Origin of the sequence: Pantoea sp. AG702, from assembly GCF_003182295.1 — a bacterium.
GTDB classification, from domain to species: domain Bacteria; phylum Pseudomonadota; class Gammaproteobacteria; order Enterobacterales; family Enterobacteriaceae; genus Pantoea; species Pantoea ananatis.
The window spans coordinates 686,845-801,068 of sequence record NZ_QGTU01000001.1 but is presented as its reverse complement, the minus strand read 5'-3'; the positions used below and the strand labels follow the sequence as shown (position 1 = coordinate 801,068).

The 114,224-nt window shown below is 53.8% G+C and carries 112 protein-coding genes, 3 tRNA genes, 1 other RNA gene and 1 other annotated feature (2 of these 117 only partly in view); of the genes, 57 read left to right on the top strand and 59 right to left on the bottom strand.

Annotation, left to right across the window (positions count from 1 at the left end; all coding sequences use genetic code 11):
* The 4 genes in view from rsxD to nth are tightly spaced (at most 3 nt apart) and all read left to right on the top strand, a layout consistent with a single transcriptional unit that may run on beyond the window.
* On the top strand, positions 1–644 hold the 3' portion of the coding sequence (gene rsxD, locus DFO57_RS03885; protein WP_072138019.1) for an electron transport complex subunit RsxD. 415 nt of this gene lie to the left of the window's left edge; only the last 644 of its 1,059 coding nucleotides appear in the window; its start codon lies beyond the left edge, outside the window; it ends in the stop codon at positions 642–644.
* Between the two features lie 3 nt (positions 645–647).
* Positions 648–1,280: an electron transport complex subunit RsxG gene (rsxG, locus tag DFO57_RS03880; RefSeq protein WP_164886586.1), complete on the top strand. Its 633-nt coding sequence runs from the start codon at positions 648–650 to the stop codon at positions 1,278–1,280.
* Positions 1,273–1,977 (top strand): electron transport complex subunit E, encoded by a 705-nt coding sequence (locus DFO57_RS03875; protein ID WP_014605923.1) that lies wholly within the window; start codon positions 1,273–1,275, stop codon positions 1,975–1,977. Before rsxG ends, DFO57_RS03875 begins: the two co-directional genes overlap by 8 nt.
* Positions 1,974–2,606: an endonuclease III gene (nth, locus tag DFO57_RS03870; RefSeq protein ID WP_015700384.1), complete on the top strand. Its 633-nt coding sequence runs from the start codon at positions 1,974–1,976 to the stop codon at positions 2,604–2,606. Before DFO57_RS03875 ends, nth begins: the two co-directional genes overlap by 4 nt.
* Before the next feature lie 55 nt (positions 2,607–2,661).
* On the opposite strand, the gene DFO57_RS03865 is transcribed toward nth, so the two are convergent.
* Positions 2,662–3,360 (bottom strand): CTP synthase, encoded by a 699-nt coding sequence (locus DFO57_RS03865; RefSeq protein WP_013025656.1) that lies wholly within the window; start codon positions 3,358–3,360, stop codon positions 2,662–2,664.
* A 599-nt stretch (positions 3,361–3,959) separates the two neighbouring features.
* Between DFO57_RS03865 and dtpA the strand changes: the two genes are divergently transcribed.
* Complete coding sequence (dtpA, locus tag DFO57_RS03860; RefSeq protein WP_014605925.1) at positions 3,960–5,444, top strand: dipeptide/tripeptide permease DtpA; 1,485 nt, start codon at positions 3,960–3,962, stop codon at positions 5,442–5,444.
* 152 nt (positions 5,445–5,596) lie between these two features.
* Complete coding sequence (gene gstA, locus DFO57_RS03855; protein ID WP_104933349.1) at positions 5,597–6,202, top strand: glutathione transferase GstA; 606 nt, start codon at positions 5,597–5,599, stop codon at positions 6,200–6,202.
* A 28-nt stretch (positions 6,203–6,230) separates the two neighbouring features.
* On the opposite strand, the gene pdxY is transcribed toward gstA, so the two are convergent.
* The 5 genes from pdxY to uraH form a co-directional block, all read right to left on the bottom strand.
* Positions 6,231–7,091: a pyridoxal kinase PdxY gene (gene pdxY, locus DFO57_RS03850; protein ID WP_013025653.1), complete on the bottom strand. Its 861-nt coding sequence runs from the start codon at positions 7,089–7,091 to the stop codon at positions 6,231–6,233.
* 56 nt (positions 7,092–7,147) lie between these two features.
* Positions 7,148–8,422: a tyrosine--tRNA ligase gene (gene tyrS / locus DFO57_RS03845; RefSeq protein WP_014605927.1), complete on the bottom strand. Its 1,275-nt coding sequence runs from the start codon at positions 8,420–8,422 to the stop codon at positions 7,148–7,150.
* 137 nt (positions 8,423–8,559) lie between these two features.
* On the bottom strand, positions 8,560–9,216 hold the full coding sequence (gene pdxH, locus DFO57_RS03840; protein WP_015700385.1) for a pyridoxamine 5'-phosphate oxidase: 657 nt from the start codon (positions 9,214–9,216) through the stop codon (positions 8,560–8,562).
* A gap of 23 nt (positions 9,217–9,239) precedes the next feature.
* A complete protein-coding gene (locus tag DFO57_RS03835; RefSeq protein ID WP_013025650.1) occupies positions 9,240–9,554 on the bottom strand; it encodes an MliC family protein in 315 nt (104 codons plus the stop codon).
* A 303-nt stretch (positions 9,555–9,857) separates the two neighbouring features.
* Positions 9,858–10,277 carry a hydroxyisourate hydrolase gene (uraH, locus tag DFO57_RS03830; protein ID WP_028715089.1) on the bottom strand — a complete coding sequence of 140 codons (420 nt, stop codon included), beginning with the start codon at positions 10,275–10,277 and terminating at the stop codon, positions 9,858–9,860.
* 230 nt (positions 10,278–10,507) lie between these two features.
* On the opposite strand from uraH, the gene DFO57_RS03825 reads away from it, so the two are divergent.
* The 4 genes from DFO57_RS03825 (at position 10,508) to ycgZ (ending at position 12,314) form a co-directional block, all read left to right on the top strand.
* Complete coding sequence (locus DFO57_RS03825) at positions 10,508–10,741, top strand: YgdI/YgdR family lipoprotein (protein ID WP_014605928.1); 234 nt, start codon at positions 10,508–10,510, stop codon at positions 10,739–10,741.
* 31 nt (positions 10,742–10,772) lie between these two features.
* A complete protein-coding gene (locus tag DFO57_RS03820) occupies positions 10,773–11,000 on the top strand; it encodes a YgdI/YgdR family lipoprotein (protein WP_014605929.1) in 228 nt (75 codons plus the stop codon).
* A 571-nt stretch (positions 11,001–11,571) separates the two neighbouring features.
* Positions 11,572–11,841 carry a hypothetical protein gene (locus DFO57_RS03810; protein WP_014605930.1) on the top strand — a complete coding sequence of 90 codons (270 nt, stop codon included), beginning with the start codon at positions 11,572–11,574 and terminating at the stop codon, positions 11,839–11,841.
* Positions 11,842–12,074: 233 nt separating this feature from the next.
* Positions 12,075–12,314 carry a regulatory protein YcgZ gene (ycgZ, locus tag DFO57_RS03805; protein WP_014605931.1) on the top strand — a complete coding sequence of 80 codons (240 nt, stop codon included), beginning with the start codon at positions 12,075–12,077 and terminating at the stop codon, positions 12,312–12,314.
* 172 nt (positions 12,315–12,486) lie between these two features.
* Here ycgZ and DFO57_RS03800 read toward each other — a convergent pair whose 3' ends face one another.
* The 5 genes from DFO57_RS03800 to umuD form a co-directional block, all read right to left on the bottom strand.
* On the bottom strand, positions 12,487–12,690 hold the full coding sequence (locus tag DFO57_RS03800) for a hypothetical protein (protein WP_013025644.1): 204 nt from the start codon (positions 12,688–12,690) through the stop codon (positions 12,487–12,489).
* Positions 12,691–12,843: 153 nt separating this feature from the next.
* A complete protein-coding gene (locus DFO57_RS03795; RefSeq protein ID WP_014593623.1) occupies positions 12,844–13,485 on the bottom strand; it encodes a TetR/AcrR family transcriptional regulator in 642 nt (213 codons plus the stop codon).
* Positions 13,486–13,625: 140 nt separating this feature from the next.
* The gene (gene hchA, locus DFO57_RS03790; RefSeq protein WP_110015090.1) at positions 13,626–14,471 is read right to left on the bottom strand and encodes a glyoxalase III HchA; all 846 of its coding nucleotides are present in this window, start codon (positions 14,469–14,471) and stop codon (positions 13,626–13,628) included.
* 148 nt (positions 14,472–14,619) lie between these two features.
* Positions 14,620–15,882: a translesion error-prone DNA polymerase V subunit UmuC gene (gene umuC, locus DFO57_RS03785; RefSeq protein WP_013025641.1), complete on the bottom strand. Its 1,263-nt coding sequence runs from the start codon at positions 15,880–15,882 to the stop codon at positions 14,620–14,622.
* A 2-nt stretch (positions 15,883–15,884) separates the two neighbouring features.
* Positions 15,885–16,304 carry a translesion error-prone DNA polymerase V autoproteolytic subunit gene (gene umuD / locus DFO57_RS03780; RefSeq protein ID WP_014605933.1) on the bottom strand — a complete coding sequence of 140 codons (420 nt, stop codon included), beginning with the start codon at positions 16,302–16,304 and terminating at the stop codon, positions 15,885–15,887.
* Between the two features lie 891 nt (positions 16,305–17,195).
* Between umuD and DFO57_RS03770 the strand changes: the two genes are divergently transcribed.
* Positions 17,196–17,474 (top strand): hypothetical protein, encoded by a 279-nt coding sequence (locus DFO57_RS03770; RefSeq protein ID WP_014605934.1) that lies wholly within the window; start codon positions 17,196–17,198, stop codon positions 17,472–17,474.
* Positions 17,475–17,619: 145 nt separating this feature from the next.
* Here the strand turns inward: DFO57_RS03770 and DFO57_RS03765 are convergent, their stop codons facing one another.
* Entirely contained in the window at positions 17,620–18,507 is an 888-nt protein-coding gene (locus DFO57_RS03765; RefSeq protein WP_196492566.1) for a LysR family transcriptional regulator, read from the bottom strand.
* A gap of 278 nt (positions 18,508–18,785) precedes the next feature.
* Here DFO57_RS03765 and bla point away from each other — a divergent pair, with 278 nt between their 5' ends.
* Together bla and DFO57_RS03755 are read left to right on the top strand one after the other, a co-directional pair.
* Entirely contained in the window at positions 18,786–19,667 is an 882-nt protein-coding gene (gene bla, locus DFO57_RS03760) for a class A beta-lactamase (RefSeq protein ID WP_110015089.1), read from the top strand.
* A 240-nt stretch (positions 19,668–19,907) separates the two neighbouring features.
* On the top strand, positions 19,908–20,699 hold the full coding sequence (locus DFO57_RS03755; protein WP_110015088.1) for a BPL-N domain-containing protein: 792 nt from the start codon (positions 19,908–19,910) through the stop codon (positions 20,697–20,699).
* Between the two features lie 106 nt (positions 20,700–20,805).
* Here DFO57_RS03755 and DFO57_RS03750 read toward each other — a convergent pair whose 3' ends face one another.
* On the bottom strand, positions 20,806–21,030 hold the full coding sequence (locus DFO57_RS03750) for a hypothetical protein (protein WP_014605937.1): 225 nt from the start codon (positions 21,028–21,030) through the stop codon (positions 20,806–20,808).
* Between the two features lie 675 nt (positions 21,031–21,705).
* Here DFO57_RS03750 and DFO57_RS03745 point away from each other — a divergent pair.
* Entirely contained in the window at positions 21,706–21,963 is a 258-nt protein-coding gene (locus tag DFO57_RS03745; protein ID WP_014605938.1) for a biofilm development regulator YmgB/AriR family protein, read from the top strand.
* 363 nt (positions 21,964–22,326) lie between these two features.
* Positions 22,327–22,515 (top strand): hypothetical protein, encoded by a 189-nt coding sequence (locus DFO57_RS03735; protein WP_022622461.1) that lies wholly within the window; start codon positions 22,327–22,329, stop codon positions 22,513–22,515.
* Between the two features lie 47 nt (positions 22,516–22,562).
* On the opposite strand, the gene DFO57_RS03730 is transcribed toward DFO57_RS03735, so the two are convergent.
* The gene (locus tag DFO57_RS03730; protein ID WP_014593620.1) at positions 22,563–23,531 is read right to left on the bottom strand and encodes a UV damage repair endonuclease; all 969 of its coding nucleotides are present in this window, start codon (positions 23,529–23,531) and stop codon (positions 22,563–22,565) included.
* Positions 23,532–23,860: 329 nt separating this feature from the next.
* On the opposite strand from DFO57_RS03730, the gene DFO57_RS03725 reads away from it, so the two are divergent.
* The 6 genes from DFO57_RS03725 (at position 23,861) to DFO57_RS03700 (ending at position 34,644) form a co-directional block, all read left to right on the top strand.
* Positions 23,861–24,037, top strand: coding sequence for a general stress protein (locus DFO57_RS03725; RefSeq protein ID WP_014605940.1), 177 nt, complete (start codon positions 23,861–23,863; stop codon positions 24,035–24,037).
* 520 nt (positions 24,038–24,557) lie between these two features.
* Positions 24,558–26,822, top strand: a complete 2,265-nt coding sequence (gene katE, locus DFO57_RS03720) for a catalase HPII (RefSeq protein WP_013025630.1) — start codon at positions 24,558–24,560, stop codon at positions 26,820–26,822.
* A gap of 473 nt (positions 26,823–27,295) precedes the next feature.
* Positions 27,296–29,083: a malto-oligosyltrehalose trehalohydrolase gene (gene treZ / locus DFO57_RS03715; protein WP_014593619.1), complete on the top strand. Its 1,788-nt coding sequence runs from the start codon at positions 27,296–27,298 to the stop codon at positions 29,081–29,083.
* A complete protein-coding gene (gene treY, locus DFO57_RS03710) occupies positions 29,080–31,611 on the top strand; it encodes a malto-oligosyltrehalose synthase (RefSeq protein WP_110015087.1) in 2,532 nt (843 codons plus the stop codon). Before treZ ends, treY begins: the two co-directional genes overlap by 4 nt.
* Positions 31,612–31,670: 59 nt before the next feature.
* Positions 31,671–33,743 (top strand): glycogen debranching protein GlgX, encoded by a 2,073-nt coding sequence (gene glgX, locus DFO57_RS03705; protein ID WP_013025627.1) that lies wholly within the window; start codon positions 31,671–31,673, stop codon positions 33,741–33,743.
* 136 nt (positions 33,744–33,879) lie between these two features.
* On the top strand, positions 33,880–34,644 hold the full coding sequence (locus DFO57_RS03700; RefSeq protein ID WP_013025626.1) for an SDR family NAD(P)-dependent oxidoreductase: 765 nt from the start codon (positions 33,880–33,882) through the stop codon (positions 34,642–34,644).
* 221 nt (positions 34,645–34,865) lie between these two features.
* Here the strand turns inward: DFO57_RS03700 and DFO57_RS03695 are convergent, their stop codons facing one another.
* The gene (locus tag DFO57_RS03695) at positions 34,866–35,141 is read right to left on the bottom strand and encodes a hypothetical protein (protein ID WP_014605943.1); all 276 of its coding nucleotides are present in this window, start codon (positions 35,139–35,141) and stop codon (positions 34,866–34,868) included.
* Positions 35,142–35,862: 721 nt separating this feature from the next.
* Between DFO57_RS03695 and DFO57_RS03690 the strand changes: the two genes are divergently transcribed.
* Positions 35,863–37,074, top strand: a complete 1,212-nt coding sequence (locus DFO57_RS03690; protein ID WP_014593617.1) for a diguanylate phosphodiesterase — start codon at positions 35,863–35,865, stop codon at positions 37,072–37,074.
* A 228-nt stretch (positions 37,075–37,302) separates the two neighbouring features.
* The gene (locus DFO57_RS03685) at positions 37,303–37,536 is read left to right on the top strand and encodes a DUF4060 family protein (RefSeq protein ID WP_006119000.1); all 234 of its coding nucleotides are present in this window, start codon (positions 37,303–37,305) and stop codon (positions 37,534–37,536) included.
* A 32-nt stretch (positions 37,537–37,568) separates the two neighbouring features.
* Here the strand turns inward: DFO57_RS03685 and anmK are convergent, their stop codons facing one another.
* Positions 37,569–38,705 (bottom strand): anhydro-N-acetylmuramic acid kinase, encoded by a 1,137-nt coding sequence (anmK, locus tag DFO57_RS03680; protein ID WP_014605944.1) that lies wholly within the window; start codon positions 38,703–38,705, stop codon positions 37,569–37,571.
* A gap of 284 nt (positions 38,706–38,989) precedes the next feature.
* Between anmK and slyB the strand changes: the two genes are divergently transcribed.
* Positions 38,990–39,457: an outer membrane lipoprotein SlyB gene (gene slyB / locus DFO57_RS03675; protein ID WP_013025623.1), complete on the top strand. Its 468-nt coding sequence runs from the start codon at positions 38,990–38,992 to the stop codon at positions 39,455–39,457.
* A gap of 44 nt (positions 39,458–39,501) precedes the next feature.
* Here slyB and slyA read toward each other — a convergent pair whose 3' ends face one another.
* The gene (slyA, locus tag DFO57_RS03670) at positions 39,502–39,939 is read right to left on the bottom strand and encodes a transcriptional regulator SlyA (RefSeq protein ID WP_013025622.1); all 438 of its coding nucleotides are present in this window, start codon (positions 39,937–39,939) and stop codon (positions 39,502–39,504) included.
* Between the two features lie 141 nt (positions 39,940–40,080).
* On the opposite strand from slyA, the gene DFO57_RS03665 reads away from it, so the two are divergent.
* Genes DFO57_RS03665 through DFO57_RS03655 form a run of 3 tightly spaced genes read left to right on the top strand, consistent with a single transcriptional unit; the run spans position 40,081 to position 43,183 of the window.
* Positions 40,081–40,323 carry a DUF1656 domain-containing protein gene (locus tag DFO57_RS03665; RefSeq protein WP_013025621.1) on the top strand — a complete coding sequence of 81 codons (243 nt, stop codon included), beginning with the start codon at positions 40,081–40,083 and terminating at the stop codon, positions 40,321–40,323.
* 5 nt (positions 40,324–40,328) lie between these two features.
* Entirely contained in the window at positions 40,329–41,186 is an 858-nt protein-coding gene (locus DFO57_RS03660) for an HlyD family secretion protein (protein ID WP_197665913.1), read from the top strand.
* The gene (locus DFO57_RS03655) at positions 41,183–43,183 is read left to right on the top strand and encodes an FUSC family protein (RefSeq protein WP_110015086.1); all 2,001 of its coding nucleotides are present in this window, start codon (positions 41,183–41,185) and stop codon (positions 43,181–43,183) included. The genes DFO57_RS03660 and DFO57_RS03655 overlap by 4 nt, the downstream gene beginning before the upstream one ends.
* Here DFO57_RS03655 and DFO57_RS03650 read toward each other — a convergent pair whose 3' ends face one another.
* The 4 genes from DFO57_RS03650 to DFO57_RS03635 form a co-directional block, all read right to left on the bottom strand.
* Positions 43,184–43,651: a hypothetical protein gene (locus tag DFO57_RS03650; protein WP_014593614.1), complete on the bottom strand. Its 468-nt coding sequence runs from the start codon at positions 43,649–43,651 to the stop codon at positions 43,184–43,186.
* Positions 43,652–43,787: 136 nt separating this feature from the next.
* Positions 43,788–44,306 carry a superoxide dismutase family protein gene (gene sodC, locus DFO57_RS03645; protein ID WP_014605947.1) on the bottom strand — a complete coding sequence of 173 codons (519 nt, stop codon included), beginning with the start codon at positions 44,304–44,306 and terminating at the stop codon, positions 43,788–43,790.
* A gap of 81 nt (positions 44,307–44,387) precedes the next feature.
* Positions 44,388–45,284 carry an aldo/keto reductase family oxidoreductase gene (locus DFO57_RS03640; RefSeq protein ID WP_105088120.1) on the bottom strand — a complete coding sequence of 299 codons (897 nt, stop codon included), beginning with the start codon at positions 45,282–45,284 and terminating at the stop codon, positions 44,388–44,390.
* 68 nt (positions 45,285–45,352) lie between these two features.
* Positions 45,353–45,592: a DUF1289 domain-containing protein gene (locus tag DFO57_RS03635; protein WP_071785158.1), complete on the bottom strand. Its 240-nt coding sequence runs from the start codon at positions 45,590–45,592 to the stop codon at positions 45,353–45,355.
* Positions 45,593–45,767: 175 nt separating this feature from the next.
* Here DFO57_RS03635 and DFO57_RS03630 point away from each other — a divergent pair, with 175 nt between their 5' ends.
* The 4 genes from DFO57_RS03630 to rnt all read left to right on the top strand — a co-directional run bounded on the left by DFO57_RS03630 (position 45,768) and on the right by rnt (position 48,823).
* Positions 45,768–46,370, top strand: a complete 603-nt coding sequence (locus tag DFO57_RS03630) for a TetR/AcrR family transcriptional regulator (RefSeq protein WP_110015085.1) — start codon at positions 45,768–45,770, stop codon at positions 46,368–46,370.
* Between the two features lie 46 nt (positions 46,371–46,416).
* Positions 46,417–47,514, top strand: coding sequence for an alkene reductase (locus tag DFO57_RS03625; protein ID WP_014605951.1), 1,098 nt, complete (start codon positions 46,417–46,419; stop codon positions 47,512–47,514).
* Positions 47,515–47,624: 110 nt separating this feature from the next.
* Positions 47,625–48,032 (top strand): lactoylglutathione lyase, encoded by a 408-nt coding sequence (gloA, locus tag DFO57_RS03620; RefSeq protein ID WP_013025612.1) that lies wholly within the window; start codon positions 47,625–47,627, stop codon positions 48,030–48,032.
* Between the two features lie 119 nt (positions 48,033–48,151).
* Positions 48,152–48,823, top strand: a complete 672-nt coding sequence (rnt, locus tag DFO57_RS03615) for a ribonuclease T (RefSeq protein WP_089517812.1) — start codon at positions 48,152–48,154, stop codon at positions 48,821–48,823.
* Between the two features lie 45 nt (positions 48,824–48,868).
* Here the strand turns inward: rnt and DFO57_RS03610 are convergent, their stop codons facing one another.
* A complete protein-coding gene (locus DFO57_RS03610; RefSeq protein ID WP_170934913.1) occupies positions 48,869–49,204 on the bottom strand; it encodes a Grx4 family monothiol glutaredoxin in 336 nt (111 codons plus the stop codon).
* A gap of 364 nt (positions 49,205–49,568) precedes the next feature.
* On the opposite strand from DFO57_RS03610, the gene DFO57_RS03605 reads away from it, so the two are divergent.
* Positions 49,569–50,390, top strand: a complete 822-nt coding sequence (locus tag DFO57_RS03605) for a C40 family peptidase (protein ID WP_019105305.1) — start codon at positions 49,569–49,571, stop codon at positions 50,388–50,390.
* A 64-nt stretch (positions 50,391–50,454) separates the two neighbouring features.
* Here DFO57_RS03605 and DFO57_RS03600 read toward each other — a convergent pair whose 3' ends face one another.
* Positions 50,455–50,544, bottom strand: a complete 90-nt coding sequence (locus DFO57_RS03600; RefSeq protein ID WP_019105306.1) for a YnhF family membrane protein — start codon at positions 50,542–50,544, stop codon at positions 50,455–50,457.
* Positions 50,545–50,825: 281 nt separating this feature from the next.
* Here DFO57_RS03600 and purR point away from each other — a divergent pair, with 281 nt between their 5' ends.
* On the top strand, positions 50,826–51,851 hold the full coding sequence (gene purR, locus DFO57_RS03595; protein ID WP_014605954.1) for an HTH-type transcriptional repressor PurR: 1,026 nt from the start codon (positions 50,826–50,828) through the stop codon (positions 51,849–51,851).
* Here the strand turns inward: purR and punR are convergent.
* Entirely contained in the window at positions 51,848–52,753 is a 906-nt protein-coding gene (punR, locus tag DFO57_RS03590) for a DNA-binding transcriptional activator PunR (protein ID WP_013025606.1), read from the bottom strand. The genes purR and punR overlap by 4 nt on opposite strands.
* A 108-nt stretch (positions 52,754–52,861) precedes the next feature.
* Here punR and punC point away from each other — a divergent pair, with 108 nt between their 5' ends.
* Both punC and cfa read left to right on the top strand, forming a co-directional pair.
* On the top strand, positions 52,862–54,064 hold the full coding sequence (gene punC, locus DFO57_RS03585; RefSeq protein WP_110015084.1) for a purine nucleoside transporter PunC: 1,203 nt from the start codon (positions 52,862–52,864) through the stop codon (positions 54,062–54,064).
* A 286-nt stretch (positions 54,065–54,350) separates the two neighbouring features.
* Positions 54,351–55,499 (top strand): cyclopropane fatty acyl phospholipid synthase, encoded by a 1,149-nt coding sequence (gene cfa / locus DFO57_RS03580; RefSeq protein WP_110015083.1) that lies wholly within the window; start codon positions 54,351–54,353, stop codon positions 55,497–55,499.
* Between the two features lie 294 nt (positions 55,500–55,793).
* On the opposite strand, the gene DFO57_RS03575 is transcribed toward cfa, so the two are convergent.
* Complete coding sequence (locus DFO57_RS03575; protein WP_105078593.1) at positions 55,794–56,462, bottom strand: riboflavin synthase subunit alpha; 669 nt, start codon at positions 56,460–56,462, stop codon at positions 55,794–55,796.
* 204 nt (positions 56,463–56,666) lie between these two features.
* Between DFO57_RS03575 and DFO57_RS03570 the strand changes: the two genes are divergently transcribed.
* The 6 genes from DFO57_RS03570 (at position 56,667) to DFO57_RS03545 (ending at position 60,739) form a co-directional block, all read left to right on the top strand.
* Positions 56,667–58,040 carry an MATE family efflux transporter gene (locus DFO57_RS03570; protein WP_014593604.1) on the top strand — a complete coding sequence of 458 codons (1,374 nt, stop codon included), beginning with the start codon at positions 56,667–56,669 and terminating at the stop codon, positions 58,038–58,040.
* Positions 58,041–58,193: 153 nt separating this feature from the next.
* Positions 58,194–58,270: transfer RNA gene (locus DFO57_RS03565), tRNA-Val, on the top strand.
* Positions 58,271–58,273: 3 nt separating this feature from the next.
* Positions 58,274–58,350 (top strand) — tRNA-Val (locus tag DFO57_RS03560).
* Positions 58,351–58,360: 10 nt separating this feature from the next.
* Positions 58,361–58,437, top strand: a tRNA-Val gene (locus tag DFO57_RS03555).
* 346 nt (positions 58,438–58,783) lie between these two features.
* Positions 58,784–60,196 (top strand): pyruvate kinase PykF, encoded by a 1,413-nt coding sequence (gene pykF, locus DFO57_RS03550; RefSeq protein ID WP_013025600.1) that lies wholly within the window; start codon positions 58,784–58,786, stop codon positions 60,194–60,196.
* 306 nt (positions 60,197–60,502) lie between these two features.
* Entirely contained in the window at positions 60,503–60,739 is a 237-nt protein-coding gene (locus tag DFO57_RS03545) for a major outer membrane lipoprotein (RefSeq protein WP_006118977.1), read from the top strand.
* Positions 60,740–60,813: 74 nt separating this feature from the next.
* Here the strand turns inward: DFO57_RS03545 and DFO57_RS03540 are convergent, their stop codons facing one another.
* From DFO57_RS03540 to sufA, 7 genes are read right to left on the bottom strand one after another with little or no spacing between them, the layout of a single operon-like run.
* On the bottom strand, positions 60,814–61,794 hold the full coding sequence (locus DFO57_RS03540) for a L,D-transpeptidase family protein (protein ID WP_013025599.1): 981 nt from the start codon (positions 61,792–61,794) through the stop codon (positions 60,814–60,816).
* Positions 61,795–61,849: 55 nt separating this feature from the next.
* On the bottom strand, positions 61,850–62,266 hold the full coding sequence (gene sufE, locus DFO57_RS03535; RefSeq protein ID WP_014593602.1) for a cysteine desulfuration protein SufE: 417 nt from the start codon (positions 62,264–62,266) through the stop codon (positions 61,850–61,852).
* Between the two features lie 21 nt (positions 62,267–62,287).
* Positions 62,288–63,511, bottom strand: a complete 1,224-nt coding sequence (gene sufS, locus DFO57_RS03530) for a cysteine desulfurase SufS (RefSeq protein WP_029568728.1) — start codon at positions 63,509–63,511, stop codon at positions 62,288–62,290.
* The gene (gene sufD, locus DFO57_RS03525; protein ID WP_110015082.1) at positions 63,511–64,788 is read right to left on the bottom strand and encodes a Fe-S cluster assembly protein SufD; all 1,278 of its coding nucleotides are present in this window, start codon (positions 64,786–64,788) and stop codon (positions 63,511–63,513) included. Before sufD ends, sufS begins: the two co-directional genes overlap by 1 nt.
* Complete coding sequence (gene sufC / locus DFO57_RS03520) at positions 64,763–65,509, bottom strand: Fe-S cluster assembly ATPase SufC (RefSeq protein WP_013025595.1); 747 nt, start codon at positions 65,507–65,509, stop codon at positions 64,763–64,765. Before sufC ends, sufD begins: the two co-directional genes overlap by 26 nt.
* A gap of 46 nt (positions 65,510–65,555) precedes the next feature.
* Positions 65,556–67,049: a Fe-S cluster assembly protein SufB gene (gene sufB, locus DFO57_RS03515; RefSeq protein ID WP_013025594.1), complete on the bottom strand. Its 1,494-nt coding sequence runs from the start codon at positions 67,047–67,049 to the stop codon at positions 65,556–65,558.
* A gap of 7 nt (positions 67,050–67,056) precedes the next feature.
* Positions 67,057–67,431, bottom strand: a complete 375-nt coding sequence (gene sufA / locus DFO57_RS03510; protein ID WP_013025593.1) for a Fe-S cluster assembly scaffold SufA — start codon at positions 67,429–67,431, stop codon at positions 67,057–67,059.
* Between the two features lie 388 nt (positions 67,432–67,819).
* On the opposite strand from sufA, the gene DFO57_RS03505 reads away from it, so the two are divergent.
* A complete protein-coding gene (locus DFO57_RS03505) occupies positions 67,820–68,224 on the top strand; it encodes a hypothetical protein (RefSeq protein ID WP_019105314.1) in 405 nt (134 codons plus the stop codon).
* Between the two features lie 31 nt (positions 68,225–68,255).
* Here DFO57_RS03505 and DFO57_RS03500 read toward each other — a convergent pair whose 3' ends face one another.
* A complete protein-coding gene (locus DFO57_RS03500; protein WP_110015081.1) occupies positions 68,256–71,309 on the bottom strand; it encodes an FAD-binding and (Fe-S)-binding domain-containing protein in 3,054 nt (1,017 codons plus the stop codon).
* A gap of 208 nt (positions 71,310–71,517) precedes the next feature.
* Between DFO57_RS03500 and ydiK the strand changes: the two genes are divergently transcribed.
* Both ydiK and rprA read left to right on the top strand, forming a co-directional pair.
* A complete protein-coding gene (ydiK, locus tag DFO57_RS03495) occupies positions 71,518–72,618 on the top strand; it encodes an AI-2E family transporter YdiK (protein WP_014605961.1) in 1,101 nt (366 codons plus the stop codon).
* Positions 72,619–72,872: 254 nt separating this feature from the next.
* An RNA gene (gene rprA / locus DFO57_RS03490) (antisense sRNA RprA) lies at positions 72,873–72,981 on the top strand.
* Between the two features lie 66 nt (positions 72,982–73,047).
* On the opposite strand, the gene ppsA is transcribed toward rprA, so the two are convergent.
* On the bottom strand, positions 73,048–75,432 hold the full coding sequence (gene ppsA, locus DFO57_RS03485; RefSeq protein ID WP_013025589.1) for a phosphoenolpyruvate synthase: 2,385 nt from the start codon (positions 75,430–75,432) through the stop codon (positions 73,048–73,050).
* Between the two features lie 415 nt (positions 75,433–75,847).
* Between ppsA and DFO57_RS03480 the strand changes: the two genes are divergently transcribed.
* Positions 75,848–76,675, top strand: a complete 828-nt coding sequence (locus DFO57_RS03480) for a pyruvate, water dikinase regulatory protein (RefSeq protein WP_013025588.1) — start codon at positions 75,848–75,850, stop codon at positions 76,673–76,675.
* A gap of 152 nt (positions 76,676–76,827) precedes the next feature.
* Positions 76,828–77,874, top strand: a complete 1,047-nt coding sequence (locus DFO57_RS03475; RefSeq protein ID WP_105080193.1) for a 3-deoxy-7-phosphoheptulonate synthase — start codon at positions 76,828–76,830, stop codon at positions 77,872–77,874.
* A 1-nt stretch (position 77,875) separates the two neighbouring features.
* On the opposite strand, the gene DFO57_RS03470 is transcribed toward DFO57_RS03475, so the two are convergent.
* The 15 genes from DFO57_RS03470 to DFO57_RS03405 form a co-directional block, all read right to left on the bottom strand.
* On the bottom strand, positions 77,876–79,312 hold the full coding sequence (locus DFO57_RS03470; protein ID WP_014593598.1) for a protein adenylyltransferase SelO: 1,437 nt from the start codon (positions 79,310–79,312) through the stop codon (positions 77,876–77,878).
* A 90-nt stretch (positions 79,313–79,402) separates the two neighbouring features.
* Positions 79,403–80,137: an EAL domain-containing protein gene (locus DFO57_RS03465; protein ID WP_105091431.1), complete on the bottom strand. Its 735-nt coding sequence runs from the start codon at positions 80,135–80,137 to the stop codon at positions 79,403–79,405.
* Between the two features lie 291 nt (positions 80,138–80,428).
* Entirely contained in the window at positions 80,429–80,887 is a 459-nt protein-coding gene (locus DFO57_RS03460) for an NlpC/P60 family protein (protein WP_013025584.1), read from the bottom strand.
* Positions 80,888–80,953: 66 nt separating this feature from the next.
* The gene (gene btuD, locus DFO57_RS03455; protein WP_013025583.1) at positions 80,954–81,703 is read right to left on the bottom strand and encodes a vitamin B12 ABC transporter ATP-binding protein BtuD; all 750 of its coding nucleotides are present in this window, start codon (positions 81,701–81,703) and stop codon (positions 80,954–80,956) included.
* Positions 81,704–82,249: a glutathione peroxidase gene (locus DFO57_RS03450; RefSeq protein ID WP_013025582.1), complete on the bottom strand. Its 546-nt coding sequence runs from the start codon at positions 82,247–82,249 to the stop codon at positions 81,704–81,706. It lies immediately after the preceding gene.
* 33 nt (positions 82,250–82,282) lie between these two features.
* Positions 82,283–83,272: a vitamin B12 ABC transporter permease BtuC gene (gene btuC / locus DFO57_RS03445; RefSeq protein ID WP_013025581.1), complete on the bottom strand. Its 990-nt coding sequence runs from the start codon at positions 83,270–83,272 to the stop codon at positions 82,283–82,285.
* Between the two features lie 99 nt (positions 83,273–83,371).
* Positions 83,372–83,674 (bottom strand): integration host factor subunit alpha, encoded by a 303-nt coding sequence (gene ihfA / locus DFO57_RS03440; protein ID WP_006118960.1) that lies wholly within the window; start codon positions 83,672–83,674, stop codon positions 83,372–83,374.
* 4 nt (positions 83,675–83,678) lie between these two features.
* Positions 83,679–86,066, bottom strand: coding sequence for a phenylalanine--tRNA ligase subunit beta (pheT, locus tag DFO57_RS03435; RefSeq protein ID WP_029568723.1), 2,388 nt, complete (start codon positions 86,064–86,066; stop codon positions 83,679–83,681).
* A gap of 14 nt (positions 86,067–86,080) precedes the next feature.
* Positions 86,081–87,064 carry a phenylalanine--tRNA ligase subunit alpha gene (gene pheS / locus DFO57_RS03430; RefSeq protein ID WP_013025578.1) on the bottom strand — a complete coding sequence of 328 codons (984 nt, stop codon included), beginning with the start codon at positions 87,062–87,064 and terminating at the stop codon, positions 86,081–86,083.
* A gap of 72 nt (positions 87,065–87,136) precedes the next feature.
* Positions 87,137–87,262, bottom strand: a sequence feature (Phe leader region).
* Positions 87,213–87,257: a pheST operon leader peptide PheM gene (gene pheM, locus DFO57_RS22650; protein ID WP_106120997.1), complete on the bottom strand. Its 45-nt coding sequence runs from the start codon at positions 87,255–87,257 to the stop codon at positions 87,213–87,215. (Overlaps the previous feature by 45 nt.)
* Before the next feature lie 116 nt (positions 87,263–87,378).
* A complete protein-coding gene (gene rplT / locus DFO57_RS03425; RefSeq protein ID WP_006118956.1) occupies positions 87,379–87,735 on the bottom strand; it encodes a 50S ribosomal protein L20 in 357 nt (118 codons plus the stop codon).
* A 44-nt stretch (positions 87,736–87,779) separates the two neighbouring features.
* Positions 87,780–87,977 carry a 50S ribosomal protein L35 gene (gene rpmI / locus DFO57_RS03420; protein ID WP_004157374.1) on the bottom strand — a complete coding sequence of 66 codons (198 nt, stop codon included), beginning with the start codon at positions 87,975–87,977 and terminating at the stop codon, positions 87,780–87,782.
* 100 nt (positions 87,978–88,077) lie between these two features.
* Positions 88,078–88,629, bottom strand: a complete 552-nt coding sequence (gene infC, locus DFO57_RS03415; RefSeq protein WP_026020952.1) for a translation initiation factor IF-3 — start codon at positions 88,627–88,629, stop codon at positions 88,078–88,080.
* Between the two features lie 3 nt (positions 88,630–88,632).
* The gene (gene thrS, locus DFO57_RS03410) at positions 88,633–90,561 is read right to left on the bottom strand and encodes a threonine--tRNA ligase (RefSeq protein WP_014593593.1); all 1,929 of its coding nucleotides are present in this window, start codon (positions 90,559–90,561) and stop codon (positions 88,633–88,635) included.
* A gap of 246 nt (positions 90,562–90,807) precedes the next feature.
* The gene (locus DFO57_RS03405; RefSeq protein ID WP_014605966.1) at positions 90,808–91,569 is read right to left on the bottom strand and encodes a YdiY family protein; all 762 of its coding nucleotides are present in this window, start codon (positions 91,567–91,569) and stop codon (positions 90,808–90,810) included.
* 351 nt (positions 91,570–91,920) lie between these two features.
* Here DFO57_RS03405 and ghoS point away from each other — a divergent pair, with 351 nt between their 5' ends.
* Together ghoS and DFO57_RS03395 are read left to right on the top strand one after the other, a co-directional pair.
* Complete coding sequence (gene ghoS / locus DFO57_RS03400) at positions 91,921–92,223, top strand: type V toxin-antitoxin system endoribonuclease antitoxin GhoS (protein WP_028715073.1); 303 nt, start codon at positions 91,921–91,923, stop codon at positions 92,221–92,223.
* Between the two features lie 78 nt (positions 92,224–92,301).
* A complete protein-coding gene (locus DFO57_RS03395; RefSeq protein WP_015700426.1) occupies positions 92,302–93,195 on the top strand; it encodes a fructosamine kinase family protein in 894 nt (297 codons plus the stop codon).
* A gap of 4 nt (positions 93,196–93,199) precedes the next feature.
* Here the strand turns inward: DFO57_RS03395 and DFO57_RS03390 are convergent, their stop codons facing one another.
* Complete coding sequence (locus DFO57_RS03390; protein WP_015700427.1) at positions 93,200–93,736, bottom strand: YniB family protein; 537 nt, start codon at positions 93,734–93,736, stop codon at positions 93,200–93,202.
* A gap of 156 nt (positions 93,737–93,892) precedes the next feature.
* Between DFO57_RS03390 and hxpB the strand changes: the two genes are divergently transcribed.
* From hxpB to DFO57_RS03370, 4 genes are all read left to right on the top strand, one after another.
* Positions 93,893–94,561, top strand: a complete 669-nt coding sequence (hxpB, locus tag DFO57_RS03385; protein ID WP_022622480.1) for a hexitol phosphatase HxpB — start codon at positions 93,893–93,895, stop codon at positions 94,559–94,561.
* 129 nt (positions 94,562–94,690) lie between these two features.
* The gene (locus tag DFO57_RS03380) at positions 94,691–95,281 is read left to right on the top strand and encodes a metal-dependent hydrolase (RefSeq protein ID WP_110015188.1); all 591 of its coding nucleotides are present in this window, start codon (positions 94,691–94,693) and stop codon (positions 95,279–95,281) included.
* Between the two features lie 151 nt (positions 95,282–95,432).
* Entirely contained in the window at positions 95,433–96,824 is a 1,392-nt protein-coding gene (locus DFO57_RS03375; RefSeq protein WP_014605969.1) for an L-cystine transporter, read from the top strand.
* Positions 96,825–97,019: 195 nt separating this feature from the next.
* Positions 97,020–97,418 carry a DUF6515 family protein gene (locus tag DFO57_RS03370; protein ID WP_014605970.1) on the top strand — a complete coding sequence of 133 codons (399 nt, stop codon included), beginning with the start codon at positions 97,020–97,022 and terminating at the stop codon, positions 97,416–97,418.
* A 55-nt stretch (positions 97,419–97,473) separates the two neighbouring features.
* Here DFO57_RS03370 and osmE read toward each other — a convergent pair whose 3' ends face one another.
* Positions 97,474–97,809: an osmotically-inducible lipoprotein OsmE gene (osmE, locus tag DFO57_RS03365; RefSeq protein WP_013025567.1), complete on the bottom strand. Its 336-nt coding sequence runs from the start codon at positions 97,807–97,809 to the stop codon at positions 97,474–97,476.
* A gap of 226 nt (positions 97,810–98,035) precedes the next feature.
* Between osmE and DFO57_RS03360 the strand changes: the two genes are divergently transcribed.
* Together DFO57_RS03360 and nadE are read left to right on the top strand one after the other, a co-directional pair.
* Entirely contained in the window at positions 98,036–99,238 is a 1,203-nt protein-coding gene (locus tag DFO57_RS03360; protein WP_110015080.1) for a multidrug effflux MFS transporter, read from the top strand.
* A 117-nt stretch (positions 99,239–99,355) separates the two neighbouring features.
* Positions 99,356–100,180 (top strand): ammonia-dependent NAD(+) synthetase, encoded by an 825-nt coding sequence (nadE, locus tag DFO57_RS03355; protein WP_014605972.1) that lies wholly within the window; start codon positions 99,356–99,358, stop codon positions 100,178–100,180.
* A 76-nt stretch (positions 100,181–100,256) separates the two neighbouring features.
* Here nadE and DFO57_RS03350 read toward each other — a convergent pair whose 3' ends face one another.
* Entirely contained in the window at positions 100,257–101,912 is a 1,656-nt protein-coding gene (locus DFO57_RS03350; RefSeq protein ID WP_110015079.1) for a methyl-accepting chemotaxis protein, read from the bottom strand.
* Between the two features lie 545 nt (positions 101,913–102,457).
* On the opposite strand from DFO57_RS03350, the gene yddG reads away from it, so the two are divergent.
* Positions 102,458–103,348, top strand: a complete 891-nt coding sequence (gene yddG, locus DFO57_RS03345; RefSeq protein WP_110015078.1) for an aromatic amino acid DMT transporter YddG — start codon at positions 102,458–102,460, stop codon at positions 103,346–103,348.
* A gap of 66 nt (positions 103,349–103,414) precedes the next feature.
* On the top strand, positions 103,415–104,278 hold the full coding sequence (gene cho, locus DFO57_RS03340; protein WP_110015077.1) for an excinuclease Cho: 864 nt from the start codon (positions 103,415–103,417) through the stop codon (positions 104,276–104,278).
* Positions 104,279–104,360: 82 nt separating this feature from the next.
* On the opposite strand, the gene spy is transcribed toward cho, so the two are convergent.
* The 6 genes from spy to DFO57_RS03310 all read right to left on the bottom strand — a co-directional run bounded on the left by spy (position 104,361) and on the right by DFO57_RS03310 (position 111,216).
* Entirely contained in the window at positions 104,361–104,852 is a 492-nt protein-coding gene (spy, locus tag DFO57_RS03335; RefSeq protein ID WP_014605976.1) for an ATP-independent periplasmic protein-refolding chaperone Spy, read from the bottom strand.
* Positions 104,853–105,134: 282 nt separating this feature from the next.
* Positions 105,135–106,130 carry a succinylglutamate desuccinylase gene (astE, locus tag DFO57_RS03330; RefSeq protein WP_013025560.1) on the bottom strand — a complete coding sequence of 332 codons (996 nt, stop codon included), beginning with the start codon at positions 106,128–106,130 and terminating at the stop codon, positions 105,135–105,137.
* A 49-nt stretch (positions 106,131–106,179) separates the two neighbouring features.
* Positions 106,180–107,505 (bottom strand): N-succinylarginine dihydrolase, encoded by a 1,326-nt coding sequence (gene astB / locus DFO57_RS03325; protein ID WP_110015076.1) that lies wholly within the window; start codon positions 107,503–107,505, stop codon positions 106,180–106,182.
* Positions 107,505–108,971 (bottom strand): succinylglutamate-semialdehyde dehydrogenase, encoded by a 1,467-nt coding sequence (gene astD, locus DFO57_RS03320; protein ID WP_014605979.1) that lies wholly within the window; start codon positions 108,969–108,971, stop codon positions 107,505–107,507. The genes astB and astD overlap by 1 nt, the downstream gene beginning before the upstream one ends.
* On the bottom strand, positions 108,968–109,999 hold the full coding sequence (gene astA, locus DFO57_RS03315; protein WP_014593580.1) for an arginine N-succinyltransferase: 1,032 nt from the start codon (positions 109,997–109,999) through the stop codon (positions 108,968–108,970). Before astA ends, astD begins: the two co-directional genes overlap by 4 nt.
* The gene (locus DFO57_RS03310; RefSeq protein ID WP_014605980.1) at positions 109,996–111,216 is read right to left on the bottom strand and encodes an aspartate aminotransferase family protein; all 1,221 of its coding nucleotides are present in this window, start codon (positions 111,214–111,216) and stop codon (positions 109,996–109,998) included. The genes astA and DFO57_RS03310 overlap by 4 nt, the downstream gene beginning before the upstream one ends.
* Positions 111,217–112,103: 887 nt before the next feature.
* Here DFO57_RS03310 and DFO57_RS03305 point away from each other — a divergent pair.
* Positions 112,104–113,195 (top strand): porin OmpC, encoded by a 1,092-nt coding sequence (locus DFO57_RS03305; protein ID WP_013025555.1) that lies wholly within the window; start codon positions 112,104–112,106, stop codon positions 113,193–113,195.
* Positions 113,196–113,616: 421 nt separating this feature from the next.
* On the opposite strand, the gene DFO57_RS03300 is transcribed toward DFO57_RS03305, so the two are convergent.
* Positions 113,617–114,224, bottom strand: partial view of a YchO/YchP family invasin gene (locus DFO57_RS03300; RefSeq protein ID WP_110015075.1) — the 3' end only. Its footprint extends 865 nt past the window's final position; the window shows 608 of its 1,473 coding nt (coding positions 866–1,473); its start codon lies off the right edge, out of view — the gene reads right to left on this strand; its stop codon occupies positions 113,617–113,619.

Here is a 114,224-nt window from a genome sequence, read left to right as displayed (position 1 = left end):
TGACCAGTTGGGTGCCGCCGGACGCGTTACAGATGATTAAACCGGGGATGCTCGATTCACTCAGTATGATTTTTACCGGCCATACTCTTGCGGGCGACACGATGCAGCAGCTGCAGCTCGGTGCCGATGGCGTCAGCCAGGCCACGCCGCTCGATACATTCAAAACCGGCCTGCGCGCGGGCCACAGCGCCGCGCAACTTCTGGCACAGCCCATTTACAGTGGTGTGCTCGCGGGTCTCGGCTGGCAGTGGGTTAACCTGGGTTATCTGGTGGGCGGTCTGTTCCTGTTATGGAAAAACGCCATTCGCTGGCATATCCCGGCTGCCATTTTGCTGTCGCTGGCCTTCTGCGCAACGCTGGGCTGGCTGTTCTCGCCCGCTTCGCTCAACAGCCCAGTGATTCATCTGTTCTCAGGTGCCACTATGCTTGGGGCATTTTTTATTGCTACCGATCCGGTCACCGCTTCCACGACCGACCGTGGTCGTTTACTCTACGGTGCGCTGATTGGGCTGCTGATCTGGTTAATTCGCAGCTTCGGCGGATATCCGGACGGCGTTGCTTTCGCTGTATTGCTGGCTAATATATGCGTACCGCTGATTGACTATTACACTCAGCCGCGTGTTTACGGCCATCAAAAGGATTAAATGATGCTGGACACGATACGCAAAAATGGCGTGACACTGGCGCTGTTTGCCGCCATTACGACCGGCGTGACGGCCATAGTGAATACGGTCACTAAGCCAACCGTTGAGCATCAGACGCAACTGCAGCAGAAAAATTTGCTGGACCAGGTGGTGCCGACCGATATGTACGACAACCACATTCAGCAGGAATGTTACGTTGTCACTGATCCGGCGCTGGGTAACACCAATCCTCACCATCTTTATCTGGCACGTAAAGGCAACCAGCCTGTTGCCGCGGCGCTGGAAACGACGGCACCGGACGGCTATTCCGGCGCGATACAGATGCTGGTCGGGGCTGACTTTAACGGTAAGGTGCTGGGCGTCCGCGTGATTGAACATCATGAAACGCCCGGTTTAGGCGATAAAATAGAACTGCGCATTTCTGACTGGATTAACAGCTTTAATGGCAAAGTGGTAACAGGTCCGGATGATAAAGCGTTTGCCGTTAAAAAAGACGGTGGCGAATTCGATCAGTTCACCGGCGCCACGATTACCCCACGAGCCGTCGTGAATGCCACCAAACGTACGGCATTATTAATTGAATCCCTGAAAGGGAAACTCTCTTCGTTACCCGAATGTGGAGACGCAAATGAGTGAAGCTAAAAACCTGCTGGTAGGCGGGCTGTGGAAAAATAACTCGGCGCTGGTGCAGCTGCTGGGCCTGTGTCCGCTGCTGGCGGTGACCGCCACCGCCACCAATGCGTTGGGGCTGGGGCTGGCCACCACGCTGGTGCTGACCCTGACCAACAGCTTTATTTCCGCCTCGCGCCGTTGGGTGCCCTCGGAGATTCGCATCCCCATTTACGTGATGATCATCGCGTCCGTGGTGAGCTGTGTACAGATGCTGATTAATGCTTATGCCTATGGCCTGTATCAGTCGTTGGGCATTTTTATTCCGCTTATCGTGACCAACTGTATCGTGGTAGGCCGTGCCGAGGCCGTCGCATCGAAAAGCAGCATCCCTCTTGCAGCCCTTGATGGTTTTGCCATTGGGATGGGCGCAACCTGCGCAATGGTGGTGTTGGGTTCCCTCCGTGAAATTATTGGCAGCGGGACGCTGTTTAACGGTGCAGACCAGCTGTTAGGCCCGTGGGCAAAAGCATTAAAAATTGAGGTGATTCATCTGGATTCACCGATGCTGCTGGCGATGTTACCACCAGGCGCCTTTATTGGTCTGGGCATGATGCTGGCGGGTAAATACCTGATCGATCAAAAAATGAAGCAGCGTGCTGTGCGCCGTGCTGAAGAGCAGGCGCTGGCTGCACCGCAAGGCAATACCGGAAAAGCCGTGTGAACCAGACAAAGCGTACCGAGATCCTCAGCCGTTTGCAGCAGGCTAATCCTCATCCTACGACCGAGCTGCAGTTTAGCTCGCCGTTTGAATTATTGATTGCGGTTCTGCTCTCTGCCCAGGCCACCGACGTCAGCGTGAATAAAGCCACCGCAAAGCTCTATCCGGTCGCGAATACGCCCGCTGCAATGCTGGCGCTGGGCGTGGACGGTGTGAAGGAATACATTAAAACGATCGGACTGTTCAACAGCAAGGCAGAGAATGTCATCAAAACCTGCCGCATTCTGCTGGAACAGCACGGCGGTGTGGTGCCCGAAGATCGTGTAGCCCTGGAAGCGCTGCCCGGTGTGGGCCGTAAAACGGCAAACGTGGTGCTCAACACCGCCTTTGGCTGGCCCACCATCGCAGTGGATACCCATATTTTTCGCGTCTGCAACCGGACAAATTTCGCCCCCGGCAAGAATGTCGAGCAGGTCGAAGAAAAACTGTTAAAGGTTGTGCCTAAGGCATTCAAAGTGGACTGCCACCACTGGCTGATTCTGCACGGTCGCTATACCTGTGTGGCCCGTAAGCCGCGCTGTGGCGCCTGTCTGATTGAGGACCTGTGCGAATACCCGGATAAAGTGGAATAACGCGAAGGTGTTGTCTGATAAAGCCTGTGAACACACAGGCTTTTTATTTTCTGATCTAACGCTGATCCAGAGCCGCCTGCATCCAGGCAATCACCAGCGGAGAATCCTTATCCTGTAAGGCTGCACGCTCGGACTGGAAGAGCGTGGCGACGTAAAAAGGATGATCGGTCAGTTCTATGCCGCGTACATCGCCATTGAGATCCCAGGCGGTGATACGCAAATTGTTGCCTTCCAGCGCTGCACTGAAGTCCGGGTTAACGCCAAAGTTGCAGTGATAGCCTTCATCGCTGGAGAGGCTGTCGTAGGCGGTGGCAATACGTGAACCGGGTTCAAATGTCACCTCACCGCGCTGCTCCACCAGCGAGCAACTTAACGGCGCAATCACCATCCGCCCTTCATCGCTGGTTTCTGCATGATTCGCATCATGCCAGCCCAGTACGTGACGTGCATAGTCGATAACGGCATACTGAAAACCGCCACAGGAACCCAGAAAAGGTTTTCCCCCTTCCCGTACCCAGCGCAGCATACTGAAGACGCCCTCATCATTTTTATAGGGACTTCCCGGCACCAGCCATACGGCATGGCTTTGCCTGATGGCGGTTAAATCGCCCAGCTCAGGTGTTGGGATCCACTCAGGTTCAATATCGATAGCAAGATGGGCAGCGGCACGGGAAAGCGCCAGGGGAATAGCCTGATGCGCAACGGCTTCCGGACGATAGTCGCCGACTAACGCGAGACGTAAAGGTAACGGCATAGCAAAATTCCTCTTAACGAAATAAGGATGCTACGGCAGGGGGCAACGGATGTCGAGTCCCGAAGTGCGGCTCTGTCGTGTCTCCCACCCGATACAGCGAAGCGCTACGGGCACGCCGTACCCAGATAAGCTTTTTTCTCTGCCTGAATTAACAGGCAAAAATGTGACCTTAATCAATCTTTTTACGCCTTTGGTGGAGATTAACGTCATAATACGCAGACTATTTCATCAAATCGGCGTCAAAACCTGCTTTATAGCCAGATTGTCCTGAGAAAATATCACTTTCCGTTGTAAAGCTCGGCGTAACGCCGTTTTAGTAGTTAATGTCATTATTAACACTCCTGCAACCCTAACGTGACGCCATTACTTCACAGTAACGCTTAAAATCAGAATTAAATTCCAACTAATAATATTTATTTAGGTTTTCACGCCACACGATCGCTTTCCGGCAGAAGGTAGAAAACGCTTGCCCTGTCGCCTTTATTCAGCCAAATTAGTCGCCGTTTTTCCCATCTAATAAAAATCTGGCCCATGGTCTGATCACATGGCGCGGACTTAATTCCTGTCGCGACACAGGATATGAAATAACAGAGGTACAAGTGTCAACTGCAAACAAACACACCGACGAGGCCGTCAGCCTTAACGCGTTCAAACAGCCCAAAGCGTTTTACCTGATCTTTTCTATCGAATTATGGGAACGTTTTGGTTACTACGGCCTGCAGGCCATTATGGCGGTTTACCTGGTGAGACAACTGGGGATGTCGGAGTCCGACTCTATTACCCTGTTCTCCTCATTTAGCGCCCTGGTATATGGCCTTGTCGCCATCGGTGGCTGGCTGGGTGACAAAGTCCTCGGGACCAAACGCGTTATCGTTCTTGGCGTGCTGGTTCTGGCAATAGGTTATGCCCTGGTGGCCTTCTCGGGCCACAACGTCAGTATCGTTTATATTGGTATGGCGACCATTGCCGTGGGAAGTGGCTTGTTTAAAGCTAACCCCTCTTCGCTGCTCTCGACGTGCTATGACAAAGACGATCCCCGTATTGATGGGGCCTTCACCATGTTCTACATGTCCATCAATATCGGTTCGCTGTTTTCAATGATGCTGACTCCGTGGTTAGCGGAGAAGTACGGCTACAACGTGGCGTTTTCGCTCTCGGTTGTCGGCCTGGTCATCACGCTGCTTAACTTCCTGTTCTGCAAACGCCTGGTGAAAGACTTCGGCTCTAAACCGGACTTTGCCCCACTTCAGTTCGGCAAACTGTTGATGACTCTGGTGGGAATTGTCGTCCTGGTCGCCCTGGCAAACTGGATGCTGCACCACCAGTCAATCGCCCGCGTGCTGTTAGGCGTGATAGCGTTCGGTATCTTTGTCATCTTTGCCAAAGAAGCCTTTGCCCTTCACGGCGCAGCCCGTCGTCGTATGATTGTTGCGTTCCTGCTGATGGTGGAAGCCATCGTGTTCTTCGTGCTCTATATGCAGATGCCAACGTCGCTTAACTTCTTTGCGATTCGCAACGTTGAGCACAGCATTTTGGGTATCACCTTTGCCCCTGAGCAATTCCAGGCGCTGAACCCGTTCTGGATCATGCTTGCCAGCCCGATCCTCGCAGCCGTCTACAACAAGCTGGGCGATAAACTGCCCATGCCGCACAAGTTCGCCATCGGTATGGTGCTGTGTTCCGCAGCCTTCCTGGTGTTACCGGTCGGCGCGAAGTTTGCCAGCGATGCGGGGATTGTGTCTGTTAACTGGCTGATTCTCAGCTATGGCCTGCAGAGCATTGGTGAACTGATGATTTCCGGTCTTGGCCTGGCGATGGTGGCGCAGCTGGTTCCGCAGCGTCTTATGGGCTTTATCATGGGTTCATGGTTCCTGACGACGGCGGGCGCTGCGGTCATTGCCGGTAAAGTGGCAAACCTGATGGCCGTTCCTGAAAACGTTACCGATCCGCTGATCTCCCTGGCCACCTACGGCAGAGTTTTCCAGCAGATTGGTATCGCGACGGCGGTCATCGCCGTGCTGATGCTGATTACCGCCCCTCTGCTGAACCGCATGACTCAAGATACGGCAGCAGACAAAGCCTGACTGAGGTCATGACTTTCCACGAAAACCGGGCCTGCCCGGTTTTTTTGTTTTTGTCGCCGATCAATGCCTCGCACATTCCTGCGCCTTATTACTGGCAATTCCGCGCCATGAGATTACTATGCAAACACGATTCGCAACATGGTGGCCTCATTATGAAACTGTTTTGTAAAGCTGGTGCCTGTTCCCTTTCACCGCATATCGTCATGCGTGAATGTGGTCTGGACTTTACGCAGGTTAATGTTGATCTGCAGACTAAGCTCACCGAGCGCGGTGAAGATTTTCGCCAGATCAACCCCAAAGGTCAGGTGCCGGCCCTGCAGCTGAGCGATGGGAATGTATTAACGGAAGGCGCGGCGATTGTGCAGTATCTGGCCGATCTTAAACCCGATCGTCACCTCCTGGCCCCGGTGGGGAGCCTGACGCGTTATCACACCATTGAGTGGCTCGGCTATATCAGCAGCGAGTTACACAAAAGCTTCTCTCCTCTGTTTCGCAACGATGCGCCTGAGGAGTACAAAGCGTTGGTGCGCCGCCAGCTGGAGGCGAAATTTGCCTGGGTAAACGATGAGCTTAAAGACAAACAGTGGCTGATGGGCGTGCACTTCAGCGTCGCGGATGCCTATTTATTTGTGGTTACCCGCTGGGCAAACGCGCTGAACCTGGATTTGGCCGCGCGGGACCACCTGCAACACTGGTTTGAACGCGTTGCAGAGCGGCCGTCGGTTCAGGCCGCGCTCAAAGCGGAAGGACTTAACTGATACGATGAGGGCCGTAACCGGCCCTTTTTTACAGCTTCTCAGCGGGGAAGACGTGCGTCGGTCGGACAATGGCATCCTGAGCGGCAACCAGTTGCAGTTCATACTCGCCCATCTCATGCGTTTTCAGCATCACTTCATAGACCGCAGCAGTGACGTGTTCCAGCGCCGCCTGCAGCGACAGCCCGTGCAGTAGATCGACCAGCAACAAGCCACTGGTCAGATCGCCCACGCCCACCGGTTGACGAACGCCAAAATCCACCAGCGGACGGCTGATGTGCCAGGCTTCACCGGCGGTCACCAGCAGCATCTCAAACCGATCGCTGCGGCGCCCTGCGCGCGCCAGGTGCTTAATCAGCACGACTTTCGGCCCCTGGCTAATCAGCATTCGTGCCGCGTCAACCGCCGTTTCTACGCTGGTTACGCTGCGTTCGCTGAGCATTTCCAGCTCCAGCAGGTTGGGGGCGATGATATCGCTGGCGGGAAGCGCCAGTTTGCAGTGGAACTCCGCCACGCCGGGTGCAACGATGCAGCCCTTTTCCGGGTGCCCCATAACCGGATCGCAGAAATACCAGGCTTCCGGGTTCGCGGCTTTTACCTGGCGCACGATTTCCAGAATGTTTTCGCCCTGCTCGGCCGAGCCCAGATAACCGCTGAGTACCGCATCACAGGTTTTCAGGCGGTCAATATCGGCAATGCCTTTGACGATATCGGTTAAGTGCGTGGCCGGCATCACGGTACCGGTCCAGTGGCCATATTGCGTATGGTTAGAAAACTGCACGGTATTCAGCGGCCAGACGTTCACACCCATACGGCGCATCGGGAACTCTGCCGCCGCGTTGCCCGCGTGACCAAACACCACGTGCGACTGAATTGCTAAAACGTTTTTCACTTTTTTGCCCTGTAGTGCCTTGCCATAAAAAAGGGCCGGAAACCGGCCCTGAAAGGTTACTGCCAGTTAATCAGGCAGTAATGCTTTTTACCGCGACGCAATAGCGTGAAGCGGTTGAACAGCTTATCGCTGTCACTGAAACGGTACTCAGCATCAGACTGCTTTTCACCGTTCAGCGACACGGCATTCGAACCAATCATGGTGCGAGCCTGACCACGTGAAGGCACCAGCTCAGCTTTGACCAGAGCCTGTTGCAGATCGTCTTCGGCACTTAGCGTGATGGTCGGCATACCATCCTGCGCCAGCTGTTCGAAGTCGGCCTCTGTCATATCGCTCAGCGCGCCAGAGAACAGGCTCTCGGTGATTCGTTTCGCGGCAGCCAGCCCCTCTTCGCCGTGCACCAGGCGCGTGACCTGTTCGGCCAGCACGTACTGCGCGCGCGGCGCGGTTCCGCTGTTTTTATCTTCTTCTTCCAGGGCATGAATCTCTTCAATGCTCAGGAAAGTGAAGAATTTCAGGAAGCGGTAAACATCCGCATCTGCGGTGTTGATCCAGAACTGGTAGAACTTATAAGGACTGGTTTTCTTTGCATCCAGCCAGACCGCGCCGCCTTCGGTTTTACCGAACTTGGTGCCGTCCGATTTGGTGATCAGCGGAACGGTCAGACCAAATACCTGGTTCTGGTGCAGACGACGCGTCAGATCGATACCGGAGGTGATGTTACCCCACTGGTCAGATCCGCCAATCTGCAGGGACACGCCGTGCAGCGCATTCAGACAGGCGAAGTCGTAACCCTGCAGCAGGTTATAGGAGAATTCGGTGAACGAGATCCCCTGGTCGTCACGGTTCAGGCGCTGTTTAACGGCTTCCTTGTTGATCATCTGGTTAACAGAGAAGTGTTTACCGATGTCACGCAGGAAAGTCAGCACGTTCATATTGCCAAACCAGTCATAGTTATTGGCCGCAATCGCGCTGTTGGCACCACAGTCAAAGTCCAGGAAGGGTGCGACCTGCGTCCGGATTTTTTCTACCCACTCACCGACGGTTTCGCTGGTGTTGAGTTTACGCTCTGCAGCTTTGAAACTGGGATCGCCAATTAAGCCCGTGGCGCCGCCTACCAGCGCAACCGGCTTGTGCCCGGCATCCTGAAAACGTTTGAGGCAGAGCAGTGGAACCAGATGGCCCAAATGCAAGCTGTCAGCAGTGGGGTCAAAGCCGCAATAGAGCGAAATTGGCCCTTGCGCCAGTTTCTCTACTAACGCGTCTTCATCCGTCACCTGGGCGATCAGGCCCCTCTCTTGCAATTGTTGTATCAGGTTACTGCTGGTCATCACTGACTCCAAATTGATCAGGCTGCACCTATGCTGGTACACAGCTTTCCGCTGAGTTGCGGAAGGAAAAATTAAGGGCTATAGCATAAAGCGCTGACGCCTTCTGTGCCAGCGCTGATGAGGGGGAAAACGCAGTTTTACGGCGCGAGTCGGTCAATTTTCCAGCCGTCGTTATCTCGCTGATAGAGGAAACGATCGTGAAGACGATGTTCGCCCCCCTGCCAGAACTCCATCGTATTAAATTTCACCCGATAACCGCCCCAGAAGCTGGGCAGCGGCACATCACCCTGCTGAAATTTTTGCTTCAGCTCCAGAAACTTGCCTTCCAGAACGCCGCGGGCAGAGATCCGGCTCGACTGTCGGGAAACCCAGGCGCCAATCTGGCTGTCACGGGGACGGCTGCTGAAATATTTCAATACCTCCAGCGGCGACAGCTTCTCGACTTCGCCCAACACCATCACCTGACGCTCTAAAAAGTGCCAGGGAAAATGGAGGGAAATACGCGGGTTGTGACCCAGCTGCTGTGCTTTACGGCTGCCGAGGTTGGTGTAAAACACCATGCCCTGCTCATCGTAGTGCTTGAGCAGCACGATACGTTGATAAGGCTGCCCTTGCTCGTCCACCGTGGCCACCGTCATGGCGGTGGGATCGGGAAGTTGCGCCTCACAGGCCTGCTTTAGCCAGCTTTCGAACAGCGCCAGCGGATTATCGGGTAGATCCTTGCGACGCAGCCCACCTCGCGTATATTCACGGCGCAGATGGGCAATAGTTTGTAGCATGTCACTGTCACTCATGATGCACATTCACTCCGGTAACGTTAACGGGCAGGTTGCAACTCGCAATCGTTTACAACGATCTTATCATTGCGCTCAATAAAGGCGCCGTTTCCTTTGGACCAGAAAACATAGTGACCGTCGCTGTAGCGAGCGCCGGAAGCGGAAACCGTTTGTGTCAGGGTCAGCGGCTTGCCGTCCATGATAAAGCTTACCTGCTGTTTGGCATTATCCAGCGTCACGGTGAGCGGCAATGTGCCACAGCGGTAGTGTAACGTTTCTGGCGCGGGCGACGACTTGTGCATCAGGCTACAGCCCGACAGCACTAACACAGCAGCCACGGTTAATCCTTTTAACATCAGCGATTCTCCTGTACGGAAAGCAGGGCATGGGGCGTTCTGCTTGATTAGGTGTCATTGACCTTCGCCGGAGAGCCACGCGGGCGCACCGACCTGTCAGGGCAATTTAACCGATGATAGCCTGGGCATCAGCAAAAGTGTTTAAATAAGGCAGTGGAATAAAGACGAATACGGCGGGCGCGTTCCGCCACCCTGCAGGAGACGCAGGGCGGCAGGTAGAGGGTCAGCAGCGGCATGCTGCCTACGCGAAGTGCCCCTCACTGGGCCGGCAGTGACGCTGAGCAGTGACGCTGCCGGGTGAGATTAGTTACCGCGATAGGTTGAATAGCCGTAGGGACTCAGCAGTAACGGAATATGGTAATGAGGCTCGCTGCTTTCCATGTGGAATATCACCGGAATTTCCGGGAAAAAGGATTTGTGCTGAACTTTCTGGTAATAATCGCCTGTTTTAAAGACGACTTTGTAATCGCCTGTTTCAACTTTTTTCCCTGCGGGAAACAGCGCACTAATTCTGCCGTTTTTATCGGTAACACCGGAGGAAAGTTTTACCCACTTATCCTGCTCTTTATGTTCAAGGTCAACGGAAATACCCGGCGTTGGCGTGCCCGACTCCAGATTTAATACATGAACGCTCAGGGGATTTTTCATGCTGTCTGATTGTGCTGCATAAGCACTCACTGAACCCATTAATAATGCTGCGACTGCACTCATTTGCCATTTCATTGTCGATTCCTTTATTTAGTTAACCTGTTACCAAGGTTACAGAGCGCCCGATGAAATACCTAACGACAGGCGTTAAATGTGAATTTTCTGAGAGACAGGATGCTTTCCTGCTCTGTTTTAGCTATTCGCGCTATTTTCTTTTCATCATTTATGTCGTTTCGCGCTTTGGCCTGCAAAAATCTCAAAAGCGTCTATGCTGTTTAATTCAAGGTCCACTTCAAGGAGATGAAATGCATACTAAATCCTTCTCAGCCGCCGTTTTACTTGCTCTGTCCCTGGCAACGTTAGTAGGTTGCTCTTCAAACCAATCTATTAAAACATCAGACGGCCGCACGATAGTGACCGACGGTAAGCCTCAAATTGACAGCGATACGGGGCTGGTTTCTTATCGTGATGCACAAACAGGCAAAACCGAACAAATTAATCGCGATCAGATCAGCAACATGAGTGAACTTGATAACTAATTAATTCCATCATGGATATAAGGTGAAGACTATGAAGAAGACGCTGATTTTACCGCTGGCCGTTTTGATCGGCATGGCCGCATTAAGTGGCTGTACTCGTACCAGCTATGCCATTCACACTAACGATGGCCGTACCATTATTAGTGACGGCAAACCTTCTGAATCTGACGCCGGTTTACTGGGCTACACCGATGCAAACGGTGTGAAACAGCAGATTAATAAAACCGACGTTAAAGCCGTTTCAGAAGTTCCAAACTAATAAATGTGCCGCCCCGAACAGGGCGGCTTTTTTTATTGCCCGCAGCCCTGTTCTGTTTCCCCTCGCCTTATCGTCTCCCCTGCTCGTTAATACGCCGCTCACGCTCCGGTTTATTCTGATGTCAGAATCGAATGTAAACAGGGTGACGTCAGACCCGTTCTGTTTTCTGCTATCTGCTTCCAGCTTAAGGTGACTTTTCATCTTGCGTCTGACTTTTCGCCGGTCTGGCGATCTTTTTTTAACGCTTTTAGGGCCTCATAACAGGTTTATTTTACCTGCTACGATCCGAATAGTGCCGCAATTTCGGCCTTTAACTGTCAAGCACCTATCTTAATTTCAGGCCAATGACCGCGTATCTAGTGCTTTAATCACTTCAATTTCTTTCTGGAAAACCTCTCTGATTGCGCTTTTTCCCTGCTTTTTAAGAGCTTAGCGCGCTTATCACAAAGTTCACTTTTTTCACGGCTTTCTTTGATAGGTAATGCCTAATGAAATTAGGCTTTCACTATGCATTTCTTTTACTAGACTAATTATTGGGTCGACGACATTCTCACTCACTCAGGAGGTGCATATGTATTTTCACGATGAAGCTACCGGCCATAAGATTATTGGTGAAGCTGCGGTGAACCTGGCCCTACAGGATGAGGAGATAACTGTGGTTTCGCTGATTCGCCAGCTGAGCGTTATGGCGGACAATGAAATCGACGACGAGCGGGTCATTCAAATCGCGGATGCCCGTAAATGGCTTAAGAGCTTTATTAACGTCGCGACACGGGAGCGGGCAGAGCTCAACTGGATGGCCGTTACTGGCCAGGTGCCTGCCAACCTGACCGAACACTAACCCTCCGGTCAGGGGTTATCCCTCTACGCGGGCGCGCTGTGCGTCCGCGTTACCTTGGTCCGGCCCTGCTCTCTTCTTTGTTTTCCCTTGTCAACGGGCTGTTGCACCCTGCTTTTTCCCTCTCCGCCAGCAACCGTTCATTTTTACATCGAAATAGCTGTACAAGTTTTATTTTATTGTATAACTTTATGCTACTTTCAACTGACGACTTTTGGACCACTGCGAGAGCACCTATGCAACACAATCATCGCCTACCTCAGAGCGCCGACGATATCTCACGTTATTTTTCTGCGGCGAACCTGCCTTCACAGCAAGAGCTGCTGGGACAGATCGTTGTTGATATTTTACGCGCAGGTCAGAACGTAAACCGTAAATCTATCTGTACTAAACTGCTGCGTCGCCTTGAGCTGTCGGCAAGTCAGGAAGAAGAGCGTCTTTGTCGTGAATTGATTGGGTTGCTGTTTGGGCGGTGACACGGCAACTGACTGCCGTTATTCGGGCGGGTCATCTTTGTCAGAGCAGTAGCGGCATAACCGCTGTTACTGCTTCTGGTGCTGTTACTGTTTCTGTTGTTTCTACTACTTTTACTGTTTCTGTTGCTTCCGCTGCTTTGCAGAACCCTGTCCGGCAAATGATCCTCACACGCTAGTGAAGTTTATGCGCCAGGATGCGGATGGCCTGTTCGCAAGTCAGCCTGGTCTTTTCGCACGCCGTCTGAAGACTTTGCTGGTGCAGCGCGCTGATAATGTCCTGTACCGTCACCGCTTCTCCGGGCTGAAGAATACCTGACACAATCCTTCCTAAAAGCGCGTGTATTTCTTCACCGATCTCTGTCCTGTTTTGTTTCACGCATTTTCCTCAAACTTTACTTTTCATTTAATATTCATTCGTTTATCAAAATGGCGCTTTTCCATTCGTCCTGTTAGCGCACCAGATCTCATGCGTTAGCTGTCATCTTCGCGCTATAATTTAGGAAATATTCGCTTCCTAAATAGACAAATGTTAATCCAGTATTTTCAAGGCCAGGGCGATGGTCGCTTGCTCATTGGCAACATCGGCGACCTTGCCCGTGACGCGCATGCCAAATGCGATACGCAAAATCAGGCCTGCGGCCGTTTCAATATCAAGATCGGCGGATATTGAGCCATCGTGCTGCCCTTCTTCCAGTAATGACATCAGAAAGTGCTTATTGCGGTTGATCACCTGGGCAACCAACTGCGACAGCTCTGCGTCGAGCACCTGTAGCTCAATGGCACTGCCGACCACGAGACAGCCGGTGCGCCCTTCACCACCACGAGAGGAGTCCAGATAAAACTGCAACAGCTCGCTTAGCTTCGCGCGGCCGGTGGCGTATTGAGCCAGCCGCTCCCGCAAATCCGCATTGCGAACGGCGATATAGCGCTGAAAGACCAGCAAAAACAATGAACGCTTATCCTGGAAAGCCTTGTAGATGCTGCCGACAGAGAGGTTCATTGCTTCACCGAGATCGGCCAGCGATGCGGCATGATAGCCTTTTTGCCGAAACACAATCATTGCCTTGTCCAGAGCCTGTTCCATATTGAACTCTCTGGGCCGACCGCGTTCTCTGTGTTTACAGGCTGTAGATAGCTGGCTGTTCATGACGACCAATGTGAAAGGCGACATCTTCGGCACTGGCCGAAAACGATATGCACCCGTGATTGTATCTCAGGCGTGGATCACAAGTATACCCCGAATCCCAGCCCTGATGCAGAAGCCTGCACGAAGGCATTGCAGGCGACCGCTCAGGGCGCACGTGCGAGCCTTTAGCGGTTAGCGTTAAGTAATGCTTCTGCAGCCAGTTTACCCAACGCATTGGCGGCAAACGGGCTGTCGCCGGTTAATACCCGACGGTCTTTATGTACGGTGCCTTTGATATCACTGTTGACCAGCGTGAGCCCCATTGCCTGAAGCTTCTCGCCAAAATACCAGGTTAAATGCCCCGGCATATAGCCGATATCGGGCGTTTGCTTATCCGCTGAATCCGGGAATGCGCAGATAGCGTAGCCGTTAAGCGGGTTTTCCCCTTTACCCAGCGCAAGAAACGCTGCCGGGCCATGGCATAGCGATATCAGATGACGATCGTTTGCCAGCGTCCAGCGAATCGCCTCTGCGACCGCCTCACTTTCTGGCAGCCCAATCAACGCACCGTGCCCCCCCGGAATAAACACACCGGCATAGTCTGAATGAGGCGTAAGTGATGCCACCACGTCGCTTAGCGTTAAAGGTGAACGGAACAGCGCCAGGCAATGGTTGTAAAATCCGATCACCACCTCATCCTGTTGGGGCATTGCCCAGTGTTCAAACTTCACCATCTGTCCGGACAGCGTGGCCACGTCAAACTGAAAGCCGGCCTGATACAGGTGGTACAGCGGCAGCAGGGTTTCAATGGGATGATTCCCGGTTGAAAACAGCGTGTCGTTATCCAGCGGCAGATAGCGCTCGTCAGCGCAGATGACCAGAATTTTTTTGTGCCCTGAGTACGGTTGCGCGTATTCAGCATCGCTCAGATCGGATTTAGGGCTGGTGAACTGGTCAAGAGAATAGGCTGACGGGAAAAACGCGTTATGTTCAGCCTGATCGGCCACTGGAGATTTACTGAGTTCTGACATGACAATGCTCTCCTTAAGGGCGAATGAATACCTGTTTCATCCTAGACCAGAAAGCCTGGTTTACGCAGAGCGGCAGCACAAAACGGACCCTTTATGAGAGCATTCCGTCTTATGACCGCGCCTGAAACCGATGTCACGACGGCCGCCGTCACTTCACCACGGGCAAATCGCTGAGGCGGGTGGTGTAAGCCGGCGACAGCATCTCGCGCTTCATGGCCCAGCGTTTTTCCGTCCCCTGCCCAGCAAACCACATCTTTCCTTTGCCCTCTTTGTGAATCAAATCGATCACCTGCATCAGATCGTTACGGCCGGGGTTAACCGATCGTTCGTCGAACAGATCCAGCTGCGTTACGCCATGGTCGAAAAAATCACTCAGGACAATGCCGGCCTTGATATAGCGATGCCCTTCTATCCAGATATAGTCGAGCATCTCGGTCGCCACCCGGATGATGTCGCGCGTATCGTGAGACGGCGTCAGGAGTTGCCCCGTGGCCTGATTACCGTAAAAATTTTCGCCGGGCGCGTGTGGACTGGTGCGCAAAAACACACCGATTTGTCTGCAGTACTGTTTTTCTTTGCGAAGTTTTTCGGCCGCACGTTCGGCGTAGGTGCAGACGGCCTGCCGCACCTGCGCATAGTCTGACAGGCGACTGCTGAAGGAGCGTGAGCACATAATCTGTTGTTTGGTGGGTTCGAGCGCCTCCAGATCCTGACAGGGTTCGCCGCGCAACTCTCTTACGGTGCGCTCCAGCACCACGCTGAAATTTTTACGAATCAGGCTGGTGCTCTGGCAGGCTAAATCATCTGCCGTTTTAATCCCCATTTCCTCAAGTCGCTGGCTGAGCCGTCTGCCAACGCCCCATATATCGGCGACCGGCACAAGTGAAAGCAACTTTTTCTGTCGTTCTCTGTTGGACAAATCCAGAACACCGCCTGTCTTACTCCACTTTTTTGCGGCATGGTTAGCCAGCTTTGCCAGCGTCTTAGTGGGGGCAATGCCGACGCACACATTGAGATGAACTTCTTTTTTTATTCGGGTTTTGATCTCGCGGCCGAAGGTGTCGAGCGACATACAGTGACTGACGCCCGTCAGATCCAGAAAGGCTTCGTCAATGGAATAAATCTCTACCGAGGGCGCCATTTCCTCCAGCAGCGTCATCACTCTGGTACTCATATCCGCATAAAGGGCGTAGTTGGAACTAAAAACCTGCACGTTGTGACGGGCAATAATCTCCCGCATTTTGAAAAAGGGCACGGCCATCGTAATGCCCAGGGCTTTTGCCTCCGCATTGCGTGCAATCACACAGCCATCGTTGTTAGATAACACAATAATGGGCTTTCCTTTGAGATCGGGCCGAAACACCGTTTCACAGGAGGCATAAAAGTTGTTCACGTCCACCAGCGCAAACATGATTAATAAACCGACTTGATCACATAGGTCACCACACCAAACACTTCCAGCGCATCCTCCGTGCTAATCGCAATCGGTTTAAACTGCCGGTTCATCGGCATCAGTTGCAGACAGGGCTGAAGCTGAAGACGCTTAACGGTAAATTCCCCCTCGACAGAGGCGACCACGATATCGCCATGCGAGGCTCTTAGCGCGCTGTCCACCACCAGCATATCGCCGTCATTAATGCCTGCGCCGGTCATCGACTCTCCACTTACCCGTACAAAGTAGGTCGAACTGGGGTGCTGAACGATCAGCTTGTTCAAATCAATACGTTGCTCTACGTAGTCCTGAGCCGGCGATGGAAAACCACATGGCACCCGCTCCATAAACAGCGGCAACGCGAGTAACGCACTGACGTTTGCTGGCCTGATAAGCTCCACATTTACCTCCCCTTCCAAAATAACTGTATATAATTACAGTAATCGCGATCAACGGGTTTGATCAAGTGAAATGGCAAGGGTTTATATGAAGCGGTTGATGTGGATACAGATTTTTTTGCAGCCGCGCCGGGCAGGTTTTACGCAACTGTTCAGCAATCCTGCATTCAGGTCATTCTTTCACCTGCGGCTTTCTCTGCGCCTTAACCTGTTTCGTTCGTGGCGCGCTTTTTGTCTGACGCCGTGGCTGCGTCATGTTCACGACCCTGAAACGGTTACACGCACGGTATTTCAGTGGGCCGTTCACCTGCATGTTTCCCGTTAATTAACGCGCTTTTCTGTTTGGTCCCGATGAACGGCAGCGTAAACATCGACAGCATTTGTATTCTGGCGCTGACTGATTTAATTTTCTGCCAATAATAAACTGCAAATAATGATTGTCGTTATGCCTTATATTCATGCCGACGTATCGCTATTCAGATAGCGATTTGATGAAAGACACAACATGAAAGACACAAGGCGCCGCCTGTTGCGTTAACCTCCGGCCGTTTTTATTATTCTTCCCGGCCTGATGCCAGGACAGGATATTTATCCCCGCACGCACAGCACACCGTTCGATAAAGCGGAATCACAGAAACCTGGCCCGTCAGTGATAAGCCGTTTCAGCTGGCCCCCGGCGGGGCGCGCCCGATATCGCGGTGCGGTAAGAGATGCTTTTCCTGACTGCTTCTGATCATGCCTGCGTAGATCAGATCTGATGAAGACATATAAACACCTGATTTAACTGTTAATATAATTATTAAGATAAGTAAAGAATACGTGAAGTGTTCTCACCGCCGCCCAGCGCTATGATGCGCCCTGACCTGACAGCCTTATAAGGGAAAGGAGCACAGCATGGAATTAAAAAACCGTCACGGACAGAAAGTATCTTTAACAACCGATGAAATTTCATTAACGTGGTTTTTTATGACGGGAATGGAAATGAATAAAATAGCAGACTGGATGGCGCTTCCCGTGCACGCTGCATATTATATTAAGCAACGTGTCATGAAAAAGCTTGGCGTGAAAAATAACAGTGAGTTTATCATCTGGTTTCTTAATTACCGGGAAACCAGCGAAAATGAAAAAGCGGCGCAGAGCATTCCTGAACGCAGAGTGGGCATAATAAAATGAATCCCTGTTTTTTTACGCCTGTGACGAAGGGGCCAGTGAAAAAACCGCTGGCGGCTCACAGGCCGCCTTGCTCTCTTAATCCGGTTAACGCGGGTTACCTCGACCCGAGTAATGTTATTCACAACAGGCTGTCCGGCTTATCCGGCTATTCGCCTTCGCCTGTTGCCCGCCGCCCTATCCATTCACGGAATATTTCCATCGATGGCGTCATCTTCTTTGAACGGAGCCAGGTTAGCCAGTAGCTGCCGACATCAATCTCTAGCGCAAAAGGACGGGCCAGCGTACCGGCATCCAGTTCACGCTGGAACATGCACGCCGGCACCAGCGCAACGCCGCCCGTATGAAACGCGGCCTCAATCATCAGACGTGACGAGTCAAATACCGGGCCGGTGATCCTGGGCGGTGTGATCCCCGCTGCCGTAAACCAGCTGTCCCACTCATCAGCCCGGTAGGAACGTAACAGATTTTCCCGTAACAGGCAGGCGGGTTGTTGCAGGCGGCGGGCAACGTCGGGGCGACAAAGCACCGTAAGCGGAGCCGTAAACAGCCGTTCATTTTGCGTGGCGGGCCAGGCGCCAGAGCCAAACCGAATCGCATAGTCCACGCCCTCGCCCGCCAGGTTGACCACGTTATTGTTGGTGCGTACGTTCAGTTCCAGCGCCGGATGCTGCTGACGGAACGCCTCAAGCCGGGGTAACAGCCAGCCCAATGCAAAAGTCCCCACGCAGGCGACAGTCACTACCTCTCGGTATTCACCCCCTTCGAAACGACGCCAGGCGTTTTCAAGCTGCGTGAAGGCTTCTGACACTTCAGCAAACAGCAGCCTGGACTCATCCGTCATCTCCAGACCGCGCGGCAACCGGCGGAATAAGACGACGCCCAGTCGTTCTTCCAGCAGTCTGACCTGCTGACTGACGGCGGCCTGAGAGACAAACAGCTCCAGGCCCGCGCGGGTAAAATTCAGGTGGCGGGCGGAGGCTTCGAAAGCCCGAAGTGCGTTAAGCGGAACATCATGTTTCACATTTACCCCCAGAAATTCTTTTGGCTCCTCTCAAATTATCTCGCTTGTCGGAATTTTGAAATCCCCTACCATCTCCTCCGCTAACGCTTTTCTTCAGAAAAAACGTGCTATAGCAGGATGCAGGCCTCAGCGGACAGCTTCCCAGGCGCGAGACATCTTTTAAAGCGACATAAGTTTAACGAGGGGCTGAAGGGCAACTTTTCGTTTAATCCTGACCGCGCAACGATGCGGCTAACCGTTATGCCTTGCCTCTGTTCAGCGAGGCGGGCATTCATCAGTGGAGATTGACTATGACTCATCTGTTCAGACGACGCGCCAGCACGGCCGTTACCCTGCTGGCACTCGCGATACCGCTTGCCGCCCAGGCCGGCTTTGACGAGGCCGCACTGCAACGCGGCATCCAACAGCTGGAAAAAAACGCGGGCGGACGATTGGGTGTGGCGGTAACCGACACCGCCGATGGCACCGTTTTCACCTACCGGGGAGATGCGCGCTTTCCGCTATGCAGCACCAGTAAAGTTTTCGCCGTTGCGGCCATCCTGAAAAAAAGCGAAAGCGCGGACGGCTTGATGAGTGAAAAAATCGCCATTCATAAAGCCGACCTGGTTAACTATAACCCCATCACTGAAAAACACGTCGGCGCCACCATGACGGTAGCAGAACTCAGCGCGGCGGCGCTGCAATACAGCGATAATACCGCCATGAACGCACTGCTGATCCGCCTGGGTGGCCCGCAGCAGGTCAATGCGTTTGCACGTAGCATTGGCGACAGCACCTTTCGGCTCGATCGCAAAGAACCGGAGCTGAATACTGCTATCCCGGGTGATAAGCGTGATACGACATCGCCTGATGCCATGATGCAAAGCCTGAAAAAGCTGGTGCTGGGCAAGGCGCTGGCACCCGCGCAACGTCAGCAACTGACCGACTGGATGAAAGGCAATACAACAGGTGCTAACAGCATACGCGCTGGCCTGCCCGCCAGCTGGACGGTTGCAGATAAAACCGGAAGCGGTGATTACGGCACCACCAATGATATTGCCGTCATCTGGCCACCGCATCATGCACCGCTGGTGCTGGTAACCTATTACACCCAGCCTGATAAGCACGCCGCTGCGCGTAAAGATGTGCTGGCGGGTGCAGCAAAAATTGTCGCCTCAGGGTACAACAAATAAGGGCGTTCAGCGCGCGACTGCGCACACCGCCACCCCGCTGGCGGCGGTGTGCTCAAGAGCCTCGTCGGCCAAAAGGGTTAGTGCGGGATAATCACCGCCCTGAATTGAGCAGTTGCTCAAGAACATCAGATTGCGGTATGTTGATGTCGGCCTGGCACGCTGCCTGAGCCAACCTGCTTTCCGTTGCGGCAGCGGCCGTTACGGAAATCGTCTCTTTCTTTTTCTGACAGGAAATGCAACATGCGCCTCGCTTCTGACGCATTACAACATGTCCGCTATCGACGCGGGATTTTCACCGCGATGCTGTTTGCATTGAGCGTCGCATCCGGCGTTAGCCTGGCGGCACAGGCTCCGCTAAACGTTGCCGTTTATCGCGGTGCGGCAGGCTGTGAGGGCTGTTCTGAAATGGTGGTGAAAGCGCTTCGTGGCGTCGCGATGCCACTCAGCATTGCCTATATCGGTGAGCACGAAAAACTAAAGCTGAATGCACAGAACCTGCGTCAGTTTGATCTTTATATCCAGCCCGGCGGCGACCAGGACATCCCCGCTGCCTATGACGCGCTCGGTGATGAAGGGGCCCGTGCCGTGCGGGATTTTGTCCGCAGTGGCAAAGGCTATCTCGGTCTGTGCATGGGAGCCTACCTGGCGGACAGTAACTGGCTGGGGCTCATCGCCTCGCCACTTGACTCTGAAGTGGGACGTCCGGGCTCACACATCGCGGATGAGGGTGATTACACGATCGCGGTGACCTGGGATCACAGGCAAGAAACCTTTTATTATCAGGATGGCCCTTATCTTGTTGGTCAGACACAGCAGGACGGTTTTACACCTGTGGCTTTTTACCGTAATGGCGATGTGGCGATGGCGCGTTACGTCTACGGCAAAGGGACAGTTGTGTTAACCGGGCCGCATCCGGAAGCGGATGAGCGCTGGATGGGCGACGTCAGCGACAGTGGCGCAACTGACACCTCACCCCAGCAAAAGATGACGCGCCTGCTGGCTTATTTCTCCACACAACGCGCGGCGCAATAATGCGGATCGCCGTCAACGCCTGACGGGCTGCGCCGCCCGGACAACCTGAGCCCCGGCGGCTAATCCAGGGGCCGGACGCTGCCCTGACGACAGCGCACTGACACCGTTATACTTCGTTATCGGACTCCAGCGCGTCCTGAATCGCATCGGCCAGATTGGCGATTTCGTTTGCCACGGCCTGCAGATCCCACGCCGCTTTCGAGCCATTCGCAGACGTTGAAGCGCTGACGGACTCTTTTGCCACCGCCAGTGCCGCCGCCACCGCCACCGTACGTTTATGCTGTTCCTGTGTCATGCCTGCCGGCGGCAGCGAAAAATAGTCGTTAACCATTATCATTTCCTTCTGATTCGAGAGGCGTAAACCTTAACGTCCTGCGGGGGCAGAAGGAAGTGAATTATTGCAACGCCGCCCACAAAGCCAGCATTAAGCCCCTGTAACGCACAAACAGGGTTGTTACTGCCCTCTTTCTGATTTCTGACGCGCATGCAACATGGACGTCATCTCTGACGCTATCTCACCACCCGGCAGCGCAACGCCATCCTGTCGCTTTGACAGATTATCTCACCGGCCAACGGACAGGGATCGCGCTCAACGCGGCTTTATCAGCGCAATGTTGTACAGATTTTTCCTGGCGGGCAGCGTTTTGATGCCGTTTTATTCCAGGTTATACAGCTCAATCTGTACAACTTTGTACAGTCTTGTACAACAGCGAGGAGGAAAAAGAAACGCGAAAATATGAAAAAAATCCTTATAAATCAGAGCAAAATACCTAACAGAGCCATTACAAAGCGTTGCTGACGGTGAAAAAACTCCTCCGACCACCGATTTTTTTTCGCAAAAAATTGTACAAAGGTAATTTTTTTGTATAACTTTACGGCGTGATGTTAAGTCACTTGTAACGAAAGGTGCCTTGCACCGCATCTGAAGGTGAGTGGATTTCCACCTTCAGATGCAAAATTTTTCTCTGCCACGGGCAGAAACGGTTTCCACGATTTTGAGGCTACTATGCAAACGACAACCAATACCGAGTCTCAGATTTCTGAATATTTCATGAATGCGGGTGAGCATTTCACCAGTGAAAAAGATGTGATTGCAGAGACCTGGTCAGAACTCGCGGCCTTTAAAGCACACGTTTCTGAAAAAGATATGGTGCTGGGCTTAATCCATAAACTGGAAAGCGAAACCGACGCGACCAAACAGGATATCTATCGTCAGGCCCTGGAGATTGTGCTTCAGCGTACGCCGGGCGAGGCTCGTTTTTAATTTTGTTGTGATGACACGCTACTTAGCAAGGACGCTTTGCCTTCCCTAAAAATTTGCCCCTGATTCAGGGGCTTTTTTATGCCTGTCTGGCAATCTTTTCACGACAATAGTTGAGCAAGAGGGCGTGATAACCCTGCTCGTCGCGCGTTATCTTTCGCCCGTTTCTGTGAATTTTCCTGCCGTTGGGTTTAATTACGGCTGGGAGAAGCATGTTTCGTCACTCATCAAGCTGTACGAGGAGGAACCTCCCCCTTCGTTAGGCTGTCAGCAGGGAAACGCCAGCGAAGGACACACTCGCTGGCGGCAGAAACCCATCCCGGATCCTCTCATCGGCCCTGCCCGTCAAGGCGAACGGCAGGCCTTTTGATATGCGCCCTTAGCCAATGGGATCTGCTGGCAGAGGTTATCGCCGAAGCAACAGGTCAGGTGCTGGCTACGCGGCGTTATCCTCAGACAAAGGATACCGGCCTGAACGATTTTCTGGCATTCCCGATCGCGCTGCGACCGTCGCGATCAAAGCGCAACAGCCACTGCGGGCTGCTGGCCGGGTAAGCCGGTGCCCGCCGCTGACGTCACTTCAGACCCGCAACGGGCACGTCTCAGGTAATCAGGCTATTACGCCTGCCCCAGTCATACAGTTGTTCACGCGCCAGGTTTTTCATTTTTACCTCACACATGATATCGAAGTCGCCGAAGGACAAGGCCCAGCCGTTGAGCGTGGCATTGAAATAGTAATCAGAATGCGCACGCAGTTTGGTTTTCGGCACACTGAGATCCTGCTGGTCCGGAAAGCCTTCGGCCGGAATAATTCCCTCCTGCGAAATCGAGTAGTGCATCACCGGGCGTACGCCGCGCCAGGAGTCGATAATCTGCGCCATCCTTGCATCACTGGCCTGAATAAACTGATTCTCTTTAACCCAGTGATGATGAATATCCAGCACCACAGGGCAAAGCGCCCGGGCCTGCAGCACATCATCCAGCGAACACGATATCTCATCGTTCTCCACCGTCAGCATCAGCCGGGCTTCGGGGCTGAGCCGCTGAAATGCCTGCCTGAACCCTTCAAACCCGAGTTTGCCATTCATATGAATGTTGATTTTAAAGTCCTGAAAGGTTTTGCCGTAGCCCATCAGGCAGGCACAGAGAGCATGATATTCCACATCCTCTAAGGCACGTGACACGACATCAGGATTATCCGACGCCAGCACGCTGTACTGTCCCGGGTGGAATGACAGCCGGATATGATGCGTCCGCGCCAGCTCGCCGCAGCGGGCGAACAGCGGATACAGCTCGGGTAAAAACGTTGCAAATAACGGCTTTGCCTGCGGCACCGTATACAGCGGCAGTAAATCACTGCCAATGCGCATCATCCTTAACGCCTCTGGCAGTGCCGCAATAGCTTCCAGCGTCAGATACAGGTTCTGCAAATTTGTCTTTGAAATCTCGTAAATCAGCGCGGTGCGCTGGGCCTCATCCAGACCGAGAAAACGGGTACGCGTGGTCGCGCGGAAGGGAAAATATTGCTTGCCCTGTTCGTTTAAGTACTTACATGCAAAGCCTAATTTCATAAACACTCCTGAACGGTATTCAGAAAGTGTAACAGCTAATTCAAATTTCGCCATTTAGAGCATAACTATCAATAAGTTAATGCTTGATTTTACCAATAATTTCGCACTGACGGGCAGAGTGTAACGGATGACGTATAACAGCACATTGCGGCGCCCGGCCTGTTCAGCCTGCGGGCAGAATTTATTCACTGATTTTACAAGTAAATACCCTTAGATTTCGTCCAGGAACAAGGGATGACAAAGTGGCATAATTTCGTATCAGAACTAAACTTACCGCTGTGACTAGCTAGTCCTTCTTATCTAAGGAACCCTGATATGAGGTCTTGTCTATGACACAACAGAAATACAGAGGTGGTGCCGGTAATTTTGCCAACGATCCTGAGCGAGCCAGTGAAGCGGGCAGTGCAGGAGGCAAAGCCAGCGGAGGTAATTTCAAAAACGATCCTGAAAGAGCCAGGGAGGCCGGTCGGAAAGGAGGCAAAAACAGCCGTCGCACCTCTAAGTAGATCTGAGTAAGGCGCCTTAAGGAGGTAATACGCCATGGACTGGCGATTTTCACCCTTTCTCACCCCTGCCTGTTATTCCCGTTAAGGATAACGATCCCCATGTTTAAATACCGATTGCTCACGGATAATATCGGCTTCGCTTGCGCGTTAATAAGCGCAACGGAAAAAATAAAACTCAGCCGACTTTAGCGAAGCGTAACCGACTTAATCCCCGCATTTTCAGAAAAGGCCTGGTTTGATAAAACAGCTTCACGCCATCAATACACAATAACCTCCCCGCCTAATAAATAACAAACCGATAAATATCAATATATTAAATCACCACCGCCACGCTTAAATAACCATTTAGTTTCATCCTTAAATTATTTTCTCCTTTCTTAATATCTCCCTGATTTTGCGTTACGCCATCCGATAATTATTTTACCAGCGCCATTAAACGCAATATTTATAAGCTTATTAATTAAGTTGTTCTATATTTACTGGCACCTCAAGTAGTAAAAAAAAGCTGGAGCAACGTGTCATGTCGAATGAGAAAAAGAATAATCCTCTGAATCACCCAGCCCCCACAACGGGTCCGGAATCCTCACAACCCGGACTGGGCTCGCTGGCACCTAAAGAGGGTTCACATCAACCCCCAGCCGAACCGACGCCGCCGGGTAAAAAACCCACCGCGCCGGGTAGCCTTAAAGCACCCGACACGCACAGCACGAAACTCGATCAACTGGAAGCGAACCGTAAAAACGGAACGGACAGCCCGCTGACGACCAATCAGGGCACCCGTATTGCAAATGATCAGAACACATTACGCGCCGGCTCACGTGGGCCGACGCTGCTTGAAGACTTCATCATGCGGGAGAAAATCACGCATTTTGACCATGAGCGCATTCCGGAGCGCATCGTGCATGCGCGCGGTTCAGCCGCCCACGGCTACTTTCAGCCCTACTGCTCACTAAAGGATGTAACTAAGGCGCACTTCCTGAGTGAGCCAGAGCAGATCACGCCGGTATTTGTGCGCTTCTCGACGGTCCAGGGCGGCGCGGGGTCAGCGGATACGGTGCGTGATATTCGTGGTTTTGCTACCAAGTTCTACACCGATGAAGGCGTTTTCGACCTGGTCGGTAACAACACACCGGTGTTCTTTATACAGGACGCCCACAAGTTTCCCGATTTTGTACATGCGGTAAAGCCTGAGCCGCATAATGAAATCCCTCAGGGACAGAGTGCTCACGACACGTTTTGGGACTATGTGTCGCTACAGCCTGAAACTCTGCACAACGTGATCTGGGCGATGTCTGACCGGGGTATTCCGCGCAGCTACCGCACGATGGAGGGGTTTGGTATTCATACCTTCCGCCTGATTAACGATGAAGGCAAAGCGACATTTGTTCGTTTCCACTGGAAACCGCTGGCAGGCAAAGCCTCGCTGCTGTGGGATGAATCCCAGAAGCTGACCGGTCGCGACCCCGACTTCCACCGCCGCGATCTGTGGGAAGCGATTGAAGCGGGAGATTTTCCGGAATTTGAGCTTGGCCTGCAGATGATCCCGGAAGAAGATGAGTTCCGGTTCGACTTCGATATTCTGGACGCCACCAAGCTGATTCCGGAAGCGCTGGTGCCCGTCGTGCGCGTCGGCAAAATGGTGCTGAACCGCAATCCGGATAACTTCTTTGCTGAAACGGAACAGGTTGCCTTTCATCCAGGACATCTCGTCCCGGGACTCGATTTTTCTAACGATCCGCTGTTACAGGGCCGTCTGTTCTCCTACACCGATACGCAAATCAGCCGCCTCGGTGGGCCAAACTTCCACGAAATCCCGATCAACCGCCCGGTTTGCCCGTACCACAATTTCCAGCGCCAGGGCATGCACCGGATGGATATTGATACGAATCCGGCCAACTACGAACCCAACTCCATCAACGACAACTGGCCACGGGAAACACCGCCTGCCGCAAAAGGGGGTGGTTTCGAAAGCTATCAGGAGCGCGTTGAAGGCCACAAAGTCCGCGAACGTAGCCCCTCGTTTGGTGAGTATTATGCCCAGCCGCGTTTGTTCTGGAACAGCCAGACTGACATTGAACAGCAGCACATCATTGCCGCCTACTCTTTTGAGCTGAGTAAGGTGGCCCGCCCTTACATCCGTGAACGCGTGGTGGACCATCTGTTGCGCATCGATGTCAAACTGGCCCAAGGGGTGGCCGCCAACCTCGGGATTGATCTCAGCGATGAGCAGCTCAACACCGCCCCGCCAAAAGACGTCAATGGCCTGCAGCGCGATGACAGCCTGAGCCTGTATGCCATTCCCGATGCCGACATCAAAGGCCGTCAGGTCGCGCTGCTGCTGAGCGAAGGCGTAAAAGCCGACGACGTATTGGCTATTCTGCAGCATCTCACCGCTGCTGGCGTGCACACCAAACTGCTGGCGGCGCATATGGGCCAGGTCAGCGCAGACGATGGTTCTTTGTTGCCGATCGATGCCACGTTTAACGGGCTACCTTCGCTGACCTTTGATGCGGTGATCGTCCCCGACGGTAACGTGGATGCCCTGCTGAAAAGCGGAGATGCACGCTACTTCCTGCTGGAGGCTTACAAACATTTGAAAGTCATTGGCCTGAGTGGTGAAGCACGCCGTTTCAAAGCGCAGTTTGATCTGGATGAAAATCAGCAGGAGGAAGGCATCGTGGAAGCCGATAATGCTGAAATCGCGCTGATGAATGATTTTACTGCTGCGATGGCAGAACACCGCGTCTGGTCGCGTAGCCAGAAGGCCGAATCCATTCCGGCCTGATGACAGGAGCAGCCCGCCCTGCCACGGGAGGGCTGACACCTTAAACGCACGCAGAATGGGCGTCCACCTGGTCTGTTTGCGTCAAAACCGCTGTTAAAGGCGGTTTTTTTCTGCCTGATGCCCGTGCTCTTTTTCTGATTTCCCCTGTGCAGAGGCAAATGGAGGCCGGGCTCATCGGACAGCCCGGCCTCGCTGGGGGAAAAAGCCACAGGGTACATTGCGCGCGGCGGCAGTAAATGTTGGAACCTGGTCTATGATTATTTGTTGAGAGTGTTGTGTGAAGCAGGCACTGCCGGGTGCCTCATGCGGTATTACACATAACAATATCTGAATAATGGCACGGGGAAAGGCTGTTAAGGCGCATCGACCTCCCGGGCTCCTGATCTCGCTAACATCATTTTGCATTCGCATCATCGGCTTACCGATAGCGTGGTGGTGCTTATTGCGTACTTTCTGGTTAAAGAGGCAACGGAATGGTATCTACATCTTTTTTTAAGAGTTGGGGAAGCGAATATCTGGCCGATGGCAACGTGCGTTTCCGCGTCTGGGCAACGGGTCAACAGCAGGTTAGTTTACGACTTTCGGATAAAGATCTTGCCATGACGCCCGCCGGAGACGGCTGGTTTGAGCTGCAGGTCAGCGATGTACAGGCGGGGGCAACCTATAACTTTGTGCTGAACGATGGCACGGTGATTCCCGATCCCGCTTCACGCGCGCAACAGAATGACGTTAACGGCCCGTCTCTGGTCGTCGATCCTGCTCACTACCGCTGGCAGAACACCACCTGGCAAGGCCGCCCGTGGCAGGAAAGCGTGGTTTATGAAATGCATATGGGCACCTTCACCGAAGAAGGCACGTTCCAGGCTGCGATAAAGAAACTGCCTTATCTGGCGGAAACCGGCATTACCATGATTGAAGTCATGCCCGTTTCTCAGTTTGGCGGGCAGCGCGGTTGGGGCTACGATGGCGTGCTCCTGTACGCGCCACATGCCGCTTACGGAACGCCCGATGACTTTAAAGCGTTTATTGACGCGGCTCATGGCTATGGCATGGCGGTTGTTCTGGACATCGTGCTTAACCACTTCGGCCCGGAAGGGAATTATCTGCCCTTGCTGTCACCAGACTTCTTCCATAAAGACCGGATGACGCCATGGGGCGCCGGCATTGCCTATGATGTGGATGCGGTGCGACGTTATATTGTTGAAGCCCCGCTCTACTGGCTGCAGGAATACCACCTGGACGGCCTGCGCTTCGATGCCATCGACCAGATTGAAGACGTTTCCGACACGCCTGTTTTGATCGACATCGCTGAACGCATTCGCGCAGATATTCCCGAGCGCCAGATCCATCTCACCACCGAAGACTGTCGCAACGTGATTTTCCTGCATCCCAGAGCGGAAGATGGCACCGCCCCACTGTTCACCGGCGAATGGAATGATGACTTTCATAATGCCGTTCATGTGTTTGCCACAGGTGAAACGCATGCCTATTACAAAGATTTTGCCGATCGGCCGGAAAAACGTGTGGCACGCGCGCTGGCTGAAGGGTTTGTCTACCAGGGCGAGGTCTCAGTGCAGTCTGGTGAAGCGCGCGGTGTTGACAGTACCGGACAGCCGCCGGTGGCCTTCGTGGACTTTATCCAGAACCACGATCAGACTGGCAACCGTGCGCAGGGAGAAAGGCTGATTTCTCTGGCCGGTGCCGAACGTACTCAGGTGCTGCTGGCAACGTTGCTGCTGTCGCCCCATATCCCTTTGTTGTTCATGGGGGAAGAGTACGGCGAAACCCATCCTTTCCTGTTCTTTACCGATTTCCATGGCGATCTGGCGAAAGCCGTGCGGGAAGGCCGGGCGAAAGAGTTTGAAGGACATGCCGGTCATGAGGGCGAGAGCGTTCCCGATCCTAACGATGAAGCGACCTTTACCCGTTCAAAACTGGACTGGAGCAAGCTGGAGAGCGAAGAAGGAAAACGCTGGCTGAAGCTGACCCGCTCACTACTGGCACTCCGGCAGCAGCATATTGTGCCGCTGCTGGCGACGGCGGGTGGAAACAGCGGAAAGGTACTGGACACCGCAGAGGGATTTGTTGCCGTGAGCTGGCGTTTCCCGGCGGGCACGTTATCAATGGCATTCAACATCGGCGAACAGGATCGCGCCCTGCCGGCGATGCCGGGCGAAACGATCTTCGCCTGGCCAGAATCCACCGATGCGCTCCCTCAAAACGCGATCGTTGTTCGTCTGGCTGCCGGAGAACCTAAATGAGCATTCCAACCGCCACCTACCGTATTCAGTTCCGCAATGGCATGACCTTCGATCGCGCTGCAGCGCTGGTGCCCTATCTGAAAAAAATGGGGATCAGCCATCTCTATGCCTCACCGATCTTTACCGCCACCCGTGACTCCACTCACGGTTATGACGTGACCGATGTTAATGAAATCGACCCGGCGATTGGCGGACGCGCGGGGTTTGATCGTCTGGTCAGCACGTTAAAACAGGCCGGACTGGGGCTTATCATTGATATCGTCCCCAACCACATGGCGGCATCGCTGGAGAACGGCTGGTGGCACGACGTGCTTGAACACGGTAAAGACAGTCGCTATGCCGACTACTTCGACATCGACTGGTCACGCCGTCTGACGCTGCCGTTTCTGGGTGATGATATTGATACCGTTCTGGAGAACGGCGACCTTGCCGTTAAACGCGATCCCCAGACCGGCAAGCCTGCGCTGGCCTATTTTGAAAGTTACTATCCGCTTACGCCGGAAAGCTGGCAGGGACAGGAAGAAGCCGTGCTCCAGCTGCGCAGCAAAGCCGGGCTGGATGCATTGCATCAACAGCAGCCCTGGCGGCTGATGTCGTGGCGCGATGCCGCACGGGACCTCTCCTACCGCCGCTTTTTTGAGGTGACCGGGCTGGTTGGCGTACGGGTTGAAGATCCCACCGTCTTCAGGGATGCACACCGGCTTATTCTGGAACTGGTCCACAGCGGCGCGGTTGACGGCCTGCGCGTCGATCACGTTGACGGACTGGCCGATCCTAGAGGTTATCTGACGCAGTTGCGTCGCGAGGCCGGCGAGGCATGTTATATCACCGTTGAGAAAATCCTGGGTGAAGGCGAGCAGATCCCCAGCGACTGGCCAATTTCCGGCACCACAGGCTATGAGTTTATCGCCGCGCTGTCGCATGTGCTGGTTGATAATCACTCTCTCAACGCCCTCCGCCAGGCCTGTGAAAGCGTCAGCGGCCAGGTCGTGCAGATGGACGACGAACTTCGTAAGGCAAAATGCCTGATGGCAGATCGCAATTTTGCCGGGGAATTTTCGCGCCTGATGGACCTGGCCAGCGCCATTGCCGAGGGGGAACACATCGCGATTGATCCCGAGCGGCTCCGCAGCGCACTGCGCGAACTGCTGGTGGCGTTCCCGGTCTATCGAACCTACGGCAATGCGCACGGCCTGCCTGCCAACGACCAACAACGTCTTCAGGCCGTCGCTGACGGCGTCAGGGCGTCGGAACATGCACCTGACAGCCACATGCTCGATTTCCTGCTGCAGATCATGCAGGGCGACGTCGCCAGCCAGTCCACCGCGCTGGCGAACAGCTTCCGGACCCGCTTCCAGCAGCTCACCGGTCCGCTGATGGCGAAATCCATCGAAGACACGCTGTTTTACCGACAGAACAGCGCGCTGGCGTTAAATGAGGTGGGCGCGGAACCCTTACAGACGCAGTTTTCCCCGCAGCAGTTTCACCATGAGATGGCAACGCGTCTTGCGCGTCAGCCGGACGCCCTTTCCGCCAGCTCGACGCATGATACCAAGCGAGGCGAAGACGCGCGCGCGCGGCTTTACACGTTGACGGAAGCCCCCCAGCGCTGGGCCGAGAACGTGGCGCGCTGGCGCGAACTCAATCGCCAGGCCGTGGGTGCCCTTGAGGACGGCCCTGCGCCGGAACCGTCCGTGGAGTGGATGCTGTATCAGGCGCTCGCCGGTGTCTGGCCGCCCACCTTAGATCCCCGGGACAGTGCGGGGCTGGATGCCCTTGCCGAACGCTTCGCAGGCTATGTCGAAAAAGCCCTGCGTGAAGCCAAACTGCGCACTGACTGGACCGAGAACAACACCGCGTACGAGCAGGCCGTGCTGGGCTACGCGCGTCACCTGCTCTCACCTGCAAATCAGCCTTTCCTGCAGGATTTCGTTGAGGCGCTGCAACCCTTTATCCGTGCCGGCCTGGTGAACAGCCTGAGCCAGAGAGTCATTAAGCTGACCGCGCCCGGGGTGCCGGATGTGTATCAGGGAAGCGAAGCACTGGACTTCAGCCTGGTCGATCCTGATAACCGACGCGAACCGGATTATGCCGCCCTGGAAGCGATGTTACGTTCTGCCACGACGGCCCTGCCCGGTAGCCATGATAGCTGGCTCAGCGGTCAGGTTAACCAGCTTGCCACCCTGGCGCTGCTCAATTTACGCCGGGACAGGCCTGAACTCTTTGCCCGGGGCAGTTATCTGCCGCTTACGGCTGAGGGCGCGCAGTCCGACAGGCTGCTGGCGTTTGCGCGAACCCAGGGCAGTGAGGCCTTTATTGTGGTGACATCCCGACTTGTGTTCGACGCGCAGCTCAAGCTGGAAGCGCCCCCAGCGACGCACTGGGCCGCCACCGAGATCGTGCTGCCGGATGAACTGGCACATCGCCGTTATCGCAATGTGCTGAGCGGCGAAACGATCAATCTGACCGACCGTATTCCGCTGGAAACGTTAAATAACTACTGGGCACTGGCATTGTTAGCTTGCTGAAAGCAGGTCAGTACATGGATTGAAACACCGTAACGGGGTTCGTTAATTGAGAGGGACAGATGTCAAATCATCGTTTTGAAATTACGTCGGGATCGGGCCAGCAACTTGGGGCGAACTTTGATGGCAAAGGCGTAAACTTTGCGCTGTTTTCTGCCCATGCAGAACGCGTGGAGCTGTGTCTTTATGACCCAAGCGGAAAAAATGAAATAGCCAGACTGGATTTGCCCGAGTTCACACATGAGATTTGGCACGGTTACGTGCCCGGCTTGCAGCCCGGCGCGCTCTATGGCTATCGCGTTTACGGTCCTTACGATCCGGAAAACGGCCATCGGTTTAACCCGAATAAACTCCTTGTCGATCCCTATGCCCGCGAACTGGCCGGGGACATCGCATGGAATGAGGCGCACTTCGCTTATGACCTGTATCACGAAGACAAAGATCTGACGTTCGACGATCGCGACAGCGCCCCTTTCACGCCAAAATGTCGCGTGATCGACCCCAACGAATTTGACTGGCAGGACCAAAACCGCCCGCAGGTTCCCTGGTCTGAAACGATCGTCTATGAAACGCATGTGAAAGGCTTTACCCAGTTGAACATGGCGCTGCCGCCTGAAATGCGCGGGACTTACGACGGCATGAGTCATCAGTCCACGGTGGGCTATATCAAGAGCCTGGGTATTACCTCCGTCGAACTGTTACCGGTGCACTGGTTTCCGGACGATCAGCACCTGCTGGATAAAGGGCTGAAAAATTTCTGGGGTTATAACTCGCTGAACTTTTTTTCTCCGGCGACACGCTATTTTGGTCCGCGAGGCATTCAGGGTTTCCGGGATATGGTCCGCGCCTTCCACGACGCGGGCATTGAGGTGATCCTTGACGTGGTTTATAACCATACTGCGGAAGGCAATGAACTGGGGCCAACGCTGTCCTTTAAAGGTATTGATAACTTCTCTTATTACCGCACCTTACCCGATCAGCATCGCTATTACATTAACGATACCGGCACAGGAAACACCGTAAACACCTCTCATCCGCGTGTGTTACAGATGGTGACGGATTCACTGCGCTACTGGGCGGACTCTATGCATATCGATGGTTTCCGTTTCGATCTTGGCACCATTCTGGGCCGTGAACCGGAAGGCTTCGATCCCCGCGGCGGCTTCTTTGACGCCATTACGCAGGATCCCCTGCTTTCACGCTTAAAACTGATCGGTGAGCCTTGGGACATTGGCCCCGGTGGTTATCAGGTCGGCGGCTTTCCACCGGGCTGGGCGGAGTGGAACGATCAGTATCGCGATACCGTGCGCGATTACTGGAAAGGAAACAATGTCCCGACCGATTTTGCCGCCCGTCTGCTTGGCTCTGGCGATCTGTACGATCAGCGCGGACGTCGTCCCTGGGCCAGCGTTAACTTTATCACCGCGCACGATGGCTTTACTTTGAACGACCTGGTCTCCTACAACGAGAAGCACAACGCCGACAATGGTGAAGACAACAACGACGGTCACAACGATAACCGGTCTTATAATTATGGCGTGGAAGGCCCCACTGACGACGAAGGCATTAACGCCGTTCGCGAGCGCCAGAAACGTAACTTCCTGGCCACGCTGTTTTTCTCCCACGGCACCCCGATGCTGCTGGCAGGCGATGAGTTTGGCCGCAGCCAGATGGGAAATAACAACGGGTACTGCCAGGACAGTGAAATTTCATGGGTTCACTGGGATAACCTGCCCGCTTCGGCCGAAGCCCTGCGTGAATTCACCCGTCATGTGATTTCACTGCGCAAAACCCAGCCGCTGTTACGGCGTGAAAGCTGGCGCGACGGGATGGAAATCAAGTGGTTCAATGCCGGCGGCGGCCTGCAGCAGGCTGAGCAGTGGGACGAAGGTTCAACGCTCGGTGTCTACATCGGCCGACCCGATCTGCAACATCAGGATGGCGTCTGGTATGACGTACTGATGCTCATCAACCCGTTTGAAGGTAATGTGCCCTTCCAGATCCCTCAGTTCGGTGAGGGCGGCTGGGTGCTGGAACTGACCACCAGCGATACCAGCAAACACGGGATGGTGATCACCAAAGAAAAGGACTTTGAACTGGAAGGCCGCAGTATGGCGCTGTTCAGAAGGCCTTAAGGACGCCCGGCGCGGCGCGAACCGGATGCGTAACGGTTAAACAATACGCATCCGGTACCGTTGCGCTTGACCTGGGCCGCAGGGCTGCCAGGCTGAACAGGGTTAAAACAGTAAGCGACGCCATTAAGGAGGCAAAATGTCCAGATTTACAGGTAAAATCGTTGTAGTGACAGGAGCCGGATCAGGAATTGGTGAAGCAAGCGCCAAACGCTTCGCACAAGAAGGCGCATCTGTCGTGTTGGTTGGCCGTAATCAGGATAAGCTGCAAAAAGTCCTGGCACAGTTGCCCGGCGATGGCCATATGGCAGCGGCCTGCGACGTGGCTGAGGCCGATCAGGTAAAAGCGCTGGCCGCCCGCGTTGAAGAAAAATATGGCCGCATGGACGTGCTGGTTAACAATGCCGGGATTATCGTTCAGGGACGCATCCACGAGATCGAACCCGCTGACTGGAAGAAGCTGATGAGCGTCGATCTCGACGGCGTATTCCACTGTGTGCACTTCTTTATGCCTGCCCTGCTGAAATCGAAAGGCAACGTAGTGAATATTTCGTCGGTATCAGGATTAGGTGGCGACTGGGGCATGAGCGTCTATAACGCGGCCAAAGGCGCCGTTACCAACTTCACCCGGTCACTGGCCATGGATTATGGCGCGGACGGCGTGAGAGTGAATGCGATTTGCCCGGGCTTTACCTTCACCGAGCTGACGGAAGCGGTGAAAAACGATCAGGCCCTGCTTGAGCGTTTCTATGACCGCATTCCGCTTAAACGCGCAGGTGAGCCTGAAGATATTGCTGATGCCATTGCCTTTATCGCCAGCGATGACGCACGTTATATTACCGGCGCAAATCTGCCGGTTGATGGCGGCCTGACCGCTTCGAACGGACAGCCTAAACAGGCGTAATCATCACAGCGCCGTAGTTTTCGGCGTTAAGCTGTAATTTTCGGCGTTAATATTAACAGGCGTGAGCGTCACGCCTGTTAACCAGGTAATAATGTGCACCCTTCTTCGCGGTTATTATTATTTCACCTTCACACATTATTTCTTTATATCGCGCTCACGCCTCAGGCGCAGTAAACCGATATCTCCGCCGCGCGTAACGTTGGCGCTGACGTCCGTAATATTCAGGAAGACTTAGGTGTATGTCGCGTCGGCATGGCCCGATTGCGCGATGCCAGACTCCGCCCGGCAGTGGGACAGACGAAAGGGCTAAGGCAGGCGGTGCAGAGAATCGCATCCGGGTGATGGATTTTCGCGACCGTTAAGGCCTGTTGCCGGGTGTAGAGTGAACCGATAAATTCACTTCCACGGCTGTTATCCAGCTGGCTACAACCTTCTTTATGAATTATCCATCCGCCTCGGGTAAAAGGACATACGTAATAGTAGCTTGATTTAAGCATAGGACTGCCCCTGCTGGTCGCTGTGTCAATCAGGACGATAAAAAGAGTGATGTAAGGTTTTATTTAATAATGTAGCGTTGTTAACCCTAGCTGAGAATTATCCCTAAAACCACAGGGATAATGACAAAACAGGGGTTTTGAGATTTATTCGCAGCGGGGTCACTGACTTACGTTAGCATCTTATCAGACTCTGGCTGCTGAAAAAGGCGCCAGGTGCAAGATCAGAGTTGATACTTTAATCATTGTGTTTACCTCTCTCCTTCGACGTTTTGGTTAAAAAAACATGCCAAATCAGGCTACTGCTGTTTTCTTTTCAAGAGTAGCAGTCAGGGAACGAGGATAATTTGATTACCCCAGGTAACCTGAGAATAATACTCATCGGTGTCATTTATTAACGGACCATAACCTGCAAAAAAGATACGTCTATTCAATACCTAACCACTGAAGTGCTGATATAATAGAAACAATGCGTAACACGCTGGTAATGAACAGAATAATAAAAAACCTGTTTGCCCCCGCCATGGTCTGTTATCCACCCCATGGATCGATCGTGTTAAACCTTCTGTGACAACGGAACATCACAGGTAAGCGCCCCCTGTGCCGTGCTGGAGAAATGCACGGCAAGGACACATTTTGCGATGGTATTACAGCAGGATTAGGCTCCGCCTGATAAGCGATCTGGCAATGTGTGCGGTAAAAAAACAAGAATCTGGAAGACTTTATGTTGTCTACAATTATCTATCGCAGTCACATCGCTGACCATGTTCCGCTTAAGATGCTGGAGGGATTAGTCACCAAGGCTAACAAAATTAATGAATCATCCAGCGTCACCGGTATTTTATTGTTTAATGGCACCCACTTTTTTCAGCTCCTTGAAGGTCCTGAACGTGATGTGCTGGCGGTTTACGAACGTATTTGCCGCGATACCAGCCATCATAATATTGTGGAATTAATGCGCGATTATGCCCCTGCGCGACGTTTCGGCAACGTGGGCATGGAGCTGTTTGACCTGCGGCAATACGATAAAACCACGGTGCTTAATGCGGTGCTGGAAAAAGGCACCACCAAATACCAGCTGACCTATGAAGATCGGGCGCTTAAATTCTTGCGTACCTTTGTTGAAGCGCGCGAGAAAGAAAATTATTTTGAAATTCCCTCAGCAGACAGCTGGGATTTTATTCAGGATGAGGCCGAAACCCGCGAAGGTGATGTTGCCATGCTGAATCAGGAAGGCGTAAATTTTGCTTTTCAGGCCATTATTGATCCCTTTGCACGCAAAATTGTTTCCCTTGAAGCGCTGCTTCGCGGCAATCAGGGTGAAACGCAACAGCACTATTTTTCCCGCCTTGATCCGGATGATATCTACCGCAACGATTTGCACTCTAAACGCACGGCCTTTGCACAGGCAAAGGCGCTCGGCCTGGATGATATGGTGCTGTCGATCAATCTGCTGCCGATGTCGCTGGTGCTTGTTCCCGACGCGGTCGACTTTCTGCTGACGGAAATTCATGCCCACCAGCTGGTGCCGGAGCAAATTGTCGTTGAGTTTACCGAGAATGAGATCATCTCTCGTCCTGACGAATTTGCCGCCGCGCTGAAACAGCTCAAAGCCGCCGGTATCAGCGTCGCGCTCGATGATTTTGGCGCGGGTTATGCCGGGTTATCACTGCTTACCCAGATCCAGCCCGATAAAATTAAAATCGACCGCAGTATTATTAGTAACGTGCACAAGAGTGGCCCGAAGCAGGCTATCGTCCACGCGATTTTAAAATGTTGTTCATCGCTGGAAATTACCGTGATTGCAGAAGGGATTGAACAGCCCGAAGAGTGGATGTGGCTGGAAGCCGCCGGCATTTCACAGTTTCAGGGATTCCTGTTTTCCTGGCCGAAATTAAATGGCGTATCTTCCGTTTCCTGGCCCGAGCTTAAATAAACCCTGGCTCCCGCAACACAATAAATTTTCATTCTCTCTTGCCGGACATAAAACGTGCTGCTAAATATTAGTAGCACGTTTCAGATTGTGTCATTGCGCTGCAATATTAGACGTGCACGCTGTTTTTTAAATTATCGATGATGTTAAGCAGTCAGATGTTCAGTGTTAAAGACCGACGCAACGCGCCTGTTAAGGCGTGCCCCACAGGTATAGCATTTGAGGGACTGAATGAAGCAAATCATCCGCGGTGATAAAGAACCCGTCCATATCGTTGCCGCCTCGCGCGCGCTGGAAGCCCATATGTCTCGTTATGGTGAGGGAAATAAATACCATCCGGTTATCTATTCAATTGCCTATCGCAGCAAATACTACCAGGTTGAAGTCATTACCCGGCGTGAAACCATCGTGGCAACCGTCATCACGGGCGTGCGCAAGTTAACGCATCTGCCTGGCGTGGCCTGATTCGTTTTACGCTGTTCTAAAAGGGGACAGATTCAGTCCCCTTTCCCCTGTCGCATGAACAACGGATTGGCGGGATAAATGGCGCCAATCACGCTTTTTTCGCGTGCGCCTGTGACCGCAGGCAAATTTCCGGGCAGGCCGGACAGGGTGCGAAACGCCAGCCAGGCAAACGCCAGCGCTTCCATATCATCCCCGTTGATACCGATCGTATCGGTTGTCGTCACTTCGGTACCCGCAAGATGCGCCGCCAGTCGCGCCATCAGTAACGGATTGCGGCTTCCCCCACCACAGGCCAGTAAACGATCGCATCCGTCATTGAGTTGCACCTGTTGCGCGATGCTGACGGCGGTAAATTCATTAAGCGTAGCCTGAACGTCCTGTGCGGCGATGCCGGGAAAATGACGCAGATGTTGTTCAAGCCAGCCCAGGTTAAACAGCTCCCGCCCGGTGCTTTTAGGCGGCGGCAACGCGAGCCAGGGCTCGCGCAGCAACGTATCAAGCAGGGCATGACTGACTTTGCCACTCAGCGCCCACTGGGCATCTTTATCGTAAGCTTTGCCCTGATTACGCCATATCCAGGCATCAAGCAGCATATTGCCAGGCCCGGTATCAAACCCGCGAACAGGCTGCCCCGGGATGAGTAAGGAGAGATTCGCAATCCCGCCGATGTTCAGCACCATGCGACGTTCGGTGGCATCCATCATCAAGGCCTGATGGAAGGCCGGCACCAGCGGAGCGCCCTGCCCGCCCAGCGCCATATCACGCCGCCTGAAATCCCCCACGACAGTAATGCCGGTCGCGGCAACAATCTGATTGTGATCGCCAATTTGCAGCGTATTCGGCGCTGCGCTCTGTGGCTCATGCCATACGGTTTGCCCGTGACAACCGATCGCCGTGATATCGCCAACTTCAAGGGATTCACGGCGCATCAGGGTCAATACCGCCTCAGCAAACAGCTGCCCCAGCCGCGTATCAAGCTGTCCTAACTGCGATAGCGTCAGGGCCTGTCCCTGGCAAATGGCCAGAATAGCCTGACGCAAATCCGGTGGCATGGGATGACAGTAGCTGGCCTGCTGAGCCACCATATTTTCGTCAATGGCCGCCAGAACCACATCCACACCATCAAGACTGGTGCCCGACATCACGCCGATGTAGCGTCCTGATTTCATAGCCGTTCCTTTTCATTAAGGTGAAAATGGTGTTACGCGCGTTAAGCCTGACAAAAAATTGCGGTTAAATCCATGATTAATTTGTTTTTAATCAATAAATTGCCTGTGAGTTAACGCCTTGGAACTTTTTTTCTCATCGATTGAATCATTGTTAAAATTTAACGGTCTATGCTGGCGTCAGCCATGTTTTATACCGGCAAAGGTCAATTCTCCAGTTTTCTGTCTTATACTGTTTACAGGATTTCGCGAGAGATAGGCGCATTCTTGAATAAAGGAGTTTTCAAATGATTAAGCGTGTAATTGTGGTCGCTTTGACTGGAGTGATGCTTGCAGGTTGTAGCAATACCGATACGTTGTCGGGCGATACCTACAGCGCCAGTGAAGCCAAACAGGTCCAGAGCGTTTCATACGGTACCTTAGTGTCCGTACGTCCGGTTAAAATTCAGGGCGGCGATGACAGCAATATCATTGGCGCTATCGGTGGTGCCGTACTGGGTGGATTCCTGGGCAACACGATTGGCGGCGGTGCGGGACGCAGCCTGGCAACAGCCGGCGGTGCCGTACTGGGTGGCGTTGCGGGCCAGGGCGTGCAAGGTGCGATGAACAAAACAGACGGTGTTGAACTGGAAATCCGCAAGGATGACGGCAACACCATTATGGTGGTGCAGAAACAGGCCGCCAGCCGTTACTCTGTAGGACAGCGCGTAGCGATGGCGACCGATGGCAGCCAGGTCACCGTTTCTCCACGCTAATACAGTCACCCACCGACGCCGGTGACTGGCACTGTGCGTCGGTATTACTTTTCTTTGTTCTGTAGTTCGAGAATATTCTTCTCAAGGCGCGCAATCAGCGACACCATCTGATTGATCTCATCGCGGCTGATACCGGTGAGAATATCGTCACGGGTAATGTCAATCACGTGTTCGACCTGCTGAATAACCGGCTCGGCCTGTTGTGTCAGCTTAATGCGTTTGGCACGGCGGTCATGTGCGCAGGTGGTTCGGGTAATCAGCCCTTTTTCTTCAAGCTGATCTAAGGTTCTGACCAGCGAAGGTTGTTCGATACCGATGGCTTTGGCTAACTGAATTTGTGACTGCTCAGGCGGTAACTGATGGATATTGTGCAGCGTAACCCAATGCGTTTGGGTTAAATCGAGTGGCTTCAGGCGTTGATCGATCAGAGCCCGCCAGATGCGCACCAGTCTGGACAGGTCCGTTCCGAGTGGGGTATCCATGTTATCTCCTTATAATTAGTCGGCTAGCTATCAGGCTGCATTGTATAGTATTTTGCAAGCCGGAAGTTAAATTACTAATCACTAAGTAGACAGTTTCGGCTGAAAATATTTCACTAACCTGTTCCAGAGTGCATCCCCATAATGGATATCATCAGCAACGGATTTCTCAGTGTTCACCCACTTACGGAACTGATTTTCGGTGCGTCACTTTACTTTCCTCCCCTGTTTAAAGCGGTGCTGGCCGGTTTTTTTCTCTGGCTGCTGATTCACCCACTGCTGCGCGGCTGGCTCGCCTCTGGCGACGTCTGGCATCCCACACTGTTTGATCTTTCCTTATTTGTGCTGTGCGTGACGGCCTCACTCTGGCTGATGGATCACGGATGAAAACGATGAAATTTTCCGGATTAAAGTACTTTTCAACGCTGATTGTTTTTACCCTTGCGCTACTAAGTGCCTGGTGGGCCTGGAATTACTACATGCAGTCACCCTGGACACGAGATGGAAAAGTGCGTGCCGAGTTAGTGGATATCACGCCGCAGATTTCAGGACGCATTGTGGCATTGAAGGTGACAGATAATCAGTTTGTTCACAAAGGCGAAACGTTATTGACGCTGGACCCCGTCCCCTGGCAAATCGATCTGAATAAAGCCGATGCGCAGCTTAGCCAGGCAAAAGCCGATCTCGCTAAAGCGCAAAACGAGTTCAGCAGGCGAAGCCGGCTGCCGCGCAATACCATTTCAGGTGAAGATCTGGATGTTGCCCGTCTGAACGCCGATGCCGCACTGGCCAGCGTGAAGGCGGCACAGGCACAGCGTGATCAGGCGCAATGGAACCTGCAGCAAACCACCCTCACCGCCCCCACGGACGGTTGGGTGAGTAATTTAACCCTGCGCCCTGGCAACTACGCCAGCGCCGGTACGCCGCTTTTTGCCCTGGTCGACAGCCACTCTTACTACGTCGTCGGCTACTTTGAAGAAACCAAGCTGCGCCACATTCATCCTGGCGCCGCTGCCAACGTGGTGCTTTACAGCAGCGGCGCGCAGTTGACCGGTCAGGTAGAAAGCATCGGGCGGGCTATCTACGATCAAAGCCTGGAGGCGGATAACGGTTTACTGCCGGATATTAAACCGAACGTGCCCTGGGTTCGTCTGGCGCAACGTGTCCCTGTCCGTATCCGCCTCACATCGCTTCCCGATCGCGCGCTGTTGATCGCCGGTACAACCTGCACGATTACGATAGCACCATGAATCTCAACGGGCTGGCCTGGGGAAACCTTCCCTGGGTAAAGGCGGATCGCAGTCAATGGCGCTATGCGTTACGCAATGCAGGCGCGATGTGCCTTGCGCTGAGCATTGCCTATGGTTTGAACCTGGACGAGCCTTACTGGGCCATGACCTCAGCAGCAGTGGTAAGTTTTCCTACCCTTGGCGGCGTGATCAGTAAAAGCCTGGGCCGCATCGTGGGCAGCCTGTTGGGGGCGGCCGCTGCGCTGTTGATTGCCGGCCATACGTTAAACGAGCCCTGGCTGTTCACCTTGTATATTGCCGGCTGGCTGGCGCTGTGCACCTGGGTGGCAAACCACTATCAAAACAATGTGGCCTATGGTTTTTCGCTGGCGGGTTATACCGCAGCCATTATTGCCTTCAGCTGTGTCAACCTGACGGACATCACCAGCCTGTGGGAGATTGCTCAGGCGCGGGTATGTGAAGTGATTTCCGGGCTGCTGTGCGCGGGCTTTATGATGATGCTCTTACCCAGCACCTCTGACGGCGATGCACTCATCCACGCGCTAAAACAGATGCACGCCCGCCTGCTGGAACATGCCACGCGCCTGCTGCAGGACACCCGTAATGACGAGATACGCAGCGCCCATGAAACGGTGATTGGTCAGATCCTGACCATGAACTTATTACGCATCCAGGCCTTCTGGAGCCATTATCGCTTTCGCCGCCAGAATAACGTGCTGAATTACATCCTGCATCAGCAGCTGAGACTGACCAGCGTGCTGTCCAGTCTTCGTCGTATGCTGCTGAACTGGCCCGATGCACCTGAGGCGCTGTTTGAGGTACTGAAGGCTATCATGCAGGAACTGGCCAAACCCGACTGCAATAAGTATCGGCTCGCGGCGTTGTTGCGCACGATTACGCCTGCCAGCGAAGGGGATTATCGACAGCGGGCGTTCTGTCAGCGGCTGCGCTACTTCTGCTGGATGTACCTCAACGTATTGCGCTGGATACGACTGCTGGAGCACGCCGAGGCGGATACCCGCTTTCAACCACCGGCCGTATCGGCGCTGGCCAGTGAGAGCGATAGCGCAGAGGCAGGCTGGAGTGCACTGCGCACTTTTACTGTCGTGGTCGCGGGTTGCGCATTCTGGATTACGACGCAGTGGTCTTCGGGCGCATCGGCGCTCACCTTCACGGCGATCGCCTGCGTGCTTTACGCCTCGGCTCCCTCACCCACAGGCAGCATTACGTTATTACTGAAAACGCTGTTGTGGCTGTTTGCATTTAGCTTTGTGTTTAAATTCGGGCTGATGGTGCAGTTTAATCAACTATGGCAACTGCTGGCGGTGTTATTTCCCTTGTTGCTGACCCTGCAACTGTTCCGGGTGCAGCAGAAACAGCGGGCCGCCATGTGGGGACAGTTTATTGTTTTTCTGGGATCGTTTCTGGCCGTGACCAATCCACCAGACTGGGACTACCAAACGTTCTTTGACGGCAATATCGCCAAAATTTGCGGCGTACTGCTCGCCTGGCTGGCGTTTCAGCTGCTGCGCCCCAGTTCGGATAGCCGCCGCAGCCGGCGCCATATTCAGTCTCTGCGCATGGCTTTTCTCGATCAGCTTCGCCCCCGGCCCCATTTGAGTCAAAACCGCTTCGAGTCGCTGATCTATCATAAGATCGGCCAGCTCAGCAGCAGTCGGGATGAAAAAGCGCGCGTCTGGCTACTGCGCTGGGGCGTGGTTTTGCTCAACTGCTCACACCTCGTCTGGCAGCTGCGCGACTGGCCCACCGAATCCGCCGTTCTGAATCAGTACCGCGTGCGCGCGATGCAGGATCTGCAACATGTGATGAGCCTTCGCGGTGTTCAGCACCGGCAACTTGATGCGGCACTGGATGCGCTACAGACGATGACAGATGAAACGATCAGGGAAAATACCCGGGAAGCCGGAACGCTTGCCGGATTGTTGTGGCGCTTACGTTGTTCGCTGGAACAGCTGAAACAGGCCATTCCCGACTGACTACTGACAGTACTGCTGATGCTGGCGGTTAAAATCATCCTGCAGTTGCTGTACCGTTTTTTGTCCTTCGAATCGCGTCTTATCCGCCTCAGAAACCGGCTCAATAACCAGCGCTTTTTCATCCGGGGAGAAAATAAAGCGCCGGGAAATGAAGGTGCCAGTGAAGCTTTTCCCCGTGATGCCGCCGCAAATCATCACCGTATTGTGGTGATAGATCGTGGTATCTGTGAAATTGGTTTCCGTGGCGCTACGCAGAACATTTTGGCAATGCGATGCTTCAAGTTTTTGCACCACGTCCCGACTCAGCCGCTCACGGCCCTTCGCGATATGTTCACACCGAATCCGTGCAGGATTGGTATCAATGGTACGCTGAAGCTCTCGCCCGGTTTCGGTTACCAACTGCGTATCATTGGGTTTATCACAGCCTGCCAGCAGCAGGCACAGTAACCATGCGCCCTTCCATTTCATTTACCCTGCTCCTCAGGTTGTCAGGCTTTATGACGGGAATCAGTATCATAGGGGGGAATGAAGGCATGATGCTACAACAAATCTTCAACGTACGAAAAGCCATGCTGGCGGCAACCGATGCCGCCAGACTGTCTGATCAGATTACGCCGCAGGCAAAGCGGGCCCCGCCGCCGCCTAGCGGTTTCGGGTGATCCGCGTGATTATCGCCGCCCACGTGAACCATCAGTGCCTTGCCTTTTATCTCACTCAGGTTTTTGATCCGGGGTGCCAGCACGGGATAGCTGGCCTTGCCCTGGTCATCCACGTAGAGCGCTGGCAGGTCCCCTAAGTGACCTTCACCGTAGGGTCCGAGATGTTTACCGGTATTATCCGGGTCCAGATGACCACCCGCCGCGCCCGCGGCCACCGTTTTTCCCTCTGATTCACCTGGTTCACAGCTGCCTTTCGCATGGACATGGAAGCCGTGGATGCCCGGTTTTAGCCCCGCCAGCATGGGCGTAAACTGCAAACCATATTGCGTTTCTTCGATCTTCACCGTGCCAACAGATTTGCCGATACCCTGCGGCGACACCTCATGAATCGTCACCTCTTCACTGGCGGCCTGGGCTGCGCCGCAGGTTAACAGCGTCAACAACGCGATAGTTTTCACTTTCATTGTGGCTCCTTAGTGCTCTGGGTTCAGCTTAAGCCTGGCCTCAGTGCGCAAAGATTGCCGCAAATTGACGAATGTTTACGCTCAGGGTACGTCGTAGCCCAGCGCTGCTTTACGAATACGGAACCACTGTTGGCGACTGAGCGACAGATCCACGGCCCCCGCCGCCTCGGTGACGCGCTGGATTTTGCCGGAGCCGATGATAGGTAACGGCTTGCTCGGCAGGCGCATCACCCATGCGTAGACGACCTGTTCCAGACTGGATGCGCCTGTCTCCTCTCGGACCCGCGCCAGCTCGTCGCGCAACGGCTGGAAATGGGGATCGCTGAACAGACGTCCGCCCCCGAGACAGGACCATGCCATAGGGCGCAGGCGCTGCTGCTGGCAGTGATCCAGCGAACCATCCAGCAGCACGTTTTGCTGAACGGGAGAGATTTCAAGTTGATTAGTGACCAGGCTAAAAGGCAGACGCGACTGCAACAGGGCAAACTGCGCAGGTGTAAAATTGGACACGCCGAAATGAAGCACTTTACCGGCCTGATGCAGTTGAAGAAACGCATCGGCAACGTCATCGGCGTCCATAAGGGGATCGGGCCGATGAATCAACAGGAGGTCGAGATAATCGGTGTGAAAAGCCTGCAGCGAACGCTCTGCGCTGGCAAGAATGTGTGCGGTATCGGTGATGTAATGGCCAATCTGATGTTCGGGTTTGGCGCGCGTCGCAATGCCGCATTTCGTGACAATCTGAAGCAGCTGGCGCAGCGAGGGTGCCTGTTTTAATGCTTCACCAAACGCCGCCTCGCAACGGTAATCACCATAAATATCGGCATGATCGACCGTGGAAATCCCCAGTGAAAGATGGTGTTCAATAAAGGCGACCCGTTGCTGTGGAGTCATGTCCCACTCCATCAGGCGCCAGTAGCCCATAATCAGCGGGGAAAAGTGAGGGCCCTGTGGCGCAATAGCTTGCGGTTGTAACATCGTGTTCTCCCTTTGACACAAAAGCGGCTGGTTGTCTGTCAGGGAGTATAACGGAAATCGCGCGGGGGTCAGAACAAGGTCGGTTGCTGGGGTTCCTGAGGCTCATCCTTATGCTGCTGACGCAGCATACGCAGGCGGCGCTGATGGCAAAGGCGCAGCACGTCACGTTTCTGGCTGTCGGTATAGCGCATCCAGTTAAAACGCTCGTCGCGGCTGCGCAGGCAACCGAGACAATAGCCACGTGAATCTGTCTGACAAATACTCCGGCATGGACTGGGAACCGGAAAAAACTCAAGCTGCTCTGCCACAACTGCCCCCGCTAAAACGTGCATCCCTCTATTGAAGACAGACTGGTGCGATTGTGCAAGAAATAATCACAACAAGGACGATTTATTCACTTTCAATACGTGATGATTTAACACTCTGTGCCTGTCCCGCGATTAAAATTTGCATTAGACCGATTGGTCTACCAGGATAAAGCCCATGAACAAGATGCCACAACGTCATGAAACACGTGAACACCTGCTGATAACGGGCGAGAAGCTTTGCCTGCAGCGCGGATTTACCGCCATGGGGCTGAGTCAGCTGCTGACACAGGCGGCCATTCCGAAAGGGTCGTTTTATTACTATTTCCCGTCAAAAGAAGCGTTTGGCGTTGCCCTGCTTGAGCGCTACTTTGTCCGCTACCTGCATGAGGTAGAGCAACAGTTGTCTCAGCCAGCGGGCACGGTGAGAGAACGATTGTTAGACCATTTCAGACATGCGCTTGCGGTGTTTGAACAACGGGGGCACATCGTCGGTTGTCTGAGTGTGAAACTGTCGGCTGAAGTTTGCGACCTGTCTGAACCCATGCGCGGTGCCCTGCAGCACGGTGCCAGTCATGTTATCGCGGCTTATAGCCGCGCCTTAACGACGGCACAGCAGGAAGAAGGACTGATATTGCCGCATCCGCCTGAACAGCTGGCAGAGCTACTCTATGTCTTGTGGCTCGGTGCCAGTTTGCAAAGCAAGCTTTCCCGTAAGGCACAGCCCCTGCGGCTGGCGTTTATTACCATCGAACAGTGGCTGAAAGCGCCACTGGTTTAAAAAAACCACAATTTGTAGACGACCGGTCTACTTAAAAGGAGTTGTTATGGCGAGTACTCAGCTGTTTCGTCCGCTAAAAGTTGGCGCAATTACCGTGCCTAATCGTGTCTTTATGGCCCCGCTGACGCGCTTGCGTAGCATTGAGCCAGGCGATATCCCGACGCCGTTGATGGCCGAATACTATCGTCAGCGCGCGGGGGCGGGCCTGATTATTACCGAAGCTACCCAGATTTCTTTCCAGGCCAAAGGTTATGCGGGTGCGCCGGGTTTGCACACCCAGCCTCAAATCGCCGCGTGGAAAAATATCAACGAAGGTATCCACCAGGCAGGCGGACACAGTGCCGTACAGCTGTGGCACACCGGCCGTATTTCACACAACAGCGTCCAGCCGGAAGGTAAAGCGCCGGTTGCGCCTTCGGCGATTCCTGCAGGCACACGCACTTCCCTGCGTGCCGAAGACGGCAGCGTGTATCGCGAAGATACCTCAGTGCCGCGCGAACTGAGCATCAGTGAAATTCAGCAAATCGTTGCCGATTTTGGTCAGGCCGCTGCCAATGCGCGGGAAGCAGACTTCGACATGCTGGAACTGCACTCCGCTCACGGCTATCTGATGCACCAGTTCCTGTCACCGTCCTCGAATCAGCGTACCGATGAGTACGGCGGCAGCGTTGAGAAACGCGGACGTTTTGCGCTTGAAGTGGTCGATGCCGCGATTGCCAACTGGTCAGCGGATCGTGTTGGTATCCGTGTCTCTCCTGTCGGCAGCTTCCAGAACCTGGATAATGGCCCGAACGAAGAAGAAGATGCACTGTGGTACATCGCTGAACTGGCGAAACGCAAGATTGCCTATCTGCATATGTCAGAACCTGACTGGGCAGGCGGTACACCTTACAGCGACGCGTTCCGTCAGAAAGTCCGTGATACCTTCCCGGGCGTGATTATTGGCGCTGGCGCTTACACCGTTGAGAAAGCGGATGATCTTATCAGCCGCGGTTTGATTGATGCCGTTGCCTTTGGTCGGGATTACATCGCTAACCCGGATCTGGCCCAGCGTTTACAACAAGATGCACCACTGAATCCACAGCGTCCCGAATCCTTCTACGGTGGCGGCGCTGAAGGCTATACTGACTATCCTGCACTGTAAAACGCAGGCAGCCGTGAGTCTTTCACGGCTGCGGTTATTCTTTGGCGATTATCGTCGCTATACTGAGTGTTTGTGTCATCCGGGGATGACGTTTTTCAAAAGAGGAAGCTATGCGTTTACTTCATACCATGCTGCGCGTTGGTGATTTGCAACGCTCCATTGATTTTTACACTCGCGTGCTGGGCATGCGCCTGCTGCGCCAAAGCGAAAACGCTGAATATAAATATACCCTGGCGTTTGTGGGCTACACCGAAGAGAGCGAAGGTGCCGTTATTGAGCTGACCTACAACTGGGGCGTTGACAGCTACGATCTCGGTAACGCTTATGGTCACATCGCGTTGGGCGTTGATGATGTTGCCGCAACCTGCGAGCGCATCCGTAACGACGGCGGTAACGTGACGCGTGAAGCCGGCCCGGTCAAAGGTGGCACCACGATCATTGCCTTTGTTGAAGATCCAGACGGTTATAAAATCGAACTGATCGAAAATAAACATGCCGGACACGGCCTCGGCAGCTAAGCCGTCAACATCAGCCCGCGCAACGCGGGCTGATTCTCGCTTCCCTTACCTGTACCTGCTGCAGACGGGGCGCTTTTTTGGCATACTACGCGCTGCCCTTTTTCTGCAATGAGATCCTGATGTCTGAATCGTCTTCCCCCAACGCACTCAATCAACGCTTTCGTGGTTTCTATCCCGTGGTTATCGATGTGGAAACGGCGGGCTTCAATGCGCAAACCGATGCGCTGCTGGAAGTCGCGGCCATTACGCTGAAAATGGATGACGAGGGTTGGCTTCATCACGACCAGACACTGCATTTTCATGTTGAACCTTTTGTCGGCGCTCTGCTGCATCCGGAAGCCCTTGCCTTTACCGGCATCGATCCCAGCAATCCGTTACGGGGCGCGGTGAGCGAATACGAAGCCTTGCATGCCATTTTTAAACTGGTGCGCAAAGGCATTAAAGATACCGGGTGCAATCGCGCGATCATGGTGGCGCATAATGCGACCTTCGATCTTAATTTTATGAATGCCGCCGCCGAACGCGCCAGCCTGAAACGGAATCCGTTTCATCCTTTTGCCACTTTCGACACGGCCGCCCTGAGCGGGTTAGTGCTGGGTCAGACGGTACTGGCGAAAGCCTGCAAAGCGGCCGGGATGGAATTTGACAGCAGTCAGGCGCACTCTGCGCTGTATGACACGCAGCAAACGGCCACGCTGTTCTGCGAACTGGTCAATCGCTGGAAACGTCTGGGAGGCTGGCCGCTGGCTCTGTCGGAAGAGGCAACAGAAGATCAGGGCGCGGCGGAGTAAACGCCCGTTAAACGAAGAAAAGGCCGACGATGTCGGCCTTTTTTATTATTCCGCTTCTTTAAACTTCTCAGCGGTTTCTTTGACCAGCGGTTGTAATTCACCACGCTGGAACATCTCAACAATAATGTCACAGCCGCCAACCAGTTCGCCATCGACCCACAGCTGAGGGAAGGTTGGCCAGTTAGCATACTTTGGCAGCTCTGCGCGAATATCCGGGTTCTGCAGAATATCCACGTAAGCGAAGCGCTCACCACAGGCAGACAGCGCCTGAACCGCCTGGGCAGAGAAACCGCAACTTGGCAGTTTCGGCGAACCTTTCATGTACAGCAGGATCGGGTTTTCTGCGATCTGGCGCTGAATTTTTTCTACAGTACTCATTATTGCCTTCCTTAATTCGTCACTTCGTGTTTCTTTATTGTAGCGACTTCCCTTCAGGACTGAAAATGAGATTTTCTTCCCGTTAGGGCAAACCGCCATGTTTGTTAAGTCCGCTTGCGCGCTATCCACCCGCTCATCGGGACCCAAAAGGTGAATGCATTAATAATTTGCAATAATTTTGCTGAGTTAAGCTGCTGAAATTGCTTATTTATGCCTGCTTTTTACCCAAGTTATTAATTAATAAAAAAAGGACTTACTGTTTTAAAAAAAACTGGACTAGAATGTCTTCGGCGCTGATCGTTGATCAGATTTTTCTTAACCTTGTCAGATATCTGTTGAACCTGACAGCTTAACCAGTAAACGGACTATGCGTTCAATTATTACGCTTCTTATTCTGGCTTTTGCGCAACTGTTCTTTAACGTCGCCTCTGCATCACCGCAGGCGCCGGTTAAGGCCAGCTTGCATAAGGTAGAGAAAAAAAGTGCGCGCGAAGATGAGCGGCGCAAGCGACGCACGGTTAAAGCTTCGGCGAAAAAAAGCCGTTCCTCCGCAGAGCAGAAATCCAGCAAAACGCTTAAAACCAGTAAAAATCCCTCTCACGCGGTTGCCTCTCACAAAACCCTGACCAAAGCGACTGATTCACACAAGAAGCTCACAAAAAAAGTGGCGGCCAATGCCACCAGCAAGAAACGCTATGGTCATCAACGCGCGGTGAAGGTGGCGAAAGCGAACAGCAAGGATACCGGCACCATCAAAATGAGCAACGCACACCGTCAGCGCTATCAAAAAGCACGTGAAACGGCGATGGCAAAACTGATGGGACAGCTGGGCAAGCGCTACCAGTGGGGCGGAAAATCGCCGCATACCGGTTTCGACTGCAGCGGCCTGGTGTGGTACGCCTACAAAGATGTGGTGAAATTTAAAATTCCGCGTACTGCAAATGAAATGTATCACCTGCGGGATGCCGCGCCGGTGAATCGGGAAGCACTGGAGAAAGGCGATCTGGTGTTTTTCCGCATCAACGGACGTGGCACGGCCGACCACGTGGGTGTTTACCTGGGTAACGGTAAATTTATTCAGTCACCGCGTACCGGAAAGGACATTCAAATCAGTGCGTTAAGCGAAGATTACTGGCAGCGCCACTATATTGGCGCGCGTCGCGTCATGACGCCAAAAACCGTTCGCTAAACGTCACTCCTCCGTCATACCGACGGAACGCAGCCGGGACAGGGAAACCTTCCCGGCATTTTTATTAGTTCAGAATGGCGGTAAAGCTGAACGCAATAATCATCAACAGTGCAGCCGCCGTGGTCATCAATGACAGTTTCAGATCGGTACTCATCACAACTCCTTAGGCACAATTTTAGTAGGGGTTAAGCATTTTCCCACACGCGTGGGTAAAAATCTCGTTTTATCCGTGCAGCCTTGTTAGAATCCCCTCTTTGTTGCGCAACAGCGCGCAACATCGGTTGCGTCAGCACCCTTTTCAACCGTTATTTCCTGCCCCGATGCCCCATAACCGGTCAGAAAAACGTTTTTTTTTGCAGAAATAACCGTCCGCTGACGCAAACGTTTAACAACATGCTTATCAACAGGTTAGATAAGCCCGGGAGTTCGATTTTCATGGCAACAATTAAAGATGTGGCGAAACGTGCAGGCGTCTCTACCACAACCGTTTCTCACGTCATCAATAAGACGCGCTTTGTCGCAGAAGATACCCGCGAAGCGGTCTGGGAAGCGATTCGGGAATTACATTATTCACCCAGCGCCGTAGCACGCAGCCTGAAGGTGAATCACACCAAAACGCTGGGCCTTTTGGCCACCTCCAGCGAGGCGCCCTATTTCGCTGAAATTATTGAAGCCGTGGAGAATCACTGCTTTGATAAAGGCTACACCCTGATTTTAGGCAACGCGCATAACGACCTGCAAAAACAGCGTGCCTACCTCTCGATGATGGCGCAGAAGCGCGTCGATGGGCTGCTGGTCATGTGTTCTGAGTACCCGGATGATTTGCTGCAAATGCTGGAAGCCAACCGCAATATTCCCATGGTGGTCATGGACTGGGGCGAATCCCGTGCCGATTTTACTGACACGGTGCTGGATAATGCGTTTCAGGGCGGTTATCTGGCCGGCCGCTACCTCATCGAACGCGGGCATCGCGATATTGGCGCCATTCCAGGGCAAATGGAACGTAACACCGGTGGTGGCCGTCATGCCGGTTTCCTCAAGGCGCTGGAAGAAGCCGGTATTCAGCCGCGTTCAGAGTGGATTGTGCAGGGCGATTTCGAGCCTGAATCCGGGTATCAGGCTATGCAGCAAATTCTGTCGCAGAAGCAGCGCCCAAGCGCGGTGTTCTGCGGTGGCGATATTATGGCCATGGGCGCTATCTGTGCCGCCGATGAAATGGGCCTGCGCGTCCCGCAGGATATTTCGGTGATTGGCTACGATAATGTGCGCAACGCACGCTATTTCACGCCTGCACTCACTACCGTGCACCAGCCAAAAGCGCAACTGGGGGAGAAGGCTCTGGAAATGTTGCTGGACCGCATTACCAGCAAGCGTGAAGAGTCGCAAACCATCGAAGTGCATCCGACACTGATTGAGCGACGCTCTGTAGGCTACGGTCCCTATCGCGACTACCGTCGTTAATCCTCGCTCAACCACTCCTGATTGAGCGTTTGCGCATCACCCAGGTAATTGAGCAACCAGCCCAATGCCGGTGATGCGCGATCTTCCGCCCAACTGACGCAGCAGGGACTTTCTGGAAAAGGCTGGGGCAAGTTAAGTTCGGTCACTTCGCCGCTGTCCAGTAGCGGGCGGGCTAAGTGCCCCGGCACCATTGCGACGCACAGCCCGGCCCGGACGCAGTCCAGCCCGGTCTGCCATTCAGGCACCACCAGTCGGCGTTGATTATCCAGAGCCCAGGTCATACGGCGCGGTAATGCACGCGAGGTGTCTTCCAGCACCAGCGAAGGCCAGTTGCGCAACGCCTCATCATCCAGCCGGGCGACCTGGGTTAACGGATGTTCCCGCGCGACGATGCAGCGCCAGTTCAGAGTTCCCATATCGCGGAAAGCAAACCGCCCGCCCACCGGAATCGCCTGAGTCGCGCCTATTGCGACCTCGACTCTTCCGTCAGCCAGCGCATCCCATACGCCGTTAAACACTTCATAACTGATGTGGAGCTCCATATCCGGAAAGTGGCGGTAGAAATCCCTGACGAACTGACGGGTTCGGTGCGGTTTCACAATGCAGTCCACCGCAATCGCGATTTGCCCTCGCCAGCCGTTGGCCAGTTGCTGGCACTGACGGCGCGTGGCATCCATTTTTTTGATGACGCTGCGGCCTTCTCGCACAAAATGTTCGCCCGCAGGTGTCAAAACGACCTCCCGGTGCTGCCGTTCAAACAGCGGTACCGCCAGCCAGGTTTCAAGCTGGCGAACGGTATAGCTGATGGCAGAAGGCACACGGTGCAACTCCTGGGCCGCAGCACTGAAACTGCCGCCACGCGCGACCGCATCAACCACTTCAAGCGCATATTCAGACCACATATCCTGCCTTTAAATTTTTTAACAGCAACAGGCAAATTTTACCGTTTCACAGTATGAAGTACAGCTTTTACACTGCCCCGCGTTTATCCTGCAAAAAATGAGAATCAGATGTCAGCTTCTAAAGGATTCATTCCCTATCTTGCCGTGCTTAGTATGCTGGGCTTTCTGGCCACCGATATGTACCTGCCCGCCTTCGGGGCCATGCAGCAAAGTTTTAACACCTCCGCCGGGATGATCAGCGCCAGTATGAGCCTGTTCCTGGCGGGTTTTGCCTGTGGTCAGCTGGTATGGGGACCGCTGTCAGATCGTATTGGCCGCAAACCGGTATTGCTGGCAGGACTGAGCCTGTTTGCGCTGGGTTGTGCGGGGATGCTGTGGGTGGACGACGTGGTACTGATGCTGGTGCTGCGCTTCATTCAGGCCATCGGCGTGTGCGCGGCTGCCGTGAGCTGGCAGGCCCTGGTGGTCGATCGCTATCCTCAGTCACGTGCAAATAAAGTCTTTGCCACTATTATGCCGCTGGTCGCACTGTCTCCTGCGCTGGCCCCGCTGCTGGGTGCCTGGCTGATTAGCCATTTTCACTGGCGCTCAATTTTTGTCGTTCTGACCGTGATTGCCGCGGCCCTGATCCTGATTACGCTGCGCCTGCCATCGGTACGAACAGCGCGCCGCCCGGCCCCGTCACAGCCCGGTTTTATGACGCTGCTGCGTTCACGCGTCTACAGCGGTAACGTCCTGATGTATTCTGCCTGCTCGGCCAGCTTTTTTGCCTGGCTGACCGGATCACCGTTTATTCTGGCAGCGATTGGCCTGTCGCCTGCTGATATCGGCTTAAGCTATATTCCGCAGACCATTGCTTTCTTAGTCGGCGGTTTTGGCTGCCGTGCGCTCCTTAACCGTTTCAAAGGGGCGCAGTTGCTGCCATGGCTGCTCATCGTCTATAGCCTTAGCGTACTGGCCCTGTTTGCCGTCGCCCTGTCAGGCTCGGTTTCACTCACCGCTTTGCTGGTGCCGTTTTGCGGCATGGCGCTGGCGAACGGGGCGATTTATCCCATCGTCGTATCCAGTGCACTTCTGCCCTTCCCCCATGCGACCGGCAGAGCCGCCGCCCTTCAGAACACGCTGCAGCTGGGCCTGTGCTTTGTCGCCAGCCTGGCCGTATCGGCGGGCCTGACCCAGGCGCTGTTCACCACAACGCTCATCATGGCGGTGACGATTGTACTGGCGCTGGCAGGCTATCAGATGCAGCGCCGCACCGGCGCACAAACTGATATTGCCTCAACGGCACATCCCTGCCAGGATAATAACTGAGGCAACGACTTTTGTCGTCTGAGTGATCAATACGTGACGGGCCCGCCAGCGCCTCCTGTGCCGGGCCCTGATTCGCCGTACCATCATAATAACAATGTTTGACGCAGCCTCATCGCTGTGAAGGTGTCTTTGTGGGCAAATGCACTCTGCCGGCCCCTGCATTGCACCCTTTCTCTGTACGCTTAAGGTTGTCTGGCGCAAGGCGTCATCTGTGACTTTTCTCATAATCCTGAGAAACGGCTCCTGCTCTTTCTCAGGTTCTGACAGTTCTGGTGATGGAGTGGCTATGAGTTCAACATGTGTAGCAGAAGTGAATATCGAACGAAACCATTGGTACCGTATCGTTCATGAGTTATTGCAAAAAGCAGACATCGAAATCAACGGTTCCCGCCCATGGGACATTCAGGTTAAACATCCCGATTTTTTTAAACGCGTCCTGCAAAAGGGCTCCCTGGGGCTGGGCGAAAGTTATATGGACGGCTGGTGGGAGTGCGAAAGGCTGGATATGTTTTTTCATCGGGCGTTGAAACATAAGCTTGATGAGCAGCTTCCTCATCACGTGCAGGATATCGTGCGCATTGCGCTGGCCCGCCTGGTTAACCTGCAGTCGAAAAAACGGGCCTGGCAAGTCGGCAAAGCGCACTATGATCTGGGTAATGACCTTTTTACCCTGATGCTCGATCCTTACATGCAATACTCCTGCGGCTACTGGAAAGACGCCACGACGCTTGAGGCGGCACAGGAAGCCAAACTGGACATGATCTGTCGCAAGCTGCAACTGAAACCCGGTATGACCTTGCTGGATATTGGCTGTGGCTGGGGCGGTCTGGCGGCTTATGCAGCAAGAAACTATGGCGTCAGCGTACAGGGCGTGACGATCTCTGCAGAACAACAAAAGCTGGCGCAGCAACGCTGCGAAGGGCTGGATGTCACTATCCTGCTTCAGGATTATCGCGATCTGAATCAGCAGTTTGACCGCATTGTCTCGGTGGGGATGTTCGAACACGTGGGGCCGAAAAACTACCCAACCTACTTTGCCACGGTCAATCGCAACCTCAAGCCAGACGGGATTTTTCTGCTGCATACCATTGGCGCGCTCAAAACGGATATGCACGTCGATCCGTGGATCGGCAAGTATATTTTCCCGAATGGCTGCCTGCCTTCTTTACGCCATATTGCCGACGTCAGCGAACCGCATTTCATTATGGAAGACTGGCACAACTTCGGCGCTGACTACGACACCACGCTGATGGCCTGGCATGAGCGTTTCCAGCGTGCCTGGCCTGACCTGACCGGACGTTATGAAGAACGTTTCCGACGCATGTTCTCCTACTACCTGAACGCCTGCGCCGGCGCGTTTCGCGCCCGTGAGATTCAGCTCTGGCAGGTTGTCTTCAGCCGTGGCGTTGAGGGGGGATTGCGGGTGGCGCGATGATTGCGCCCGTTTATGCGCCGTGGCAAGGTCGATATTGTCCGGACCGAACGCGGACGGCAGCCGGTAACCCCGGTTGCCGCGTTATCTGCCTGCCCCCACCTTCGCAGACGGGAAAATGGCGATCTTAAACCGCAGTCCAGGGCTGCAGCACATTCGCGCCGGGCGTTTTCGCCCGGGCAGTTGACACCGCACAGCCGTGAGTCGTCCCGGAAGACGGCGGGCGACACGGCAACCTGCTGGCCTGTGGGCAACGCTTTGGTCACGGCTGGCGTTATTTACCGCTATTTACCGCTGTTAATCCCGATCCGTTTCGGGCTGATCGGCCTGCTCTGCCAGTGCCCTGAGCGCGGCATCTTCACGCTGGGCCAGGACGCGCTCCACCGTGTCCACAATAGCCTGAGTATGGGGATCGATTTCGATGTTGACTCTGTCGCCAAAGGTTTTGGCGCCGAGAGTGGTTCGCTCCAGCGTCTCGGGGATAAGATAAACGCAGAATTTTGTTTTGGTCACGTCGCCTACGGTCAGGCTGATACCGTCGATGCCCACAAATCCTTTGTGCAGGATATATTTCATCTGCAAAGGATCCTGAATTTTAAACCAGACTTCGCGGTTGTTTTCAGAGCGGACAATTTTGCAGATTTCAGCCGTGGTCATGATGTGGCCGGACATCAGGTGGCCGCCAATTTCATCGCTGAATTTTGCCGCCCGCTCGATATTCACCACATCGCCCTGCCTGAGATCACCAAGATTGGTCACGCGCAGAGTTTCTTTGATCAGGTCAAAACTCACCAGATCGCCGTTGATTTCGGTGACGGTCAGGCAGCAACCGTTATGGGCAACCGATGCGCCCAGCGCTAAACCCGGCAACAGGTCAGCAGGAAGCCTGGCCACATGGGTGCGAAACAGACCTTTATCTTCAATGGACACGATTTCTGCGGTGCCCTGCACAATACCGGTAAACATAGTCTTTGCCTCTACGAAATTTGTGCCAGTTTAACACAGCCATGCTTAAGTGTTAGGTTTCAACAGCCTGAGAGACAGGCGGCACAAGTCCAAAACGCATTGCGTGACAAAGATTGGAGAAATCGGTCGCGCCAGTTACACTAAGCCCTGCTTCATCTGAAGCAGTCCTCATTTCTTTATTAATCAGATAAGTCAGGTGTTTACGTGCAGAAGTATTTAACAGAAGCGCGTCAATTGCTGGCCCTCGCGATCCCCGTTATCCTGGCTCAGGTGGCGCAAACCGCGATGGGATTTGTAGATACCATTATGGCCGGCGCCGTCAGCGCCACGGATATGGCCGCCGTTGCTGTTGGCACGTCCATTTGGCTTCCCGCCATCCTGTTTGGTCATGGTGTTTTACTGGCATTGACGCCCACCATTGCGCAACTTAATGGTTCAGGTCGCCGTGAGCGAATCGCTGAACAACTTCGTCAGGGCTTTTGGCTGGCGTTTTTCCTTTCTCTGCTCATCATGCTGGTGCTGTGGAATGCCGGGTATGTTATCCGCTCGATGCATGATATCGATCCGCTGCTGGCAGAAAAGGCCGAGGGCTATCTGCATGCCCTGCTGTTTGGCGCGCCAGGCTACCTGTTTTTTCAGGTTATGCGTAACCAGTGCGAGGGGCTCTCCAAAACCAAGCCCGCGATGGTGCTGGGTTTTCTTGGGCTGATGCTGAATATCCCGCTGAACTACATTTTTATCTACGGCCATTTCGGCATGCCGGCGCTGGGCGGCGTAGGCTGTGGCGTGGCGACGGCCTCGGTGTACTGGGCCATGTTCTTCTGCATGCGTTTTTGGGTACGACGGATGCGCAGTATGCGAGACATTCGCGTAGAGAGCCGCTGGTCAGCGCCTTCACGCGTTATCCTGCAACGTCTCACAGGGTTGGGTTTGCCGGTCGCGCTGGCGCTGTTTTTTGAAGTGACCCTGTTTGCCGTGGTGGCCCTGTTAGTCTCGCCGTTGGGGATTGTTAACGTCGCCGGGCACCAGATTGCCCTGAACTTCAGTTCGCTGATGTTTGTCCTGCCGCTGTCGATGGGCGTTGCCGCCACCATTCGCGTTGGCTATCGGCTGGGTCAGGGCTCGACAGAGCAGGCGCGGGTCGCCGCGTGGACCGCGCAGGGCGTTGGCGTCAGCATGGCGGTGATTACGGCCATTTTTACCGTGACCTTTCGCCATCAAATTGCCCAGCTTTATAACGACAATCCCGCGGTGGTCACGCTGGCTGCGCAACTGATGATGCTGGCTGCGATTTACCAGATTTCGGATTCTATTCAGGTGATCGGCAGCGGAATTTTGCGCGGTTATAAAGATACGCGATCGATTTTCTTCATTACCTTTATCGCTTACTGGTTGCTGGGTTTACCTTCTGGTTACATCCTGGCACTGACCGACTGGGTGGTGCCGCGCATGGGGCCAGCCGGCTTCTGGTGTGGATTTATCGTTGGCCTGACGTCGGCCGCCGTTATGATGCTGTGGCGCGTGCGACGTTTGCAGCAGCTTCCTGCGGAATTAATTCTTACGCGCGCATCTCGCTAACTCGCTGAACGGGCCCGAAAAGGCCCGTTACGTTCAAAAAAACGGCGCATCGCGCAGATGATGTTCATTCATTGGCAAATTTGCGTTTTTCCCCTTGCCAGCCTCTTACGCTGCCGTTAATATTCGTCCCCGCTGTCGCCCTGACAGCGTGTTGCGCTCTTAGCTCAGTTGGTTAGAGCACCACCTTGACATGGTGGGGGTCGATGGTTCGAGTCCATTAGAGCGCACCAAGTGCGTCCGTAGCTCAGTTGGTTAGAGCACCACCTTGACATGGTGGGGGTCGGTGGTTCGAGTCCACTCGGACGCACCAAATTTGATATGCGCTCTTAGCTCAGTTGGTTAGAGCACCACCTTGACATGGTGGGGGTCGATGGTTCGAGTCCATTAGAGCGCACCACTCTTTTTACGTCCTTTCTTCTTTTGCGCAACAACCCTTTTCTTGATTTACATTACCTTTACGTACTGTTTTTCGATTGGTTTTCGCATACTTAGTGATTATACTGGCCGCGTTGTCCTACTTGAAAGGTTTCAGCGACTACGTGCTTATGACGATAATAAAGATTGTTTGCGCAACAACGTCCCGGTGGTTAACCAAGCTAACCACGCAACTTCCCTGCACGCCTGGCCTTCGTCACCTATTCTTATCCTGTACTGCCCTTTTCGATTTCAACCAGAGTTCTCATTTCGGTGCACTGTCATCGAAATCCTGTTTTTCATCCATCACAACTTACAGATAACCCGTCATGAAAAAGACTAAGATCGTTTGTACAATCGGCCCAAAAACCGAATCCGAAGAGATGCTGACTCAGCTGCTTGAAGCAGGCATGAACGTCATGCGTCTTAACTTCTCTCACGGTGACTATGCAGAACACGGTCAGCGTATTACCAACATGCGTGCCGTGACGAAAAAAACCGGCATTCCTGCGGCTATCCTGCTGGATACCAAAGGGCCGGAAATCCGCACCATGAAGCTGGAAGGTGGCAACGATGTGTCACTGAAAGCCGGTCAAACCTTTACCTTTACCACCGACCAGAGCGTGATTGGTAACAACGAGCGTGTTGCCGTGACCTACTCAGGCTTCGCGAACGATCTCAAAATTGGTAACACTGTACTGGTCGACGATGGTCTGATCGGCATGCAGGTCACCGAAGTCACTGAGAACAGCGTTGTGTGTGAAGTGCTGAACAACGGCGATCTGGGCGAAAACAAAGGCGTTAACCTGCCTGGCGTTTCCATCCAGCTGCCTGCCCTGGCAGAGAAAGACAAACGCGACTTGATTTTTGGTTGTGAGCAAGGCGTGGATTTTGTTGCAGCCTCGTTTATTCGTAAACGTTCAGACGTACTGGAAATTCGTGAACACCTGAAGCAGCACGGTGGCGAAAACATTCAAATCATCTCCAAGATTGAAAACCAGGAAGGCCTGAATAACTTCGACGAAATTCTCGAAGCCTCTGACGGCATCATGGTTGCGCGTGGCGATCTGGGCGTTGAAATCCCGGTTGAAGAAGTGATCTTCGCGCAGAAGATGATGATTAAAAAATGTAATAAAGCCCGCAAAGTTGTCATCACCGCGACGCAGATGCTGGATTCCATGATCAAGAACCCGCGTCCAACCCGCGCTGAAGCTGGCGACGTGGCTAACGCCATTCTGGATGGAACGGATGCGGTGATGCTGTCTGGCGAGAGCGCGAAAGGCCGCTATCCGCTGGAGTCGGTCACCATCATGGCGACCATCTGTGAGCGTACCGACCGCGTGATGAAGCCACGCATCGACGGACAGAATGACAGCCGTAAGCTGCGCATTACCGAAGCCGTTTGCCGCGGTGCCGTTGAGACAGCCGAAAAACTGGAAGCGCCGCTGATTGTAGTCGCCACAGAAGGCGGTAAATCAGCCAAGGCCGTGCGTAAGTACTTCCCTAATGCAACCATCCTGGCACTGACCACCAACGCCACCACGGCGCGCCAGTTGATTCTGAGCAAAGGGATCGAGACACGTATGGTCAGCGAAATCGCCTCTACCGATGATTTCTATCACCTGGGTAAAGAAGCGGCGCTGGAAAGCGGTTTTGCTCAGAAAGGTGATGTTGTTGTGCTGGTTTCAGGTGCGCTGGTACCCAGCGGAACGACCAATACGGCGTCGGTACACGTTCTGTAATATCGCGTTTAACGCCTCTTTTTTAAAAAGCGCCTTCAAAGGCGCTTTTTTATTGTCTTCATAATACAGATTCAGGAAAAAGCCAGCGCGTAATGACAATAAAAATGCGCTGCAAATTAAGGTTAATCCGATTAAATCTCTCTGTTTTAGCTAAATTTTTTTATGTTGTTCTTCAATTCGCTGCTTCTTTGAGCGAACGATCATGTTTAAGCATGTTCTTATCAAAAAATTATTCTCAAGTTAAAAAGCTTTGTGTAATACTTGTAACGCTACATGGAGATTAACTCAATCTAGAGGGTATAAATAATGAATCGTACTAAACTGGTACTGGGCGCGGTAATCCTGGGTTCAACTCTGCTGGCTGGTTGCTCAAGCAACGCTAAAATCGACCAGCTGTCTTCAGACGTTCAGACTCTGAACGCTAAAGTTGACCAGCTGAGCAACGACGTGAACGCAGTGCGTTCTGACGTTCAGGCTGCTAAAGATGACGCAGCTCGCGCTAACCAGCGTCTGGACAACCAGGCTCACTCTTACCGTAAGTAAGAGTTCTGGTTTTAAAAATGGTGCCCTTGTGGCACCATTTTTTTTGTCTGCAGTTCGGGATAACGACGTCCGCCCTACTCGCCCACAGCGCGCTGGGATGACGCAGAGGCCGCAGCCTCATCCTGTATCGGCTCACCCGCACTGACCAGCACAGGCATGCCTGAGCGACGCGTCAGCGTGGCTTTAATCAACGCTCTGTCACTCTTCTCGCTCTTCATAAAGGATCTGAAGTCCGCACTGAGCGCTAACGGAGCCGTTTGCGGATCCTCCTTCTCATTACGTGACAGCGGCTGATGCACCTCAACGTAGCGCTTACCATCCGGTTCAACGCTGAATTTTACCGGTTGGTTAATAATCTGTACCCGCGTCCCTACCGGCACGCTATTGAACAGCGCTTCGATATCCTCGGTACGTAAACGAATACAGCCTGAACTGACGCGCATACCGATACCAAAATTGGCATTGGTGCCGTGGATAAGATACTGGCCTGTTCCACGCGCCATACGCAGCGCATGCAGCCCCATGGGGTTATCCGGGCCTGCTGGCACGACGGCGGGCAGCGTGATGCCCTCTTTGGCATAGCGCTTGCGGATATTCGCCGTGGGCGTCCACGTAGGATTGGGTATTTTCTGGCTGATGCTGGTCACCATAATGGGCGTGACGATACCCATCTGACCAATGCCAATGGGATACACGATAACCTTGTCTTCGCCCTTTGGATAATAGTACAACCGCAGTTCGGCCAGGTTCACCACAATGCCTTCACGCGGCGTGTCCGGAAGAATCATCTGCAGAGGAATGGTCAACTGGGTGCCCGGTTTCGGTAACCAGGGATCGGTACCGGGGTTCGCTTCCAACATGCCCAGCAGCCCGACCTGATAACGCGCAGCAATCTCTTCAAGAGGACGTTTGTTATCCGGTACCTGGGTCACCACATTCTCACCAATCAGGCGGCTGTCGGCGGGCGGTAACGGGTATTCCGTGGCAAAAACGGGTGCAGAGAGCCCAAAACAGGTCAGCAGCAATGCACCAGCTAAACGCAAAGCAGGTTTCATGCGGTTTTCTCGTCAGATAGTAAAAAGACGCCGGATGGCGTCTTTGAAGTGTATCTTAGCTGAGGTTCTGAGCGGTATGGCGAATTGACTTAATCATCGCTTCCAGCCCCTGCGAACGCGTTGGCGTGAGGTGCTGAACCAGGGCCAGTTCGCTGAACCAGTGGCGCACATCCAGCGCCACAATGTCAGCGGGCTGCAGGTTTTGATAGAGACTAAATACGATAGCTATCAATCCCTTAACAATGGCTGCATCACTGTCACCTTCAAAGCCGATGGTGCCATCTGCCTGCGGTGTCATCTTGATCCACACCTGGCTCTGGCAGCCCGTAATGGCATATTCGGGCTGATGCAGTGTTTCAGATGATTCCGGAAGTTTGGCACCCAATTCAATGATGTAGAGGTACTTCTCTTCCCAGTTGGCGCAACGGTTGAAGTTGCGCACCAGTTTCTCTTTTTCTGGCAACGTCGCCATTAATCACTCCGTTTACTCTGCTCAACCGCCCAGCAGACGATGAATACGCGTCAGGCCGGCCGCCAGGCGATCGACCTCTTCTTCACTGTTGTAGAAGGTGAAGGAAGCACGGCACATCGCCGGCACCTGATAGTGGCGCAGTAACGGCATTGCGCAATGATGTCCGGTGCGAATCGCAATACCGTACTGATCAAGGAAGCTGCCGACGTCAAACGCGTGGTGTTTGCCAAGGTTAAAAGCAATCACGCCTGCGCGCTGCTGCGGACCGTAAATCTGAATATCAGGTACGGATGAGAGTTTATCAAGGGCATAGTTCATCAATGCGGTTTCACGCTGATGAATCGTATCCAGACCCAGCGCCTGCACATAGTCCAGCGCCGCACCCAGCCCAATAATGCCGCCGGTGTTTGGCGTACCGGCCTCAAAACGCCAGGGCGCCGTATTCCAGGTGGTGCCGGTTGGCAGCAGGACTTCACCAATCATCGAGCCACCACCTTCCCATGGCGGCATGGCATCCAGAAGCGCCTTGCGGCCATAAAGTACGCCAATGCCGTTCGGGCCATAGAGCTTGTGGGCGGAGAAGACATAGAAGTCGCAGTCGATGTCCTGCACGTCAACGGTGTTATGCATCACAGCCTGAGCCCCGTCAATCAGCGTGACGACGCCAGCCGCTCTGGCCTGCGCGACGATCGCTTTCACCGGGTTAACCGTGCCCAGCACGTTTGAAACGTGCGTCACCGCCAGTAAGCGGGTCCGGCTGTCGATCAAACCAGCCAGTTGGTCCAGCGCCAGCTCACCGTTGTCGGTCAGCGGCAGCACCCGGATCTCGGCACCGCAGCGCTCTGCCACCATCTGCCAGGGCACGATATTCGCATGGTGCTCCATCTGCGTGATAATCAGATTATCACCAGGCTGAAGCTGACTGCCGCCCCAGCTGTTGGCGACCAGATTGATCCCTTCCGTCGTACCCTTTACAAAAACAATCTCTTCCGACGACGATGCATTGAGAAAACGTGCCACCTGTTCGCGAACGTTTTCCATATCGCTGGTCGCCTGCTGGCTGAGCGTGTGAATACCGCGGTGCACGGCCGCGTAGCCGTGCTGGTAGAAATGACTTTCGGCATTTATGACCGACAGAGGACGCTGTGCGCTGGCGGCGCTGTCAAGGTAGGCCAGCGGATGACCGTTGACCTCACGCTTCAGGATGGGAAAATCCGCCCTGATACGCTCGAGATCGAAGTTCATCATGAGTCGCCTCCCGGGAAGCGCTGCGCGATGCGCTGCAGCACAGCCTGGCGCAGAATTGGGTTATCCAGCGTTTCGGTTAACTCGGCAGCAAAGGCATGGATGATCATGGTCTGCGCCGCGTCCTGTTCAATGCCGCGAGAACGCAGGTAGAACATCTGCTCGTCATCAATACGGCCTACGGTCGCCCCGTGGCTGCACTTCACGTCATCCGCGTAAATTTCCAGCTGCGGCTTGGTATCCACTTCCGCCAGACGACCTAACAACAGGTTGTTATTGGTCATCTGTCCGTCAGTTTTGAGTGCGTGCTGCGCGACTTTGATGTGACCGTTAAACACCGCACGGCCTTTATCACGCACGATGGTTTTATGCATCTGGCGACTCAGGCAGTGGCCTTTGTTGTGTTCAAGATAGGTGCGGGTATCCGCCACTTCCTGATTCACCGGCAGCACCAGGCTGTTCAGCGACAGCTGGGTGTTCTCACCGTTCAGTTGCGTACTGGTATTGTGACGGCTCAGGCCAGCACCCAGTAAGAAGCTGGTGCTGGTCACCTGCGCATCGCGGTTGATCACCATGTCGTTATGGGCAAAGTGATAGCTTTTGCTGCTCTCAAAAGCCAGCTTGGTGTGACGAAGCCTGGCATTGTCCGCAACGGCAAAGGTGAAACGGGCGCCGGTAAAATGCGCGCTGTCGTTTAGCGTGACAAAGTGCTCAATCACTTCCGCTTCTGCGCTTTCTTCCAGTTGCAGATGATGACGATGATGCACCGTGTTCATGCCGTCGTCTTTGCCGCTGGTGATGTGCAGCAGATAAAGCGGACGTGCCGCCGCCTTGCCACGCGCCAGCCGAATATGCGTGACTTCTTCAGCCAGGCTTTCGGTCAGGTGCAGAAAAATCTCCGGCTGCACGGCGGCAGGCAGATCGCGGCGCTCGGCCGCAACGCTGTGCTGAATCTCGAACAGTTCGGTATCGCCGCTACTCAGCGCAGGCTGGAATCTTCCGTCGACAAAAACCAGACGTACGGCATCCAGCGGGAGCGACAGCGCATCAACCTGCGTAGCGCTGAGCTCGTGCGCCTCAGGCAACACGAAGTGATGCGCCAGCAGGCCATCCAGCGGCGTGTATTTCCAGTTTTCATGTTTGCGGGTGGGCAAGCCCAAACGCATTAACTGCTGCCAGTGCTGCTGAGCCTGCATTGAACGCATTTCACCGCGTGATTCAAACAGGTGGTGCCACTGTTGCAGCGCGGTATCACTCTTCGTCGGTAAGCCAGCCATAGCCCTGCTCCTCCAACTGTTTCACCAGCGAGAAATCGCCTGATTTTACGATTTTACCCTGATACAGCACGTGTACGAAGTCTGGCTTGATGTAGTCCAGAATACGCTGATAGTGGGTTACGATGATAAATGCACGCTTTTCGTCACGCAGGCTGTTTACACCATTGGCGACGATTTTCAGGGCATCGATGTCCAGACCGGAGTCGGTTTCATCCAGAATGCAGAGATCGGGTTCCAGCGCCGCCATCTGCAGAATATCGTTACGCTTCTTCTCACCACCGGAGAAGCCTACGTTAACGGAACGCGTCAGCAGATCTTCTGGCATTTTCAGCAGATCGATTTTTTCTTCAATGAAGTCCTGGAAATCAAAGCGATCCAGCTCGTCCTGCTGACGGTATTTGCGCACCGCATTCACGGAGGTCTGCAGGAAAAACTGGTTGCTGACGCCGGGGATTTCAACCGGGTACTGGAAAGCCATAAAGATGCCTTCGCCTGCACGTTCCTCAGGTTCCAGCTCCAGCAGATCTTTGCCCTTAAAGGTTACGGAACCGCCGGTGACTTCATAGTCTTCACGTCCGGCCAGGGTCGCAGACAGCGTACTCTTACCCGAACCGTTCGGTCCCATGATGGCATGAACTTCGCCGGGCTTAATCTCAAGGTTCAGACCACGTAAAATCGCTTTGTCTTCAACGCTAACCTGTAAATCTTTGATACTTAACATGCTTATTCCTTCACATTGCTTCCGGCAACGCGTGTGACGGCGTCAATCAGCCCACACTGTGCTCAAGGCTGATGGCTAACAGTTTTTGCGCTTCCACTGCAAATTCCAGCGGCAGCTCAGAGAATACGTCTTTACAGAAACCGTTCACGATCATCGAAATCGCATCTTCTTCACTGATGCCGCGTTGCAGACAGTAGAACATCTGATCTTCGCCGATACGTGAGGTGGTGGCTTCGTGCTCCAGCTGAGCGGTATTGTTACGGGTTTCAACATACGGGAACGTATGCGCGCCACAATCCGGACCAATCAGCATAGAATCGCACTGCGTAAAGTTACGTGCGTTGGTGGCCGTGGGCATGATTTTTACCAGGCCACGGTAGGTATTCTGGCTTTTCCCGGCCGAAATACCTTTAGAGATAATCGTCGACTTCGTATTTTTGCCGATGTGGATCATCTTGGTACCGGTGTCCGCCTGCTGGCGTCCGCTGGTCAGTGCCACCGAGTAGAACTCGCCCACGGAGTGATCGCCACGCAGGATACAGCTTGGATATTTCCAGGTAATGGCCGAGCCGGTTTCCGACTGCGTCCACGACATTTTGCTGTAATCCCCTTCGCACAGGGCGCGCTTGGTGACGAAGTTGAGGATACCGCCCTCGCCTTCACCGCCCGGGAACCAGTTCTGAACGGTGGAATATTTCACTTCCGCGTTCTTATGAATGATGACCTCTACCACCGCAGCGTGCAGCTGGTAGGTGTCACGCACGGGCGCGGAACAGCCTTCGATGTAGCTCACGTAGCTGTCTTCATCTGCAATCAGAATCGTACGTTCGAACTGACCGGTTTTCGCAGCGTTAATGCGGAAATAGGTAGACAGCTCCATCGGGCAACGCACCCCTTTCGGGATGTAGACGAAAGTACCGTCGGAGGCTACCGCAGAGTTCAACGCGGCAAAAAAGTTATCATTGGGTGGCACCACGGTACCCAGGTACTTTTTCACCAGCTCTGGATGATCGTGGATCGCTTCGCCAAAGGAGCAAAAGATAATTCCCTGCTCGGCCAGCTTGCTGCGATAGGTCGTGGATACGGATACGGAGTCGAAGATGGCGTCAACGGCCACTTCTTTACCTTCACGTACCGGAACGCCCAACTGATTAAACGCGTTCTCAACTTCCTGCGTCAGATAATCACTGGCCGGGGCGCTGCCCGATGCCTGGGTCGCGCCCGGTTCAGACGCACAGGTGTCATCGCAGTTTCCGCACGATGGCGCGGAGTAGTAACTGTAGTCCTGATAATCCAGCTTTTCGTAATGCGCTTTCAGCCAGTGCGGCTCTTCCATTTCCAGCCAGGCACGAAAGGCTTTAAGACGAAACTCCAGCATCCACTCTGGCTCGTTACGCTTAGCCGAAATTGCCCGTACCACATCTTCATTGATGCCGTTGGCAAATTCTTCGGTTTGCAATTGGGTAAAGAAGCCCTCTTTATAATTGAGCTTACCTTCCCACATTTGTACATCGTCAGATGTTTCGCTGTGTCGTGACATATTTCACTTACTCGACGCCAAAGCTTTCACCGCACCCGCAGGCGTGCTGAGCTTTAGGGTTATTGAATTTAAAAATCTGATTCAGGCCTTCGCGAACATAATCCACTTCGGTGCCATCGATAAACGGCATTGCCTGAAGCGGCACAAACAAGGTTGCGCCGTAGTAGCTAAACTGCAGATCATCCTCTTCTGGCTGCTTCACCAGATCCATTACATAACCAAAACCGGCACAGCCGGATTGTTTAATTGCTAAACGCAGGCCCTTGACTTCTGGGTTTTCTGCGGCCAGATTTAGAATTTGTTTCGCTGCGGTTTCAGTCAGCGTTAACCCTTTCCACACATACTCGTCGGGTGAGAAAGAGTCTGCATTCACGGATGACATGTTGATACCTCTTGAGTCCGGACCTTTTCAGGCTATCCCCCTATGGTAGTGATCTGACAAATCACTTCAACCTCTTGTTTTGCAGGGATAATCATAAGATGCTATTTTTACAGCTCATTTCTTAAGCATAGTCGCTGCAGCCAGGCTTGCATCGACGAGCGCCCGCTGAATTCGGGTTCTGTAACCTGTTAATAAATCGTAAATTTTTAAATGGCACCTTTACGATAATGCCTGTATTGATAGGTTACGCCTTTCTGGCATGTAAACAGATTGTTATTTCCGATTATACCGACAGGTGAGATAAATCGAAAAAAATTTCTTGCCGGGGAATTGCATTCCCGCTCCAGTTGAATATGATAATTATTATCATTCAACATTGAGGCGCGTTATGTCGTTATCGGTTTCAGCCTGGCTTCAACATAAACTAGATGAATACCGTTTTTCGGTTCGCGATCTCACCGTTGATTTTTACCTGGCACAGGCCAAACTCAACCGGGCTGAATGTACGATTCAGCAACTGCGTCAGTTTAACGATACCTGTTTAGACATGGCAGAGATCTGCCAGTTGAACGGCGATGACCTGAGTTATCTGCATGCCATGGGCAAACTTCACCACCGGCTGGTCGAGGAGATGCAAAACCCGGATCGTGACCGGCTGTTTCGCATCCAGGCTTACCAGTTGGCGCGACTCTCCCTGACTCAGCTGTGTCATCAACTCGCGATAACCGGTGAATGGGAACAAGCCACCGTATTGCAGAGTGAATTCGTCAGGCACGCAGGCTGGATATTCTAATCCAACCTGCGTCCGGCGTCGCCTCACCTTTTCAGATTAACTCTAGCAGTGCCTGAAGAGGATGACGCATGCCGTTGCCCTCCACGCGCTTGACCTGACTGCGGCAGGAAAAACCGGTTGCCAGGCAGCGCTGGCGCGGCAGTTTCTGCAATTGCGGATGCCATGACAGCGCATAAATTCCCAGGGAGTTCTCCAGGTTCTGGCTCTCATGACCGTAGGTGCCGGCCATGCCGCAACAGCCCACATTGATGTTTTCAAGCTTTGCGCCGAAGCGTGAGAAGATCGCCTGCCACTGACCGGGCGTGCCCGGCAGAGCGGTCACTTCGGTACAGTGAGCAAACAGATACCATGCTTCTCCGCTGGTGACCTGCACCTCACGTTCCTGCAGCGCCTGATGGAGCCACTCATGTACCAGAAGCACGTTGAAATCGCCACGGGCCTCGCCCAACATCTGGTGATACTCATCGCGGTAACAGAGCACCGTTGCCGGATCGATCCCCACCATCGGCATGCCCAGCTTAGCCACGCAATTCAGGAAATCGGCTGTTTTACTGGCCGTACGCGCAAAGCGTTGCAAAAAGCCTTTCACATGCTGCGCTTTGCCGTTGGGTGAGAACGGCAGCAGAACGGGCTGGTATCCCAGTTTCTCAATCAGTCGGATAAAATCATGTACCAGTTTGGCTTCATAGAAACTGGTAAAGGGATCCTGCACCACCAGCACTTTTTGGGCTCGCTGTGTTTCACTGAGCGCTTCGAGCTGCTCCAGCGTCATATTCATCGCCGGATGACCACTCAACTGCTGCTTGAGCGTGGGCGAGGACAATAAAGGCAGGTCGACCATGCCAATGTGTGTCTTACTGAATGAGGTCGCCCAAGGCTGTTTCAGGAAAAAGTTAAACACCCCCGGTGCTTTCGCCATCAGGGGCGCGTAGCTTTCTACGCCCGCCACCAGATGGTCGCTGAGCGGGCGCAAATAGCGTGTATGGTAAAGCTGTAAAAAACGCGAGCGGAAGGCCGGAACGTCAATTTTTATGGGGCACTGGGTCGAGCAGGCTTTACAGGCCAGGCAGCCGGACATCGCCTCTTTCACCTCATGCGAAAAATCATATTCCCCTTTATTGGCATACCAGGTATTGCGCATTCTGCTTATCAGCGCGCGAAGCGACAGGGAACTTTCCGGCAGCTTTTTCTCCAGCATCACCGGCTCGGCGCCCTGCTCTGCCAGCAACCGAAGCCATTCCCGCGTTAAGGTCGCGCGCCCCTTCGGCGAGTGAATGCGGTTACGGGTGATTTTCATTGACGGGCACATCGGACTGCGGGCATCGAAGTTAAAGCACAATCCGTTACCGTTGCACTCAAGCGCACCGCGCCAGGTTTCTCGTACCTGAAGGGGGATCTGACGATCGTAGCTGCCCCGTTTCGTCGCATCTACCTGCATCATCGCCGCCTCGCTATCGAAAGGCGTACAAATCTTACCGGGATTGAGACGATTGTGGGGATCGAAGGCCGCTTTAATGCGGCGCAGCTCGTTAAACAGCGTTTCGCCAAAAAAGGCCGGACTGTACTGCGCGCGGAATCCCTTGCCATGTTCTCCCCACAGCAGGCCACCATAACGTGCCGTTAAGGCAACCACCTCATCGGAAATTTGCTTCATCATCATTTCCTGATGGGGATCGCACATATCCAGGGCCGGACGGACATGCAGCACGCCGGCGTCCACGTGACCGAACATGCCATAACTCAGACCATGGCTGTCCAGAAGCGCGCGAAACTCAACAATATAGTCGGCAAGGTGTTCAGGTGGAACGGCGGTATCTTCAACAAAGGGGATCGGTTTGGCACGGCCTTTGGCATTACCGAGTAAGCCCACCGCCTTTTTACGCATGTTATAGATGCGTTCAATACCGTCCAGATCGTCACAGAGTTGATAGCCGATCACCCCGCCCTGCTGCTGCGTCATCAACGTATCCAGACGGGCGCAAAGCTGTGTGATCTGCCGATCGATTTGCCCGGCATCATCCCCGGCAAACTCAACGATATTCAGCCCTAACATTTCTTTATCCGGGATAGCCGTAATCAGCTCGCGCACGGAGTGCCAGACAATATCTTCCCGCGCCAGATTGAGCACTTTCGAGTCAACCGTTTCCACCGACAGCGCCTGCGCCTCGACCATCAGGGGGGCATTGCGAAGCGCAGAATCGAAGGCGTCATATTTAATATTAACCACGCGCCGGACTTTGGGCAGCGGCGTGATATCCAGACGGGCTTCGCTGATAAACGCCAGCGTTCCCTCTGCACCACACAGCAGCCGCGTCAGGTCAAAGGTCTGCATGTCATCGCTAAACACGTGGCGCAAGTCGTAACCGGTCAGGAAGCGGTTGAGCTTAGGAAACTTCTCCAGAATCAGTTCGCGATGCTCACGGCAGCGGGTGAGCACCTGCTGATAAATTCGGCCTTCAGGCGTGGGCGTTTGCGCCAGATTTTCAGCCAGCGCGGTAGGCACCGGTCGGGTATCCAGAATATCGCCGCCGAGCAGCACGGCCCTGAGCCCTAAAACATGGTCAGAGGTTTTACCGTAGACCAGCGAGCCCTGACCGGATGCATCCGTGTTAATCATGCCGCCCAGGGTGGCGCGGTTACTGGTGGAGAGCTCCGGTGAAAAGAAGAATCCAAAAGGTTTCAGGTACGCATTAAGTTGATCTTTGACTACCCCAGCCTCGACGCGCACCCAGCGTTGTTCGGTATTGATTTCCAGGATGCGGTTCATGTGGCGCGACATATCCACAATGATGCCTTGATTGAGCGACTGACCGTTGGTCCCGGTGCCGCCACCGCGCGGGGTGAAGACCAGACTGGAGAACGCCGCTTCACCCGCCAGTCGGGCTATCAGTGCCACGTCTGCCGTCGAGCGCGGGAAAAGCACCGCATCGGGCAGGAGCTGATAGATGCTGTTATCGGTTGAAAGCGAAAGTCTGTCGGCGTAGCTGGTGGCGGTATCGCCGGTGAAACCCTGCGCTTTGAGGGTTTCAAGAAATGTCAGCACCCGCTGGATAAGACCCGGTGCCTGAGAAATCTGTGGGATCATGGAGTATGTGACCAAAGATGTTGTGTTGGTTTGCGTCTGTATCTTGCTTTAATCCTCAGTTTTATCACATTTCCCACCACGCTGTCGTTTTTTCAGGAAGGGCTGAAACCTTTTCTTTACAAGCCTGTTTAAACGCCCTGAAATAGCCCATGATTACGGGGCAGCGTCATCCCCTGAGTTGACGAATTCCAATGAGGTAACGCACAAGATGAAAAGCCTGGAACGGCAGATTGATCTTCCCCAGATGTTATTTACCCTGATTTTTATTTTACTCCTGATCGCCGCGTGCTTGTGGGTTGTCCAGCCATTCATATTGGGCTTCGCTTGGGCAAGCATGGTGGTTATTGCCACCTGGCCCCTGATGCTGAAGATACAGCGCCTGCTGTGGGGGCGGCGTTCGCTGGCGGTCATTGTGATGACTATCCTGCTGCTCCTGCTGTTTATCATCCCGGTTGCCCTGCTGGTTAACAGCCTGATAGATAACAGCGCACCGGTCATCGCCTGGGCGACTCAGGGACATATGTTACCCACTCTGAGCTGGCTCAACGATATTCCCATGGTGGGTGAGAAACTGTATGCCAGTTACCAGAAACTGGTGGCGGGCGGCGGCGCAGCGATCATGGCGAAGTTACAACCTTATGTTGGCCGTACCACCGGTTTTTTTGTGGCGCAGGCCGGGCACTTTGGCCGTTTTATGATTCACCTGGCCGTGATGCTGTTGTTCAGCGTACTGCTCTACTGGCGCGGTGAGCAGGCGGCACAGGGCATCCGGCATTTTGCCTGGCGCATGGCTGGCCGACGCGGTGATGCTGCCGTATTGCTGGCCGGACAGGCAGTACGCGCGGTGGCGCTGGGCGTTGTCGTCACTGCGTTGGTGCAGGGCGTACTGGGCGGTATCGGGTTAGCCGTTTCCGGTATCCCCTACGCCACATTGCTGACCGTGTTGATGATCCTCTGCTGCCTGGTGCAGATCGGCCCGCTGCTGGTGCTGGTGCCCGCGATTGTTTATCTCTACTGGAGTGGAGACACCACCTGGGGCACGGTACTGCTGATCTGGAGCTGTGTTGTGGGCACGCTGGACAATATTTTGCGGCCGGTGCTGATTCGTATGGGCGCCGATCTGCCGCTGATTCTGATTCTGTCCGGCGTTATAGGGGGATTAATCGCGTTTGGTATGATCGGCCTGTTTATCGGGCCCGTTGTGCTGGCTGTCTCTTACCGACTGGTCTCTGTCTGGATGCATGAAGTGCCTGCGCCGCAGGCCGATCCGCTAAGCGTGGTAAGTGAATCACCGGAGCAAAAGCCCTGATCCCTCCTTTTATATGATTAGTACTCGTTAAGTGGGCTGGCTGATTAAGATATCGCCAGCCTTTTTTTCATTAGCGTACTTTAAGATAAAACGCATGTTTCACGCCTTTAGCCCCTCTTCCGCCTTAAAATGATTACTTTCTAAACATAATAACGGTCCGAAACGCTCTCCCTAGCCGTCAAAATATTATTTCCTTTAAACTAATAAGAGGATTCTTAAAGACGCCAGCGAGCCGTGTGAATACCATGTTTCCTATGTTGGAAATCAAGTTACTGATTTCTAAACGCCCTAATTTCCCCTGAGTAGCGTAAAGAATTGCTGTGTGTAGTCTTTGCCCATCCCCTGTGATGGGCTTTTTTTTGCCTGTCAAAAAGCAAAAAAAAAAGCCAGCTTGCGCTGGCCTTCTGGCATCGGAGGTTATCCATCACCTCAGGCGGGTTTGTTTAGCGCCGCCAGGCTTAACCAGGTTTCCACCACGGTGTCCGGATTCAGAGACAGACTGTCGATGCCCTGCTCCATCAACCAGGCCGCGAAATCCTGATGATCTGACGGCCCCTGACCGCATATTCCTACGTATTTGCCCTGTTTTTTCGCCGCCTGAATCGCCATGGACAGCAGCGCTTTGACCGCCTCATTACGCTCATCAAACAAGGCCGATACCACGCCGGAGTCGCGATCCAGCCCCAGCGCCAGCTGAGTCATATCATTAGAGCCGATGGAGAAACCGTCAAAGTGTTGTAAAAACTGCTCGGCCAGCAGGGCATTCGAGGGGATTTCACACATCATAATGACCTTGAGCCCGTTCTCGCCGCGCTTCAGTCCCTGGCGACCCAATTCCTCTACCACCGCCTGAGCCTGATCGACCGTACGCACAAAGGGCACCATGATTTCCACGTTGGTCAGCCCCATCTCGTTGCGTACGCGCTTCACCGCTTCGCACTCCAGCGCGAAACAGTCGCGGAAACTCTCGGAGACATAGCGGCCTGCGCCACGGAACCCCAGCATCGGGTTTTCCTCTTCGGGTTCGTAACGTTCTCCACCCACCAGATTGGCATATTCGTTCGTTTTAAAATCCGACAGGCGGACAATAACGCGCTTCGGCGCGAACGCCGCGCCCAGCGTCGCGATCCCTTCGGTCAGACGGGCGATGTAAAACTCAACCGGATCGTCAAAACCTTTCATCATCTGACGAATCTGCTTCTGCAGTTCAGGGGTTTGCTGATCGAACTCCAGCAACGCTTTTGGATGGACGCCGATCATGCGGTTGATAATAAATTCCAGCCGCGCCAGACCAACCCCTTCGTTTGGCAAACAGGCGAAATCGAACGCGCGATCCGGGTTGCCCACGTTCATCATGATTTTAAGCGGCAGGTCCGGCATGGTATCAACCTGCGAACTGGTGACGTCGAAGTCGAGCAGTTCATCGTAGACATAGCCGGTATCGCCCTCAGCACAGGATACGGTAACGGTATGTCCCTCTTTCAGCCGCTCCGTGGCATCGCCACAGCCAACCACCGCCGGGATGCCCAGCTCACGCGCGATAATCGCGGCATGGCAGGTACGGCCGCCGCGGTTCGTCACAATGGCGGAAGCTTTTTTCATGATCGGTTCCCAGTCGGGATCGGTCATATCGGTCACCAGCACGTCACCTTTTTCGATGCGGTTCATTTCGCTGATATCGTGAATGACCTTGACGGTACCGGCGCCGATGCGGTGACCAATCGCACGGCCTTCAATCACTACCTTGCCCTGTCCCTGCAGGCTGTAACGCTCCATGACCTGACCGTTGGAACGCACGGTTTCAGGGCGCGCCTGGACAATAAATAACTTCCCGGTGTGGCCGTCTTTGGCCCACTCAATATCCATCGGGCGCTTGTAGTGTTGCTCAATCAGTACCGCCTGATGGGCCAACGCCTCCACTTCGGCATCGCTCAGACAGAAACGATCGCGCTCGGCTTCAGCCACATCTTCGATGCGCACCTGCTCGCCATGTTCACGCGAGTCGGCGTAAACCATCCGCACCTTTTTCGAGCCCATGTTGCGGCGAACGATAGCGGGACGTTTCGCAGCCAGCGTCGGCTTGTGCACATAAAACTCGTCCGGATTCACCGCGCCCTGTACCACCATTTCGCCCAGGCCCAACGCGGCGGTAATGAACACCACCTGATCAAAGCCCGATTCGGTATCAATGGTGAACATGACCCCTGAGGACGCCAGATCGGATCGCACCATGCGCTGAATCCCCGCCGACAGCGCCACGCCGCGATGGTCGTAACCCTGATGGACGCGATAGGAGATAGCGCGATCGTTAAACAGTGAGGCATAAACGTGTTTCACTGCCACCATGACTGACTCGATGCCCTGCACGTTCAGGAAAGTTTCCTGCTGGCCAGCAAAGGACGCGTCAGGCATATCTTCGGCGGTGGCGGATGAGCGCACGGCGAAGGATGCCTCAGCATCGTCGGCAGAGAGCTGCTCATAGGCCGAAAGAATCGCGGCTTCCAGTTCAGGCTGGAACGGGGTTTCGACTACCCACTGGCGTATCTGCTTACCCGCCTTCGCCAGTTGATCCACATCATCAATATTGGTGTCATCCAGCAAAGCATAAATACGCTGGTTCAGACCGCTCTGCTCAAGAAACTGATTAAAGGCCCAGGAGGTGGTCGCAAAACCGTTGGGAACGGAGACGCCCAGAGATGACAAATTGGTAATCATCTCACCCAGAGAAGCATTTTTGCCTCCCACCCGATCAACATCATGCATGCCAAGCTGGTTGTACCAAAGTACTAACGGCTGTTCGCCTTTATTGGACATTGAACTGATCCTTTATTAATGAATGGGCACATGGAAAATCCTGCTATTAACAAATCCAGCCTGGCATAACGTCTGATTAAACACGATCTGTTGAATCGTTAAAGCAGATTCTCAGACACAGTTTCAGAATTGCGCCTGGTTTTTTCAGCGTTGCGCAAGGCCCTTATTTTTTGCTAATACGCTGATAATTAGCTCATTATTTTTTTTACTGCCTGTTATGCGGCGTTTTTGTTGCGCAACAAACACAGGCGTTGTCTGTCACCTGAGGCGGTGTTGATGGCGCAAAAAAGAGTGAACAGGTGACGTCATGATGCAAAAGCGAGAGGGAAACGATGCCCCAGACTACACTTGCCCCTGAAGGCATGCTTATATTATCTCACTTGTTTTTACGACTTCCCTGCCCGAGGCACGACTTATGACCACCGACAGAAGCGTTTTCTACATTTCCGACGGGACAGCAATTACAGCCGAAGTATTAGGCCATGCCGTGTTATCTCAGTTTCCGGTTAACACCACGAGCGTGACCCTGCCGTTTGTTGAAAACGTCCAGCGTGCGCAGGCCGTTAAGGCGCAAATCAATGCGCTTTATCAGCAAAGCGGCGTGCGCCCACTGGTGTTTTTTTCCATCGTTACGCCTGAAGTCCGTGACATCATTGTGCAGAGCGAAGGCTTCTGCCAGGACATTGTGCAGGCACTGGTCGCGCCGCTTCAGCAGGAGTTGGGGTTGTCACCGGCACCGGTTGCGCACCGCACCCACGGGCTTGATGCCAGCAATCTCGGCAAATACGACGCCCGTATTGCGGCAATCGATTACACGCTGGCGCATGATGACGGCATCTCGTTGCGCGGCCTGGAGGATGCGCAGGTGATCCTGTTAGGCGTTTCGCGCTGCGGCAAAACACCCACCAGCCTGTATCTTGCCATGCAGTTCGGTATCCGTGCTGCTAACTATCCGTTTATCGCCGACGACATGGATAATCTGAAATTGCCTCCCGCCCTGCGTCAGCATCAGCACAAGCTGTTTGGCCTGACGATCGATCCGGAACGCCTGGCGGCCATTCGTCAGGAGCGCGCAGAAAATACCCGCTATGCCTCTATGCGCCAGTGTCGGCTGGAAGTGGGTGAAGTTGAAGCGCTGTTTCGCACTCACCAGATTCGCTACCTCAACAGTACCAACTACTCTGTGGAAGAGATTGCGACGAAAATCCTCGATATTATGGGCCTGACGCGCCGCATGTATTAGTCAATTGCCGACGGCGGCGCTGTAACGTCCCGCTGCCGTCATTTTGACTTTCATTATCATGTTGTCGCTTGAATTCGCAGGTTAATGGTTTATTGTGACCATCATCACTTCCCGGTATTTCACCGCTGCGAAGAAAAAGCTTAGAGAACACCATGAACAAAACTGATGAACTGCGCACCGCGCGCATTGGCAGCCTGATTTCCCCTGCCAGTCTGGCAGCTGAACACCCGCTTTCGACTACCATGGCCGATAACATCACCGCCGCACGCAAGCGCATTGCCCGCATTCTGACCGGAGAAGATCCCCGTCTGCTGGTGGTGATTGGCCCCTGTTCGCTGCATGACCCGGTCGCCGCGCTGGACTACGCTCAGCGTTTGGTCGCCCTGCGTGAGCGTTATCAGGATCGGCTGGAAATCGTGATGCGCACCTATTTCGAAAAACCACGCACGGTTGTGGGCTGGAAAGGCCTGATTTCCGATCCCGATCTGGACGGCAGCTTTGACGTTAATCGCGGCATCAGCATCGCCCGCAAGCTACTGATTGATATCAATGCGTTGGGTTTACCGACCGCCACCGAATTCCTGGATATGGTGATCGGCCAGTTTATTGCCGATCTGATTAGCTGGGGGGCAATTGGCGCCCGGACCACCGAAAGCCAGATCCATCGTGAAATGGCCTCGGCGCTCTCCTGCCCGGTCGGTTTTAAAAACGGAACAGATGGAAACGTCCGCATTGCCGTGGATGCCATTCGTGCATCCCGTGCCAGCCATATGTTTCTGTCGCCCGACAAACAAGGTCAGATGACGATTTACCAGACCAGCGGGAATCCGCACGGCCATGTGATTCTGCGTGGCGGCAAACAGCCTAATTATCATGCAGGCGACGTTGCCGAAGCCGCTGCCTGTTTAGCTGAGTTTGGTCTGCCGCAGCAGTTGGTGATTGATTTCAGCCACGGCAACTGCCTCAAGCAGCATCGCCGTCAGCGCGATGTTGCACGGGACGTCTCCGGGCAGATTAAAAGCGGCTCTCGCGCCGTTGCCGGGGTAATGATTGAAAGTTTTATTGAGGAAGGCAATCAAAAAGTGGTGAGCGGTGAACCCCTGACTTACGGTCAGTCGATCACCGATCCCTGCCTCAGCTGGCAGGACAGCGAAGAGGTCCTTGCGCTGTTAGCTGAGGCGGTTTCTCACCGTCTGTAAATCAGCTTGAGCAGCTGACCTCCAGTGTCTTGCCCCAGTCCGGTGGCCGTTGACGATATTCAGCGGCCGCCGCGTCACTAAAGGGCTGCTGAAGCGCCTGATGTAAACGCGCCAACGCGCCGCTCTCTCCCTTCTCCGCCTCGTCTATCACCTGTTGAGCAAGGTAGTTACGCAGCACCACGGCTGGATTGGCGGCTTTCATCACCTGCTGCCGTTCGGCATCGCCAACCTGCTCCTGCAGCAGGCGTTGACGGTAGCGCTGATACCAGCGATCAAAAGCAGAACGATCGATAAATTCATCCCGCAGTGGCGAACGGCTCTCCGCCTGCTCTGTATCACTTAACAGACGGAACGTGAGCGTATAGTCGCTGCGTTCCTGACTCATTAAGCTGAGTAATTCGGTAAGAATCTCATTATCCCCGGCATCGGCCGTCAGCAGGCCCAGCTTCGCCCGCATCCGCTCTCCCCAGACGCGCATCAGCGCATTCTCATAGCCGCTTAAGGCCTGTTTGAGCTGTTCGGTACTCATTAACCCCGATAACGCATGGGCCAGACGGTTGAGGTTCCATAAGCCAATCATGGGCTGATTCTCGAAGCTGTAGCGGCCCTGATAATCGCTGTGATTGCAGATATAATCCGGCTGATAGTCATCCAGAAAACCATAGGGACCGTAATCGAGGGTCAGGCCGAGGATCGACATGTTGTCGGTATTCATTACGCCATGAGCGAAGCCCACGCTTTGCCACTGGGCGATCAGTCGCGCAGTGCGCAGCACGATATCGGCAAACCACAGCTGATAACGATCGGCCTCATCCACCAGCTGCGGCCAGTGGTGGCGAATGGCATAGTCTGCCAGCTGTTTGACCTGTTCCGGCTGCTGGCTGTAAAAAAAGTGTTCGAAATGCCCAAAGCGCAGGTGACTCGGTGCAATACGCATCAGCATCGCGCCACGTTCGGCGGTCTCGCGGTAAACGGGCTCGTCGCTAACGGCAAGGGTGAGTGCGCGCGTGGTGGGAATGCCTAAATGATGCAGCGCTTCAGAGGCGAGAAATTCACGCACCGTGGAGCGTACCACGGCACGACCGTCGCCCATGCGCGAATAAGGCGTTAGCCCGGCACCTTTCAGGTGCCAGTCGAGCCTGCGACCGTCTTCCTGCCGCTGTTCGCCCAGCAGAATACCGCGGCCGTCACCCAACTGACCGGCCCAGACGCCGAACTGATGCCCACTGTAGACCTGGGCCAGCGGTGCCATGCCGGGTAATAACGCGGCACCATACCACACGCCATGGCCCTGCCCGGAAAACAATGCGCTGTCCAGTGCCATTGCCTTCGCCAGCGGCGCGTTGTGATACAGCAGTCGGCCGCCCGCAAGTGGCGTAGGGTTTAACGCGGTATAGCTGCCAGGAAGCTCACGAAACCAGCTGTTATCAAAGATCATCAATTCTCCCAACGACACCGGGTATCGTGTGATAAAACCCACAGTGTAGCGTTGATGACCAGGATTGGACAGGCGGCAGGCGTGCGAGTATCAGGGAGTGTGCAGGAATTGCTCAGAGTAGATTAACGTCTCAAAGGCGTCTGATTTAACCACTGGAAACAGCGCGCCCTGGAGGTGGACGTTACTGAGCTGGCTAACTTTATCCAGTAAAATTTCATCATCCACACCACAAATAATCATCCGATCGCAATGGCTGCGGAAATTATCGATGATGCTCTGCATAAATGGTAAAAAAGAAGCACGTTTAGACAGTGAGTGAATAAAGTGTTTATCCAGTCTGATACAGCTAAACAGATTATCGTAAACGGCTGTCGTGGAGGATTTCCCTGCGCCAAAATGGGACAGAGACAATTTAAACTCACGATTTAACGCGGCGAGTAATGGGTTATTTTTTCCCAAATTCAGCGAGAGAAACGTTTCGCTGATATCCAGCATTATAAAAGGAAGCTGTTTTATTTTGCGCGTCAGAAACTCACTCTCGAGAATGGTGTTCGCCATGCCCTCATCGACAGGCATAAAAGCCAGCAGGTGATGGGTTTCAAAAAACGTCTGGTGTTTTTCCAGCAGCGAGATCTGGCGCTGCAGCAGGCGCAGGCGCTGTGTCTCATCAAGCTGAGGCAACAGAACATCCTGCGGCAACGTGATCGGCGCACTCTCGTGCACGAACTGCGTAGCCAGCTCAATGGCGGTTAAGTGCCCTTCCTGAGAACAGGCGGCATAAAACCAAATTTCCGACTGGTAGTCGGCAGACAGGTGAATTTTCATTTTACAGCCAGAATATGTGGCGATAGTGCATCGTATATGATTAAAAACATACTGGCAATAGTAGCAAAGGACTGATGAGATGGATATTTTTATCGCTTCATTACCGTTAGGCTAAAAAAATAAACTTTAAGCCAAATAATTCCAGGAACAATTCTGTTAACCGTGAAAAACATTCTTAGGTCCGGTGTTATAAATAAAACGAACCGGTTAAATCCGAATTAAGAATATTTTTCCAGGTCCGTTTTTTTTTGATTTAATCCGCACAAACCCACTGGTTTTCCAGCGGAGAAATTAGATGCGGCGCGCCTGCCAAAAGACCTTCCGCCAGTAGACATTATCCAGCGAAGAGCGGATTACGCCCTGACTGGTGGACGCATGGATGAAAGCGTTATCCGTGTCATAAATGCCCACATGCAGGCCATTTTCACCACTGCCCGTTTTGAAGAACACCAGATCACCGGGCAAGAGATCGTCTTTGCTGATGCGGGTGCCAATATCGCTTTGTGCGGAAGTGGTGCGGGGAAGTTGCAGATCAAACCTGTCGCGAAACGTCAGGTAGACAAAGCCTGAACAGTCCACCCCGCCGCGGCTCATGCCACCATAACGGTAAGGCGTGCCCCGCCAGCTTCCCAGTTGATCTCTGAGTTGCGCTATCACGGTGATGGAGTCAGAGAGGCGACTGTTAATGGGCGGTGCATGATGGCTACAGCCCACCAGCAATAAAGCGAATAACAGCAACCCCATGCGCATCACAGCTCATCCTTAATAAAGAGTAACCGGATTAATGTAGCGGCAAAGCGCGCCAGGTGGCAAGTCTCAGGGCAAAACGGTCAGCAGAGGCCGTCCTTCTAAGATGAGCTGACGAAACGGAATGCCGTACAGGGGCGAAAGCTGTTCTGGCCGAAGGACATCCGCAGGCTCGCCCTGCAACACCACCTGGCCCTGATGTAACAGCCAGACCTGATTGGCATACCATAAGCTATGGTTAAGATCGTGACTGCTGGCGACAACGCAAACTCCTGCGGCACAGAGTTCACTAATCAGATCGTCCACCGCTTTTTGTTGAGCAACATCCAGCGCCGTCATGGGCTCATCCAGGATCAGTAATTGCCCTCTGGCGTTGATCTGCGGATCGATTTGCATCATTACCGCGCCAAGCCGCACCCGCTGCCACTCACCACCGGAGAGCTGGGTCAATGGCCAGGCTAATTTATCATCCAACTGCAACCGCGACAGTATCGTGGCGAGCCGGGCTTCATCTGGCGAGGTGGAAGACGAAAGATGCAGCCGCAGATAGTGGTAAACCGGCATCTGCCCCGGAGGAAGCTGTTGCTGAGGCAGCCAGCTGCGCACGCTGGCCAGCGCCGGGCCTGTCCAACTGACGAGGGCGGTATTCAGTAGCGTGGCGCGGCCGGTAAAGGGTTCCAATCCCGCCAGGGCTGACAGCAGTGTGCTCTTCCCTGCGCCATTCGGCCCCACCAGATGCACCCGTTGCCCGGCCTGCATCGTGCCGCTCACCGGTTGCAGCCGTCCGGGGATGGCTGCATTTTCCAGGCTAAGCAACACTTACTTTGCCAGCGCCTGTTTGATCGTTTCCAGAATAATGGGATCTTCTGGCGACATGTCCGGTGAGAAACGCTGAATAACGCTGCCATCACGCCCTATCAGGAATTTTTCGAAGTTCCACAGAATATCGCCCGGCGCTTTGGGAGCCCGTCCTTTGCTGACCATGCGCTCATAAAAACCACTCTCTTCCGGACGCACGGCCTCGGGTTTCGCCGCGACCAGCTGTGCATAAAGCGGATGACGATGCTCACCATTGACCTCACACTTTTCGAACATCGGAAACGTCACACCGTAGGTCGTGCTGCAAAACGTTTTGATTTCTTCGCTACTGCCTGGCTCCTGCTCCAGAAACTGGTTGCAGGGGAAACCCAGCACGCTGAAGCCCTGCTCATGCCAGGCTTTATGAATATTTTCCAGCGCTTCATATTGTGGGGTTAAGCCGCATTTAGAGGCCACGTTGACCACCAGCAGCACCTGTCCCTGCCAGGAGGACAGCGCCGTTTTCTCACCATCCAGTGTAACCAGTTCAGTTTGATAAATGCTCATACGGAGTTCCTGTGGTTAATGCATGTATGTCAGCTAAAGCTGACGTGACGATTTGACTAACAAGATGATAAACAGCGGTGCGCCGAGCGTTGCCGTGACCACGCCGATGGGTAACTCAGCGGAGGCCAGCGCCAGGCGGGCAATAATATCCGCGCCAAGCAATACGCTGGCTCCCGCCAGCGCCGAAGCCGGCAGCAGCGCACGGTGGTCATTCAGCCCCACCAGCCGCAGCAGGTGCGGAATCACCAGGCCCACAAAGCCAATTGCGCCAGCAAGCGCCACGCTGACGCCAACCAGCCATCCCGTGGCCAACACCAGCAGATTACGCCAGTAAAACAGTGACAACCCAAGCTGGCGGGCTGACGTTTCCCCCAGCGCCAGTAAGTTAAGCACCCTGCTCGCTGTGGTGAGCGCCAGGATAACCGGCAGCAGCGCCAGCATCATCCAGCCATAGCGCCAGTCGATACCGCTGAAGCCGCCCATCATCCAGTACATGAGTTGGCGCAGATCGAGGCTGCTGCTGAAATAGACGGCCCACGTCATGATCGCGCTGCAAATAATCCCCAGCGCAACGCCAGTGAGCAGCAAACGCGTGACGGATAAATGACGCCGGGCAAAATGCAACAGAATCAGGGTAACGACCAGCGCACCGGCCATTGCCGAAAAGCTGAGGCTCCATAGCGAACCGCTGCTCAACAGAACGCCCGCGACCAGGCCAATGCCGGCCCCGTTGGAAACGCCAAGCAGCCCGGGTTCGGCCAGTGGGTTGGTAAACAACGCCTGCATGACAACGCCGCTCAGAGCCAGCGCGCTCCCCACCAGGATAACCGCAAGGCTGCGCGGCAGGCGAAGCTGGCCGACAAAAAGCCTGCCGCTGTCGCTGAACCATTGTGTGGGGCTTATCCAGCGCTCACCCGCGCACAGGCTGAGGATAAATAACACCAGAAGCAGGCTGCCGAGACCCAAAAGCCAGGCTTTACTGCGGCGATCGCTGTGCAGAGCAAGTTGTTCAAGCTGGGACATAAGCAGAATTAGCCAGAATGACAGAGGATTGATTGTAAAAGGATTGCGAAAAAAAGAAATGAAAAAGGCCGCTTGCGCGGCCTTTTTGAAACACTGGGATCAGTCACTGTCTTTTGGTGTGGCGTTTTCAACGCGACTTTTAAGCTTCTGCCCTGGACGGAAGGTCACTACGCGACGCGCAGTAATGGGAATATCTTCTCCCGTTTTTGGGTTTCTGCCCGGACGTTGGTTTTTGTCACGCAGGTCAAAATTACCAAACCCCGACAGTTTAACCTGTTCTCCATTTTCCAACGCGCGGCGAACCTCTTCGAAAAACAACTCCACCAACTCTTTTGCGTCACGTTTGCTCAGCCCGAGTTTCTCAAACAGGTATTCTGACATCTCAGCTTTTGTAAGCGCCATAGGTTCAATCCCTCAAGGTTGCCTGGAATCGCTCTTTTAATGCCGCAACGCATTTGGCAACCGTCGCGGCAATCTCCTCTTCTTCGAGTGTCCGGCTGGTATCCTGCAAAATCAGGCTGATTGCGAGGCTCTTATAGCCCTCGGAAACACCCTTACCTCGGTACACGTCAAACAAGTTTACGCCAACTACCTGATTTACGCCAACTTTCTTACACTCTGCGATGATATCTGCTGCCGGCACATTTTCGGCCACAACAACGGCGATATCACGGCGGTTTGCCGGGAAGCGTGAAACCTCTTGCGCATCAGGCAGGACGCGGTCTGCGACCTTATTCCAAAGCAGTTCAAAGACTAAGGTACGACCGTTGAGATCCAGCTTACGTTCAAGCTCGGGATGAACCACTCCGATAAATCCGATTCGTTCATCCTGTAAATAAATTGCCGCACTTTGTCCAGGATGGAGCGCTGGATTCGCCTCTGCACGGAAGCTAATCGCATTCAACTTGCCGGTTAAATCCAGCAACGACTCTAAATCACCTTTCAAATCATAGAAGTCAACGGTCTGACGCGCCAGATCCCAGTGTTCTTCATAGCGGTTGCCACTCAGCACGCCTGCCAGCATCAGATCCTGACGAATACCGAGATCCGCCTGAGTATCAGGAACAAATCGCAGACCACTCTCAAACAGACGCACGCGGCTCTGCTGACGGTTCTGGTTATAGACCACCGCGCTGAGTAAGCCAGTCCACAGTGACAAACGCATGGTGGACATGTCGCTGGAGATCGGGCTGGGCAGCAGCAGCGCCTCTTCACCCGGATGCAGCAACTGCTGTACTTTCGGGTCCACGAAGCTGTAGGTGATGGCTTCCTGGTAGCCTTTATCCACTAACAGCATTTTTGCTCGCTTCAGCGACAGGTTAGCTTCACGGTGCTTTGTCATGACCAGACCGGCCTGAACCGGCACGTCCGGGATGTTGTTGTAACCATAAATGCGGGCGATCTCTTCTACCAGATCCTCTTCGATAGCCATATCGAAGCGCCAGGCGGGGGCGACCGCCTGCCATTCCCCAGGGGTTACGCTGACCTGACAACCCAGGCGCGTCAGAATATCCGTGACCTGCTCATCGCTGACAACATGACCAATCAGCCGATCCAGCTTTTCACGACGCAGCGTGATCGTGGCCGGTTGCGGCAAGGCGTCCGCCGACGTCTGATCGATAACCGGGCCCGCTTCACCGCCGCAGATGCTCAGCAGCAGCTGAGTCGCGCGTTCCATCGCCTTGTGTTGCAGTGCAGAATCCACACCGCGCTCGTAGCGATGTGATGCATCGGTGTGCAAACCATGACGGCGTGCGCGGCCCGCAATCGCCAGCGGTTCGAACCAGGCACACTCCAGCAAAATATTTTGCGTTTCGCCGTTTACACCGGAATGTTCACCACCAAAAATGCCGCCCATCGCCAGGGCTTTCTGATGATCGGCAATCACCAGCGTATCGCTGCTGAGCTTCACCTCTGTGCCATCCAGTAGCGTGAGCGCCTCACCATCTTTCGCCATCCGCACGACGATACCGCCGTCGATGCGGTCCAGATCGAACGCGTGCATTGGCTGGCCCAGTTCGAGCAACACGTAGTTGGTGATATCAACGACCGGATCGATAGAGCGAATACCACAGCGACGCAGTTTCTCTTTCATCCACAGCGGCGTTGCTGCGCTGACGTTGATGCCTTTCACGACCCGCCCCAGATAGCGTGGGCAGGCAGCGGTGGCTTCGACACTAATCGGTAACGTATCAGCAATCGTCGCCGCAACCGGCTCAATGACCGGCGCGTTAAGCGGCAGGCTGTTCAGCACCGCAACATCGCGGGCAATCCCGATAATGCCCAGGCAGTCTGCGCGGTTAGGCGTGACGCTGATTTCAATGGTGTTGTCGTCCAGCTGCAGGTAGTCACGGATATCCGTGCCAATCGGCGCATCGGCGGGCAGTTCGATAATGCCGCTGTGGTCGTCGGAAATCCCCAGCTCAGAGAACGAGCACAGCATGCCTTCGGACGGTTCGCCGCGCAGCTTAGCCGCTTTAATTTTAAAATCGCCCGGCAGCACGGCACCCACGGTGGCGACTGCGACTTTCAGGCCCTGACGGCAGTTTGGTGCGCCGCAGACGATGTCCAGCAGCCGATCGCCACCGGTATTGATTTTGGTCACACGCAGTTTGTCGGCATTAGGGTGCTGACCGCATTCCACTACCTCACCGACCACGACGCCGTGAAACGCGCCCGCAACGGGCTCAACGCCGTCCACTTCCAGGCCGGCCATGGTGATTTGCTCAGATAAGGCCGCACTGTCAAGGGCTGGATTTACCCATTCGCGTAACCAGAGTTCACTGAATTTCATTGGATAACCTGCCCTTACTTAAATTGTTTGAGGAAACGTAAATCATTTTCGAAGAATGCGCGTAAATCGGTCACGCCGTAGCGCAGCATGGTCAGGCGCTCCATGCCCATGCCAAAGGCGAAGCCTGAATAGACTTCCGGATCGATACCGACATTGCGCAGAACATTGGGGTGCACCATGCCGCAGCCCAGCACTTCCAGCCACTTGCCGTTTTTACCCATCACATCCACTTCAGCGGACGGCTCGGTAAACGGGAAATAGGAAGGACGGAAGCGGATCTGCAAATCTTCCTCAAAGAAGTTGTTCAGGAAATCGTGCAGCGTGCCTTTCAGGTTGGTGAAGTTGATATTCTTATCGACGATCAGCCCTTCCATCTGGTGGAACATCGGCGTGTGCGTCTGATCGTAATCGTTACGGTACACGCGGCCCGGCGCAATAATGCGCAGAGGCGGCTGCTGGTTCTTCATAGTGCGAATTTGCACGCCTGAGGTTTGCGTACGCAGCAGGCGCGTGGCATCAAACCAGAAAGTATCATGATCGGCACGCGCCGGATGATGGCCCGGAATATTGAGCGCATCGAAGTTATGATAATCGTCTTCAATTTCCGGACCGGTCACTACCGCAAAGCCCAGCTCGCCAAAGAACGTTTCAATACGATCGATGGTGCGGGTCACCGGATGCAGGCCGCCGTTTTCGATACGGCGTCCCGGCAGGGAAACGTCGATGGTTTCTGCCGCCAGACGGGCATTAAGGACCGCAGACTCCATCTCCTCTTTACGCGCGTTCAGACGATCCGTTACCTGCTGTTTAGCCTCGTTAATCACCGCACCGGCCGCAGGACGCGCTTCCGCTGGCAATTCACGCAATGTGGTCATCTGTAATGTCAGATGCCCTTTCTTCCCCAGATATTCGACGCGCACCGCGTCAAGGGCGGCGATATCGGTCGCCCCGTCGATGGCCGCCGTGGCGTTCGCCACCAGTTCTGCTAGTTGGGACATGTTTTCCTCTTTTTCCAGTCAGGCTGGTTAGTACTTGTTGGGACCTGCCGGTCCAATATGCCAGCGCCAAAAACAAAAAAAGCCTCCACGTGGGAGGCTTTCAGCGCGATTTTTCGTTTCTTTTCTTATGCGCAAAAGCCCCTGATTGTCAGGCGCTAAAGTAAAAAAAGAAACGGAAAATAGCAGCATTCATGCTTGCGTTACCTTGTCATGATTTCCAACGGCACTATTGAAATGCGCAGCGGCGAAAAAGTCAATCTTTTGCTCAGGTTACAGGTAATAAAAAAGGGAGCAAGCTCCCTTTTTCAACTGACTTACGCCAGCGCTGATTTCGCTTTTTCTACCAGTGCAGTGAATGCCACTTTGTCGAATACGGCGATGTCGGCCAGGATTTTACGGTCAATTTCAATGGCTGCTTTTTTCAGACCATTGATGAAACGGCTGTAAGACATACCGTTCTGACGCGCTGCTGCGTTGATACGCGCGATCCACAGCTGACGGAACTGACGCTTACGTTGACGACGGTCGCGGTAAGCATACTGACCAGCTTTGATAACAGCCTGGAAGGCAACGCGGTAAACACGTGAACGTGCACCGTAGTAACCTTTAGCTTGTTTTAAGATTTTTTTGTGACGTGCGCGAGCAACTACACCACGTTTTACACGAGCCATTTAGCTCTCCTGTTTAATATTCTGAATTAATTAAAAAAATTTACTTATGCGTACGGCAGGCAGGCAATAACCAGACCCAGATCGCCTTTAGACACCATGCCTTTCGGACGCAGGTGACGTTTACGCTTAGTAGATTTCTTAGTCAGAATATGACGCAGGTTTGCGTGTTTACGCTTGAAGCCGCCAGAAGCGGTCTTCTTGAAGCGCTTAGCCGCGCCACGTACAGTTTTAATCTTTGGCATTTTAAAAAATATCCACTTCGCATTGTTGATAACATGACCCAGACAGGCGAACAACAAACCGCACAACGCAAGCGCTGCGCGGTCATTGCTACTTGAATGCCTACTGTTTCTTCTTAGGAGCGAGCACCATGATCATCTGGCGGCCTTCGATCTTCGAAGGGAAGGATTCGACAATGGCCAAATCCAGATCTTCACACAGGTCTTTACGGACGCGGTTAAGCACTTCCATACCGATCTGCTGGTGCGCCATCTCACGACCGCGGAAACGCAGCGTGATTTTGGCTTTATCGCCTTCTTCCAGAAAGCGAATCAGGTTGCGTAGTTTGACCTGATAGTCGCCATCATCGGTTCCAGGACGGAATTTGATTTCCTTAACCTGAATAACTTTTTGTTTCTTCTTCTGTTCCTTAGAAGATTTACTTTTTTCATAGAGGAACTTGCCGTAGTCCATGATGCGGCAAACCGGCGGTTCGGCGTTCGGGCTGATTTCAACTAAATCTACACCCGCTTCCTCAGCTTTTTCCAGAGCTTCGCGTAGACTTACAATACCAAGTTGCTCGCCTTCAACGCCTGTTAAGCGCACTTCTGTTGCGCGAATTTCACTGTTGATGCGATTCGGACGCGTAGGTTGTACTCGTTTTCCGCCTTTAATACTTTATTCCTCCAATTGGTGAAGATTGCGGCTGCGAATCTCTTGCTGCAGCTTCTCAACAAACACATCGACGTCCATCGACCCAAGGTCTTTACCACGGCGGGTGCGAACGGCCACTTTGCCAGCTTCCACCTCTTTATCACCACAGACCAACATATAAGGGACGCGACGTAATGTGTGCTCGCGGATTTTAAAGCCTATCTTCTCGTTTCTCAAGTCCGCTTTCACACGAATGCCAGCATTCTGCAATTTACGTGTCAAAGTCTCAACATATTCTGCCTGACCGTCGGTAATATTCATTACCACAGCCTGCATCGGCGCCAGCCAGCTTGGGAAGAAACCGGCGAACTCCTCGGTCAAAATACCGATGAAGCGCTCCATCGAACCCAGAATCGCACGGTGAATCATTACCGGCGTCTGACGATCGTTGTTTTCACCCACGTAGGTGGCATCCAGACGCTTAGGCAGGGAAAAGTCTAGCTGAACCGTTCCACACTGCCAGGCGCGGTCAAGGCAATCGTATAGTGTAAATTCAATTTTAGGGCCGTAGAACGCGCCCTCACCCGGCTGGTACTCAAACTCAATGTTGTTTTCATTGAGCGCCGCAGCCAGATCTTCTTCTGCACGATCCCAGGTTTCGTCAGAACCAATACGCTTTTCAGGACGGGTGGACAGTTTCACCACAATCTTTTCAAAGCCAAAGGTGCTGTACATGTCATAAACCATGCGGATACAGCTGTTCACTTCGGTACGCAGCTGATCTTCCGTACAGAAAATATGCGCATCATCCTGGGTAAAGCCCCGCACACGCATCAGGCCATGCAAAGCACCTGAAGGTTCATTACGGTGGCAGCTACCGAACTCAGCCATACGCAGCGGCAAATCGCGATACGATTTCAGCCCCTGGTTAAAAATTTGGACGTGCCCTGGGCAGTTCATCGGTTTGATGCAGTACTCACGGTTCTCAGAAGAGGTCGTGAACATCGCATCCTTATAGTTTTCCCAGTGGCCGGTCTTTTCCCACAGCACCCGATCCATCATGAACGGGCCTTTAACTTCCTGATACTGGTACTCTTTTAGCTTACTGCGGACGAACACTTCCAGCTCACGGAAAATTGTCCAGCCGTCATTATGCCAGAAAACCATGCCCGGCGCTTCTTCCTGCATATGATAGAGGTCGAGTTGCTTACCAATTTTACGGTGGTCGCGCTTCGCCGCCTCTTCCAGACGCTGTAAATAAGCCGCCAGCTGTTTCTTATCTGCCCATGCTGTACCGTAAATGCGCTGCAGCATTTTGTTGTCGCTGTCGCCGCGCCAGTATGCGCCGGAGATTTTCTGCAGTTTAAAATGGTGACAGAAACGCATGTTCGGTACGTGCGGACCGCGGCACATATCGACATATTCTTCATGATGATACAGCCCGGGGCGATCGTCATGACTGATGTTCTCATCCAGGATGGTGGTCTTGTAGACTTCACCTCGCGCCGCGAAGACATCGCGCGCTTCCTGCCAGCTGACTTTTTTCTTCACAACATCGTAGTTGGTCTCGGCCAACTGATGCATGCGTTTTTCCAGCAGCTCAATGTCTTCCTGGGTCAGGGTACGATCGATATCGACATCATAATAGAAGCCGTTGTCGATCACCGGACCGATCGCCATTTTGGTATCTGGCCACAGCTGCTTAATCGCATGGCCTAACAGATGCGCGCAGGAGTGGCGGATGATCTCCAGACCCGCTTCGTCTTTGGCAGTGATAATGGCAACAGACGCGTCGTCGGTGATGGGATCGACCGCATCAACCAGTTCACCGTTAACTCGTCCGGCGATGCAGGCTTTTGCCAGACCGGGACCAATATCAAGCGCGATATCCATGACGCTGACAGGGCGGTCGTATGAGCGCTGACTGCCATCAGGAAGCGTAATTACAGGCATAGAATGTCCTTAGTTGCAGTGGTAAGCCACACGAAAGCTTACATACAAAATTGAGTAGTGTTATTGACCTGGCGTTATGTCAGACCCACATTGTCGGAATGTCGCCAGGAGTGTAATGCGGGACGGATAATAGCAGTTTTCAGGCGCGAGCAAAACCCATGCGTTTGTCGCTAAGCCTCAGAGAGATCGAAAAAAAGCGGCCAGGCACTGTGCCAGACCGCGCTTTTTCAGACATCCTGACGCCTGTTACATCGCGTAGGTCAGCATGACGGAAGTTCGGGTATCGGTACGGTCTGGTGCAGAAGCCGGTGGGTTGTTGTTCCAGGTCACGTTGTAGGCCAGCTTGAGGGCAAAGTGATCGTTAATAGCAACCTGTAAACCCGTTTCTGAGTTCACCGTGGTGTCTTCTCCCAGCGAGCTCAGTACGGAAACACCCTGAATGAACTTAGTGGTGTCGGTAAGTTGCCACTGATAGCTCACAGCGCCGTAAGCCAGCCCCTGCGTTTTATGATCGCCGTCGCGGTAATCGTCGTAACGCACACCCGGACCGAATTCAGCACGCAGTGAATGCACCGGGCCGTTCAGAATCTGGCGACCATAACCGGCGGTCAGCACATCACGAGAATCATAGCCGTTATAACGATCGCTCAACCAACTTGCCTGACCAAACAGGTAGTCGTAGGCGCTCATGTTGTAACGCGAACGGGCACCCAGGTTGTAGGTTTCCGAAGAACGCTCATCGTTGGCAGAGGTGTTTGCGGCGTTACCCCACAAGCTGTAGGCCATTGATTCTGTGTACCAGGTCATATTGGTTTGCGCGGTCAATGATGAACTGGTGGTGTTACCGGTTTGTGCCAGGTAACCCGCAGAAGCAGAACCTTCAAAAGGCTTTTTCGCCGTTGAAGGGTCATCCATTGCGGTAAAGACAGCATTATCGGCCAGCGCCTGGTGACAAAACGCTCCGGCAGAGAGCAAAAGAACAGCAGACAGCTTGTTAAAGGCTTTCATTAAATGTGATCCGTGCAGCAGTTTTAAAAACGAAGATTCTGAAGGGTTTCCCAATGCGATCAATGCAATTTACGGTAACTTTTGTAAAAAAACATGAATTCGCTCAGAACGGCATACTTTAGCGTAACGCCGCGTATTCACTAGGCGTTAACCTGATTTCGGCGCGCATTATAGAGCCATTTTTGGCAAATGGCATCTTTTCATTTACAAGATTTACACAGGATTTTGCCTGGAATATCAGCGAAATTTGCACACAGATTGATCTGATTTTACGCCTCATCTCCTTCATTATTCGCCTGTTTTTTCACCCTGTACTACGCTGTGTATTATTTGAGCATACCGAGGTGCAGAATGAGCAACGGGGATTTACACCGCTATGTCGTCACGTTTCATTACCGGGAAACCGGTCTCAGTGACGTGCTGACGTTAACCGGAGCGATGACCTCCGGCGGCTTTTCTACCACGCTGATGGATGACAAGGGAAACCCGCATGAGCTTGGCACCAACAGTTTTGGCATTGTGACTACGCTTACGCAGGAGGATTTAAAACAGCAGGTCATTGCCGCGGGCGAAAGCGCGCTGGGGCAAACGCCCGACGTGACGCTCACCACGCTTGACGATTTTCTGCGCGACGCAGCACGTTCAACAGAGTAGTCTGTGCGCAGGCGCAGACTTTGCGCAGTGCTAACGCGTTACAATCGAATTCAGGCAGCGAATAAAGAGGATAACCCGATGTGGTCAGCCATTAGTCGTCTGTTAAGCGAGCAATTTGGTGACGCCGATATTACCCAACGCCACGAGCTCCCCGGTGGCGATGTACATCCCGCCTGGCTGATTCGCTATGGTGAGCAGGATGTCTTTGTCAAATGCAACAGCCGCGATAAGGTTTCGCTGTTCAGTTGGGAAGCCGATCAACTCGCCCTGCTGCGCCGAACGCAGACCGTCCGCGTCCCTGAGGTTTACGGGGTGGGCAGCGATCGCGACTACAGCTTTCTGCTGCTGGAATACATCAAGCCTCAGCCTCTCGATGCGCACAGCGCACTGCAGCTGGGCCAGCAATTGGCACATCTGCATCAGTGGAGCGAACAACCGCAGTTTGGTCTTGATTTCGATAACAACCTGACCACCACACCTCAGCCAAACAGTTGGCTACGGCGCTGGTCAGTCTTTTTTGCAGAGCAGCGTATCGGCTGGCAGCTGCAAATTGCCGCCGAGAAAGGCATTCTCTACGGCAATGCCGAGCTGATTGTCGACTGTGTGCAGCGCACCCTGGCCTCCCATCACCCGCAACCTTCCCTGCTGCATGGCGATCTGTGGCCCGCCAACTGCGCAGCCAGCCAGAACGGGCCATGGATTTTTGATCCGGCCTGTTACTGGGGCGACAGAGAATGTGATCTGGCGATGCTGAGCTGGTTTAACGATCTGCCCAGAGAAATCTTCGACGGCTATAATCAGGTTTGGCCACTGCCGGATGGCTTCTCACAGCGCCAGCCGGTTTATCAGCTTTATTATCTGCTAAACCGGGCCAACGTGTTCGGCGGCAACTGGCTGGGGGCCGCGCAGTTTGCCGTAGGTCAGTTACTGGACGACGACGCGCTGGCGGCCGGCCAGGCTAAACCGGCCTGACCGGTTAGAGAAAACCGAGTAACGAAAGCAGAAAATATCCGGCGATAACAATCACGATGGGCAAAATATAGAGCGGGAAAATCTGCAGAAAAATGGTGTGACGAGGAATGCGCACCTTCTCTTCCACCTGCTGACGCGTGCGCCCTTCGCTGCCTTTCGCCTGTTCGAGGATCATCTGGTCTTCAATGCCTTCGCGGACATGGCGAACCTGCCTCCCCATACGCGCACCTGACGCTTCCAGGGCCAGCCCGATGAAGATCAGAATATAGATTAGCCAGAACCCCAGGTTCATCTGGCCGTTAAACTCCGGCACGGGCGAGTTGTGCCAGAAAATGTTCAGAAACGGCGTGTTAAAACGAATCATATCGACCATGACATGAATAAAATCGAGCATCACGGCATCAATGCCGGGTTTCTTTTCACTGTGTTTAAAGAGAAAACTCAGCAGTGAGATGATCGTGGAGAGCAACGCCAGTAAAAAAACTATCCAGCCGACAACGCGTTTAAGGATGGCAATACGGCCAGCCTGTTGATAGGTCATGATATCTCCTGAACCCAAAATCCTGTTAGCCTTCAGTCTAACCTGCCCTCAGGGAATTTTCCCAAAAAAAAGAGCAGGCTGCGCCCGGCAAGGCTCTCGTTAACCCCCGCCTGCGTTCGTGGTAAGGTAGCGGGATTATTTACAGGGGAGCGCCATATGTCTTACCACCGCCCGGTTTACGCGGCTTTATTTGATATGGATGGATTACTGATTGATTCGGAACCGCTCTGGGATCGGGCCGAAATGGATATCTTTTCCACCCTGGACGTTGATTTAACGCGCCGTCATACGCTGCCCGATACGCTTGGGCTACGCATCGATCAAACCGTGCGCATGTGGTATGAAACGCTGCCCTGGACCGGTCCGTCGCAGCAGGAGATTACCCAGCGCATTATTACCCGCGTGATGGAACTGATTGCGACAGAACGTCCTCTGCTGCCCGGTGTTGAATCGGCCCTGAGGTTATGTAAGCAGCAGGGGCTAAAAACCGGCCTGGTCTCGGCCTCGCCGCTGTTTATGCTGGAAGCCGTGCTGGAGATGTTCAACCTGCGGCCCTGGTTTGACGTGCTGTCTTCGGCGGAGAACCTGCCTTACAGCAAGCCGCACCCTCAGGTGTACCTTAATGCGGCGGAGGCGCTGGGCATCGATCCGTTAAACTGCGTCGCGCTGGAAGACTCCGTTAACGGAATGGTGGCGAGCAAAGCGGCACGGATGCGCGCCATCGTCGTGCCGGCTGCCGTCCATCAGGAAGATGCTCGTTGGGCACTGGCCGATGTTAAACTCAGCAATCTGACACAGCTGATGCCCGCCCATTTACTGGGGTAATCGTGCCTGTGTTGTAACCTGTTGCACAGGCTTAAAAAATTAACGCTTCGTTACAGCGTCACAGGTTCTCATTTACTGGATAAATCCCTATACTGGATGCATCGACAGTTTTTGCAGCCAGGTTTTATCATGACGGCCGAGGGCCATATCTTTTTTGCGGTTGCCAGCGCTATTTTTGCCAAACGGGCCGAACTCACGCCGGTGATGGCGCACGCAGACTGGTGGCATTTGATCCCGGCCACGTTACTGACCTGCCTGCTTCCCGATATCGATCATCCCAAATCTCTGTTAGGACAGCGGCTTCGCTGGCTGTCCCACCCTATTGCGCGGGCCTTTGGTCACCGGGGATTTACCCACAGCCTGCTTGCGGTGGCGGCCAGCCTGTGGCTGTTTCAGATTAACGTACCGAAAAGCTGGCCCCTCCCGGCCGATGTATTGCAGGGCATGACGCTCGGTTATCTGAGCCATATTGTGGCGGATATGCTTACTCCCGCTGGCGTTCCACTACTCTGGCCCTGCCGCTGGCGTTTTCGCCTGCCGGTACTGAACAGCCAGAAAGGCAATCAACTGGAGCGAGCGCTCTGTTTATGCCTGATCGGTTACGCTCTGTGGTTCCCGGTAGGGATGCCTTCATTTGGTGAAAATGGCTGGCCCGCCCAGGTATTCGACACCTTACAAAATGGCGTTAGCCGTCTCATTTCTGCGCAATTTGAGCGTTAATTGCCCGGCAAAAAGGGTAAGGTTATAAGCTATTCCATTTGGATATAAGATTGCGCGATTTCTAACTGTTACCATTTCTGGATACGTATCTTTACGATCAAACCTCTGCTGCTCTCCTGACCAGGGAATGCTGCATTACATCGGAGTTGCTATGGATATTCCTCTTACGCTTAACGTCGTGGCATTTGTGCTGCTACTGCTTTTGCTGTCGCGCCTTGGCCGGGCAAACTGGAGCCTGTCGAAAAAGGTTCTGACTGGCCTGGTGCTGGGTGTGGTGTTTGGCCTCGCGCTCCAGCTGATTTATGGCGGCAACAGCGATATCGTTAAAGCCTCTATCGGCTGGTTTAACATCGTGGGTAACGGTTATGTTCAGCTGTTACAGATGATTGTGATGCCGCTGGTGTTCGTGTCAATTCTCAGCGCCGTCGCCCGCCTGCACAATGCCTCCTCACTGGGAAAAATCAGTTTTCTGACCATCGGCGTACTGCTGTTTACAACAGCAATTTCTGCCCTGATCGGCGTTTTTGTCACCGGCCTGTTTCACCTTAACGCGACCGGTCTGGTACAGGGCGCCCAGGAAACGGCTCGCCTGAGCGCGATTCAGAGCAACTACGTTGGTAAAGTCGCTGATTTGACAGTACCTCAGTTAATCCTGTCATTCATTCCTAAAAACCCGTTTGCCGACTTAACCGGTGCCAGCCCGACGTCCATCATCAGCGTGGTCATCTTCGCCGCGTTCCTGGGTGTGGCTGCCCTGCAGTTGCACAAGGATGATGAGGTCAAAGGCCAGCGGGTACTGACCGCCATTGATACGCTGCAGTCGTGGGTGATGAAGCTGGTTCGCCTGATTATGAAGCTGACACCTTATGGTGTGCTGGCGCTGATGACCAAAGTCGTTGCCGGCTCCAACGTGCAGGACATCATCAAGCTGGGCAGCTTTGTTGTGGCATCCTATTTGGGCCTGACCCTTATGTTTGTGGTTCATGCGCTGCTCCTGTCGGTCAACGGCATCAATCCTATGCGCTTCTTCCGCAAAGTGTGGCCGGTATTGACCTTTGCCTTTACCAGCCGCTCCAGCGCCGCCAGCATTCCACTGAACGTGGAGGCGCAAACCCGCCGCCTTGGCGTACCTGAATCGATTGCCAGCTTCTCGGCCTCATTTGGTGCCACCATTGGACAGAACGGCTGTGCCGGTCTTTATCCGACGATGCTGGCAGTGATGGTCGCCCCGACGGTCGGCATCAATCCTTTTGATCCACTGTGGATTGCCACGCTGGTCGGCATTGTGACATTGAGTTCAGCAGGCGTAGCCGGTGTCGGCGGCGGAGCGACCTTTGCCGCGCTGATCGTCTTGCCTGCGATGGGGCTGCCGGTCACGCTGGTCGCGCTGCTGATTTCCATTGAGCCTCTGATTGACATGGGACGAACAGCGTTAAACGTCAATGGCTCAATGACCGCAGGATCGCTCACCAGTCGCTGGCTGGGCCTGACCGATAAACGCGTTTTAGAGCGCAGCGAGCACAGTGAATTAGAGCACAGCTAATCACGCCAGACCTGGCGTCCGCCGCCAGGTCTTTCTCTCTGTTTTTGTCTTATCTTCTCCTTATTTCTTCATCATCATCCTGTTCCCGTTAAGAAAACGTTAAGCGTGGTAAACGGGCAATAATGCACAGCATTTCCCCTTGTCTTTACGCAGCAAAAAGAGAATTCTGCAGGTAATAACTGCAGGAGAATGCTCATGAAAACGGTTATCGCCTCATTACTGGCGCTAGCAATTGTCGCGCCCACTCACGCGTTTGCTCGTCCCGGCGACTGGGGCCCGGGTCCACACTGGCGACCCGGCCCAGGCTGGCATGGTCCGGCACCGCGCTGGCACGGCCCCGATCACTTCCATGTTCTGCCGCTGGCCGCAACGGCGGTATTGATTGGCGGATTAACGTATTACCTGCTTAACGGCAGTTATTATCAGCGTCACGGAGAAGAGTACGTGGTGGTTGAGCCGCCTGTGCAAACCTACGAAACGGGCATGAGAGTGCTGGATTTTAACGGCAGGCGCTTTTATGTGCAGGACGGGCACTACTATCAGCGGGAAATTAACGGCAGCTACATTGAAGTGCCCCGACCGGCAGGATTGTAGCTATAAAAAAAACGGCTCACCCAATGGCGAGCCGTTTCTTATTTAAAGCGGCTAATTACTGCTTAACCTGCGGGTCTGTGTCGTATTCAGCACAGCTCTGGAAGCCGTAGTTCATCACGCGGCCTACATCGTTGTAGCTGACGAAATAGGTTTGGGCTTTACCGTCACGCTCGCCGATAACGTAGGTCTGGCAGGTACCACGTGCATGCACCATGGTGATTTCAGTGGAAGCTGGGCCAGCAATCTGGCGTACCTGCTCGCGGGTCATGCCTTTTTTGACGTCCTTAACCACCGGCTTAGTCACGTAGCTTTCGGCACGATCGTAAGTCGTACAACCAGAGAGCGCAGCCAGCGTCAGCGCCGCAGCGATACATCCCATCACTTTATTCATCTTGTTGTTCCTCGTTTTTTGTCCATGTGCTGAAAAGCCTGGAACATAAAACGGTTTTTTTCAAGTTAATGACAGACTTAAACTCAACTCGCTCAGGATGCTTTGATAACATGCCCCGAGATGACCTTTGCGCAGCCGCCAATAAGTGAGACAGCACGCTTGCCGGGCCTGCCCTGGTAACAACCCTTAAAAGTGACAATGTCACATTTTTACCTACAGAGGATACATGAAGCTTTCATCACCAAACCGCCTGGTTTATGCCATTACACTGGGATTGCTCGCCGCGCTGGGGCCGTTGTGCATTGACCTGTACCTGCCCGCGCTGCCCCAGTTGGCAACGGATCTTCAGACATCGACCTCAACGGCACAGCTCAGCCTGACGGCCGGGCTGCTCGGACTGGGAGCCGGGCAGCTGTTTTTCGGGCCGATGAGCGATAAATTTGGCCGCCTGCGCCCGCTGACATTGTCCCTGGTGCTGCTGTTTATTGCCTCGGTGGGCTGCGCGCTGGCGCAGGACATTAACCAGTTGCTACTGGCTCGCCTGTTTCAGGGACTGGCAGGCGCAGGCGGAGCGGTGCTCTCACGGGCAATTGCTCGTGACATGTACAGTGGTCATGAACTTACCCGCTTTTTTGCCCTGTTAATGCTGGTAAACGGCCTGGCGCCTGTCGCTGCGCCTGTACTGGGCGGCGCACTCATGACCTTTCTGAACTGGCGCGGTATCTTTGTGGTGCTGGGCTGTGTCGCGGTTTTACTTATCCTGCTGGCGCGCGGGAAGCTGCATGAAAGTCTTCCCGCCGGGCGACGCAGTCAGGGATCGGTCTTTTCTGCCTATGCGGCGCTGGGCCAGGTTATTACCCATCGCCCTTTTATGGGATTTTGTCTGACGCAGGGGCTGATGATGTCGGGCATGTTTGCCTATATTGGCGCCTCGCCGTTTGTTCTGCAGGAACGTTATGGCCTGTCACCGCAGGCGTTCAGCCTTTGCTTTGCCGCAAACGGTTTCGGGCTAATCATCGCCTCTCAGACCAGCGCCCGGCTCTGTCCGCTGTGGGGGGAGTTTCGGGTGCTAAAAGGCGGGCTGACGTTGGCAGGCGTGGCATCCAGCCTGTTGCTGATCGCGGGAATAAGTCATGCTCCCCTGCCGCTGTTACTGCTGGCCCTGTTCTTTACCGTTGCCAGTAACGGCGTGATTTCCACGACGGCGGCCTCACTGGCGATGCAAAGCCAGGGGCAGCGCGCCGGTAGCGCTTCAGCCGTGATTGGCGTGACGATGTTTACCCTGGGGGCCATTGCCGTACCGGTGACGGGCATCGGAGGAACATCAGTAATCAGTATGACGCTGACCGTTTTTGGCTGCTACATGCTGGCTATACTGACGTTTATGGCTTTGGCGAAAAAACCGGCATCCGGTGCAAAAACCCTGTGATTCCGCCTGCCCTGATAAAAACAGCTGTCGCTTTGGCTTGTTGTTTACAGGGATGCGCGTTAGCTTTAAAACAGGCGTTGTATTGTGCCAACGAGCGACAGACTTGAGGAGATGTTGATGTCACTGCAGCAGGAAATCATTACCGCACTCGGCGTTAAGCCGACTATCGATCCACAACAGGAAATCCGCACTAGCGTTGATTTCCTAAAAGCGTACTTAACCCGTCACAGCGGCGTTAAGACGTTGGTACTCGGTATCAGCGGCGGACAGGATTCAACCCTGACCGGCAAACTGGCCCAAATGGCAATAACGGAACTTCGGCAAGAAACGGGCGATAAGGACTATACCTTTATCGCGGTGCGCCTGCCTTATGGCGTGCAGGCCGATGAGCAGGACTGTCAGGATGCACTGGCCTTTATCCAGCCGGATCGCTCGCTGGTGGTCAACATTAAAGAAGCGGTGCTGGCCAGCGAGCGGGCGCTGAAAGACGCGGGCATCGTCCTGTCCGATTTTATCCGCGGTAATGAAAAAGCCCGCGAACGTATGAAAGCGCAGTACAGCATTGCCGGCATGACCAAAGGTGTGGTGGTCGGTACCGACCACGGCGCAGAAGCCGTTACCGGTTTCTTCACCAAATATGGCGACGGCGGGAGTGACATCAACCCAATCTTCCGCCTGAATAAACGTCAGGGAAAACAGTTGCTGAAAACCCTAGGCTGTCCCGAGCATCTCTATCTGAAAAAACCCACCGCCGACCTTGAAGACGATCGTCCTGGCCTGCAGGATGAAGTCGCGCTGGGTGTGACATACGACATGATCGATGACTATCTGGAAGGCAAAACCATTGCGCCGGAAAGCGCGAAGATCATTGAAGGCTGGTACCTGAAAACCGAGCACAAGCGTCGTCCGCCTGTGACCGTTTTCGACGATTTCTGGAAATAATCCCCCTCGTCTTTATCCGTTAACATCGCGCCCGGTCAGCTCAGTAGCCGGGCGCTGCCATGTAATAGGTTCCCGATTAAAAACGCTGCCAGTCAGCGTCACCCGCCGCTGCCATCGCGTTGCGGGCAGGAAGTGGCACGCGGTCTGCACGTCCGACCCTGCTGCTTTGGATCGGTGCCTGGCGCTGCGTTTTGGCGAGCGTGAAGGTAGCAACCAGCTGGTTGAGGGTTGAGGCCTGATCCATTAATGAACGGGATGCAGAAGACGCTTCTTCAACCAGAGAGGCATTTTGCTGCGTCACATCATCCATCTGGTTTACGGCCAGGTGCACCTGATTAATCCCTTGAGACTGTTCGTTTGCAGCAACCGAAATCTCATCGACTAAATCGGTCACCTGACGGACCGCGTCTGTCATGCGCGTAATATTGTTACCCACGCCTTCTGCCTGATTCGAGCCGGCTTCCACATGGAGCATAGAAGCTTCAATAAGCGCTTTGATCTCCCTGGCAGAAGAAGACGATCGCTGAGCCAGATTGCGCACTTCCCCTGCCACCACGGCAAAACCACGCCCCTGTTCGCCTGCCCGCGCCGCTTCAACCGCCGCGTTAAGCGCCAGGATATTGGTCTGGAATGCAATACCTTCAATCAACGCGATAATATCGGTAATTTTTGTCGAGCTCGTACGGATATCACCCATGGTCATCAGCATCGCCTTCACGCGTGACGCACTGTCTTCAGAGATATCACGCGCGTTTTGGGCAAGCTGGCTGGCAAGTCGTGTATTTTCTGCCGTCTGACGCACTGTTTCACTCAACTCAGACATGCTGGCAGCCGTCTGTTCCAGGGAGGCAGCCTGCTCTTCCGTACGGGAGGAGAGATCTTCGTTGCCCGCAGAAATTTGTGCGGAAGCCGTGCTGACCGACTGCGCCGCGCTTTCTACTGCGCTGAGGGACAGGGCAACGTTTTCCACCAAATGGTTAAATGCCTTTGCCGTCAGGCCGATTTCATCTCCGCGAGCGTCATCTGCACGTAATGTCAGATCCAGATTTTCGCTCGCGGCTTCCATAGTGTGGCGCATCGCGTTGAGCTGACGACGAATAGCCAAAATGGTTTTAAGCGTAAAAAAGCCCAAAAGCAGTATGGCTGAAGCTGAGCCGGCAATCAGAATGAGTAAAGTATGACGATAGGTGCTGTCATTTTCTTTACGGAGTTGATTACCAATATCCACATTCAGTTGCAGCTGTTTCTGATAATCGTTAATCAGCTGTCGGGTTACCGCACCGATACCGCTATTACCCTGCAGCATCGACAAAGAAACCGCATCGTTCTGTGCGCGTGAGGCGGTGAGAAAAGCAGGCAGATCCGCCTCAATTTTTTTAATGGTGACAAATGCCTTTTCGGTCATCTGTCGATCTTCCTCACTGGAAATATCGTTCTTAAGGTAATTCTGGTTGAGCAGCGAAATATGGTTTAAGACACCGTTGATTTCTTTCTCAATCTGCATCTGCTTAGCGGGATCGGTCATGCTCTGATGATGGTAGAGCGCGATGATAATGGCGTTGCTGCCATCAACCATTTTGGCGATATCAGTAATAGAAGGAAGAGTATTTTCCTGCACATACTGGAAACGGTATTGAAAACCGTCCGCGACAGAAATCGCCACGATAACCATGGTTATCAGCGCCATGCAGAGAAGAGAAAAGGTCAGTAAAAGCCGCTGTGTTATAGTCATATTTTTCACCTGGTTGTAATTAAAACAGTTAATTCGTCTAAAAATTTCAGACGCAGACCTTAACTATCGACATAAAAAGGTGATAACAGCGCCCAAAACAGGCATTGTTTATTAAGCATTTAACGTGGATGAATCATTTGAAAAACAATAAGTTATTGTTATCATGACTCATAAAAAAACACATCGTTACGCACTGTAATAAATCCTTAACCAATTCTTAACGTTCCACCCTGTTTTGGCGCTCGCGGACGGAAATCCATGAAACCTAATCCTGTGGTCATTCCCCTTTGCCTGCGCAGGGTTGATGCGCTTGCGAGGCTCGTCAATAGAGGGAAAGCCCCAACGGGTTGGATTGCGATCGGCAAAAGGCGTTATGCAACCTGTTAATCAGGCCATTCATGAAGGGCGTTGAGGGAAAAACGTTGCTCCGCACAGGGCCTGTTACAGGTTCCCGTGGGGGAATACCTGATGGACAGGCTACATGCTTACCGTTAGCATACTTCGCGCTCGCTGCCCGCTGGCGGCTCCTTTAAACGTTGAGTTTTATGCCTGCTAACTTATCACGCGCAACCTTAATTGGTTTGAGTGCGATTCTGCTCTGGAGCACCACCCTTGGCCTGTTGCGCAGCGTCAGTGAGGCGTTTGGCCCGACCGGCGGCGCCGCGCTGATTTATTCCACGACAGCGATTTTACTGTGCCTCACGCGCGGCATCCCCCATCCGCGTTCCCTGCCAGGGCGCTATCTGCTTGTGGGCGGCACCCTGTTTGTCGGCTATGAAATTTGCCTGGCGCTGGCGATTGGTCTCGCCAGCAACCGTCAACAGTCGCTGGAACTAGGGATGATCAACTATCTCTGGCCATGTCTGACCATCCTGCTGGCCATTCCGCTTAATCAACAGCGTTTTCGCCTGTGGCTGTGGCCCGGACTGCTGCTTTCCCTGTGCGGAATCATCTGGGTGATGAAGGGCACCAACGAAGATGTACTGGGCCAGATGACGCAGAATATGACCCGCAATCCCACAGCCTACCTGCTGGCGTTTATTGCGGCATTAACGTGGGCACTCTACAACAACATCACGCGCCGCTTTGCACGTGGCAGCAACGGCGTCACCCTGTTTTTTGTGGTGACGGCTCTGGCGCTGTGGCTCAAATTCGCGTTGTTCACCCCTCAGGAAACCATGCAGTTTAGCCTGACGGCTGCTGCAGAAGTGCTGTTTATGGGCGCATCGACGGCGCTTGCCTATTCAGCCTGGAACTATGGTATCCAGCATGGCAACCTGACGCTGCTGGCGACCGCATCCTACTTCACGCCGGTGCTCTCGGCGCTGCTGGCCTCGCTGTGGCTGGACCTGGTGCCGGCGGTGAGTTTCTGGCAGGGCGTCGCCCTGATTACCGCCGGGTCGCTACTTTGCTGGCTGGCGACCCGACGTTTATAAATCTCAGACTGGCGAACGTTTAACCTGCCTGTTACACTGTATGGACAACCAGTACAGGAGTCCGTTTTGGTAAGACGTGCAGCGACCCATCGCCTCGAATTTGACGCGGCAACCATTTATGAATACCCGGAGCATTTGCGTGAATGGCTGGAAGGCCTGCCCAATCAGCCCGGCGTTTATACCTTTCATGGCGACAGCGAGACCTTGCCGTTGTACATCGGCAAAAGTGTGAATCTGCGTTCGCGTGTGATGTCCCATTTTCGTACGCCTGACGAAGCAAAGATGTTGCGACAGTCGCGGCGCGTCAGTTGGATCCCTACGGCGGGCGATCTCGGTGCGCTGTTGCTGGAAGCGCAGATGATCAAAACGCAGCAGCCCCTGTTTAATAAACGTCTGCGCAAAAACCGCCAGCTCTGTTCGCTGCGCATTACTCCAGAGGGTAAACCGGACGTCGTCTATGCCCGTGACGTCGATTTTAGTCAGTCACCGAATCTGTTTGGGCTTTACCGCAGTCGTTTTGCCGCGCTGGAACGCCTGAAACAGCTCGCCGATGAATATCAGCTCTGCCACGGTTTACTCGGTCTGGAAGCGGTGAGTGCCAGCCGGGGCTGTTTCCGCTCTGCCCTGCGCCGTTGTGCCGGGGCCTGCTGTGGCAAGGAGCCCGTCAGCGATCATCAGGACAGGCTGCTGTCTGCGCTGGAGAGCGTGCGGGTATTCTGCTGGCCGTGGCAGGGTGCCGTGGCGCTGGTGGAGGAAGGCAAACACATGACGCAGATCCACGTTATCGATCACTGGTTTTATCTGGGCTCGGTAAACACGATCGAAGAGGCAAAAGCCCTTAAACGTGGCAAAGGTGGATTCGATCATGACGGCTACAAAATTCTCTGCACCCCGGTGCTGTCTGGCAACTACCCTGTTATTCCCCTCTAACATAAAAAAAACCGCCGACACTGCCCACATCACGTGGACAAGGCCGGCGGTCTTCAACCGTGTTTACTGATTAACGTACAGCTTATTGCGCGGGTGCAGGTGCAGGCGCCAGTTTGCCGTGCATCGGACGTTTTTCAGTCAGGTGCTTTTCAAAATTGGCGTTGTACTGTTTTTTCTGCTCCGGCGTCAGCACGTTATACAGCTTATTCTGCGTTTCCATCATGGCAACCGCGTTTGCTTTCGCGTTGGCCGTCATTTTGTCTGCCTGGGCTTCAGCCTGGGCTTTATCAAAGCTGTCAGAGGCGATGATGGCATGGGTTGCACGACGCTCATCCAGTGACGGACGCTGCATTTCACCACGGCGCTCTTTCATAATTTCATGCATTTTGGTTTTTTGATCGGCGGTCAGATTCAGACCGCCGAACATCATATCCATACCGTGCCGCATTGGTTTATGCATCGGCTTTTCCGTGCCTGCCGGTGGCGGTGTCAGATTATCTGCCTCAGCATGAACAACCGATGCCGCGCCAAATGCCAGAGTAGAAGCCAGTAACAGAGAAGTTAATTTACGCATCACAGTGTCCTTTTTATTCACTTGTTCAGTTTCGTAACGACAGCACTCTGTCGCGTCTTCGGAAACAAGCATACGACGCTGAACGTCAATTACTGCGAGCGAGAGTAAAAGCGTGAAAGCGCAAAAGCCACAATTCAGGCAATCATGGAGGGATTAAGAAGAAAGCGGTGAGAAATTGAAAAAGAGTATGAATAATCAGGAGATTTCGGATAAATCGTGGAGAATTGTAATGCCTTTAGCAGTAAAGCGGAAGGTGTCTTCCGCCTTTTTATTTGGATAAGGTCAGAGAGGCAATGCCTGGGTTTGTTCGCTTTCTTCAACCAACATCAGGCCCGCCCGCAGCCCCAGCGCAACACGCGGGTTAGGAAACAATACATACTCCCGCGCCTGCTGCACGAAATAGCGTTTTTCCCCGTCTTCAGCCAGTAAGGCCCCCTGCGGGAAGGCGGTGAAGTTTTTGGTGTCATCACTCATATGAAGCTGAAAGTTCTCGCTGTGGCGGGTGATCTGCTGGCTTACCCGATAGCGGCGCGGAACGGATTGCGCTTCCGGTAAGGTCTCGCCATACAACAATGCTGCCAGAGCCTGGGCAGCCGCGCTAAACTGGGTTAAATCGTTTTCGCCAAAGGGCCGGGCCTGCCCCAACTCCAGCGTACAGCTGGCTGCGCCGAAATGCTCACAGCTGAAATGGGTGAAGGTGCCCGCTGGCGAGCGGTGGAAAACCAGCGCCTCCAGTCCGGCTACCGCCAGCCAGTGCAAAAACGCTGCCGGCCATGGCCGATCGTTTCTGGGCATTACGCCAAAACGCGTGTGATAAGAACCGCGCAGGGCCGTATGCATGTCAAGGTGCCAGCGGGTTTCATCACACTCGCCCAGTTGCCAGAAATTCTCCAGCGTTTGTTCCAGCCGCAGCACTCGCCGCGCCTCATCCCCGTCATCAATCTGCTGCCAGCGTCCACCGAACAGTCGGTTAATGTCGTAGGCCACATAGCGTTTTCCTGCGCGCAGCGCCGAGGGATTACCCAATACCACCAGCATGCGCTGCTGAAGCGGCTTCTCGCCCTGAAGTAAGGGAGTGATGAGCTGGTTAAGCATTTCTACAGGGGCAGTCTCATTGCCGTGAACCCCTGCAGAAAGCACCAGCGCCTGTTTAACCGGCGTTTTGGGCTCCATGAGAAGAATACCGTGATACAACCACTGCCAGCGAAGATGCGCCGTCTCACCTTTACGCTTACGCGGTGCTTCACCAGACAGCGTCTGCTGTAAAAAGTCCTGCATCGTTCCTCCTTAAAACCGGAAGCGGGCAGCCCTCATGGCAGCGCCTGCTTCACTGCTGAAATGCATACACATTTCCTAAGTCTAGCAGTCTGGTCAATTCATCAAGGGCAACCCGCCCTTCCTGCAGCAATTGCGGATCGGTTAAATCGTCTTGCGTTAGCCTGTCGCGGTAGTGACGGTCGACCCACTGGTTGAGCGTGGTGAACAGGCGATCGTTCATCAGTACCGCAGGATTCACCGCCCGTTGCTCATCTGGCGTTAACACCACGCGCAGACGCAGGCAGGCCGGTCCACCGCCATTATGCATGCTTTCCCGCAAATCAAATACCTGTAATGACTGCAACGGTCCATCGCGTTCTACCTGCTCGCTCAGGTAGCGCCATACGCCAGGATGCTGGCGGGACTCTTCGGGCAGCACCAGCATCATGCTGCCGTCGGCACGGGTCAGAAGCTGGCTGTTAAACAGATAGGTGCTCACCGCATCCTGCACGGAAACCCGGGAGGTTGGCACTTCAAGCGCGACAAACCCCGGAACACATTCGTGCAAGAGACGCAGTAAAGCGGGCTGATCGACAAATGCCTGCTGATGGCAGAACAGCATTTGCTGATTGCTGACCGCAATGACATCGTTGTGGAAAACGCCCTGATCGATGACCTCCGGATTTTGCTGAGCAAAGATCACCTTGTCGGAGGCAAGCTGATGAAGACGGGCGACGGCTTCGCTGGCCTCGCGGGTTTGTCGGGCAGGATAACGCTGCGGGGTCGAGCCAGACTGGTTATCACGACCGTAAATAAACAGTTGTACGCCAGCATCGCCATAATCGCCGCCCAGACGATTATGGTTGGCGGCGCCTTCATCGCCAAACAGCGCGACCTGAGGCAGCGCATCATGCACGGAAAAATGGGCCGGATCGCGAAATATGGCCCGCAACAGCGCCGCCGTTTCCGGGGCTTCAATCGCGCGATGAAATTTATTATTGAGGTTGGCAACGGTAAAATGCACACGACGATCGGCGCTGTCGGCAGAAGGCGAAACCGTGGCGGCATTTGCCACCCACATCGCCGAGGCTGAACTCGCTGCGGACAGCAGCGCCGGTGCGGTTTTCCCTGCTTTTTCCAGCACCTGTGCGTCGCTGCCGCTAAAGCCCAACTGACGCAGCACGGCGATATTAGGCCGCTCATGGGGCGGTATCACGCCCTGAACGAATCCCATATCGGCCAGGGCTTTCATTTTCAACAAGCCCTGCTTTGCCGCCAGGCGCGGGTTCGACGGCTGTCGCTGGTGACGCGTGGAGGCTTCGTTGCCAAATGACAAGCCCGCATAATGGTGGGTCAGCCCGACCAGACCGTCGAAATTCGCTTCAATGGCTTTCATTAACGGGCTCCTTGCGGCGAAAAGTCGAGGCCCGGCGATAAGGCTTCAGGAAGGCTAAGCTCAGGTGATTCCAGCGAGGCCATCGGCCAGGCACAGTAATCCGCCGCATACCACGCGCTGGCACGGTGGTTGCCCGATGCACCAATACCGCCAAAAGGTGCCGTGCTGGCGGCGCCCGTCAGGGGTTTATTCCAGTTCACGATCCCGGCCCGCGCTTCCAGCAGCAGTTGTTCAAACTGTGCACGCGAGGGCGAAATCAAGCCGCATGACAGACCATAGCGCGTCTGGTTGGCCAGACGAATTGCCTGAGGATAATCGTCATAACGGATCACGCCCAGCAGCGGCCCGAACACTTCCTCATCAGGCAGACCGTCCACCGCCGTCAGATCAATAATCCCCGGGGTTAATAATGCCTGTTGGCGATCGGGCCAGCGCATCGTCAGCAGCACCTTGCCGCCCGCCGCGACGCGCTGCTGCCATTCGGCATAAATTTTTTCGGCAGCGGCGCAGGAGATGACGCTGCCCATAAAAGGTTGGGGACTGGCGTTCCAGGCGCCCGGCTGCAGCCTTCCTGCCACCTCGATCAGCCGCTGCAGGAAGGCATCGCCTGCAGCACCGCGCCTGACCAGCAAACGTCGGGCGCAGGTACAGCGCTGACCTGCGGTAATAAACGCCGACTGAATCGCAACATGCACCGCGCCCTCAATATCCGCTGGATCTTCAACGATCAGTGCATTGTTACCGCCCATTTCCAACGCCAGCATTTTTTCCGGCTGCCCGGCAAACTGGCGATGTAACTGATAACCGGTATGCGCGCTGCCGGTAAACAGCAGCCCGTCAATCTCCTGTTCCGCCGCCAGCGCCTGACCGGTTTCACGGCCGCCCTGGACCAGCCCGATGACGCCGGCAGGTACGCCCGCCGCCTGCCACAGCTGCACTGTTTTTTCTGCGGTCGCAGGCGTAAGTTCGCTGGGTTTAAACACAACACAGTTTCCCGCCAGCAAGGCCGGCACAATGTGCCCGTTGGGCAAATGTCCCGGAAAGTTATAGGGGCCAAATACCGCCAGCACGCCATGAGGACGATGACGCAAGGCGCTGTCGCCCTGCTGCTGTTCCCCGGTGCGCTGATGATAGGCCTTCACTGAAATACCAATTTTATTGATCATTGCGGTGACTTCGGTCAGGGCTTCCCAGCGCGGCTTGCCCGTTTCCTGCGCGATACACTCGGCCAGGGCCGTTTTATGTGCCTCAAGCTCTGCCGCAAAGCGTTCGACCAGGGCCTGACGCGCGGCAAACGGCTGTCTCGCCCATGCCGGAAATGCCGCCCGCGCCGCCTGGCAGGCCGCGCTCACCTGCGCCGTTGAGGCCGCTGAACCTTGCCACAGGATTTCACCGCTGACCGGATCCTGTTTGGAAAAATGCACCGACTCGCCATTGAGCCAGTGTCCGTTAATCAGGTGCGTCATGCTTTTTTCTCCTCGCTCCACAGCGTCACGACGCGCAGGCTGTCGCCCGGCTGGCAGTGTAACGCCTGCAGCTGTTCATCATTGAGCTGAACACTTTTCGCCATGGGTTCGACAGGTAAAAGTGCAACACGAAACTGGTGATAATCGCTATTCGCGACTAAACAGAGCGGCGCATCCTGTGGCGCATCCCCCCGTTGAGCCGTCAGTACCCGGCTTTCGCGCACCGCACGAATGTCGTCGATATCGCACTCCAGCGTGGGGCCACCATCGAAGATGTCGATATACTGGCGATAGCGAAAGCCTTCGGCTTCCAGCACCGCACGCGCGGGGGCCGTTTTGGGATGTACCTGACCAATAACGGCCTGCGCTTCTGGCGTCAGATAGTGCAGATAAAGCGGGTGCTTGGGCATCAGTTCGGCGATAAAGGCTTTTTGCCCAGTGCCACTCAGAAAATCGGCTTTGCGAAATTCCATTGAAAAGAAGTGAATGCCCACGCTGTCCCAGAACGGTGAATGCCCCTGCTCATCACTGACGCCGCGCATTTCGGCAACCACCCGCTCCATAAAGTATTCACGGAAGTTCGCCATAAACAGAAAACGGGATTTCGACAGGAGATAACCGTTTTTGCCATCGCGGTAATCGGCATCCAGGAACAGCGTGCAGAGTTCGCTGCTGCCGGTATGATCGTTACTCAGCGATAAGGTCGGTAAGGCGGCGTAAACGTTCAGCTCTTTCGAGGCGTGCACCTGTGTTCCTACACGAAAGTTATACCAGGGTTCCTGCAGCCCAACCGCAACCTCAATGGCGCAGATCCCCACCGCACGATTATCCTGGCTGTCGGCCAGTACAAACACATAGCCCTGCTCGGCCCGCGGCAAACTGCCCTGCCAGGTTTGCAGCGATCGCTCAATTCGGGCCTGTAAGGTGGCGCTGTCAACCGGCAACGAGGTCAGCCCGCCGCCCGTTTTCGCCGCCAGTTCCATCAGTTGGCTGAGATCGTCCCGTTCGACCGGACGGATCACCATCATGATGCCTTTCCTTGTAGCAGGTGTTCACACGCCTGGGCAAAACGCGCCATGCCGGTCTTCACTTCCTGCTCGCTGATGTTGAGCGCAGGCGCGAAGCGCACCACGTTGGCTCCGGCAATCAGCACCATGACGCCATATTCCGCGGCGATAAGGTTGATCTGTTTCGCCTTGCCCGCAAAGTCGTCGCTGAGCACGGCACCGATCAGTAACCCCAGCCCGCGCACCTCTTTAAACAGGTGCAGACGCTGATTAAGGTCGTTTAGCGCCGCGACAATCCAGTCATGACGTTGCGTGACACCGGCCATCACTTCAGGCTGGTTAATCAGTTCCATGACTTTTCCGGCCACTGCGCCCGCCAGCGGATTGCCGCCATAGGTCGTTCCGTGGGTACCTACGCCCATGACCTGAGCCAGATCCTCGCGCGTCAGCATCGCCCCTATAGGAAACCCGCCGCCCAGCGCTTTAGCACTGGTTAGCACGTCCGGCGTCACGCCATAGTGCATATAAGCGTAAAGCGCGCCGGTCCGGCCCACGCCGCTCTGCACTTCGTCGAAAATTAACAGTGCGTCATGTTTATCGCACAGTTCACGCAGCCCACGCAGGAAGGCGGGTTCGGCGGGCACGACGCCGCCTTCCCCCTGAATGGGCTCGACAATCACGGCGCAGGTGCTGTCGTTGATCAGGTCTGCCGCAGAGGCAAGGTCATTAAAGGCGGCGTGCTGAATGTCCGCAGGGAGCGGCGCAAAATCCCGTGAATAGGCGGGCTGGCCACCCGCTGAGACCGTAAACAGCGTACGGCCATGAAAGGCATTTTTAAACGCCACGATGCCGCTTTTATGCTGCCCGACTCTGTCATGTGCCACTTTACGGGCCAGCTTAAGCGCCGCCTCGTTAGCCTCGGCACCGGAGTTACAAAAGAAAACCCGATCGGCAAAGGTGGCATCAATCAACTGCTTCGCCAGGCGTAAAACGGGTTCATTGGTGTAGCCGTTGCCCGTGTGCCAGAGGCGTGAGGCTTGATCCTGAAGTGCCTGCTGGAGAGCGGGATGCGCATGCCCGAGCGCATTAACGGCAATACCCCCGGCAAAATCGATATAGTCTTTTCCCTGCTGATCCCAGAGGGTTGAACCTTCAGCACGGACGGGTACAAAGCTGGCGGGTGCATAAACGGGCATCATCCATTGATCAAAATCCTGACGCGAAACCTGCAGTGACATAGCCCTTCTCCTGTTCCCCAGCGGGTAACGTATTTGTATGTTAATTGTTAAAAATATAATAAATCTCGCCCTACTCTAGTTTGCAGATAGCGTGCCAGCCAAGGACTAAAATGCATAAAACAAGCTGGGTTTAGTAATATCAACAGGTTACGAAAGGCCACCATTCACTTATTTTGCATAAATAGTGAATAGTTATCTGACAAAGGCGGGATGGCAGAGCTTTTTAAAGCAGAATTATGCATTTGCGGGATGAAATATCGCTTTTGTGATCGCTGATAAACTATCTGCTCAAAATAGTGCAGCAACCGCCTTAAATCAGGGCAGTTGCACGGCTGTCGTGCAGAGGAGGATAAGTATTAGAGATAACGTTAATGCGACAGACATGATTTTTATCGGCGTAATTTAAAAAAGTGATAAAAAAATACTCACCCTCTCAATTTAAATATATTTATATGAAACTGGTAATATTGTTTCGCAGGTTATCATCAGAGCGTTAATAAATTACCGATCGCCGATTTAATTATCACTAAGCAACCTAATGGTTAACCATCAAACCTGTTTTGTTCATTTATTGCACGAGGTGTGTTGATTATTTAGACAGAAAGGCTAGCAATATCATTTTTTTGCCATATTGCATTTCCCCTTTCTATAAAAATCACTAATCATCTGTTTTATATGCTTTTCTTGCATTTACATTGCTGGCAGGGTCATAAGAAAAAGCACTGACAGGTAGCACCATCGCCGCCAGACTGGCTTGATTGGGATTTAGTTCCTTAAAATACACAATTAGTTACACTTATTGCGCTAGGCTGAATTAACAATTTGTGTCATTTTCTTTTCACCCCAACAGAGGGGAAATAATAATATAACCACAGGGTAAATAATAAATGATGAAGCGCACATTAGTGGCGGCATTAATGCCGTTACTGATCGGTCTGTCTACTGCTCAGGCCGCACAGATTTATAATAAAGACGGGAATAAGCTGGATTTACAGGGCAAGGTTAACGTTTCGCACTATTTTTCTGACGATCAGTCAAATAACGGCGATCTTACTTCCTATGCCCGTATCGGTTTTAAAGGTGAAACGGCCATTACCGACAAACTCACCGGTTACGGTTTCTGGCAGTACCAGTACAGCGTGAAAAACTCTGAAGGTAGTGATGCTAACAACGGCAACAAAACCCGTTTAGGTTATGCCGGTCTGAAATATGGCGAGCTGGGTTCACTGGACTACGGCCGTAACTACGGCCTGGTTTATGACGCATTAAGCTATACCGATATGTTGCCTGTCTGGGGCGGTGATTCTGCCTACAACGACGCCTTCCTGACCGCTCGTTCAGGTGGTGTGCTGACGTGGCGCAATAAAGACTTCTTTGGTCTGGTAAAAGGCTGGAACGTCGCGGCTCAGTACGAAGGCAAGAACGATCGTAGCTCAACCAACACTCCTGGTCTTCAGGTCAGCCGTGCGAATGGCGATGGCTTTGCGCTGTCTACCTCTTATGACTTTGATTTTGGTTTGAGTTTTGCGGGTGCTTACGCCAGCCTGCAACGTACCCAGGCACAAAACGCAGCGACCTTCGGCCGTGGCGACAAAGGTCAGGTATGGGCAACATCTGTCAAGTATGATGCAAACCAGATTTATCTGGCGGCGATGTACGGTGAAACGCTTAACGCCACCCCCATGCCATCAAGTGCAACTGGCTTTGCCAACAAAGCGCAGAACATGGAATTTGTTGCACAGTATCAGTTCCTGAACGGCTTGCGCCCTTCTGTAAGTTATGTGACCTCTAAAGGCAAAGATATTGAAGGGATCGGTGATGCCGACCTGTATAAATACTCTTCTGTGGGCGCGACTTACTACTTTAACAAAAACATGTCAGTGTACGGTGAATACCGTATCAACCTGCTTAAGAAAAATAATCCGTTGGGTCTGGCGACAGATGACATCACGGCAGTGGGTCTGGTCTACCAGTTCTAATCGTTTACCCTCATTGCAAAACGGCCCGGCCTGTGTCTGACGGGCCGTTTTTTCATCCGCCAGCCTAAGCCCGATCTTCCCACTCACACTTCAACCCCCTTTAGCAGCGCCAACGCTGGGAGTGAGAAATCACGTCGACGTTCAACAGCCTGCGGGTTCAATAATCACCCGCGCTGTCAGTTCGCGGATAAGATTTTCGATGATGTCAGCGCGTGCACTTCCGTCTGAAGATATCTCCGCAATCCCGGACGGGATCGGTAAAAGACACAAATGTCGCCTCGAGTCTGACCCGAGAAGGTGAATACGTCTGTGCATCCAGGCTGGCAGCAAGAAGAATCAAGGCAACCCGGTGATCGCCATTTTTAAAGGATCGCAGGCACTTTCCCGCACGACAACAGACTCTCTCGCTCTATAACCTTGCTTATTCGCTAAAACTCAGGCTGTTACTGGACGACGGCATCTGGACAGCACCGTCAACCGCGGGCTCATCCATCGACAATGGCGCTTGCACTTTCAGGGTGATCCAGTTTGAAGTGACGCGCTGCTGTTTACTGTCTTCCACCGTGACCGACAGACGGTACTCATTGCTGGCGCCCGGCGTGCTGTCCCAGGGGGGAACGATCACGCTCCAGCCATCAATGGCATTATTGTTCGGCGGTGATGTCAGGCTCAGTGCCTGAGTATCGCCCTGCCAGCTCAGCGCCTTAATGCTATGACTGGCGCGCAGTTGCAGCTTGAGCGGTACGCTCTCACCGGGATTAAGCTGCCACGGCGGCGTCGCCAGGAATACAGACAGCGTTTTACGCTGCCTGTAGGCCATCACCGGGTTTTGGCTGCGCGTCACCGTGTCGTAGCGGCTGCCCCGTAGGGAGCGCGCTTCCGCGACGTTATTGGCATCCAGCTGCTTGCTCAGCGCGACCCCAAAGCGGTAATTGAGTTTGAGGCCAAGCTGATCCTGGCTCTCTCCGGCACTGCTGGTTTTGTGGCTGGCCGAAATGGTCACCAGCGGCACGGGCGTATAAGACAACC

Coding starts and splice junctions, on each gene's coding strand:
- rsxG (WP_164886586.1), top strand. CDS start 648: ATGCTGGACACGATACGCAAAAATGGCGTGACACTGGCGCTGTTTGCC.
- DFO57_RS03875 (WP_014605923.1), top strand. CDS start 1,273: ATGAGTGAAGCTAAAAACCTGCTGGTAGGCGGGCTGTGGAAAAATAAC.
- DFO57_RS03865 (WP_013025656.1), bottom strand. CDS start 3,360: ATGCCGTTACCTTTACGTCTCGCGTTAGTCGGCGACTATCGTCCGGAA.
- gstA (WP_104933349.1), top strand. CDS start 5,597: ATGAAACTGTTTTGTAAAGCTGGTGCCTGTTCCCTTTCACCGCATATC.
- tyrS (WP_014605927.1), bottom strand. CDS start 8,422: ATGACCAGCAGTAACCTGATACAACAATTGCAAGAGAGGGGCCTGATC.
- pdxH (WP_015700385.1), bottom strand. CDS start 9,216: ATGAGTGACAGTGACATGCTACAAACTATTGCCCATCTGCGCCGTGAA.
- DFO57_RS03835 (WP_013025650.1), bottom strand. CDS start 9,554: ATGTTAAAAGGATTAACCGTGGCTGCTGTGTTAGTGCTGTCGGGCTGT.
- uraH (WP_028715089.1), bottom strand. CDS start 10,277: ATGAAATGGCAAATGAGTGCAGTCGCAGCATTATTAATGGGTTCAGTG.
- DFO57_RS03825 (WP_014605928.1), top strand. CDS start 10,508: ATGCATACTAAATCCTTCTCAGCCGCCGTTTTACTTGCTCTGTCCCTG.
- DFO57_RS03820 (WP_014605929.1), top strand. CDS start 10,773: ATGAAGAAGACGCTGATTTTACCGCTGGCCGTTTTGATCGGCATGGCC.
- DFO57_RS03810 (WP_014605930.1), top strand. CDS start 11,572: ATGTATTTTCACGATGAAGCTACCGGCCATAAGATTATTGGTGAAGCT.
- ycgZ (WP_014605931.1), top strand. CDS start 12,075: ATGCAACACAATCATCGCCTACCTCAGAGCGCCGACGATATCTCACGT.
- DFO57_RS03795 (WP_014593623.1), bottom strand. CDS start 13,485: ATGTCGCCTTTCACATTGGTCGTCATGAACAGCCAGCTATCTACAGCC.
- hchA (WP_110015090.1), bottom strand. CDS start 14,471: ATGTCAGAACTCAGTAAATCTCCAGTGGCCGATCAGGCTGAACATAAC.
- umuC (WP_013025641.1), bottom strand. CDS start 15,882: ATGTTTGCGCTGGTGGACGTGAACAACTTTTATGCCTCCTGTGAAACG.
- DFO57_RS03770 (WP_014605934.1), top strand. CDS start 17,196: ATGGAATTAAAAAACCGTCACGGACAGAAAGTATCTTTAACAACCGAT.
- bla (WP_110015089.1), top strand. CDS start 18,786: ATGACTCATCTGTTCAGACGACGCGCCAGCACGGCCGTTACCCTGCTG.
- DFO57_RS03755 (WP_110015088.1), top strand. CDS start 19,908: ATGCGCCTCGCTTCTGACGCATTACAACATGTCCGCTATCGACGCGGG.
- DFO57_RS03750 (WP_014605937.1), bottom strand. CDS start 21,030: ATGGTTAACGACTATTTTTCGCTGCCGCCGGCAGGCATGACACAGGAA.
- DFO57_RS03745 (WP_014605938.1), top strand. CDS start 21,706: ATGCAAACGACAACCAATACCGAGTCTCAGATTTCTGAATATTTCATG.
- DFO57_RS03730 (WP_014593620.1), bottom strand. CDS start 23,531: ATGAAATTAGGCTTTGCATGTAAGTACTTAAACGAACAGGGCAAGCAA.
- DFO57_RS03725 (WP_014605940.1), top strand. CDS start 23,861: ATGACACAACAGAAATACAGAGGTGGTGCCGGTAATTTTGCCAACGAT.
- katE (WP_013025630.1), top strand. CDS start 24,558: ATGTCGAATGAGAAAAAGAATAATCCTCTGAATCACCCAGCCCCCACA.
- treZ (WP_014593619.1), top strand. CDS start 27,296: ATGGTATCTACATCTTTTTTTAAGAGTTGGGGAAGCGAATATCTGGCC.
- treY (WP_110015087.1), top strand. CDS start 29,080: ATGAGCATTCCAACCGCCACCTACCGTATTCAGTTCCGCAATGGCATG.
- glgX (WP_013025627.1), top strand. CDS start 31,671: ATGTCAAATCATCGTTTTGAAATTACGTCGGGATCGGGCCAGCAACTT.
- DFO57_RS03700 (WP_013025626.1), top strand. CDS start 33,880: ATGTCCAGATTTACAGGTAAAATCGTTGTAGTGACAGGAGCCGGATCA.
- DFO57_RS03695 (WP_014605943.1), bottom strand. CDS start 35,141: ATGCTTAAATCAAGCTACTATTACGTATGTCCTTTTACCCGAGGCGGA.
- DFO57_RS03690 (WP_014593617.1), top strand. CDS start 35,863: ATGTTGTCTACAATTATCTATCGCAGTCACATCGCTGACCATGTTCCG.
- DFO57_RS03685 (WP_006119000.1), top strand. CDS start 37,303: ATGAAGCAAATCATCCGCGGTGATAAAGAACCCGTCCATATCGTTGCC.
- anmK (WP_014605944.1), bottom strand. CDS start 38,705: ATGAAATCAGGACGCTACATCGGCGTGATGTCGGGCACCAGTCTTGAT.
- slyB (WP_013025623.1), top strand. CDS start 38,990: ATGATTAAGCGTGTAATTGTGGTCGCTTTGACTGGAGTGATGCTTGCA.
- slyA (WP_013025622.1), bottom strand. CDS start 39,939: ATGGATACCCCACTCGGAACGGACCTGTCCAGACTGGTGCGCATCTGG.
- DFO57_RS03665 (WP_013025621.1), top strand. CDS start 40,081: ATGGATATCATCAGCAACGGATTTCTCAGTGTTCACCCACTTACGGAA.
- DFO57_RS03660 (WP_197665913.1), top strand. CDS start 40,329: ATGAAATTTTCCGGATTAAAGTACTTTTCAACGCTGATTGTTTTTACC.
- DFO57_RS03655 (WP_110015086.1), top strand. CDS start 41,183: ATGAATCTCAACGGGCTGGCCTGGGGAAACCTTCCCTGGGTAAAGGCG.
- DFO57_RS03650 (WP_014593614.1), bottom strand. CDS start 43,651: ATGAAATGGAAGGGCGCATGGTTACTGTGCCTGCTGCTGGCAGGCTGT.
- sodC (WP_014605947.1), bottom strand. CDS start 44,306: ATGAAAGTGAAAACTATCGCGTTGTTGACGCTGTTAACCTGCGGCGCA.
- DFO57_RS03640 (WP_105088120.1), bottom strand. CDS start 45,284: ATGTTACAACCGCAAGCTATTGCGCCACAGGGCCCTCACTTTTCCCCG.
- DFO57_RS03630 (WP_110015085.1), top strand. CDS start 45,768: ATGAACAAGATGCCACAACGTCATGAAACACGTGAACACCTGCTGATA.
- DFO57_RS03625 (WP_014605951.1), top strand. CDS start 46,417: ATGGCGAGTACTCAGCTGTTTCGTCCGCTAAAAGTTGGCGCAATTACC.
- gloA (WP_013025612.1), top strand. CDS start 47,625: ATGCGTTTACTTCATACCATGCTGCGCGTTGGTGATTTGCAACGCTCC.
- rnt (WP_089517812.1), top strand. CDS start 48,152: ATGTCTGAATCGTCTTCCCCCAACGCACTCAATCAACGCTTTCGTGGT.
- DFO57_RS03605 (WP_019105305.1), top strand. CDS start 49,569: ATGCGTTCAATTATTACGCTTCTTATTCTGGCTTTTGCGCAACTGTTC.
- DFO57_RS03600 (WP_019105306.1), bottom strand. CDS start 50,544: ATGAGTACCGATCTGAAACTGTCATTGATGACCACGGCGGCTGCACTG.
- purR (WP_014605954.1), top strand. CDS start 50,826: ATGGCAACAATTAAAGATGTGGCGAAACGTGCAGGCGTCTCTACCACA.
- punR (WP_013025606.1), bottom strand. CDS start 52,753: ATGTGGTCTGAATATGCGCTTGAAGTGGTTGATGCGGTCGCGCGTGGC.
- punC (WP_110015084.1), top strand. CDS start 52,862: ATGTCAGCTTCTAAAGGATTCATTCCCTATCTTGCCGTGCTTAGTATG.
- cfa (WP_110015083.1), top strand. CDS start 54,351: ATGAGTTCAACATGTGTAGCAGAAGTGAATATCGAACGAAACCATTGG.
- DFO57_RS03575 (WP_105078593.1), bottom strand. CDS start 56,462: ATGTTTACCGGTATTGTGCAGGGCACCGCAGAAATCGTGTCCATTGAA.
- pykF (WP_013025600.1), top strand. CDS start 58,784: ATGAAAAAGACTAAGATCGTTTGTACAATCGGCCCAAAAACCGAATCC.
- DFO57_RS03545 (WP_006118977.1), top strand. CDS start 60,503: ATGAATCGTACTAAACTGGTACTGGGCGCGGTAATCCTGGGTTCAACT.
- DFO57_RS03540 (WP_013025599.1), bottom strand. CDS start 61,794: ATGAAACCTGCTTTGCGTTTAGCTGGTGCATTGCTGCTGACCTGTTTT.
- sufE (WP_014593602.1), bottom strand. CDS start 62,266: ATGGCGACGTTGCCAGAAAAAGAGAAACTGGTGCGCAACTTCAACCGT.
- sufS (WP_029568728.1), bottom strand. CDS start 63,511: ATGAACTTCGATCTCGAGCGTATCAGGGCGGATTTTCCCATCCTGAAG.
- sufD (WP_110015082.1), bottom strand. CDS start 64,788: ATGGCTGGCTTACCGACGAAGAGTGATACCGCGCTGCAACAGTGGCAC.
- sufC (WP_013025595.1), bottom strand. CDS start 65,509: ATGTTAAGTATCAAAGATTTACAGGTTAGCGTTGAAGACAAAGCGATT.
- sufB (WP_013025594.1), bottom strand. CDS start 67,049: ATGTCACGACACAGCGAAACATCTGACGATGTACAAATGTGGGAAGGT.
- sufA (WP_013025593.1), bottom strand. CDS start 67,431: ATGTCATCCGTGAATGCAGACTCTTTCTCACCCGACGAGTATGTGTGG.
- DFO57_RS03505 (WP_019105314.1), top strand. CDS start 67,820: ATGTCGTTATCGGTTTCAGCCTGGCTTCAACATAAACTAGATGAATAC.
- DFO57_RS03500 (WP_110015081.1), bottom strand. CDS start 71,309: ATGATCCCACAGATTTCTCAGGCACCGGGTCTTATCCAGCGGGTGCTG.
- ydiK (WP_014605961.1), top strand. CDS start 71,518: ATGAAAAGCCTGGAACGGCAGATTGATCTTCCCCAGATGTTATTTACC.
- ppsA (WP_013025589.1), bottom strand. CDS start 75,432: ATGTCCAATAAAGGCGAACAGCCGTTAGTACTTTGGTACAACCAGCTT.
- DFO57_RS03480 (WP_013025588.1), top strand. CDS start 75,848: ATGACCACCGACAGAAGCGTTTTCTACATTTCCGACGGGACAGCAATT.
- DFO57_RS03475 (WP_105080193.1), top strand. CDS start 76,828: ATGAACAAAACTGATGAACTGCGCACCGCGCGCATTGGCAGCCTGATT.
- DFO57_RS03470 (WP_014593598.1), bottom strand. CDS start 79,312: ATGATCTTTGATAACAGCTGGTTTCGTGAGCTTCCTGGCAGCTATACC.
- DFO57_RS03465 (WP_105091431.1), bottom strand. CDS start 80,137: ATGAAAATTCACCTGTCTGCCGACTACCAGTCGGAAATTTGGTTTTAT.
- DFO57_RS03460 (WP_013025584.1), bottom strand. CDS start 80,887: ATGCGCATGGGGTTGCTGTTATTCGCTTTATTGCTGGTGGGCTGTAGC.
- DFO57_RS03450 (WP_013025582.1), bottom strand. CDS start 82,249: ATGAGCATTTATCAAACTGAACTGGTTACACTGGATGGTGAGAAAACG.
- btuC (WP_013025581.1), bottom strand. CDS start 83,272: ATGTCCCAGCTTGAACAACTTGCTCTGCACAGCGATCGCCGCAGTAAA.
- ihfA (WP_006118960.1), bottom strand. CDS start 83,674: ATGGCGCTTACAAAAGCTGAGATGTCAGAATACCTGTTTGAGAAACTC.
- pheT (WP_029568723.1), bottom strand. CDS start 86,066: ATGAAATTCAGTGAACTCTGGTTACGCGAATGGGTAAATCCAGCCCTT.
- pheS (WP_013025578.1), bottom strand. CDS start 87,064: ATGTCCCAACTAGCAGAACTGGTGGCGAACGCCACGGCGGCCATCGAC.
- rplT (WP_006118956.1), bottom strand. CDS start 87,735: ATGGCTCGTGTAAAACGTGGTGTAGTTGCTCGCGCACGTCACAAAAAA.
- rpmI (WP_004157374.1), bottom strand. CDS start 87,977: ATGCCAAAGATTAAAACTGTACGTGGCGCGGCTAAGCGCTTCAAGAAG.
- thrS (WP_014593593.1), bottom strand. CDS start 90,561: ATGCCTGTAATTACGCTTCCTGATGGCAGTCAGCGCTCATACGACCGC.
- DFO57_RS03405 (WP_014605966.1), bottom strand. CDS start 91,569: ATGAAAGCCTTTAACAAGCTGTCTGCTGTTCTTTTGCTCTCTGCCGGA.
- ghoS (WP_028715073.1), top strand. CDS start 91,921: ATGAGCAACGGGGATTTACACCGCTATGTCGTCACGTTTCATTACCGG.
- DFO57_RS03395 (WP_015700426.1), top strand. CDS start 92,302: ATGTGGTCAGCCATTAGTCGTCTGTTAAGCGAGCAATTTGGTGACGCC.
- DFO57_RS03390 (WP_015700427.1), bottom strand. CDS start 93,736: ATGACCTATCAACAGGCTGGCCGTATTGCCATCCTTAAACGCGTTGTC.
- hxpB (WP_022622480.1), top strand. CDS start 93,893: ATGTCTTACCACCGCCCGGTTTACGCGGCTTTATTTGATATGGATGGA.
- DFO57_RS03380 (WP_110015188.1), top strand. CDS start 94,691: ATGACGGCCGAGGGCCATATCTTTTTTGCGGTTGCCAGCGCTATTTTT.
- DFO57_RS03375 (WP_014605969.1), top strand. CDS start 95,433: ATGGATATTCCTCTTACGCTTAACGTCGTGGCATTTGTGCTGCTACTG.
- DFO57_RS03370 (WP_014605970.1), top strand. CDS start 97,020: ATGAAAACGGTTATCGCCTCATTACTGGCGCTAGCAATTGTCGCGCCC.
- osmE (WP_013025567.1), bottom strand. CDS start 97,809: ATGAATAAAGTGATGGGATGTATCGCTGCGGCGCTGACGCTGGCTGCG.
- DFO57_RS03360 (WP_110015080.1), top strand. CDS start 98,036: ATGAAGCTTTCATCACCAAACCGCCTGGTTTATGCCATTACACTGGGA.
- nadE (WP_014605972.1), top strand. CDS start 99,356: ATGTCACTGCAGCAGGAAATCATTACCGCACTCGGCGTTAAGCCGACT.
- DFO57_RS03350 (WP_110015079.1), bottom strand. CDS start 101,912: ATGACTATAACACAGCGGCTTTTACTGACCTTTTCTCTTCTCTGCATG.
- yddG (WP_110015078.1), top strand. CDS start 102,458: ATGCCTGCTAACTTATCACGCGCAACCTTAATTGGTTTGAGTGCGATT.
- spy (WP_014605976.1), bottom strand. CDS start 104,852: ATGCGTAAATTAACTTCTCTGTTACTGGCTTCTACTCTGGCATTTGGC.
- astE (WP_013025560.1), bottom strand. CDS start 106,130: ATGCAGGACTTTTTACAGCAGACGCTGTCTGGTGAAGCACCGCGTAAG.
- astB (WP_110015076.1), bottom strand. CDS start 107,505: ATGAAAGCCATTGAAGCGAATTTCGACGGTCTGGTCGGGCTGACCCAC.
- astD (WP_014605979.1), bottom strand. CDS start 108,971: ATGACGCACCTGATTAACGGACACTGGCTCAATGGCGAGTCGGTGCAT.
- astA (WP_014593580.1), bottom strand. CDS start 109,999: ATGATGGTGATCCGTCCGGTCGAACGGGACGATCTCAGCCAACTGATG.
- DFO57_RS03310 (WP_014605980.1), bottom strand. CDS start 111,216: ATGTCACTGCAGGTTTCGCGTCAGGATTTTGATCAATGGATGATGCCC.
- DFO57_RS03305 (WP_013025555.1), top strand. CDS start 112,104: ATGATGAAGCGCACATTAGTGGCGGCATTAATGCCGTTACTGATCGGT.